The organism is Blautia sp. SF-50 (assembly GCF_900101315.1).
Taxonomy (GTDB): Bacteria; Bacillota; Clostridia; order Lachnospirales; family Lachnospiraceae; genus Blautia_A; species Blautia_A fusiformis.
The window spans coordinates 57672-167736 of sequence record NZ_FMUW01000006.1 but is presented as its reverse complement, the minus strand read 5'-3'; the positions used below and the strand labels follow the sequence as shown (position 1 = coordinate 167736).

104 protein-coding genes and 3 pseudogenes are annotated in these 110065 nt (G+C 43.4%); 60 read left to right on the top strand and 47 right to left on the bottom strand.

Annotated elements, in window-relative coordinates; translation table 11 throughout:
- The 39 genes and pseudogenes from BLP57_RS05950 to BLP57_RS05755 all read left to right on the top strand — a co-directional run.
- Window positions 1-421 (top strand): ATP-binding protein (locus BLP57_RS05950; protein WP_139148828.1); only part of this gene is annotated, 421 nt, incomplete at its 5' end.
- A gap of 59 nt (window positions 422-480) precedes the next feature.
- Window positions 481-810: a winged helix-turn-helix domain-containing protein gene (locus BLP57_RS05945; protein WP_092070077.1), complete on the top strand. Its 330-nt coding sequence runs from the start codon at window positions 481-483 to the stop codon at window positions 808-810.
- A 187-nt stretch (window positions 811-997) separates the two neighbouring features.
- Window positions 998-1609, top strand: a complete 612-nt coding sequence (locus tag BLP57_RS05940) for a hypothetical protein (RefSeq protein ID WP_092070074.1) — start codon at window positions 998-1000, stop codon at window positions 1607-1609.
- A gap of 315 nt (window positions 1610-1924) precedes the next feature.
- The gene (locus BLP57_RS05935) at window positions 1925-2104 is read left to right on the top strand and encodes a hypothetical protein (protein ID WP_055056077.1); all 180 of its coding nucleotides are present in this window, start codon (window positions 1925-1927) and stop codon (window positions 2102-2104) included.
- A 5-nt stretch (window positions 2105-2109) separates the two neighbouring features.
- Entirely contained in the window at window positions 2110-2691 is a 582-nt protein-coding gene (locus tag BLP57_RS05930) for a hypothetical protein (RefSeq protein ID WP_092070070.1), read from the top strand.
- 264 nt (window positions 2692-2955) lie between these two features.
- Window positions 2956-3312 (top strand): helix-turn-helix domain-containing protein, encoded by a 357-nt coding sequence (locus BLP57_RS05920; RefSeq protein WP_092070064.1) that lies wholly within the window; start codon window positions 2956-2958, stop codon window positions 3310-3312.
- 26 nt (window positions 3313-3338) lie between these two features.
- Window positions 3339-3794: a sporulation initiation factor Spo0A C-terminal domain-containing protein gene (locus BLP57_RS05915; protein ID WP_092070061.1), complete on the top strand. Its 456-nt coding sequence runs from the start codon at window positions 3339-3341 to the stop codon at window positions 3792-3794.
- A gap of 635 nt (window positions 3795-4429) precedes the next feature.
- On the top strand, window positions 4430-4975 hold the full coding sequence (locus tag BLP57_RS05910) for a recombinase family protein (RefSeq protein WP_161234039.1): 546 nt from the start codon (window positions 4430-4432) through the stop codon (window positions 4973-4975).
- On the top strand, window positions 4975-5229 hold the full coding sequence (locus BLP57_RS05905; RefSeq protein ID WP_072448128.1) for a DUF6870 family protein: 255 nt from the start codon (window positions 4975-4977) through the stop codon (window positions 5227-5229). Before BLP57_RS05910 ends, BLP57_RS05905 begins: the two co-directional genes overlap by 1 nt.
- A gap of 150 nt (window positions 5230-5379) precedes the next feature.
- Window positions 5380-7047 (top strand): recombinase family protein, encoded by a 1668-nt coding sequence (locus tag BLP57_RS05900; RefSeq protein ID WP_175442951.1) that lies wholly within the window; start codon window positions 5380-5382, stop codon window positions 7045-7047.
- A 43-nt stretch (window positions 7048-7090) separates the two neighbouring features.
- Window positions 7091-8731 (top strand): recombinase family protein, encoded by a 1641-nt coding sequence (locus BLP57_RS05895; protein ID WP_207646692.1) that lies wholly within the window; start codon window positions 7091-7093, stop codon window positions 8729-8731.
- Window positions 8721-10295, top strand: coding sequence for a recombinase family protein (locus BLP57_RS05890; RefSeq protein ID WP_175442950.1), 1575 nt, complete (start codon window positions 8721-8723; stop codon window positions 10293-10295). The genes BLP57_RS05895 and BLP57_RS05890 overlap by 11 nt, the downstream gene beginning before the upstream one ends.
- Before the next feature lie 134 nt (window positions 10296-10429).
- Window positions 10430-10900: a hypothetical protein gene (locus BLP57_RS05885; RefSeq protein WP_055056042.1), complete on the top strand. Its 471-nt coding sequence runs from the start codon at window positions 10430-10432 to the stop codon at window positions 10898-10900.
- Between the two features lie 179 nt (window positions 10901-11079).
- Complete coding sequence (locus tag BLP57_RS05880; protein ID WP_044961781.1) at window positions 11080-11658, top strand: hypothetical protein; 579 nt, start codon at window positions 11080-11082, stop codon at window positions 11656-11658.
- Between the two features lie 13 nt (window positions 11659-11671).
- Entirely contained in the window at window positions 11672-12577 is a 906-nt protein-coding gene (locus BLP57_RS05875) for a bacteriophage abortive infection AbiH family protein (RefSeq protein WP_021651973.1), read from the top strand.
- Window positions 12578-12979: 402 nt separating this feature from the next.
- Window positions 12980-13726, top strand: a complete 747-nt coding sequence (locus BLP57_RS05865) for a hypothetical protein (protein WP_022462583.1) — start codon at window positions 12980-12982, stop codon at window positions 13724-13726.
- A 49-nt stretch (window positions 13727-13775) separates the two neighbouring features.
- Window positions 13776-14273, top strand: coding sequence for a DUF4314 domain-containing protein (locus BLP57_RS18845; protein WP_416795054.1), 498 nt, complete (start codon window positions 13776-13778; stop codon window positions 14271-14273).
- Window positions 14274-14334: 61 nt separating this feature from the next.
- Window positions 14335-14874 (top strand): annotated as a pseudogene (locus BLP57_RS05855) (ABC transporter ATP-binding protein); the annotation flags it as partial.
- A 15-nt stretch (window positions 14875-14889) separates the two neighbouring features.
- Window positions 14890-17535, top strand: coding sequence for an ABC transporter permease (locus BLP57_RS05850; protein ID WP_092070046.1), 2646 nt, complete (start codon window positions 14890-14892; stop codon window positions 17533-17535).
- Window positions 17536-17708: 173 nt separating this feature from the next.
- Entirely contained in the window at window positions 17709-17909 is a 201-nt protein-coding gene (locus BLP57_RS05845) for an Ig-like domain-containing protein (protein WP_173907075.1), read from the top strand.
- Between the two features lie 307 nt (window positions 17910-18216).
- Entirely contained in the window at window positions 18217-18771 is a 555-nt protein-coding gene (locus BLP57_RS05840) for an RNA polymerase sigma factor (protein WP_092070043.1), read from the top strand.
- A complete protein-coding gene (locus tag BLP57_RS05835; protein ID WP_092070040.1) occupies window positions 18744-19847 on the top strand; it encodes a DUF4179 domain-containing protein in 1104 nt (367 codons plus the stop codon). Before BLP57_RS05840 ends, BLP57_RS05835 begins: the two co-directional genes overlap by 28 nt.
- Before the next feature lie 84 nt (window positions 19848-19931).
- Entirely contained in the window at window positions 19932-20111 is a 180-nt protein-coding gene (locus BLP57_RS18840) for a helix-turn-helix transcriptional regulator (RefSeq protein ID WP_084449169.1), read from the top strand.
- A gap of 135 nt (window positions 20112-20246) precedes the next feature.
- Window positions 20247-20384 (top strand): hypothetical protein, encoded by a 138-nt coding sequence (locus BLP57_RS17980; protein ID WP_021652024.1) that lies wholly within the window; start codon window positions 20247-20249, stop codon window positions 20382-20384.
- A 282-nt stretch (window positions 20385-20666) separates the two neighbouring features.
- A complete protein-coding gene (mutS, locus tag BLP57_RS05825) occupies window positions 20667-23285 on the top strand; it encodes a DNA mismatch repair protein MutS (RefSeq protein ID WP_092070089.1) in 2619 nt (872 codons plus the stop codon).
- A 4-nt stretch (window positions 23286-23289) separates the two neighbouring features.
- Window positions 23290-25401, top strand: a complete 2112-nt coding sequence (mutL, locus tag BLP57_RS05820; protein WP_092070037.1) for a DNA mismatch repair endonuclease MutL — start codon at window positions 23290-23292, stop codon at window positions 25399-25401.
- Between the two features lie 27 nt (window positions 25402-25428).
- The gene (gene miaA / locus BLP57_RS05815; RefSeq protein WP_059085844.1) at window positions 25429-26382 is read left to right on the top strand and encodes a tRNA (adenosine(37)-N6)-dimethylallyltransferase MiaA; all 954 of its coding nucleotides are present in this window, start codon (window positions 25429-25431) and stop codon (window positions 26380-26382) included.
- Between the two features lie 21 nt (window positions 26383-26403).
- On the top strand, window positions 26404-27678 hold the full coding sequence (locus tag BLP57_RS05810; RefSeq protein WP_092070035.1) for a methionine gamma-lyase family protein: 1275 nt from the start codon (window positions 26404-26406) through the stop codon (window positions 27676-27678).
- Window positions 27675-28880 (top strand): NAD(P)/FAD-dependent oxidoreductase, encoded by a 1206-nt coding sequence (locus tag BLP57_RS05805; protein ID WP_092070032.1) that lies wholly within the window; start codon window positions 27675-27677, stop codon window positions 28878-28880. Before BLP57_RS05810 ends, BLP57_RS05805 begins: the two co-directional genes overlap by 4 nt.
- Window positions 28877-30478: an NAD(P)/FAD-dependent oxidoreductase gene (locus BLP57_RS05800; protein ID WP_092070028.1), complete on the top strand. Its 1602-nt coding sequence runs from the start codon at window positions 28877-28879 to the stop codon at window positions 30476-30478. The genes BLP57_RS05805 and BLP57_RS05800 overlap by 4 nt, the downstream gene beginning before the upstream one ends.
- Before the next feature lie 126 nt (window positions 30479-30604).
- Window positions 30605-31291 (top strand): RadC family protein, encoded by a 687-nt coding sequence (radC, locus tag BLP57_RS05795; protein ID WP_330389352.1) that lies wholly within the window; start codon window positions 30605-30607, stop codon window positions 31289-31291.
- 16 nt (window positions 31292-31307) lie between these two features.
- Complete coding sequence (locus BLP57_RS05790) at window positions 31308-32321, top strand: rod shape-determining protein (protein ID WP_092070025.1); 1014 nt, start codon at window positions 31308-31310, stop codon at window positions 32319-32321.
- 13 nt (window positions 32322-32334) lie between these two features.
- Window positions 32335-33231 (top strand): rod shape-determining protein MreC, encoded by an 897-nt coding sequence (gene mreC, locus BLP57_RS05785; protein ID WP_022427290.1) that lies wholly within the window; start codon window positions 32335-32337, stop codon window positions 33229-33231.
- The gene (gene mreD / locus BLP57_RS05780) at window positions 33221-33748 is read left to right on the top strand and encodes a rod shape-determining protein MreD (RefSeq protein WP_021652034.1); all 528 of its coding nucleotides are present in this window, start codon (window positions 33221-33223) and stop codon (window positions 33746-33748) included. Before mreC ends, mreD begins: the two co-directional genes overlap by 11 nt.
- Window positions 33733-36630, top strand: coding sequence for a penicillin-binding transpeptidase domain-containing protein (locus BLP57_RS05775; RefSeq protein ID WP_092070022.1), 2898 nt, complete (start codon window positions 33733-33735; stop codon window positions 36628-36630). The genes mreD and BLP57_RS05775 overlap by 16 nt, the downstream gene beginning before the upstream one ends.
- Window positions 36631-36687: 57 nt before the next feature.
- Window positions 36688-37476, top strand: coding sequence for a septum site-determining protein MinD (minD, locus tag BLP57_RS05770; RefSeq protein WP_015525126.1), 789 nt, complete (start codon window positions 36688-36690; stop codon window positions 37474-37476).
- A 45-nt stretch (window positions 37477-37521) separates the two neighbouring features.
- Entirely contained in the window at window positions 37522-37761 is a 240-nt protein-coding gene (minE, locus tag BLP57_RS05765; protein ID WP_015525127.1) for a cell division topological specificity factor MinE, read from the top strand.
- Between the two features lie 3 nt (window positions 37762-37764).
- Window positions 37765-38940, top strand: coding sequence for an FtsW/RodA/SpoVE family cell cycle protein (locus tag BLP57_RS05760; RefSeq protein WP_092070019.1), 1176 nt, complete (start codon window positions 37765-37767; stop codon window positions 38938-38940).
- Window positions 38937-40103: a D-alanyl-D-alanine carboxypeptidase family protein gene (locus tag BLP57_RS05755; RefSeq protein WP_021652037.1), complete on the top strand. Its 1167-nt coding sequence runs from the start codon at window positions 38937-38939 to the stop codon at window positions 40101-40103. The genes BLP57_RS05760 and BLP57_RS05755 overlap by 4 nt, the downstream gene beginning before the upstream one ends.
- An 83-nt stretch (window positions 40104-40186) precedes the next feature.
- Here the strand turns inward: BLP57_RS05755 and BLP57_RS05750 are convergent, their stop codons facing one another.
- Window positions 40187-40708, bottom strand: a complete 522-nt coding sequence (locus tag BLP57_RS05750) for a hypothetical protein (protein ID WP_092070016.1) — start codon at window positions 40706-40708, stop codon at window positions 40187-40189.
- A gap of 194 nt (window positions 40709-40902) precedes the next feature.
- On the opposite strand from BLP57_RS05750, the gene BLP57_RS05745 reads away from it, so the two are divergent.
- The 6 genes from BLP57_RS05745 (at window position 40903) to BLP57_RS05720 (ending at window position 46909) form a co-directional block, all read left to right on the top strand.
- Window positions 40903-41451 (top strand): hypothetical protein, encoded by a 549-nt coding sequence (locus BLP57_RS05745; protein ID WP_015525131.1) that lies wholly within the window; start codon window positions 40903-40905, stop codon window positions 41449-41451.
- Between the two features lie 42 nt (window positions 41452-41493).
- Window positions 41494-42735 carry a DNA polymerase Y family protein gene (locus BLP57_RS05740; protein ID WP_092070014.1) on the top strand — a complete coding sequence of 414 codons (1242 nt, stop codon included), beginning with the start codon at window positions 41494-41496 and terminating at the stop codon, window positions 42733-42735.
- A gap of 128 nt (window positions 42736-42863) precedes the next feature.
- Entirely contained in the window at window positions 42864-43283 is a 420-nt protein-coding gene (locus tag BLP57_RS05735; protein WP_021652042.1) for a hypothetical protein, read from the top strand.
- A 167-nt stretch (window positions 43284-43450) separates the two neighbouring features.
- A complete protein-coding gene (locus BLP57_RS05730) occupies window positions 43451-44683 on the top strand; it encodes an MYG1 family protein (protein WP_021652043.1) in 1233 nt (410 codons plus the stop codon).
- A 75-nt stretch (window positions 44684-44758) separates the two neighbouring features.
- Window positions 44759-44989, top strand: a complete 231-nt coding sequence (locus BLP57_RS05725; protein WP_015525138.1) for a hypothetical protein — start codon at window positions 44759-44761, stop codon at window positions 44987-44989.
- A gap of 174 nt (window positions 44990-45163) precedes the next feature.
- A complete protein-coding gene (locus BLP57_RS05720; RefSeq protein ID WP_021652045.1) occupies window positions 45164-46909 on the top strand; it encodes an alpha-amylase family glycosyl hydrolase in 1746 nt (581 codons plus the stop codon).
- A 220-nt stretch (window positions 46910-47129) separates the two neighbouring features.
- Here the strand turns inward: BLP57_RS05720 and BLP57_RS05715 are convergent, their stop codons facing one another.
- Window positions 47130-48512, bottom strand: coding sequence for a citrate/2-methylcitrate synthase (locus BLP57_RS05715; protein ID WP_022427281.1), 1383 nt, complete (start codon window positions 48510-48512; stop codon window positions 47130-47132).
- Window positions 48513-48822: 310 nt separating this feature from the next.
- Here BLP57_RS05715 and BLP57_RS18655 point away from each other — a divergent pair.
- From BLP57_RS18655 to BLP57_RS05670, 9 genes and pseudogenes are all read left to right on the top strand, one after another.
- Window positions 48823-49008 (top strand): annotated as a pseudogene (locus tag BLP57_RS18655) (purine permease); the annotation flags it as partial.
- Window positions 49009-49018: 10 nt separating this feature from the next.
- Complete coding sequence (locus BLP57_RS05705) at window positions 49019-49690, top strand: response regulator transcription factor (RefSeq protein ID WP_021652048.1); 672 nt, start codon at window positions 49019-49021, stop codon at window positions 49688-49690.
- Window positions 49687-50697: a HAMP domain-containing sensor histidine kinase gene (locus BLP57_RS05700; RefSeq protein WP_021652049.1), complete on the top strand. Its 1011-nt coding sequence runs from the start codon at window positions 49687-49689 to the stop codon at window positions 50695-50697. Before BLP57_RS05705 ends, BLP57_RS05700 begins: the two co-directional genes overlap by 4 nt.
- Window positions 50698-50897: 200 nt before the next feature.
- Window positions 50898-51539, top strand: a complete 642-nt coding sequence (locus tag BLP57_RS05695; RefSeq protein WP_021652050.1) for a GNAT family N-acetyltransferase — start codon at window positions 50898-50900, stop codon at window positions 51537-51539.
- A 23-nt stretch (window positions 51540-51562) separates the two neighbouring features.
- A complete protein-coding gene (locus tag BLP57_RS05690) occupies window positions 51563-52435 on the top strand; it encodes a DegV family protein (protein ID WP_092070011.1) in 873 nt (290 codons plus the stop codon).
- 174 nt (window positions 52436-52609) lie between these two features.
- Window positions 52610-52957, top strand: a complete 348-nt coding sequence (locus BLP57_RS05685) for a hypothetical protein (protein ID WP_015525145.1) — start codon at window positions 52610-52612, stop codon at window positions 52955-52957.
- A gap of 4 nt (window positions 52958-52961) precedes the next feature.
- Entirely contained in the window at window positions 52962-53534 is a 573-nt protein-coding gene (gene cyaB / locus BLP57_RS05680; RefSeq protein ID WP_021652052.1) for a class IV adenylate cyclase, read from the top strand.
- A gap of 390 nt (window positions 53535-53924) precedes the next feature.
- Window positions 53925-54755: a rhamnulose-1-phosphate aldolase gene (gene rhaD, locus BLP57_RS05675; protein ID WP_092070008.1), complete on the top strand. Its 831-nt coding sequence runs from the start codon at window positions 53925-53927 to the stop codon at window positions 54753-54755.
- Between the two features lie 159 nt (window positions 54756-54914).
- On the top strand, window positions 54915-55172 hold the full coding sequence (locus tag BLP57_RS05670; RefSeq protein ID WP_092070005.1) for a hypothetical protein: 258 nt from the start codon (window positions 54915-54917) through the stop codon (window positions 55170-55172).
- 221 nt (window positions 55173-55393) lie between these two features.
- Here the strand turns inward: BLP57_RS05670 and BLP57_RS05665 are convergent, their stop codons facing one another.
- The 11 genes from BLP57_RS05665 to BLP57_RS05615 form a co-directional block, all read right to left on the bottom strand.
- Window positions 55394-56455: a tyrosine-type recombinase/integrase gene (locus BLP57_RS05665; RefSeq protein WP_092070002.1), complete on the bottom strand. Its 1062-nt coding sequence runs from the start codon at window positions 56453-56455 to the stop codon at window positions 55394-55396.
- Window positions 56456-56590: 135 nt separating this feature from the next.
- Entirely contained in the window at window positions 56591-57040 is a 450-nt protein-coding gene (dtd, locus tag BLP57_RS05660; RefSeq protein WP_092069999.1) for a D-aminoacyl-tRNA deacylase, read from the bottom strand.
- On the bottom strand, window positions 57037-58464 hold the full coding sequence (locus tag BLP57_RS05655) for an AI-2E family transporter (protein ID WP_092069996.1): 1428 nt from the start codon (window positions 58462-58464) through the stop codon (window positions 57037-57039). The genes dtd and BLP57_RS05655 overlap by 4 nt, the downstream gene beginning before the upstream one ends.
- Before the next feature lie 170 nt (window positions 58465-58634).
- Complete coding sequence (locus tag BLP57_RS05650; RefSeq protein ID WP_022427272.1) at window positions 58635-59276, bottom strand: cytidylate kinase-like family protein; 642 nt, start codon at window positions 59274-59276, stop codon at window positions 58635-58637.
- A 102-nt stretch (window positions 59277-59378) separates the two neighbouring features.
- Window positions 59379-60293: an RluA family pseudouridine synthase gene (locus BLP57_RS05645; RefSeq protein WP_092069993.1), complete on the bottom strand. Its 915-nt coding sequence runs from the start codon at window positions 60291-60293 to the stop codon at window positions 59379-59381.
- Between the two features lie 51 nt (window positions 60294-60344).
- Window positions 60345-60815 carry a signal peptidase II gene (gene lspA, locus BLP57_RS05640; protein WP_242872557.1) on the bottom strand — a complete coding sequence of 157 codons (471 nt, stop codon included), beginning with the start codon at window positions 60813-60815 and terminating at the stop codon, window positions 60345-60347.
- 62 nt (window positions 60816-60877) lie between these two features.
- Window positions 60878-61969 carry a 3-dehydroquinate synthase gene (gene aroB / locus BLP57_RS05635; protein WP_092069990.1) on the bottom strand — a complete coding sequence of 364 codons (1092 nt, stop codon included), beginning with the start codon at window positions 61967-61969 and terminating at the stop codon, window positions 60878-60880.
- A 20-nt stretch (window positions 61970-61989) separates the two neighbouring features.
- Window positions 61990-62742 carry a YlmH family RNA-binding protein gene (locus BLP57_RS05630; protein ID WP_021652062.1) on the bottom strand — a complete coding sequence of 251 codons (753 nt, stop codon included), beginning with the start codon at window positions 62740-62742 and terminating at the stop codon, window positions 61990-61992.
- Window positions 62743-62746: 4 nt separating this feature from the next.
- A complete protein-coding gene (locus tag BLP57_RS05625; protein WP_015525160.1) occupies window positions 62747-63400 on the bottom strand; it encodes a cell division protein SepF in 654 nt (217 codons plus the stop codon).
- 24 nt (window positions 63401-63424) lie between these two features.
- Window positions 63425-64117: a YggS family pyridoxal phosphate-dependent enzyme gene (locus BLP57_RS05620; RefSeq protein ID WP_092069987.1), complete on the bottom strand. Its 693-nt coding sequence runs from the start codon at window positions 64115-64117 to the stop codon at window positions 63425-63427.
- 19 nt (window positions 64118-64136) lie between these two features.
- On the bottom strand, window positions 64137-65579 hold the full coding sequence (locus BLP57_RS05615; protein ID WP_092069985.1) for an HlyD family efflux transporter periplasmic adaptor subunit: 1443 nt from the start codon (window positions 65577-65579) through the stop codon (window positions 64137-64139).
- A gap of 214 nt (window positions 65580-65793) precedes the next feature.
- Here BLP57_RS05615 and lexA point away from each other — a divergent pair, with 214 nt between their 5' ends.
- Window positions 65794-66414, top strand: coding sequence for a transcriptional repressor LexA (lexA, locus tag BLP57_RS05610; RefSeq protein WP_015525162.1), 621 nt, complete (start codon window positions 65794-65796; stop codon window positions 66412-66414).
- 179 nt (window positions 66415-66593) lie between these two features.
- Here the strand turns inward: lexA and rsfS are convergent, their stop codons facing one another.
- The 11 genes from rsfS to BLP57_RS05555 all read right to left on the bottom strand — a co-directional run bounded on the left by rsfS (window position 66594) and on the right by BLP57_RS05555 (window position 74726).
- Window positions 66594-66959 (bottom strand): ribosome silencing factor, encoded by a 366-nt coding sequence (gene rsfS / locus BLP57_RS05605; RefSeq protein WP_015525163.1) that lies wholly within the window; start codon window positions 66957-66959, stop codon window positions 66594-66596.
- Between the two features lie 6 nt (window positions 66960-66965).
- On the bottom strand, window positions 66966-67580 hold the full coding sequence (gene yqeK, locus BLP57_RS05600) for a bis(5'-nucleosyl)-tetraphosphatase (symmetrical) YqeK (protein ID WP_015525164.1): 615 nt from the start codon (window positions 67578-67580) through the stop codon (window positions 66966-66968).
- Window positions 67567-68208, bottom strand: coding sequence for a nicotinate-nucleotide adenylyltransferase (gene nadD / locus BLP57_RS05595; RefSeq protein WP_021652068.1), 642 nt, complete (start codon window positions 68206-68208; stop codon window positions 67567-67569). Before nadD ends, yqeK begins: the two co-directional genes overlap by 14 nt.
- 16 nt (window positions 68209-68224) lie before the next feature.
- Window positions 68225-68515, bottom strand: coding sequence for a ribosome assembly RNA-binding protein YhbY (gene yhbY, locus BLP57_RS05590; protein WP_021978046.1), 291 nt, complete (start codon window positions 68513-68515; stop codon window positions 68225-68227).
- An 11-nt stretch (window positions 68516-68526) separates the two neighbouring features.
- Window positions 68527-69819, bottom strand: coding sequence for a GTPase ObgE (gene obgE / locus BLP57_RS05585; protein WP_021652070.1), 1293 nt, complete (start codon window positions 69817-69819; stop codon window positions 68527-68529).
- Window positions 69820-69883: 64 nt separating this feature from the next.
- Window positions 69884-70171, bottom strand: coding sequence for a 50S ribosomal protein L27 (gene rpmA / locus BLP57_RS05580; protein ID WP_015525168.1), 288 nt, complete (start codon window positions 70169-70171; stop codon window positions 69884-69886).
- Window positions 70172-70176: 5 nt separating this feature from the next.
- Window positions 70177-70497, bottom strand: coding sequence for a ribosomal-processing cysteine protease Prp (locus tag BLP57_RS05575; RefSeq protein ID WP_092069983.1), 321 nt, complete (start codon window positions 70495-70497; stop codon window positions 70177-70179).
- A 12-nt stretch (window positions 70498-70509) separates the two neighbouring features.
- Window positions 70510-70815 carry a 50S ribosomal protein L21 gene (rplU, locus tag BLP57_RS05570; RefSeq protein ID WP_092069980.1) on the bottom strand — a complete coding sequence of 102 codons (306 nt, stop codon included), beginning with the start codon at window positions 70813-70815 and terminating at the stop codon, window positions 70510-70512.
- 141 nt (window positions 70816-70956) lie between these two features.
- On the bottom strand, window positions 70957-72180 hold the full coding sequence (locus BLP57_RS05565) for a ribonuclease E/G (protein WP_092069978.1): 1224 nt from the start codon (window positions 72178-72180) through the stop codon (window positions 70957-70959).
- Window positions 72164-72880, bottom strand: a complete 717-nt coding sequence (locus tag BLP57_RS05560; protein WP_334292737.1) for a TIGR03936 family radical SAM-associated protein — start codon at window positions 72878-72880, stop codon at window positions 72164-72166. The genes BLP57_RS05565 and BLP57_RS05560 overlap by 17 nt, the downstream gene beginning before the upstream one ends.
- On the bottom strand, window positions 72855-74726 hold the full coding sequence (locus BLP57_RS05555; RefSeq protein ID WP_092069974.1) for a TIGR03960 family B12-binding radical SAM protein: 1872 nt from the start codon (window positions 74724-74726) through the stop codon (window positions 72855-72857). Before BLP57_RS05555 ends, BLP57_RS05560 begins: the two co-directional genes overlap by 26 nt.
- Window positions 74727-75413: 687 nt before the next feature.
- On the opposite strand from BLP57_RS05555, the gene BLP57_RS05545 reads away from it, so the two are divergent.
- Window positions 75414-76406, top strand: coding sequence for an acyltransferase family protein (locus BLP57_RS05545; RefSeq protein WP_092069972.1), 993 nt, complete (start codon window positions 75414-75416; stop codon window positions 76404-76406).
- 111 nt (window positions 76407-76517) lie between these two features.
- Here the strand turns inward: BLP57_RS05545 and BLP57_RS05540 are convergent, their stop codons facing one another.
- From BLP57_RS05540 to BLP57_RS05530, 3 genes are read right to left on the bottom strand one after another with little or no spacing between them, the layout of a single operon-like run.
- Window positions 76518-77972 carry an ATP-binding protein gene (locus BLP57_RS05540; protein ID WP_092069970.1) on the bottom strand — a complete coding sequence of 485 codons (1455 nt, stop codon included), beginning with the start codon at window positions 77970-77972 and terminating at the stop codon, window positions 76518-76520.
- A gap of 21 nt (window positions 77973-77993) precedes the next feature.
- The gene (locus tag BLP57_RS05535) at window positions 77994-78695 is read right to left on the bottom strand and encodes a DNA alkylation repair protein (RefSeq protein WP_022427257.1); all 702 of its coding nucleotides are present in this window, start codon (window positions 78693-78695) and stop codon (window positions 77994-77996) included.
- Complete coding sequence (locus BLP57_RS05530; RefSeq protein WP_022427256.1) at window positions 78692-80017, bottom strand: Na+/H+ antiporter NhaC family protein; 1326 nt, start codon at window positions 80015-80017, stop codon at window positions 78692-78694. Before BLP57_RS05530 ends, BLP57_RS05535 begins: the two co-directional genes overlap by 4 nt.
- Window positions 80018-80322: 305 nt before the next feature.
- Between BLP57_RS05530 and BLP57_RS05525 the strand changes: the two genes are divergently transcribed.
- Entirely contained in the window at window positions 80323-81906 is a 1584-nt protein-coding gene (locus BLP57_RS05525) for a glucose-6-phosphate isomerase (RefSeq protein WP_092069968.1), read from the top strand.
- A gap of 87 nt (window positions 81907-81993) precedes the next feature.
- Window positions 81994-82824 carry a Cof-type HAD-IIB family hydrolase gene (locus tag BLP57_RS05520; RefSeq protein WP_092069966.1) on the top strand — a complete coding sequence of 277 codons (831 nt, stop codon included), beginning with the start codon at window positions 81994-81996 and terminating at the stop codon, window positions 82822-82824.
- A gap of 96 nt (window positions 82825-82920) precedes the next feature.
- Here BLP57_RS05520 and BLP57_RS05515 read toward each other — a convergent pair whose 3' ends face one another.
- The 8 genes and pseudogenes from BLP57_RS05515 to BLP57_RS05480 all read right to left on the bottom strand — a co-directional run bounded on the left by BLP57_RS05515 (window position 82921) and on the right by BLP57_RS05480 (window position 90024).
- Window positions 82921-84363, bottom strand: coding sequence for a DUF6935 domain-containing protein (locus BLP57_RS05515; protein ID WP_022427253.1), 1443 nt, complete (start codon window positions 84361-84363; stop codon window positions 82921-82923).
- A gap of 294 nt (window positions 84364-84657) precedes the next feature.
- The gene (locus BLP57_RS05510) at window positions 84658-85914 is read right to left on the bottom strand and encodes a competence/damage-inducible protein A (RefSeq protein WP_022427252.1); all 1257 of its coding nucleotides are present in this window, start codon (window positions 85912-85914) and stop codon (window positions 84658-84660) included.
- A 31-nt stretch (window positions 85915-85945) separates the two neighbouring features.
- The gene (gene pgsA, locus BLP57_RS05505; RefSeq protein WP_015525184.1) at window positions 85946-86485 is read right to left on the bottom strand and encodes a CDP-diacylglycerol--glycerol-3-phosphate 3-phosphatidyltransferase; all 540 of its coding nucleotides are present in this window, start codon (window positions 86483-86485) and stop codon (window positions 85946-85948) included.
- The gene (gene rimO, locus BLP57_RS05500) at window positions 86469-87806 is read right to left on the bottom strand and encodes a 30S ribosomal protein S12 methylthiotransferase RimO (protein WP_021978070.1); all 1338 of its coding nucleotides are present in this window, start codon (window positions 87804-87806) and stop codon (window positions 86469-86471) included. Before rimO ends, pgsA begins: the two co-directional genes overlap by 17 nt.
- 100 nt (window positions 87807-87906) lie before the next feature.
- Window positions 87907-88161: pseudogene (gene rpoZ, locus BLP57_RS05495) on the bottom strand (DNA-directed RNA polymerase subunit omega); the annotation flags it as partial.
- A gap of 53 nt (window positions 88162-88214) precedes the next feature.
- Complete coding sequence (gmk, locus tag BLP57_RS05490; protein WP_059085885.1) at window positions 88215-88835, bottom strand: guanylate kinase; 621 nt, start codon at window positions 88833-88835, stop codon at window positions 88215-88217.
- Window positions 88828-89100 (bottom strand): DUF370 domain-containing protein, encoded by a 273-nt coding sequence (locus BLP57_RS05485; RefSeq protein WP_059085886.1) that lies wholly within the window; start codon window positions 89098-89100, stop codon window positions 88828-88830. Before BLP57_RS05485 ends, gmk begins: the two co-directional genes overlap by 8 nt.
- Before the next feature lie 45 nt (window positions 89101-89145).
- On the bottom strand, window positions 89146-90024 hold the full coding sequence (locus tag BLP57_RS05480; protein ID WP_015525190.1) for a YicC/YloC family endoribonuclease: 879 nt from the start codon (window positions 90022-90024) through the stop codon (window positions 89146-89148).
- Between the two features lie 149 nt (window positions 90025-90173).
- On the opposite strand from BLP57_RS05480, the gene BLP57_RS05475 reads away from it, so the two are divergent.
- A complete protein-coding gene (locus BLP57_RS05475; protein ID WP_059085887.1) occupies window positions 90174-91925 on the top strand; it encodes an Rqc2 family fibronectin-binding protein in 1752 nt (583 codons plus the stop codon).
- Between the two features lie 177 nt (window positions 91926-92102).
- On the opposite strand, the gene BLP57_RS05470 is transcribed toward BLP57_RS05475, so the two are convergent.
- The 6 genes from BLP57_RS05470 to leuS all read right to left on the bottom strand — a co-directional run bounded on the left by BLP57_RS05470 (window position 92103) and on the right by leuS (window position 100114).
- A complete protein-coding gene (locus tag BLP57_RS05470; RefSeq protein WP_059085888.1) occupies window positions 92103-93341 on the bottom strand; it encodes an AGE family epimerase/isomerase in 1239 nt (412 codons plus the stop codon).
- A 187-nt stretch (window positions 93342-93528) separates the two neighbouring features.
- Window positions 93529-93732 (bottom strand): hypothetical protein, encoded by a 204-nt coding sequence (locus BLP57_RS05465; RefSeq protein ID WP_015525195.1) that lies wholly within the window; start codon window positions 93730-93732, stop codon window positions 93529-93531.
- A 147-nt stretch (window positions 93733-93879) separates the two neighbouring features.
- Window positions 93880-95166, bottom strand: a complete 1287-nt coding sequence (locus BLP57_RS05460) for a chloride channel protein (RefSeq protein WP_092069962.1) — start codon at window positions 95164-95166, stop codon at window positions 93880-93882.
- A 78-nt stretch (window positions 95167-95244) separates the two neighbouring features.
- Window positions 95245-95901, bottom strand: coding sequence for a TVP38/TMEM64 family protein (locus tag BLP57_RS05455; protein WP_015525198.1), 657 nt, complete (start codon window positions 95899-95901; stop codon window positions 95245-95247).
- Between the two features lie 91 nt (window positions 95902-95992).
- Entirely contained in the window at window positions 95993-97354 is a 1362-nt protein-coding gene (locus BLP57_RS05450) for a radical SAM protein (protein WP_021652633.1), read from the bottom strand.
- A 342-nt stretch (window positions 97355-97696) separates the two neighbouring features.
- Window positions 97697-100114, bottom strand: coding sequence for a leucine--tRNA ligase (leuS, locus tag BLP57_RS05445; protein WP_022426495.1), 2418 nt, complete (start codon window positions 100112-100114; stop codon window positions 97697-97699).
- Between the two features lie 253 nt (window positions 100115-100367).
- On the opposite strand from leuS, the gene BLP57_RS05440 reads away from it, so the two are divergent.
- Window positions 100368-101597 carry a dicarboxylate/amino acid:cation symporter gene (locus BLP57_RS05440; protein WP_015525202.1) on the top strand — a complete coding sequence of 410 codons (1230 nt, stop codon included), beginning with the start codon at window positions 100368-100370 and terminating at the stop codon, window positions 101595-101597.
- Between the two features lie 217 nt (window positions 101598-101814).
- Here BLP57_RS05440 and BLP57_RS05435 read toward each other — a convergent pair whose 3' ends face one another.
- The 6 genes from BLP57_RS05435 to BLP57_RS05410 form a co-directional block, all read right to left on the bottom strand.
- Window positions 101815-103806 carry a glycoside hydrolase family 31 protein gene (locus tag BLP57_RS05435; RefSeq protein WP_092069959.1) on the bottom strand — a complete coding sequence of 664 codons (1992 nt, stop codon included), beginning with the start codon at window positions 103804-103806 and terminating at the stop codon, window positions 101815-101817.
- Between the two features lie 14 nt (window positions 103807-103820).
- Window positions 103821-105497: a glycoside hydrolase family 13 protein gene (locus BLP57_RS05430; protein WP_092069957.1), complete on the bottom strand. Its 1677-nt coding sequence runs from the start codon at window positions 105495-105497 to the stop codon at window positions 103821-103823.
- 219 nt (window positions 105498-105716) lie between these two features.
- Window positions 105717-106724: a LacI family DNA-binding transcriptional regulator gene (locus tag BLP57_RS05425; protein ID WP_092069954.1), complete on the bottom strand. Its 1008-nt coding sequence runs from the start codon at window positions 106722-106724 to the stop codon at window positions 105717-105719.
- Window positions 106721-106891, bottom strand: coding sequence for a hypothetical protein (locus tag BLP57_RS05420; protein WP_015525206.1), 171 nt, complete (start codon window positions 106889-106891; stop codon window positions 106721-106723). The genes BLP57_RS05425 and BLP57_RS05420 overlap by 4 nt, the downstream gene beginning before the upstream one ends.
- 159 nt (window positions 106892-107050) lie before the next feature.
- Complete coding sequence (locus tag BLP57_RS05415) at window positions 107051-109141, bottom strand: elongation factor G (RefSeq protein WP_092069951.1); 2091 nt, start codon at window positions 109139-109141, stop codon at window positions 107051-107053.
- A 149-nt stretch (window positions 109142-109290) separates the two neighbouring features.
- The gene (locus BLP57_RS05410) at window positions 109291-110013 is read right to left on the bottom strand and encodes a phosphatase (RefSeq protein ID WP_015525208.1); all 723 of its coding nucleotides are present in this window, start codon (window positions 110011-110013) and stop codon (window positions 109291-109293) included.
- Window positions 110014-110065: the final 52 nt, after the last annotated feature.

The following is a 110065-nucleotide window of genomic DNA, read 5'->3' as shown; positions in this document are numbered from 1 at the left end:
CAACACTATTTTGAATAATAAACTTCGTAATGCCCAGAAAAGGCATATCGCAACAGAAGCCTCGGTATTAGTACCCAAGCAAATGAATCTGGACTATAGTGCTGCCGGGATATTATTAGGAAACCTCCTGGATAATGCAATAGAGGCATGTGAAAAAATAGAAGTATCAAAAAGATGGATTACTGTGAATATCATTTATAAAGAACATACTTTGATTTTAAAAATCTGCAATAGTAAAGAGATAAAAAAGGCAAACATTGCATTGAGTAGCAAACGTCATTATAAGCAAAGTGGAATTGGCATACATAGTGTTACAAGGGTAGTGGAAAAATATAATGGTACAATAGAATTTTGGGATCTAGATGACTCCTTTGAAGTAAGTGCTATTCTTTATGGGATTTTAAGTGAAGTTGAATTATAACCGTTTTAAATGAATATATCAACTTAGTAATATGAAGACATAAATAGGAGAATTTATAGATGCAAAATATTTTTCCAGAATATAAATCTGAAATTGTATTAGGAAATGGTAAATTTCAACTTGATCCCATGTCATATACTGTTATTTATGAAGGAAAAGAAATCAGCTTAGCTCCCAGGGAATTTGAAGTTCTGTATCTTTTAGCCCAAAGGCCAAATTGGGTTATCCCAAAGAAGAATATCTATTGTTCGGTCTGGGGGAGTAATTATTATGATGATCAGATTCCGTACAAAACAGTGGAACACGTAGTATGGAAGATACGAAAAAAGATGGGGCATGATATTATAGAAACATTGATCAATGTAGGGTATAGACTAAAAAAGATGTAAAGGCAGGATAGTGTGAGTAAAAGTTTTTATATTCTGATTGAATTTTTGGAAGATACGCCATATAATATTGGCAACTACTAAGAAGGTGCGCACATACGTCATTTGACTAAATATCATGTTGTAACCAGAAATTAAGATAAACCCTTACAGAACTTTTGTGGATAATCCAAAGAAAAGGAGGCTGCCTATGAACGTATATGAAGAAATAGATCAGGAAACAATGATGCTGCTTTTAAATTCTTTGTGTAAACGGACAGTGGAAGGAAAACAGATATGGGAAAATATGGAGTATAATCCTATTTCCTTTTTACAAAAAGATATTTATGAAAAAGAAGGTACCTGTATATCACAAATGTTTGAAGCAACGACAGTATTCAATGGTATTGAATATGAATTAGAGCTTTCAGAGTCAATCGAACTTCCGTCTGGCAAGGGAGATATTTTTGGAACCATTTCTTATGAAACAGAAGACGGAGAAGAGAATACGTATGATTTCTCTTTATTTTTTGATGTAGAGAAATATGATAATGCGAATGCGGAAGAATTGCAGGGTATTTTTGGAAACTCAATCATTGTACAGTTTACAGATGCAATGGTGGGAGTATTTGAAAATTCAGATGCGGTAGCGGAGGGATTTGCTTATGCAAGATACTTTCATCAAACAGGAATTGATCCGGAATGGGAAACCAATCCTCTTGTGAAATTGGGTGAGAAACTGATGCAAGAGCACGCAATGTTGGATTTTCATAAAATAGTATTGGATACAGATTATAGAAAAAGTTTATGGAAACGACCATGAACCTTCTATAACAGGATACAAATTTTGGGGAAACCATTGATATTTCTTAGGATATCACATATAATATAGTTAAGCCAAAAGGTTTCGTGTAGCGGCACGTAAAAGCTGTACTGCGTCCAGGCAGGGTAAATATTGGGACTATTTTATACTCGAAAGAGTATTACGCCCACACCAGGGAGATACGGTGAGTCCGCACCGGGGACTGAATGATACCGGCGACATTTCAGACATTCGGAAGGGTGTCGCGGCTGACAGCCAGCATAAAACCGCTTTTTAGAACAAAGAGAATGATAAGAGAAGAGGAGGTGCTTTTATATGGCTACATCAAGTATTCTTACCAATGTTGTAATTGAAGATCCGAAAAAAGCAGAAGCATTTGTAGATGCACTTGAAAAGTCCAGTCAAGATCCAGTATGGAAACCTTCTGCACCGTCTATTCCAATATTAGATAGTGTAGAAGAATTACGCAGATTCCTGGGTAGGAAAAGGAACTAAGAGAGATGGATTATGCAGTTGTAAATATTTTAGATTATATAGAACTTATAGGAGAGGAGTCAGTAGTTGATGTCCTCTCCGGTTTTTCGTGTCCGAAGAATAAAGAAATAGAAAATTTTGTCCGGAATAATGCGGTAGAGTTCGCAAAACGGAAGATGTCCATTACTTATCTTTTGTTAGATGAGTATAGCAGGGTTTTGGCAATTTTTGCAATCACACATAAAGCAGTGCAAATCTGGGGAAAAAATCTTTCTTCTACGTTGCAAAAAAAGATACAGCGGTATGCACAAAAAAATGAGAAGACAGATGAATATGCTCTTTCTGCTTTTCTGATCGGTCAGTTTGGAAAAAATTATCAGCATAAAGACGCACCCGTTCCAGATGGCGGAAAGATGATGGAAGCGGTATTGACCATTCTTAAACATGTACAGCGTGAAATTGGCGGTGGCGTTGTGTACTTAGAGTGTGAGGAAAAGCCGGAGCTATTGAATTTCTATCAGAATGAGAAAAACAGATTCCGGAAATTCGGAGAACGTTTATCAGAAAAAGAAAATGTGAATTATATTCAGATGCTACGAATTTTATAAAAAAAGAATAAGGATACATAAGGTGCAGGTGATTCTAAGATAGAGGAGTCACCTGTATTTTTTATGCCTAAATGAAGAGATAATGCAGTGCTTTTTCGTAAATGGTGCAAAAATCGTTTTCAACTCGTTCAGATATAATAAATCTTTAAAACCAAAAAAGGAAAGAAATGGTAATGAAACTGGGAAATCTTGCCTCCATAGTCCATTACCAGGGAAAGGATTTGTAATTATAATAGAGCCTGTAATCAACGAGGAGATAAAAGAATGCAGAATGAACTTTATATTGTAGCAGATGCCATAAAAGCCTTGCGGGAAGCCAGAGGGCTGACCCAGGAGCAGCTTGCGGAAAAAGCAGATATTTCCGTATCCCATCTGGCCAAAATAGAAACACATGCCAGAGCTATGGGTATGAAAACCTATATCCGATTGTTGGAAGCTATGGATATTCCCATAAAAGAACATTTTATACACATGGGTACAGCGAAAAAAGATATGATGTTGAAGGAAAAAATCTGGTATCTGGTACAGGATTGTGATGAAAGAGAAACTAGCCTTTTGATCTATTCCATAGAGGGAATTAAGAAAGGGCTAAAGAAATATCAGCAAGACAGCAGGAAGTGAGAATACAGATAGGGAGGAAAAGGGAAATGTTATCAAGAGAAAAGGTGGAAGCAGTATTATTTAAAATGGGAATGCCTGCCAATGTAAAAGGATTTGGCTATATTGTAGACAGTGTTTTGCTTCTGGAAGAAGACAGCAAGATTAAAACGACATATCTGTATTTTAAGGTGGCCAAGCAACATGGCACGACAGGACAGAGGGTAGAACGGGCAATCCGTCATGCGTTTGATATTGTCCGAAGCTGCAGAGGTGATTATGATGTGGTGAACCATTATATCGGTTTTATCAACTGTGCCAATTCCCCTTCCTTATCCATGCTCACAATGAAGATACGGGAGGAAGCACTGGAAGTACCGGAACCAAAACCGGAAAAGAAAGAAGAGAACGTGATTACGGGAATTACCGAAGATCGGCTTTTGGAGTTGATGCGGCAGGCATATACGGAATTTTGGGCAGATATGATTATCCGGTTAAAAAAATAAAGAGAAATGCAGACCGAAAACAGTCTGCCAAAACACATCAGGGTTATGGTGTCTTTTGGCAGGCTGATGTTTTCAGCCGGGAAGAACCTTGAAAACTGAATATCAGTATGGTGATATTTTTTTAAAACAAACGTGTCATTTCTGACGCTAATCTATAGAAATATCTTAAAGGACACAAAACATTTCGGCACATTCTATTTTGTATGATGCAGGGTCATGAGCTGTGCGAAGATACATTTGTCCGCATTGACAGCAGGTAAGGCAGAAAAGAAGCGGATCAAACAAGGAATCGTAGAAGATGAAGGAAAAGTGTGAGCAGCGCCCGGACATAGGCTGTGGGTGGCAGGCAGTCTGAAAGCCGAATGATAATGATACCTTTGCATAAAACACTGCAACCAGGGTAGCGTCTGGGACATGCTGCAGCGGGAAAGGGTGCTGCAGGGTGTCAGGCGGCCAGCCGGGCCGGTCCTACATGCTCCCGTTCACACCGGGGTGAGAAAATAAAAAACATGCTGGCAGGGAAGGCCCTGCCGGTATGGTGTGTAAAATGGGTTCATTTTAGGGCTATGGGGAAACGCCGGTTTCTTTATAGCCCTGGAATGAAAACAGGAGCCAAAGAAAGAGGAGGCAGAGCAATGAATAGAGAGATGTTACAAAAACTGTTTTCAGAAGATAAAGAGGTCTTTCAGGGAGGAATGTTATTCCCTGTATGGATCTGCAAAGGAAAAAAAGAGATAGAAAATAGGAACAGTCCCCAGCGGGCGGCAGTGTATCTGGATATTCCCATTCCATGTGCCGGGCTTTTGTATTATGAAAAAGAAAAAAGCCTGCATTACTGTGAACAGCAGACATACCATGTAGTTACGATCCTGGAAGGTGTAGGGCGTGGTAATTCCATAGAAAAAGAAAACTGGCAGAGGCTGGCAGTGCTTGCAGGAAAAGGCATGATTGACGTGATTGTGGTATCCGGGCTTAGCAGGTTATCCTATTGTCCGGAGGAAATTTTACAGACTATGGAACTGCTCCAGGCTTTCCAGGTGCAGATAGACTGTATCGGTTATGGGATTTTAGATTATGCCAGACTGAAACAATATTTAATGCACACCTGGGAGAAACAGGAACAATTTGAGCAGGACTTAGATGCGTATCTGTGCAGTTGCTGTACCAGGGAAGGGATATAATGCTCTCGCGGGAAGAACTGCTGAAGATGCGGGAAATGACGTTTGAGGACATTGACCCGAAAGAGATACAAGATGTAGAGAAACTGAAGATTGATGTAAAAAAGAGCAAACCGGAGAAGGTCCGGGAAATCCTGGAGTCTGGAAAGAACCCTTATTTTCTGAAATATAAGGGGATCACCATAAAGATTGGGTTTGCTTCTACCAACCGTACCATAGAGGAAGCCATGCAAAGCCTTGTGCAGATGAAATGGTAAAGCCACGACAGGGATAGGGAACAAAGCGGATTGTTGGCAGATTACAGGGTGGACAAACCTTCTGGACTATGGTAGGATGATGGCAAGGACCCAGTAGCCTCTATCATTTAGGGAATCGGCTGACGAATCTAAATGATAGGAGCGAATACAATGAAAAATCAAATACTTAAAAAAATCTATCGTGCGGTTGTTTACCTGCGCCTTTCTGATGAAGATGGTGATAACAGGGAAAGCGACAGCATATCAAACCAGAGGATACTAATCCATAGCTTCTTAAAGAGCCACCCTGAAATTCAGGTGGTAAAAGAATGTGTGGATGATGGATATACCGGCACAAACTTTAACCGCCCTGGTTTTCAGGAAATGCTGCGTATGCTGGAAGAGGGGGAAGCAGACTGTATTATTGTCAAAGACCTTTCCCGTTATGGAAGGGACTTTTCCGGTGTTTTACAGTATGTGGAACGTATCCTGCCGAAAATGGGTGTGCGCCTGATCCTTGTCAATGACAATTATGACAGCCTCACGCCAAATCGTGATTTCCTTACCCTGAGATTTAAAAGTTTAATCAATGACCTTTATCCTGCGGATACCTCCAAAAGTGTGCGCTCTCATTTGTATGTCAAAATGACAGCCGGGCAGTGTGTAGCACCTTTTGCTTTTTATGGTTATCTGAAATCCGAAGAGGATAAACATAAGCTAGTTATGGACGAAGTGGCAGCTTCTGTTGTACGGGATATTTACCACATGAAAATGCAGGGCTGCAGCCTAACGGATATATCCGAAGAATTAAACCGGCGTGGGATCTTGACGCCTCTTCGGTATAAGCAGGTATATTTAAAACAGAAATTAAAGACAGGGTTCCGTCTGACGGAAAAACCGGTCTGGATGCCAACTATGGTGCGTCGTATCCTTCTTGATGAACGCTACACCGGAGTGCTGATACAGGGAAAAACCACAACGCCAAACCATAAAGTAAAGGTTGTGATCCACAAAGAGGAAGCTGAGTGGATACGGTATGAAAATGCCTTTGAGCCGGTTATCAACAGACACCAATATGAAGTGGTAGGTAACCTGATGAAAATGGATACCATGAGAGGGGCAAAGGGGCTGGCGCTTCTTTCCGGCCTGGTAAAATGCGGGGACTGTAAAGAAAGCATGGTACTGAAAAGCCCGGATAAAGTCCACCACTATTATGTATGTTCGACTTCCCTTTATGAAAAGCAGTGCAGTTCCCATAATATCAGTGAGAAAAAACTGGTAGGGGCTGTGACAGAAGCAATCCTGCATTATATTTCTGTTCTGGTGGAACTGAAGGAGATATTGGCGTATGTAAAAACTGCCTCGATCCCAAGACAGCGGCTTTTGGAAGAAGACAAAAAACTGGAGATGCTGGAAAAGGAGAGCCAGAGGATCTTAAACATTAAAGTAAAACTGTATGACAGTTTTGCAGAAGAAATCCTGGACCGGACAGAATTTGAAACCTTCAAAGCAAAGTATGACCAGTCTTTAGAGGAAATCCGGCAGGCAATGGAGTGCCAGCAAAGGGAAATCCGAAACCTGCGGGAAACCCTTGAAAAACAGCAGGAGTGGCTGGAATATTTTCTGGAATATCGGGACCGGACGGAAGTGGACCGCTTAATGCTGGTAAATCTGGTCAAACGGATTGAGGTATATGAGCAGAAGCGCATTATCATTCATTTTTGGTTTGAAGATGAATTTGAAAAGGTATTGGGACTGCTGGAAACAGTAAATAGGGCAAAGCCGGATCAGCGTGTGGAAGCCTTCCTGAAAGGAAAGGGGGCGGAAGCAAGTGCCTAAGGTAAGCAAAAGAGGACAGAAAAGACAAAACAGTAAGCCGGAAATGAAGTATCTGAGAACCTATATCTATGTAAGGCTTTCCGAAAAGGACGGAGGGCATGGCAGAAGGGATTCCATTTATATCCAAAAACAGATCTGTGAAGACTACGCAAAGAAACACCCGGAAATGCTGGTGGTAAAAGTCTATGCGGATAATGGTGTGACAGGTACAACGTTCCAAAGGGACGCATTTGAAGAGTTGATGGAAGATGTGGCAAATAAAAAGGTTGACTGCATCATTGTAAAGGATTTTGCCCGGTTTGGAAGGGACGCCTTAGATGCTGTCGATTTGATTGACGTGATTTTCCCAACCTTAAATATCCGGTTTGTTTCCGTTATGGACGAATATGACAGTGCAAACCCGGCTTGTGTAGAAGACCGGACCACCAATATTTTGAAGCACTTTATGAATGATTATTATGCCAGGGAAGTTTCAGAGAAACTGGTACAGGCACACCGGCTGTCCAGGGAACGGGGAGAGTTTTGGGGTTCCAGACCTCCTTATGGATATCAAAGGGCAGAGGAAAACAGCAAGAAGCTGGTGCCGGAATCAGAGGAAGCAGAAATAATCCGGCAGATTTTTTACTGGTATGTGTTTGAAGAAATGTCAAGCTATGATATTGCAAGGGAACTGAATGGCAGAAAGGTATTAGGACCGGAGGACAGCTATCAGAAAAGGAAGCAGGGAAAGGAGCCGGAGAAAAGGCGGTTATGGAGATCAGACGGTATCAGGAAGATTTTACAGAACCCCGTTTACATTGGTGCTGCTGTTTATGGAAAAACAAAACAGATGCTTGCGCAGAATATTCCTCTTCAGATGAAACCAAAAGAGCAGTGGGAAGTGTGTGAAAATGCCTGGGAAGCAGTTGTGGAACGGGCGATTTATGAGAAAGCACAGGAAATTGCAAAGGAACGCTGGAAAGATACGTTGGATAACTGGGCTGCAAACCCAAAAGAAAAACAGGGGGCAGATGGTCCTTTTAAGGGAAGGATTTTCTGCGGGCATTGCGGAAGACGTCTTGGAAGGAGCAGGAGCGGAGGTAATGAGAAACACAAATATATGGTTTATAAATGCCCTTCCTTTTCCCTTACAGATCATACGGAATGTTTCCGGACGGTGAATGAAATCTACATCAATCAGGCAGTCAAGGCAGCACTCCGCTACCAGATCCAGCTTGCTGTAGAAAGCAAGAAAACCTATGGTGCAGAGTTTTATCAAAAGCTGGAGCAGGAGGTAGCAGAAAAAATAAAAAATGCCAGACAGAAGTATGAGAAATATGGAAGAAAACTGGAAACCTTGTTTGAGCATTATGCTACCGGGCTGTTGGACTGCAAGGAATATCAGGAGATTAAATCAATCTATCAGGAAGAACAACAAGCAGCCAGGCAGAATATGAAGCAGATACAGCTTCGTGGACAACACCTGTTAGATCAGGTGAAGGCAAGAATGGATTGGACAGAGGAACTTCTAAAGTACCAAAGATTTCAGAAGATAGAGAAAGGAATTGCGGACCGCTTTATTGAAAAGATTACGGTATATTCCAAAGACTATGTGGAAATCGTGTTCTGGTTTGGGGATTTATTTGAAAAGGAGCTGGAAAAAGAACTGGACAATATGGAAGGAGGTCTTCCGTATGCAGTGTGATTTTGTTTTTGCTTATCTGCGTCTTTCCAGAGATGATAAAGAAAAAATGGAGGAAAGCAACAGCATTAAAAATCAAAGGCTTTTGATCCAGCATTTTGTAGAAAAACAGCCGGAGTTTGCAGGGGCAAAGCTTTTCTTCTTTGTAGATGACGGTTACAGCGGTACAACGTTTGACCGCCCGGAATTTAAGCGCATGATGGGGCTGATTACCAGGAGAAAACGGATCTGTATCATTGTCAAAGATTTGAGCCGCCTGGGAAGGGATACCATAGAAACACAAAACTATATCGAAAAAATATTTCCGTTCCTTGGGGTGCGCTTTATTTCAATCAATGATTTTTATGACAGCAGCCAGAAACCTTCCGAAAGAAAGGATACGGAGATTAAATTTAAGAACCTGATCAATGGGATTTATCCCCAGATTTGTTCCGACAATATCAAAAAAGTTATGAGGAAACAGGCTGAAATGGGACAATATCATGGTTCAATCCCAACATACGGATATTGCTTCCATGACGGTGTTCATACAAAACTTCATCTGGATACGGAGGCAGCTTCCGTTGTAAGGGGGATTTTCGACCAAAGGTTGGAAGGAAAGACCTATGCAGACATTGCCAGGGACCTGAATAAAAAAGAAGTTGAAACACCTACCGTATATCTTCAAAGGAAAGGCTGGGCGCCAGAAGCAAAGAAATCTGTGAAATTCTGGGACGGAAATTTAGTAAAGCTGATTTTGTTTAATCCGGTTTATGCAGGACTGACGGTAAGAGGGAAAACAGAAACCAGGGTTCCGTCAAAAAGAGAGTACCGATATATTTCAAGAGAGGATTGGATTTGCGTAAAAGGAGGACACGAAGCGATTGTGACGGAGCAGGAGCTTCAGAAGATCCAGGACATGGTACAGAAGGACAGAAAATATCATGGGTCTACACCGTCTTCTGAGAATATTTTTGCAGGCTTGATCCGCTGCGGGCATTGTGGTCGGAAAATGCGGATACGGACAGAATACAAAGAAAAGCCGATTTATTGTAAAAGTGTTACGACAGCCCCCAATGCTTCCTGTTATCCAAAGAAATATAAGCAGAAAGAGTTGGAAGAACTGGTGCTAATTATGATAAGACAGCAGGCAGCCCTTGCAGAGGATACCATAAAGCAGTTAAAGAAAGCCAATCAGACTTTGAATATTCCGAAACTCCGATATCGGAAAAAGCAATATGAAAAGAAGTTGGCGCTTTGTAAACAGGAGAAAATGGAATTGTATGAACAATATGCAGAAGAACAGATTTCCCTGAAGGATTACTTGGCACGAAAACAAACCTGTATGGAGAAGACAGCAGTTTATCAGCAAAAGATACAGGAGATAGAAGCAAAAATTTTAAAAGGGGAGGAGGAAAAACAAAAGGAGAAATCAGAGGGACTGCAACTTTTTGTAAAATATAAGGGATTGGAAGAGCTATCTTATGAAGTTCTGCATGAGCTGATTGAAGTCATAAATTTTTATGATCCGGAACATATTGAAATTGTATGGAAATACAGGGACGAATTTCTGGAAGCAGTAGGATAAGAAAGAACCGGGAGAGCTTATTGTCCTGGATTCTGGTAGAGAAAAAGATTTCATAAAAGAGGAGGAAAACGCTGCGGTGTCTTCCTCTTCTTTGTATTAGGAGAAAATTAGGCAAAGAAGATGGGGGAGGAGCCATGTATCTTGAAACATATTCTATGGAGGAACTGATGGAACTGATAGAAGAGAAAGGGTATTGCTCTGTGGAGGCAGTAGAAATCCTGAAAGAAATGGAACAGGCAAAAAAAGAGTATGATTTTTTACTCCGGGATTGTGAGGAAAAAGCATGGAAAACAGACCAGGTGGTAGTTGATTATTACCGGCATCTCTTAGAAGAATTGCGGAAAGCGTTGCCCTATGATGCTATGGGAGGGCAGAACACGATTCCGATTTTGGTGTTACAGGAGTTCCGTAAACCGGACATTGTAGAAAAGATCAGGGATTTTATTGGCTGTCAGGCTGGATTTTCTGATCATGATCTGTTACAGGAAATACAGAAATTTATGACCGTACATCTGGACCCGCAGGGAATTATTCTCTATATGGATGTACTGGGGAATCAGCCGGTGGCAAGGAATGCTTACAAACAGGGAGGACAAATGTGGTAAAAGAAAGAGTATTAGCGGTTTTTGACATCATTATGAAAATAAGATATAGGAAGATTATTGAAAAAGTGGTACAATAAAATATAAAGAAAAATAAGCATTAAAAGTAATATAAAAACCAAAGAAAATATGATAGGTTAATAATTTAACTTAGAAATAGAATACGAATGGAGATGTTTAAAATGGGTACATTGATACGTGAAAATAAAAGGAAAATAGCACTTAGTCTTAATATGGGTTTGTTGTTAATGGGATGTTTAATGTTAACGATTGGTGCATATCCAGCCTTATATAGTGGTGGAGCAAATGAAACACGTTTATCAATAGGAGCCACATGTATTGCATTTTGGTTTATTAGTTTTCCTGCTTTATCGAGAGAAACTAAAGAGAAAAAGATAGTTACAGTAAGCATCCATGCCATTACTGCATTTTCTGTTTTAATTATATTTTCTTGGGAGATACATTATATTCTTGTTAATTGGAAAAAGGGGTCTCACTTGGGAGATATAGGATTTTGCATAGGGGGCATAATCGTGTGTTCCTATTTGTGTTATATACTTATCTCGTTCATTAAAACATTTTATTTTTTAATACAGAAGGTAAGGAGATTACTGTTTCCTAATAGTACAAATCAAAATGTTTCCAGAATTGTACATCTGCTAGAAATGGCTTCTTCGTTAATAGTATCTTTAACAGCTTTTATCGGAAGTCTAACAGCTGCTTGTGTAGCAGTGCAAACATTTTTGGAACATATTTACTAGGAGAGAAAAGAAATTGGACAGATTGGTTATTATAGGAAATGGTTTTGATCGGGCACACAATTTGCCCACTTCGTATTATGATTTTAAGGAGTATTTGAGAATATATGCTCGTGAATTTTATGAAGCTATATGTAAATATATACCAGAAGAAGAATTGTGGTTTCAATTTGAAATGGCTTTAGGCGAATTAGATAAATATCAAGTGCAAGAAGAAAATGCTTCATATTATCTTGATTATGGTGATGAAAATTGGAAAGACAGTGCTAATCATGACTTTCAATTTATGGTTGAGCAGGATTTGGCATTTGCATCTTATATTCCATATTATTTTAAGAAATGGATTGAGCAAATAGATACAAACGTTTTACCTTTGGTATCAAAGCGTATAATAAATAATACGTGTAAGATTCTAAATTTTAATTATACGGATACATTAGAAAGAGCATATAAAGTACCTGCTGAGAATATTTTATACATTCATGGAAAAGCCCTGAGCAGTAAGAAACTTGTAGTGGGACATCATGATATTTCTACTTTTCAGTACGGAGCTGTTTCTCCATTTAATGCAGCGGAAGAACATGGAATATATATACAAGATGATGATGAAGATTTTAGAATAACTGAAACAAAAGAAATCATTAAAGCCTATTTTCAAAAGACATATAAAGATACGTTTGGTATTATACAAATGAATCAAAATTTTTTTGACTCTCTTATAAATATAAATGAAATATTTATATTAGGTCATTCGTTATCTTCTGTAGATATGGATTATTTTGTTGAGATTAGAAAGAGAGTATTACATTCGTGTAAATGGTATATTTCATATTTCTCAGAAAGTGATTTAGATAATATGGAATATTTTGCAAAAAGGTTAGATATTAAAAATTTTCAGCCGGTAATGCTAAGTAATTTATAATACGATTATACAGTCAGAAAAGACTAATAAAAGAAGAGGAAAACGCTGCGGTGTCTTCCTCTTCTTTTATTTAGAAGAAAATTTAGAAAAGAAAGAAGGGGAGAAGAGCCATGTATCTTGAAATATATTTTATGGAAAGACTGTGAAAAAGCTACCATATAATGCTATGGGAGGTCAGCACACGATTCCGATTCTGGTGTTACAAGAGTTCCGTAAACGGGATATTGTAGAAAAAATCAGGAATTTTATTGGCTACCAGGCTGGGTTTTCTGATCGTGATCTGTTACAGGAAATACAGAAATTTATTACCGTACATCTGGACTCGCAGGGAATTATCCTCTATATGGACGTACTGGGGAATTTGCCGCGTGCAAGAAATAGTTACAAGTAAGGAGGACAAATGTGGTAAAAGAAAGAGTATTAGCAGTTCCAGATACAAGCTTTTTTATTGCGGAGTTGCCGGAAGCAACCAGAAATATCATACGGAAAGATTTAGAGGAACATGCAAGGGAACATCATTACCGGCTGGAATGGGACCGGGAAAGTAAGGATTATGTGGCAATGAGCCGGAGATTTTGCGATATGGAAAACATTTATACGGATACATATCTGCATTTCTGCGAGACAGGCGAAGATATAGAACCCTATGAAAAAAGCCTGAAGCGGACTATTTCTATCAGGTTGTATCAAGATGAGGTAGAAGAGCTCTGTAGGAAGTCTGGAAAAGTTGGGCTATCAATCGGTGAACTATTTGAAAACTTTGTTGCAGATTTGATTTGTGGTACACATACCAATGGTTCTGATGAACGCATGTATATTGAGCAATGGTTTGACCGATGCTATTTCAGTATTATGCCAGAGGAAACATTTTTATCTTATCTGCTTGAAATGCAGGAGATAGACAGTGTTTTGGAATGTTGGGAAATCTTGCAGGAGTTGAAGGAGCTGGAAGAGCCGGATTGTTATGATAAAGAGGAACTGGAGATACAGCAGAACACTTTGGAAGAATATTTTCAGGAATATAGAACCTATACAAGAGAACCGACAGAAGACCAGTTGGAAGCTGCTATGGAAAAGGTGCTGGAATGGAATAAAGAAAGAGAGCATTTGTTGGAGGGAAATGTTCCAGAGAAGTCTTTGGGACGGTAGCCGGATTGGAGAAAGGAAGAAAACAGTGATAAGTAATGCGGAAAGAATTGTGTTAAGAAATATGTACCCACCGGGGTGTCGGGTAGAGTTGGAAGATATGGAAGCTGATCCGTATGTAAAACTGAGTCCCGGTGATTTAGGAACCGTACAGTTTGTAGATGATGCCGGACAGATTCATGTATCCTGGGATTGCGGACACAGCCTTGCTATGGTATTTGGTGTTGATCATTGCAGATGTATTATGAGAGAGGAACGTTTGCAGGAGATATTACAAAGAGTACAGGCTATGCCATTTGAGAGTTTGGAAAAAATGGAACTGTATATTACAGAAAAATTATCCGGAGCTTTCCCTAAAATCAGCTTTCAGGAGAAAGAAGGGCAGGAGGTTATTGCAGATATGGGAGTTGCCGCATTTATAAAGAAAGATCTTGGTGTAGCAATTCAATATGAAGCTGACAGTCAGCAACACATCTTTATAAAAAAGATGGAAATTCAAGGACAGGAATTGGAGAGGAAAAATCCTTTTCCAGTACAGAAGAAGCGATAAGAATGGTTTTCTTTAATTGCAAAAATCGACAATTTTTTTTGGATATTACTTGACAGGATAGGGAAAATCCACGCTGTTGCATATGCTGGGCGGGCTGGATCGCCCTACAAGCGGCACGGTCATAGTGGACGGACAGGATATTTTCTCCCTGAAGGAGGAAGCGCTGACCATCTTCCGCCGCAGGAAAATCGGCTTTGTATTTCAGAGCTACAATCTTGTTCCGGTGCTGAATGTATATGAAAATATCATTCTACCCACTGAACTGGATGGCGGAAAGGTAAACAAGGCTTTTGTGCAGCAGATCGTGCAGACGCTTGGACTGAGCGACCGTCTGGATGCCCTGCCCAATCAGCTCTCAGGCGGTCAACAGCAGCGAGTAGCCATTGCCCGTGCGCTGGCGGCAGCACCCGCTATCATTCTGGCAGATGAAGCCACCGGCAATCTGGATTCCAAAACCAGCCAGGATGTATTGAGCCTTTTGAAAGTCACCAGTCAAAAGTTCGCCCAGACAATCGTAATGATCACTCACAACGAAGAAATTGCGCAGATGGCAGACCGCATTATCCGTATCGAAGATGGTCGGATCGTCTCCCAGAACTAACGGGAGGTGGCTACGATGAATGTCAAAAACAGAAAATGTATTCGAAAGCTCAGCTTAAAATCCCTTTATGCGAACCGTCGCCGCAATCTGATCGCCATTTTTGCCATTGCGCTGACAACGCTGCTATTTACTTCCATGTTCACCATTGTCTTGTCGTTGAACGCCAGTTATGAAACCTACCAGTTTCGGCAGGTAGGCGGCTATGCACACGGTACCTTTAAAGATGTTTCCCCCGAGCAGGCGGAACGTATCGCTGCTCATCCAAAGGTGAAGGCTGTGGGGGCACGGAAGGTGATTGGCATCACTGCGGAAGGAGTCTTTTCCAAAACGCCTGCAGAGATCAGCTACATGGATGCCAACTGCACCAAATGGAGCTATGCCACCCCTACTACCGGGCGGATGCCCGAAAGCGGCAAAGAAGTAGCCATGGATACGGCAGCGTTGCAGCTGCTTGGCGTAACGCCGGAGCTGGGCGCCGAGGTCACGGTTTCCTATTCCATCACGGACAAGGATCAAACCGCCTTTACTATAACAGATACCTTTACGCTGGTGGGCTATTGGGAATATGATGAACTAATGCCTGTTCACTACATCAACATCAGCCGTGATTACGCAGATGACATCGAAGCGCAGGCAGTGAAAACAGGGTTACAGCCTTTCCGCACCGATTTGAATGTCATGCTGGCCTCCGGCACAAATATTCAAGGGCAGATGGAGCAGGTGGATACCGATCTTGGCTACACCTGGGACAGCTATACTGATCCCAACAGCGTCCGAATCGGTGTTAACTGGGGATATACCTCATCCCAGCTGGAGTCGCAGCTCGATCCAGAGCTGATGGTCGCCATAGCAGCTTTTCTGCTGCTGGTGATTTTCACCGGGTATCTTATCATCTATAATATTTTCCAGATCTCTGTTGCGGGGGATATCCGGTTTTACGGACTTTTGAAAACCATTGGCACAACGCCCCGGCAGCTCAAACGTATCATTCGCCAGCAGGCACTTCTATTTTGTCTGATCGGCATTCCGGCAGGACTGTTGCTGGGCTACGGCATCGGCGCTGTTCTGGTGCCTGTTGTCTTGCGCTCCACCCAGTTGGATGCAGGCATCACCACCATCAGCACATCACCTGTGATCTTCCTTGGTTCCATGCTGTTTGCCTTGTTGACGGTGCTCTTGTCCTGCTCCAAGCCCGGAAAAATGGCAGCCAAGGTCTCTCCGGTGGAGGCTACCAAATATACGGATGTGATGCAGACTAAGAAAAAACAGCGCAGCACCCGGGGAGCCAAGCTCCATCAGATGGCCTTTGCCAATCTGGGACGAAATAAGAAAAAGACGGTGCTGGTGGTGTTGTCTCTGGCACTGTCAGTGACACTGTTCAATGCGCTGTGTGCCTTTGTGGGAGGCTTCAGCATGGAGAAGTATGTATCCTCCATGACCTGCGCCGATTTTATCGTCAGCACTCCCGACTATTTCCGTTACAACCCGGCAGATGAATTCATCACGCCAGAACAGATCGAGGAGATCGCAGCAAACACAAAGGCCAGTCTTTCCGGCACGGGATATGCTGTGCGAAAAAATGCATACCTGTGGATGACGGAAGATGCTCTGCGGCAGGACTATGCAAGGTACGAAAGCGTCGAGCAGTTGGACAGCCATATGAGCCGTCTGGAGCACCGGGGCAATATGGTGATGGGAGATACCAGAATCGAGGCTCTGGATAACAGTCTGTTTGACAAGCTGCAAGTGTTCGACGGAGATATTTCTCCTATGCTGGAGCCGGACAATAACGCCATTGCCATTGCGGTTTCTTTGGATGATTACGGCAATCTGCCCAATCCTGAATACTACCCCAAGGTGGGAGACACGATCACGGCTACCTATGCGGATGATGTGAAATATATCGACAGCCGCACCGGGGAACTGTGCAACGAAGACACACCGGAGGAGTACATTCAGGCAAAATTGTATGGGGCCAGAGATGTAGAGTACACGGTCTGCGCCTTGGTAGAACTTCCGAACTCCATGGGTTATCGTTATGGTGGTATTGGATATAACGCAGTTTTGCCTGTGGACACCGCACAGAGGGACAGCGGTGGTGCAGTCGTTCCGATGCTCTACCTGTTCGACACAGCGGACGAAGCGGACGAGGCCGAAGCAGAGCAATATCTGTCAAAGCTCACGGCCGGTGAGTTTTCGCCCTTGATGTATGAAAGCAAAGCCACGGTTCGCTCTGAGTTTGCTCAGTTCCGGCAGATGTTCCTTCTGATCGGTGGTATCCTCTGTGCTATCATTGGGCTGGTGGGACTCTTAAATTTCTTCAACGCCATGATGACCGGTATTCTTTCCCGCCGCCGGGAATTTGCGGTGCTTCAGGCTGTAGGAATGACGCCCCGACAGCTCAAAACCATGCTGATCTACGAGGGGTTGTTTTACGCAATGTCTTCCGTATCGGTGGCCTTTGTGCTTTCACTGGCGGTGGGACCTCTTGCGGGGAAAATGCTGGGCAGTATGTTCTGGTTCTTTGAGTATCGGTTCACCGTTCTGCCTGTCCTGCTGACAATTCCGGTATTTCTTCTGCTTGGGTGGCTGATTCCCTGCATGATGTATGATAACGCAGCGAAATGCAGCATTGTAGATCAGTTAAGGGATGCTCAATAATTGTTAAGCCAAAATTAGCCCTCTGTCAATGAAAAGGCTGAGGGCTGGAATTCAAATAATAATCAAAGTGACCATTACACTGGCCAGCGGCAAGAAACAGGTCATTTCCGTTACTGTGCAGAAAACAACGGTAAGAACAACAAAGATCACCGGACTGAAATCAAGCGTGACTGTTGCAAGGAATAAAAAAACTTACGCTGAAACCAGTCATCAGCCAGATTACTTCCCAGGAGAAGGTTACCTACAGTTCTTCGAATAAGAAGAGCGTGACGCTAAATTCCAAGGGCGTGATCACCGGAAAGAAAAAGGGAACAGCCTATATCACAGTGAAATCTGGAAAGATCCGTAAAAAAGTAAAAGTAGTTGTTAAATAAAAATGATTCAAGCAGGAGCTGTCTTTCATGAATACACATGGAATGGCAGCTCCTTTTTTCATTTTTTGCATGTAGTTTTATTTGCAGAAGTAGATTACGATATTAATAGTTGACCAAGAGAGAAGAATGTTTAGATAATATGTTATAGTGATAATGGAAGCATGGTAACAAAAAAAAATTATAAAAATAGAAAAAAAGTGCAACCAAACAGAAAAAAATACGTTCTATATAATAGAAAACATTAATATGGCACACTGCAAATAACCTATCTGCATAAAAACACTAATATACAGGGGAGAAATGTGATATGGAAGATATACATATTATAAATTTATTTTTAGAAAGATCAGAAGATGCAATTCGCCAGGTAGAAGTAAAGTATGAAAAATTTTGCTTTAAGATTGCATGGAATATTTTATATAACACAGAAGATTCAGAAGAATGCGTAAATGATACGTGGCTGATAACGTGGAATAAGATTCCGCCCAAAACGCCAACAAAATTACCTGCATTTCTTGGAAAAATAACCAGAAATTTGGCATTGGACAATTTCAGAAAGAAAAATGCTTCAAAAAGAGCAGATACACATATGATGGATATTTGTGGTGAAGTGGAAAAACTGGAAAGTACAATAAAGGATTATGTGGAAGAGGATATAAAGAAAAAGGAAATTTTGAATATTTTAGAAAAATTTTTAAGTGATTTAAAAGCAGAGGACAGGGATATTTTTGTCAGGCGATATTGGTATATGGATAATATTAAAGACATTGCAAAAAGACATGGATGCTCTGAGACTAAAATTAAATCCAGTCTTTTTCGAAGCAGAAACAGATTATGGGAAGAGGTGAAAGAAATCATATGAAAAAAGAAAACAATTTTTTGGATCTGATGGGAGAAATAGATGAAAAATTTGTTTATGAAGCTTCCTTGCCATGGGAAAAGCGAAATGTTAATTTGAAATTAAAATTAGCAAAGATTGCAGCAGCAGGAGTTGTAATAGCATTATTGATAGGAGGCTTGGGACATCCGCATGAGATAAAGGCGGCCTGGGAACAGATTACTTCGTGGATTCAAACTGCATTGGGGATTAATGAAAATGTAGAATCATATATAGATAGTGTTGGAAAAACGATTACTAAAAATGGAATTTCTATTACGTTAGATGAAATTGCTGCTGATAAGGAGAATTTATGGGTGGCAATATCTAATAATATAAATGATTCAAAAGAAAAAGAGACTATTCTACTAACAGAAGTGGAGATAAATGGAAAAGCGGCACAGTTAGATGGAACATATGCTCTGGAGAAAAAGGAGAACGGAGCAGATGGTCAGGTTTGTCATTATAGGTTGGAAGATACAACTATTAAAGATAATACAGCAGATATAAAAATGAAAGTATGGTTATTTGATCCAACAGAAATGGATACTGCAGATACAGAAGATACGGATGACTATATTTTTGAATTTTCATCAAATTGGGAAGAACTGGAGAAGAATACCATAAATGTAAATGTGAATAAAAAAATAAAGATATCTCCAAATCAAAATCTGACGATTTCAAAAATGAGCTTAAACGATTTGGCAAGTACAATTTATGGAAATTTGGATAATAAAGAATATGAAGATTATTATTTAATAGGAACCGACGATAAAGGAAATCAGGGGCTTTATAGAATGACAAATTATGGTGACACAGAGACCGTGTTTGAAGAAAGCAGAAATAATACAAAATACAAAGGAATTTCGCCAGATGCTAAAACGGTGACATTAGAATTATATGTAAATAAAGAAGAAAAAAACAACACAACATATAAAAAATATGAAACTGGAATAGAAGATACTTACGGAGAAGGCGAAGGACGTGTTTATGAAAGTGATGAAGATCCTCTGGATTTATATAGCCCAGTGGAAGGAAAAATAGAAATTAAAATCAGGTGACAAAAGAATAATTTTATCGAAGAGAGGAACAGCCAATATCATCTGCCTTCAGATATTGGCTGTAATATATATGATACATAAAAAATACAAGCAGCAGATAACGATAAGATTCTTATATCAGTCAAGGAAGCCTGTGAACGCACAGGTCTTTCAGAGAAAACCATGAGAACTCTTATGAAGAATAATACCTTCATGGTACGAATTGGGCGAAGAACCCTGATTGATAAGAAAAAATTTCAGAAATGGATAGATCGGCAGTCTTGAAAGGTTTTTGGGGTTGTGTTAAAATTAAGTCCAGTGCCATGCATGATCATCTATTGTTATTAGAAAAAGGATGGTAATGTTATGGAAAAAATCTAAGAGGAAAAGAAATAGGTAAGGGAATCCGACAAAGAAAAGATGGGCGGTAAGAAGCCAGAATCACAATTAAGGGATCTGGCAACCGCCTTTTTCTATCTATGGAACAAATCTTCAGCAGGTGAAAAAGCAAAGAAACATGTATTTGGCGGAAGTTCTCCCAGGTATTCCAGGCTTTGATTCGAGTATGTCCGTTTCAAAATGGTATGAGAAATGGATGGAACTTTATAAGGTTCGGAATCTTAAAGCAACCACGATAAGAAATTATGAAGAAAAGTATGGAAAAGAAAGCTAATTTTACTGATAAAATGACAATTTAGGAAGAGGTTTAAATATTTGGAAAAAGCAAGAAACACTGAAGAAGAGAAAAAAATGGGTCAAAAGTGGGTCAAAAAAAAATATAAGGCATCTGAAACCCGCATAAACACTAGGTTTCCGGCTGATACCAGTACATTATCACCGATGATGAAAGAATACGTAAAGACCAAAGAAGAATACAGCGACTGTATCCTTTTTTACCGTCTGGGCGATTTTTATGAAATGTTCTTTGATGATGCGCTGACTGCATCCAAGGAACTGGAGATCACACTTACAGGAAAAGACTGCGGATTGGAAGAGAGAGCGCCCATGTGTGGCGTTCCTTTTCATGCTGCGGAAACTTATATCAACCGATTGATAGAAAAAGGTTATAAAGTTGCCATCTGTGAACAGGTAGAAGATCCGAAAAAAGCCAAGGGTCTTGTAAAACGTGAAGTTGTTCGTATTGTCACACCGGGAACCACACTGGATGCCATGTCACTGGACGAATCCAAAAACAATTATCTGATGTCCATTGTCTCCATCGGAGATCATTTTGGCTGTGCTATTGCAGATATCACAACCGGTGACTGCTTTCTTACAGAGCTGGATAAGCCTCAGAAACTTCTGGATGAGATCAATAAATTCACACCTGCAGAGATCATCTGCAACGATGCGTTTCTTTTAAGTGGTGTGGATGTGGAGGATCTGAAAGGACGTCTTGGAATCTGCGTATTCGCCCTGGATCCCTGGTACTTTGACGATCAGCTGTGTCAGAAAACTCTAAAAGAACATTTCCATGTGGGAAATCTGGAGGGGTTAGGAATTGGTGACTACGACAGCGGGATCATCGCTTCCGGTGCTCTGTTCCTGTATCTGAAAGAAACACAGAAAACAGCACTTTCCCATATGGCAAGTATCCGCCCTTACTCTGCCGAGAAATACATGCTTATCGACAGCTCCAGCCGTCGTAATCTGGAGCTTGTGGAAACCATGCGCGAAAAACAGAAAAGAGGTTCTCTTCTCTGGGTACTGGACAAGACCAAAACAGCTATGGGAGCCAGAACACTTCGGTCTTATGTGGAACAGCCTCTGATCGATGCAGAGGAAATCGAAAAGAGACTGGGTGCTCTGGAAGAACTGAATGAAAAACCCATGGAACGGGATGAGATCCGGGAATATTTAAACCCGATCTATGATCTGGAACGTCTGATCAGCCGTATCAGTTACAAATCCGCTAATCCGAGAGATCTGGTTTCTTTTGCCTCTTCTCTGGAAATGCTTCCTTATATAAAACAGGTCCTGGCAGAATTCAAATCTCCACTGCTTACTAAGATCAACGAAGATATGGATCCTCTGACAGACATTACCTCGCTGATCCGGAACTCTATCACCGATGATCCGCCTCTTGCCCAGAAAGACGGTGGCATTATCCGGGAAGGATATAATGAAGATGTAGATAAATTCCGCCGTTCCCGGACAGATGGAAAGAAATGGCTTTCTGAGCTGGAGGCAAGAGAGAGGGAACGTACCGGTATCAAAAGCCTGAAGATCAAGTACAATCGTGTATTTGGTTATTCTCTGGAAGTTACCAATACTTTCAAAGATCTTGTGCCGGAGGATTATATCCGCAAACAGACCCTTACCAATGCAGAGCGTTATATCACTCAGGAACTGAAAGATCTGGAAGATCTGATCCTTGGAGCTGAGGATAAGCTTTATGCGCTGGAATTTGAACTGTTTTCCAGTATCCGTGATCAGGTTGGAGCGGAAGTTGTCCGTATCCAGCGCACTGCAAAAGCAGTGGCTGCACTGGATGTTTTCGCTTCTCTTGCACTGGTTGCCCAGAGGAATAATTTCGTCCGGCCAAAGATCAATGAGACAGGCCTCATTGATATCCGAAACGGCCGTCATCCGGTTGTGGAGCAGATGATCGAAAATGATATGTTCATTCCAAACGATACGTATCTTGACAACCACAAAAAACGGATCTCCATTATCACAGGACCAAACATGGCCGGAAAATCCACATATATGCGCCAGACAGCCCTGATCGTACTGATGGCACAGATCGGAAGCTTTGTTCCGGCAGACAGTGCAAACATCGGTGTGGTTGACCGGATCTTCACCCGTGTAGGTGCATCTGATGACCTTGCAAGCGGACAAAGTACCTTTATGGTGGAAATGACGGAGGTTGCCAATATTCTTCGCAATGCCACTTCCCGTAGCCTTCTGATCCTGGATGAGATCGGACGTGGAACCAGTACTTTTGACGGCCTCTCCATTGCCTGGGCAGTGATCGAACATATCAGCAATACCAAGCTCTGCGGTGCCAAAACCTTATTTGCGACCCATTATCATGAGCTTACCGAACTGGAGGGAAAACTTTCCGGTGTCAACAATTACTGTATTGCTGTCAAAGAAAAGGGTGACGATATCGTATTTCTTCGTAAGATCGTAAAAGGTGGCGCTGACAAGAGTTATGGTATCCAGGTGGCCAAGCTTGCCGGTGTTCCGGATTCCGTGATCCAGCGTGCCAAGGAACTTGTGGAAGAGCTCAGTGACGCAGATATCACCGCAGCGGTAAAAGACCTGACTGCTCCGAAAAAGAAACAGAAGATCACCTATGATCAGGTGGATATGGCACAGATGTCACTCTTTGACACGGTGCAGGATAATGATATCATCGAAGAGATCAAAGGCCTGGAGATTGGCAACCTGACTCCAATGGAGGCCCTGAATATTCTCTATAATCTGCAGAACAAAATAAAGAACCGGTGGTGATACCTTGAGAAAAATTGCAGTTTTAGACCAGAATACCATTGATAAGATCGCAGCAGGTGAAGTTGTGGAGCGGCCTTCTTCTGTTGTAAAAGAACTTGTGGAAAATGCTATTGACGCAGGAGCTACCGCCATCACAGTAGAGATCACAGATGGTGGAAAAAAGCTGATCCGTATCACAGATAACGGCTCCGGAATGGAAGCAGAACAGGTTCCCCTTGCTTTTCTACGTCATGCTACAAGCAAGATTGAAAAAGTGGAAGACCTGACACATATTGCCTCCCTGGGCTTTCGTGGCGAGGCTCTTTCCAGTATTGCCGCAGTTTCCCAGGTAGAACTGATCACAAAAACTCCTTCTGCCATCAGCGGTACCCGCTATGTGATCGAAGGTGGAAAAGAACAGTCTTTGGAGGAGATGGGCGCACCGGAGGGAACCACCTTCCTGATCCGGAACCTTTTTTACAACACACCTGCAAGAAGCAAATTTCTGAAATCCGACATGACAGAAGCCGGTTACATCAATACGCTGATGGAACAGCTGGCGCTTTCCCATCCGGAAATTTCCTTTAAATATATCCAGAATCGTCAGGTGAAACTTTCCAGTTCCGGAAATTACAGCGTAAAGGATGTGATCTACAGCGTTTACGGACGGGAGATCGCCAAAGCACTTCTGGAAGTCTCCTATGAAAATGATTTTATGAAGATCGAAGGCTTTGTGGGAAAACCGGAGATTTCCAGAGGAAACCGCACTTTTGAGAATTATTATATCAATGGCCGGTATGTAAAAAACAAGATCATTACCAAGGCTATTGAGGATGGGTATAAAGGACTGGTCATGCAGCATAAATTTCCATTTGTTTCCCTTCGGATCGAAATGGATGGTAATGACCTGGACGTTAATGTACATCCGGCAAAAAGAGAAGTGCGTTTTGCCAGAGAAACCGAAGTTTATACGGCTATCTATGAAACTGTTCGTAAGGTACTGACTCACAGAGAACTAATCCCGCAGGTATCTGTGGGAAAAGACGAACCGACATCTCACAACGAGCAGATGAAGCCAGGAAATGTTCCGGAACCTTTCGAGGTAAAAAGACGGCAGGAGATGTACGGACACCAGAACCGGACGGCGAATATAGCTTCCCATATTGCACCGACAGCTTCTGAAGTACATACATCGCCGGTTTCATCGATACCTTATAATAAGTTGACAAATAGTACAGCCTCCTATGGCTCAGCTGAAACAGCTCACAGTTCTTCAGATTCTTTTACAGATAAATACAGGCATATGGGTTCTCTGCGGGAAAATCCCGTATATAGATCTCAGCCCTTTACAAAAGAAGAAGAGGAAATGTTTTCCGGCACACTGAAGGACGGAAAAAAAGAGACTTCCGCTGTAGAAACAGCTGATCCAGAAGTGATATCTGAAAAACCTGCCGAATCGACATCTCCTGAGATAAACAGCGAGCCGATCAAATCCCTGGAACAGGAAACGCCAAAACAGCTGGAACTTTTCGAAGAACGGCTTCTTGCCCCGGAATCCAGAAGCCGCCACAGGCTGATCGGACAGCTGTTTGACACCTACTGGCTGGTACAGTTCGAAGATAATTTTTATATCATTGACCAGCATGCGGCCCATGAAAAAGTATATTATGAGCGGTTCGTAAAGCTGTTCCAGTCTCAGAATATCCAGTCTCAGTACGTAAGCCCTCCGCTGATCGTTTCACTCAGCCTTGAGGAAGAAAACCTGTTAAAAGCAAACGAAAAATATTTTCGGGATTTCGGTTTTGAGATCGAACCTTTTGGGGGAAGAGAGTACAGTATCAGTGCGGTGCCATCCAGTCTTCTGGGAATGACAGAGGAAGAGCTGTTTCTGGAAATGCTGGACCATCTCACTGCAGACGGCTCCAAAGATGCATTTGAACTGTTTACCGCAAGGCTTGCAACTATGGCCTGCAAAGCTGCTGTAAAAGGCAATCATTCCATGTCACCCCAGGAAGCCGACAAGCTGATCGATGAACTTCTGACACTGGAAAATCCTTATAACTGTCCTCATGGAAGGCCAACCATCATTGCCATGAGTAAGACAGAGATTGAAAAAAAATTTAAACGTATCGTGTAAGATACCTATCATAAACGGAGAAAATCTATGAAAAAACCTCTTATCGTCCTTACCGGGCCTACTGCCGTGGGAAAAACAAAGCTTTCCATTGCCCTTGCAAAAGCAGTAAACGGAGAGATCATTTCCGCGGATTCCATGCAGGTTTACCGCCATATGGATATCGGTTCCGCCAAGATCACGCCGGAAGAAATGGATGGCGTCCCACATCATCTGGTGGATGTACTGGAGCCAACAGAAGATTTTAACATTGTCCTTTTTCAGCAAATGGCAAAAGATGCCATGGACAAAATTTATGACAAAGGCCGGATTCCGATCCTGGTAGGCGGCACAGGATTTTATATTCAGTCTGTGACCAGAGATATTGATTTTACCAGCTCCGACCAGGATGAACATTACCGCAGGGAGCTGGAAGAGCTGGCAGAGCAGAAGGGGCCTGCATTTCTCCATGACATGCTTGCTAAGGTCGATCCCAAGTCAGCCGAAGATATCCATGAGAACAATGTCAAGCGGGTGATACGTGCCCTGGAATTTTATAAACAGAACGGTACCAGGATCTCCGAACATAATGAAGAACAGAAGGAGCATACCAGTCCCTATGCACTGGCTTATTTCGTCCTGAACGCACCACGCCCACTTCTCTATGAACGCATTGACACAAGAGTGGACGAAATGCTTAAAAACGGTCTGACAGAAGAAGTTAAAAAGCTTCGGGAGATGGGCTGCCACAGGGGAATGGTTTCCATGCAGGGGCTTGGCTATAAGGAAATCCTGGACTGGATGGACGGAAACTATTCTTATGAGGAAGCCGTAAGGGTCCTGAAACGTGACACCAGACACTTTGCCAAACGTCAGCTTACCTGGTTCCGCAGAGAAGGCGAAGTAACTTGGGTAGATAAAGATAACTTTGATTACGATGACAGCAGGATCCTTTCCTACATGCTTTCTGTATGCAGGGAAAAGGGAATCCTCCCTGCCAAATAAAATAAAAAAGGAAAAATGATCATGAAAGAATTATATGCACAGCTTGGAATCTCTTCTGCAGTTTACGATTTCGGTAAATCTGTGGAAGATTCCCTGAAAGAACGTTTTGAGAAATTTGATAAGACTGCAGAATACAACCAGATGAAGGTTATCCGCGCCATGCAGAAGAACCGTGTCAGTGAGGCTTGTTTCGGAGCTTCCTCCGGTTATGGCTACAACGACCTTGGCCGCGAAACTCTGGAGCAGGTTTATGCCGATACCTTCCACACAGAAGCCTGCCTGGTACGCCCGCAGATCACCTGTGGAACTCATGCACTTGCCATTGCTCTCTTCGGAAACCTGCGCCCCGGTGACGAGCTTCTTTCCCCTGTAGGAAAGCCTTACGATACCCTGGAAGAAGTGATCGGTATCCGCCCGTCCAATGGTTCCCTTGCGGAATATGGCGTAAAATATCGTCAGGTGGATCTTCTCGAGGATGGTACCTTTGATTATGAAAACATCAGAAAAGCAGTCAATGAAAAAACAAAGCTGGTAACCATCCAGCGTTCCAAAGGCTATCAGACCCGTCCTTCTTTCTCCGTAAAACAGATCGGTGAGCTGATCTCTTTTGTAAAAAAGATCAAGCCGGATGTGATCTGCATGGTAGATAACTGCTACGGAGAATTCGTAGATACCATCGAGCCCAGTGATGTAGGTGCAGATATCATGGTCGGCTCCCTGATCAAAAATCCAGGTGGCGGCCTTGCTCCTATCGGTGGTTATATCGCAGGAAGAAAAGACTGTGTGGAAAATGCCTCCTACCGTATGACCTGCCCGGGACTGGGCATGGAAGTTGGTGCAACTCTTGGTGTAAACCGTTCTCTGTATCAGGGATTTTTCCTTGCACCGATGATCACCAAAGGAGCTTTAAAGGGCGCTGTTTTTGCAGCGAACATTTACGAAAAGCTTGGTTTCCCGGTAGTTCCCAACAGCACAGAGCCACGTCAGGATATCATCCAGGCGGTCACTCTCGGAACACCGGAGGGTCTTGTAGCATTCTGCCAGGGTATCCAGGCTGCTGCACCGGTAGACAGCTTTGTAACACCAGAGCCTTGGGATATGCCGGGATATGACAGCCAGGTGATCATGGCAGCAGGTGCTTTCATCCAGGGTTCTTCCATCGAGCTTTCTGCCGATGGTCCTATGAAACCGCCTTATGCAGTTTATTTCCAGGGTGGTCTCACCTGGGAGCATGCAAAGCTGGGAATCCTGAAATCTCTTCAGTATATGGTTGATAAGGAACTTGTGAGCTTATGAAAAAATCCGAAGGACCGGACTTAAAAAAACAGATCTTTGTCATAGGAGCCGGTGCTTCCGGTCTTATGGCAGCTATTCAGGCTGCTGTATACGGAGCTGCAGTTACGGTTCTGGAACAAAATGACCGTCCCGGCAGAAAAATCTGTGCTACGGGAAACGGCCGTTGTAATATGACGAACCTAAATCAGGATGAAAACGCTTACCGGGGATCTCATCCTGAATTTGCCAAAGATGCCCTGGCACAGTTTCCTGTGGAAAAAACTCTGAAATTCTTTCAGGAACTGGGAATCTGTATCACAGACCGCAGCGGATGGATCTATCCCCGAAGCAACCAGGCACAGAGTGTGGTAGATGTTCTTGTCATGAAGGCACGCAGCCTGAAGGTAAAGCTGAAAACCAATCAGACCGTTACCGGCGTGTCTTTTACAGACGGACAGTGGAAGATCCATACGGACGGATGGACCTACAGTGGTGATGCCGTGATCCTTGCAAATGGTTCCCGTGCGTCTTCCGTTGCAGGTTCCTGCGAAAGCGGATATGAAATTGCAAAAAGTCTCGGACATCATCTGATCGAACCCCTTCCAGCACTGACAGCTCTGAAATGTAAGGGAAATTCTTTTTCCGGCTGGAGTGGTGTACGGACAGAAGGGAAAATAACACTTTATATAGACGGCACACCGACAGTCTCCCAGCAAGGAGAGCTGCAGCTTACCGATTACGGTGTATCCGGGATCCCGGTATTCCAGATTTCCCGCTATGCTATCCGTGCCGTCCATGAGAACAAAAATGTGGAGCTTTCCATAAATTTTTTTCCGGAACTGAACCGGAAAGAGCTGGAAGAATACCTGGAGCGCAGAAAAGCAGCCTGTCCTTACAAAACAGAAAAAGAACTTCTCATCGGACTTTTTCCTGAAAAACTGATCCGTGTTTTATGTGCACAGAAGGATTTTATCCGTGGGATCACCAATTTTCGTCTTCCGGTAAAAAACGGCCTTTCCTTTGAACAGGCACAGGTTTGTTCCGGTGGAGTGGATACGTCTGAAGTTCACAGCAAAACCATGGAGTCCAGACTTCATAAAGGTCTTTATTTTGCCGGAGAGCTCCTTGACATTGACGGTACCTGCGGAGGTTATAACCTGCAGTGGGCGTGGTCAAGCGGAGCTGCCGCCGGTATCTGGGCAGCAAAGGAGGAAGAAAAATGATCCGGATCACACAGCTGAAGCTTCCCATCACTCATACAGAAGAGCAGCTTCACCGAAAAATAGCAAAAATGCTTCGTCTTGGAAATCAGCCGTTCACCTATGAAATCCGAAAACAATCTCTGGATGCCCGGCACAAAGAGGACAAAAAATTTGTCTACACTGTAGATATTAAACTGGATAACGAATCCCGTGTTCTCAAAAAGGTTCACGATAAAAATATTATGTTAATCTCGGAGAAGAAATATCATTTCCCCTCCTCTGGTTCTGAAACTCTGTCCCATCGTCCTGTAGTGATCGGAAGCGGACCTGCAGGATTATTCTGTGCCTGGTACCTGGCCAAAGCCGGGTACTGTCCACTGGTACTGGAACGGGGAGAAGAAGCAGACAAACGCCAGGAAACCGTGGAAAATTTCTGGAAAAACGGCATCCTGGATCCGAATTCCAATGTACAGTTCGGAGAGGGCGGTGCAGGGACTTTTTCCGATGGAAAGCTGAATACTCTGGTAAAAGATACTTTTGGAAGAGGAAAGGAAGTTCTTTCCCGATTTGTGGAGGCAGGAGCTCCCTCTGAGATCCTTTACCAGCAAAAGCCTCATCTTGGCACAGATCAGCTTGTAGGTATCGTTCAGTTTATGCGTCATCAGATTGAAGAAATGGGCGGGGAATTCCGTTTTCGTTCCACAGTAACTGATCTGATGATCCGTGACCGGAAGCTTAATGCAGTCATTGTCAATGCAAAAGAGGAAATACCGGCAGAAATCTGCATTCTTGCTCCCGGCCACAGCGCCAGAGATACGTTTGCCATGCTGGAAAAACACAATATTAACATGGAGCCGAAATCTTTTGCAGTGGGGGTACGTGTGGAACATCCGCAGACTATGATCAACCAGGATCTTTACGGAGAACCGGAAAACGACCGTCTGGGTGCATCCAGCTACAAGGTTACACATACACTGGAAAACGGACGTGGCGTTTATTCTTTCTGTATGTGTCCCGGCGGATATGTTGTAAATGCATCTTCTGAAAAAGGTATGCTTGCAGTGAATGGTATGAGCTATCAGGCACGTGACAGCCATAATGCCAACAGTGCTATCATCGTTACGGTAAACCCTTCTGATTTTCCTGAAGAGGGAGTTCTCGGCGGAATCGCTCTGCAGCGAAAACTGGAGCGCGCTGCTTGGGAAGCCGGAAAAGGAAAAATTCCGGTACAGCTTTTCAAAGATTACTGTACCCATCAGAAAAGTACCAGGCTTGGAGATGTGATCCCCTGTATCAAAGGAGCTTATACACTTACCGATGTCCGCAGTATTTTCCCGAAAGAGATCGGCGATTCCATTGAAGCAGGAATCCATGCTTTTGGAAAAAAGCTTTCCGGTTTTGACCGACCGGATGCATTGCTGGAAGGAGTAGAAAGCCGTACCTCTTCTCCTGTACGGATCGTTCGGGAACCGAAAAAGCTCACTTCCAATATAGAAGGGATCTACCCCTGCGGAGAGGGCGCCGGTTACGCCGGAGGCATTACATCCGCAGCGATGGACGGGATCAAGGTGGCAGAAGCAGTCGCTTCTGTTTATGCCCTGCCTGTAAACAAAATGTGAAAAAAGTGGAAATTTCCGGGATAGAGTGTACATCCCTGCTTTTTTATGCTAAAATAACTTCTGCAATTTTGCATCCCCTTCTTCGAGAGCGAAAAGGGAAATCATATGAAAGATACTATAATGGAAATGCCAGATTATCAGCGTCCGTATGAAAAATGTCTGCGGGAAGGAGAACAGTCCTTAAGCGATCGAGAGCTTCTTGCCGTGATCCTGCGCTGTGGCGTACAGGGATCCAGTTCCCTGACTCTGGCAGATAAAATCCTGAATTTATCGAAACAGACCGGATACAGTGGCCTGCTTGGACTGTTTCATATTTCCATGCAGGAACTGATGAAGATCCATGGGATCGGTAAGGTAAAAGCCATACAGCTGAAATGTATCGGGGAACTTTCCAAGCGTATGGCAACCGCAGCTGCAAAACCGGAATTATCTTTTCACCATCCGGTAACCATTGCGAAGTATTATATGGAGCGGCTCCGGCATGAAGAACAGGAATTGCTTTACTGCATGATGCTGGACGGACATAACCATTTGTCGGGGGAACAGCTTTTAAGCCGCGGTACTGTCAATGCCACACTGATCACACCAAGAGAAGTCTTTGTAGAAGCTGTAAAGTATCGGGCGGTGAACCTGATCCTGGTCCACAATCATCCAGGAGGCGATCCCTCCCCCAGCCAGGCTGATCTGGATGTTACGGAACGGATCTATCATTGTGGTGAACTCCTCGGCATCCATCTTCTGGATCATATCATCATCGGTGATCACAGGTATGTCAGTTTCCGCGAAAAAGGGATTTTTGATGAATATACTTAAGTGAAGGGACAGATTTATGCTTTTTAGAAATAATTACGGAGTAGACCTTGGAAGCAGCTCTGTAAAAGTCTATTCATTTTTCAGAAACAAAAGTTACATAGAAAAGAACATGGTAGCCTACAGAGGACGCCGGATCCTTGCCATAGGGAACGAAGCTTATGAAATGTTTGAAAAATCACCTGCAGATATTTCCGTAAATTCTCCTATGGCTTTCGGTATGCTGGCAAATCTGGAATTGCAGGAGATCGTCCTTTACAGCATGATAAAAAAAATCGATCATACATCCGGTCTCGGAGCAGACATGTATTTCTCCGTACCACTTGATATGACTGCTATCGAAAAGAGGGCATACTATCATCTGGTCAATGGTCACTGGCTGCGGAAAAACCGTGTTTTTATGGTGGAGTCCCCTATTGCAGATGCCATTGCCATGGGAATCGACCCTGAAAAGAATCAGGGCAGCATGATCGTAAACATCGGTGCACAGAGTACAGAGTTTTCCATCATAACCGACGGCAAGATCATCATCAGCCGTAAGATCCCCATCGGAGGCAGACAGATGAACGAATCTATCTGCAGCGAGATCCGAAAACATTATAATCTTCAGATTGGAACACGAACTGCAAAACGTCTGAAAGTAGTTATGGGAAGACTGAATGATCAGAAAAAAGAAGCCCGAAAAGTAGTCGGAATCGACAGTATTTCCGGACTTCCACGAGAAGAAGTTATTTCTGCCTACGTTGTTAATGAAGGGATCGCCAACTGTGTGAACCAGATCGCAGCAGAGATGAAATCTTTTCTGGAACGTACCCCGCCACAGATTGCTTATCATATCGCAAAAGAGGGCATTTATCTGACCGGCGGCAGTACACGGCTTCCTTATATAGATAACTATCTGGCTAGCTATACAGGATTTGCCTTTAATCTTTCTGATCTGTATGAAACTTCTGCAGCATACGGCCTGGAAAAGATCATCCACGACAGAAACCTGCGCAAATGGGCCCAGCCGGTAAAGCAGAAAAAACTGTAAAGGGGCATATATAATGAAAAACATCCGAAAAAAAGTGCGTTTTCATTTTAATTTAAAAAGTAAACATCTTCTGGTAATCATGACATTTTTCTGTGGAAGCTGCATCGTAGCTACAGCAGCCTCCGGAACCTCTTCCGCACCACTTCAGGAGGCAGCCGGTTTTCTTATCGTTCCCTTTGAAAAGGGGATCGCCGGTGTCAGCGATATATTTGGAAATGTAAAAAACAATCTTCGTGATAAACAGGACGTGCTTCAGGAAAACGAAGAGCTGAAAAGTCAGATCAACAGTCTTACGGAACAGAATAACATCCTGATCCAGGACCAGACAGAGCTCACACGCCTGAAGGAACTTTACGATCTTGATCAGGAATATACCGACTATCCCAAGGTTGCCGCAAGGATAATCTCCAAAGATCCCGGAAACTGGTATGATACCTTTATGATCAACAAAGGCAGTAATAACGGGATCCGGGTTGATAACAACGTGATCGCCGGAAAGGGTCTTGTGGGTATCGTTACAGAAGTGGGACCTTCCTGGGCTACTGTCCGTTCCATCATCGATGACAGCAGCAATGTCAGTGCCATGGCAGTCAGTACTTCCGACAACTGCGTTGTCACTGGAGATCTGAAACTGATCGATGAAGGCAAATTAAGCTTTGAGCAGCTTTACGATCAGGATAACAAGGTAACAGTCGGAGAACGTATTGTCACCTCGAACATCAGTGAAAAATATGTGGAAGGACTGTTTATTGGTTATGTCAGTGAGATCCAGCAGGATCCCAATAACCTGACAAAAACAGGTACGATCGTTACACCGGTTGATTTCGGTCATCTGAAAGATGTATTTGTGATCACCACCAATAAACAGGACGCGATAGACAAATCGGAGGATGCGTCCAATGAAAAATAGGATTATATTATTTATCACTATCATTGTCTGTTTTCTCCTTCAGTGCACAGTAATGGACCGTATTTCCATTGGGTCCATCACTCCAAATCTGCTTTTGATCCTGTGTGTATCCATGGGACTTATGCGTGGAAGAAAAGTCGGTCTGTGGACTGGATTTTTTTCCGGGCTTTTTGTCGATCTCTTTTATGGATCATTGTTTGGATTTTATGCACTGATCTATATGTATATAGGTTTTATCAGCGGCTATGCATTCCGCAGTTTTTATGATGATGATCTGAAAGTTCCGCTTTTTCTTGTAGCAGGAACAGATCTTCTTTATAATCTGGCTGTGTATGGCCTCCAGTTTCTGCTCAGAGGCCGTCTTGGATTCTGGACCTACATATACAGGATCATTATCCCCGAGATTGTATATACGGTTTTTCTCACCATCATCGTATACCGGGTATTTTACTGGATCAACTACCACTTAATGGATACTGTAAGGAAAGAAAGTGAGTCTATTTGGGAATTAAAATAAAAAAAATCATCAAAAAAATCCGTCTGAAACGTACTACAGTTCTTGTGATCGTATTTATTTTTCTGTCATCTGTCCTGGTCCGGCAGCTTTTCAGTCTGCAGATCATACAGGGAGAGGATTACATCAGTAAATTTCAGACACGTACCACCAAAACACGCGTGATCAAAAGCACCCGTGGTAATATTTATGACCGTAACGGCACAGTTGTCGCCTCCAATGTACTTGCATATTCTGTCACATTCGAAGATAGCGGTACATACAACAGCACCAGAGAAAAGAATCTGACTCTGAACGGTATCGCCTACCAGGTATTACAGATCCTTTCCAAAAACGGGGACAGCTTATCTGATAATTTTCATATTACCGTCAATGATCATGGCGACTATGCTTTTGATGTAGATGAAGGATTTACTCTTAACCGTTTCCGTGCGGATATTTACGGAGAAGCACAGATTGATGATCTCAGTGATGAGCAGAAAAACGCAACCGCAACCCAGATCATGGATCATCTTACCGGAAGTAGCGGATTTTCTATCGTTCTTTACGGAAAAGATGCCTACACCCCGGAAGAACTTGCCGCACATTCTCTTCCGGAAGAGCTTACCAAACAGGAAATCCTCGAAATTGCGATCATGCGCTATCAGCTGAACACCAACAGTTTCAAGAAATATATGCCGGTGACCATTGCAACAAATGTCAGTGAAAAATCTGTGGCAGCCATAAAAGAAAATCAGGCCGCTCTCCAGGGTATTGACATTGTAGAAGATTCCACCAGAAAATATGTGGACGATGAGAGTATGGCGCCGATCCTCGGTTACACAGGCCAGGCCTCTTCTGAAGAGCTGGAAACCCTTCGTAAGGATAATCCTGATTATTCCAATGATGCGGTTGTTGGAAAAGCCGGGATCGAACAGTATATGGAGCTTGAACTTCAGGGAAAAGATGGAGAAGAAACGGTCACAGTTGATAATCTTGGTAAAGTCCTTGATATCGACAATTCCAAAACTGTTGATCCTGTGGCCGGAAACGATGTTTATCTGACCATTGATTCCGACTGGCAGAAGAGTATTTACCAGATCCTGGAACAGCGTGTTGCCGGTATTGTCCTCTCTAAACTGACACCAAATAAAAGCTTTGATTATGAAGCAGAGAAAGATGCAAGTAAGATCACCATCCCAATCTATGATGTATACAATGCACTGATTGCAAACAGTGTGATCGATATCAATAAATTCAGCGATGCAGATGCTTCCGATACAGAAAAAAATTTATACGCCAAATTTCAGCAAAAACAGCAACAGGTTTTTGATACAATAAGTAACAGGCTGACAGGTGACAATCCTCCAGCCTATAAGGATGAAGATACACAGATGCAGGAATATCTTACCTATATCTGTGATGATCTTCTTACCAATACCCTGAAGGTACTGAAAAGTGATTCCATTGATACCTCAGATGAAACATACAAAGCCTGGAAAAATGACCAGAGTATCAGTCTGAAGGATTATCTGAACTATGCTGCCAGTCAGAACTGGATCGATATTTCCCAGATCTCAACCTCCGGAGAATATCTGGATTCTGAAGAGATCTATCAGGCTCTTACCGCCTATATCATTGATTACCTGAAGACAGATACAGGCTTTTCAAAGCTTCTGTATAAATATATGCTTCAGGAAGACACCATCAGTGGAGAAGATCTGTGTCTTGTTCTCTATGAACAGGGCGTTCTTTCAAAAGAAGACGAACTGTATCAGACAATGGCCTCCGGTGGTCTTGATGCCTACACCTTCATGTATCGCAAGATCGCAAATCTTGAGATCACACCGGCCCAGCTTGCGTTGGCTCCGTGCTCTGCATCTGCGGTGATCACAGATACTACAACCGGAAATGTTCTCGCATGTGTTTCCTATCCGGGATATGATAATAATCGTCTGACCAACAATATGGACACCGATTATTATGCAAAGCTTTCCACAGATCTTTCCAGCCCGTTCTTCAACAAGGCAACACAGCAGAAGACGGCTCCAGGATCTACCTTAAAGATCTTATCTACTGTTGCCGGCATGTCCGAGGGCGTAATAGATGATGGCACATATATTGAATGTACAGGAAGCTTTGACCTTGTAACACCTCCGATCAATTGCTGGAATAAACAGGGCCACGGTTCTCTTGATATCCGTGAGGCCATTGAGCAGTCCTGTAACGTATTTTTCACTACGATCGGTTTCGAACTTGGTAAAGATTCCGAAGGTAATTTTTCTGAAGCCAGAAGTCTTGGAATGCTTCAGAAATATGCTTCCCTCATGGGATTGGATCAGAAAACCGGCATTGAAATTTCCGAGGCTTCTCCGCAGGTTTCTGACAAAAACGCGGTTCCTTCCTATATTGGACAGGGTACTAATACGTTTACGACCAGCCAGCTTGCACGCTATGCGTCAACGATCGCCACTTCCGGTACGATCTACAAGCTTTCCCTTCTGGACCGTGTGACGGATTCCAAAGGAAAACTTATAAAGGAATATCCTTCCGAAACAGCTGGACAGTTGGATCTTTCCAGCAATATCTGGGATGCCATCCATGACGGTATGTATCGTGTAGTGCAGACTCATGATCAGTTTAACGGACTTGGAGTCGAAGTAGCAGGAAAAACCGGTACTGCCGAGATTGACTATTATCATCCGAACAATGCACTTTTTATCGGATATGCGCCTGTTTCTGATCCCAAGTACGCAATATCTGTACGAATCGCAAACGGATATGCATCCGGTAATGCCTGCCTTGCAGCTAATGATATCTTTAAATACATTTTCGGACTTGCAGATGAAAGCACCATTCTCACTGGCTATGCAGCAAGCGATACCAGTAATGTATCGAATGACTAAACAAACTTTATGAGGATACCAGAAGTGTGGAACATTTTATAGGAGGAATCAGAAAACATGAGTGAAGTCATTGTCATTACATCTGGAAAAGGCGGTGTTGGAAAAACCACCACCGTGGCAAATATCGGGACCGGACTGGCTGCCATGGGAAAAAGGGTTGCAGTTGTAGATACCGATATCGGACTCCGAAATCTGGATGTTGTCATGGGACTGGAGAACCGTATTGTTTATAATCTGGTTGATGTGATCAATGGGAGCTGCCGCCTGAAACAGGCACTGATCCGGGATCGTCGGCATTCAGAACTGTATCTTCTTCCGTCTGCCCAGACCAAGGACAAAACTGCCGTATCTCCGGAACAGATGATCAAGCTTACCGATGATCTCCGGGAAGAATTCGATTATGTCCTTCTGGATTGTCCGGCAGGAATTGAACAGGGATTCAAAAATGCAGTAGCCGGAGCGGACCGTGCACTGGTCGTGACCACACCGGAAGTTTCCGCGATCCGGGATGCAGACCGTATCATCGGGTTGCTGGAGTCCGGAGGGCTCCGTGATATCCGGCTGATCATCAACCGGCTTCGACCGGAAATGATCGCCAGAGGTGATATGATGTCCGTAGAAGATGTGTTGGAAATCCTGGCTGTAGATCTGATCGGTGCGATCCTGGATGATGAACAGATCGTGATCTCCACAAATCAGGGAGAACCTTTATCCGGAAAAAATTCCCAGGCAGAAGAAGAGTATCGCAATATCTGCCGGAGACTTATGGGCGAAGAGGTCCCTTATGTTACTGTGCGTCGAAAAAATGGTGTATTCCACCGTCTTGGCAGCATTTTTCGAAAATAACAGACGCCTTGCTGTCTGACATTTTTCATCACAGGAGGAATGATTATGGGATTTTTCTCCGGGAAAAACCACTCTGCAGGCTATGCACGCGACAGGATGAAGCTTCTTCTTGTATCGGAACGCATAGACTGTTCTCCACAGATGATGAAGCTTTTACGGAACGATCTGATACATGCCGTAAAAAAATACGTTGTAATTGATGAACCAGGGGTGACCATACAGATCACACAGGAACCACCTGTTCTGCATGCAGTCATACCCGTACTTAAGAAAAGAGATGCATAATTTATGATTAAACAGTATAAGCTGCGGTTTTACAATTTTCGACTGGTGATCTTTCTCCTGGCGATCAGCTTTATTGGAATTCAGCTTGTAGGAACAGCTGCCGACTACCTTCGCACACGTCAGCTTCTGGGTGTGATCATCGGTGTGGTCTTTATGCTGATCCTTTCACTGATGGATTATTCCTGGCTGCTGAATTTTCAATGGATCATGTATGGATTTAATATCGTTATGCTTCTGGCTGTCCGGTTCTTCGGATCCAGCGCCAATGGTGCTGCCAGATGGGTGGATTTAGGTTTTATCCGTTTCCAGCCTACCGAGCTTTCAAAGATCATCATTATCCTGTTTTTTGCCAAATTTTTTATGGATCATGAGGAAGATCTGAATACCTTAAAGACTCTGATACAATCAGCTGTCCTTCTGGTCATCCCACTGATGCTGATCTATGTACAGCCGGATATGAAAAACACCATCACCGTAACAGTCCTGTTCTGTATTCTGATCTACATCGCAGGACTTAGTTATAAGATCATCGGAGGTGTAGCCTTGATCGCGATTCCTCTGGCCATCATCTTTCTGTCCATTATCGTGCAGCCGGATCAGAAACTGATACAGGATTACCAGAGAAACCGTATCATGTCATTCCTGTATCCGGAGAACGAAGAATACGCAGATGATATTGAACAGCAGAACAACTCAAAAACAGCCATCGCCTCCGGAGAGCTTGTGGGACGTGCTTTCAGTAATGACACCAGTGTTACATCCGTAAATGATGGAAACTTTGTTTCTGAGAATCAGACCGACTTTATTTTTGCGGTGGCTGGAGAGCAGTACGGATTTATCGGCTGTACTCTGATCGTACTGCTGCTGTTTCTGATCACCTTTGAATGTATCCGTATGAGCCTGCGGGCCAAGGATCTTGCCGGTAAGGTCATATGCTGCGGTGTTGGAAGCATTGTTTCCATACAGAGCTTCATCAACATCTGTGTTGCTACCGGCCTTGCACCAAACACAGGTACTCCGCTTCCTTTTGTAAGCTATGGTCTTACTTCTCTGATCAGTCTGTTTATGGGTATGGGACTTGTTCTCAATGTAGGACTGCAGAGCAGTGCATATAATAAAGAATTACAGAAAAAAGGTCAGAAATCGGATACCTACTTTCGGAAAGAGGAATACTTATGACACGTAAAGAACCTGAAAAAACTCATGTACGTTCTGGCAATCCTTCCAGGGGTCAGGCTTCCCGGGCTGCACATACAGCCTCCAGGGGGACAAAAAGAACTTCCACGCCGTCTGACAAAACTGTTTCTGCCAGACGTAAAGCTCAGAATACCCGGATGAAACGGATGCGTCGTAAAAGGATCCGCAACACCATTTTTCTCCTTCTTCTGCTGATCGTACTATGTACAGCTGGCGGTTTTGGTGTTTACATGCTGAAGGGCGGAGATTTTTCCACTCCTGCAAATTCTTTCAATGCATTCTCCGAGTTTGATAATACTCTGACTTCCAAAGAAGAGCAGCGCGCGGCAGGTTTCGCCCATGATCTCTGTGTTGTTACAAAAGATGTTGCTCTGGATTCTGTCAGTCTGGATGACAGCCAGTCCGGTGTGCTTCTGAATCTCAGTGATAAAAAGGTACTCTATGCAAAAGGTGCCTACAACAAGGTTTATCCTGCCAGCATCACAAAGATCATGACAGCTATGCTTGCACTGAAATATGGAAACATGGACGATACAGTAACGATCTCACAGGAGAATGTTACCCTGGAATCCGGTTCTCAGGTAGCTGGTTTCCAGGCGGGAGATCAGGTTACCATGGATCAGCTTCTTCATTGTCTTCTTGTTTATTCTGCCAATGATGCAGCATCTGCCATTGCGGAACATATAGGTGGATCAACAGATAAATTTGTAGAGATGATGAACAGCTTTGCTGCAGAACTTGGCTGTACAGGAACTCACTTTACCAATCCCCATGGTCTTCAGGACGAAAATCATTATACAACGCCTTATGACATTTATCTGATGCTGAAAGAAGCCTTGAATTATCCGGAGTTTACAGACATCACACAAATGGCATCTTATACAGTTAGCTATAAGCATTCCGATGGCTCCGATGCAAGTGCTACCTTACCCGCTACAGATCATTATCTTACCGGAGAGGCAGCAACTCCTAAGGATGTCACTATCCTTGGAGGAAAAACAGGAACAACCGATAAAGCCGGTAACTGTCTGGCACTTTTAAGCCAGAATGCTTATGGGAAGCCATTTATTTCCATCGTCATGGGTGCATCCTCAAAGGATGTTCTTTATCAGGAAATGACATCCTTGCTCCAGAACATCAACTGACAGGATTCCATACAAAAAACAAAAAAGCAGATCTGTTTGAAATTTTATTTCGCAGATCTGCTTTTTTATTCTTTCTTTTACATTCAGTTAATTTCTACTATATCATCGGTGCCATCACTACCGGTATCTTCGGTCTCACTGCTATCAAGATCCGTATCCGAAGTACCACTGTAATCATTGTCATCGACAACTTCACCGGAGCCACTGTCCGGATCTTCATAATTGCCTGCGTCTTCACCGGTTCCATCTGAAGATGTATCTGAAGTATCCGAGGTATCTGCTCCATTGGCTTCACTATCCGTATTGCCGTCGTAAGAATTATCACCTGGATCATAAGTCGGCTCTTCCGTGTAGGAATCTCCGTCCCCAGTATCGTCAGAACTCTCGGGCTCACTGCTGTAGCTGTCCTCTGTATAGATTGGAAAATCCGCATCAGCAGTTCCCTCTGATGTAGAATCTGTAACAGGCTCCGCCGCATTATTATCCGGAATAGCAGTAAGATGAGAAACCGTTCCATCCTTTGGGACGACGATATAGATTCCCAGCATCACGATACATAATGCCATGGCTAATCCGGCAATCTTCATTTCTTCCATATGTTTCATCGCTGATGATCTCCCTGTCGTTTTTTTGTATTATAGCACAGAATCACTCATATTTGTAAAACAGCCATGTATTTCTTTTGTTTTTCTGTAACAGTTCCCGAAATTTATTTCGCGATCATATAGACACACTTTCTCTGGGTGTTTATAATAAATAATCATATTTATTCATAACTTAAAGAAAGGCGTAACATTTTATGGGCGACTGCATTACCACATATACTGGAAAACATTTTGATCCGACACATCCGGACGAAGAGCTGATCTGCATTGAGGACATTGCACACGCACTTTCTCTTCTATGCCGCGGAAATGGTCATGTAAGGACTTTTTTCTCTGTAGGGCAGCACTGCATCCTTTGTGCCAAAGAAGCCGAAGCACGTGGCTATTCCGGCCGTCTTATACTGGCGTCCCTTCTTCACGATGCCAGCGAATGTTATATGTCCGATGTTCCAAGACCATTTAAGAAAAGTCTTCCTGAGTATCGGAAACAGGAGGAAGCTCTTTTAAACATTATCTATCAGAAATATCTGGGATCCGGACTTTCTGCCATAGAAGAGCAGAAGCTGAAGGAGATCGACAATGACCTGCTCTGGTATGACCTGAAATATCTTCTGAATGAAACACCGGACACTCCAAAACCGGTTGTCCATGTTCCGATCCAATACCGGCAATACCCTTTTTCACAGGTAGAAGAGGAATATCGGAACCTTTTTGATCAGCTGTCTGCAAAAATCTGTAAATAGATATAACAGACACACTTTATACAATTGAAAGAAGAACCCTATATGGAACGATTGATTTTTCATGTTGATGTAAACAGTGCTTTTCTTTCCTGGGAAGCAGCAAAAAGAGTAAAGATGGGACTTCCGGATCTGAGAGACATCCCTTCCTGTATTGGCGGAGACCCCAGTAAACGTACCGGCATCGTTGTCGCCAAGTCCATTCCTGCAAAAAAATACGGAATCCAGACAGGAGAGCCTATGGCTATGGCTTTTCGCAAATGTCCGAATCTTGTGGCCGTTCCATCTGACTTTGAATTATACGATAAATGTTCCAGAGCCTTCAAAAAAATCTGTGGGTCCTATGCACCGGTAATGGAATCCTTTTCCATTGATGAGGTTTTTCTGGATATGACCGGAACCTCCTATATTTACCCGGATCCAGTGGCAACTGCCCATGAGCTGAAGGATAAGATCCGTACAGAACTCGGCTTTACCGTAAATATCGGCATCTCCACCAATAAACTTCTTGCAAAAATGGCCTCTGATTTCGAAAAGCCAGATAAGGTGCATACTTTATTTCCGGAAGAAATCCCTGTAAAAATGTGGCCTCTTCCAGTGAGAGAGCTTCTTTTTCTTGGCAGATCCTCTGAAAAAAAACTGCAGGACGCAGGGATCAGAACCATAGGCGATCTGGCTCATGAAAAAAAAGCAAAGATACAGGCACTTCTCGGTGAAAAAGCAGGACAGCAGTTATATCAGTATGCCCGTGGCCTTGATGACTCCCCTGTGAAAGCAAAACCTGATGAAGCAAAAGGATTCAGTCTGGAAACTACATTTAACGATGATCTGGTCTCACTGGAGCAGGCACTTCCGATCCTGCTGGAACAATGCGATATTCTGGCCGCCCGCATGCGCCGCAAAAAGAAAAAATGCACCTGCATTTCTGTAACCTTCCGTACCCTGGATTTTCGAAACAAATCTCATCAGACTAAACTGCCAAATGCCACCGATATCACAGAAGAGATTTACAGAAATGCCCAAAACCTCTTTCAGGAGTCCTGGATGAGACAGCCACTCCGGCTCCTGGGAGTATCACTGACCGGTCTTACGGATGATTCCTTTGAACAGCTGTCCTTTTTTGAGAATACTCACAAGAAGGAACGCCAGCAGAAACTGGATGCAGCACTGGATTCCATCCGTCTGAAGTACGGAAACGACAAGGTTACCCGGGCCAGTATCATGAACAGCACTGCCCGGATCGGAAGGAAAGCAAAAGCACAAATGGAAAATGAAAGAGAGCAGTAAGGCTTGATTAAAATTACCAGTTTTTTTCAAAAAGCCCTTGCAATTTTATTCACAATGCACTATAATTTGAAGCATATCAATAGCAATTTTATTCAAAATTATTATATGTGTCTAAGGAGGAAAACAGGATGGTTGAACTGATCGTAGGAAAGAAAGGCAAAGGAAAAACAAAAGTACTATTAGACAAAGTAAACGGAGCTGTTAAGGACGCCAACGGCAGTATTGTTTACTTAGACAAGAGCACCAAGCACATGTATGAGCTGAACAACAAGGTCCGCCTTATCGATGTTTCCGGATTTCCGGTTAAAAATGCGGACGAGTTTGTAGGATTTATCTGTGGTATCCTCTCTCAGGATCATGATCTGGAGCAGGTATATCTGGACAGCTTCCTTACAACAGCCAAGCTTGAAGGAAAGGATGCAACCGAAACACTGGATCAGTTAAGTGCCATCGGTGAAACCTTCAAAGTTTCCTTTATTATCAGTATGTCTCTGGATAAAGAAGAAGTTCCGGAAGCATATCAGGATAAAATTATCTGCGCATTATAATAAAATTGAATATGAACGTCCTATTTTGTACATAAAGCATAAAAGAACGTAAATTTTTAAAGGGATCTGTCCTCAGGACGGATCCCTTTTTAACTGTAGGAAACTTTGTTTATTCTTCATTTCTGTGGTATACTGAAGAGCAGAATAAACACACAGGAGCGTTTCATATGAATCATTTACTGGAAAAAATCAAACAAAAAAATTCATCCGCATTCACCCACAGCGGGAAATTTCACGCAGACGATGTTTTTTCTGCCGCTCTGCTTTTATATCTGAATCCCGAGATCACCATCACACGTGGAAACCAGGTTCCTGAAAACTATGAAGGTCTTGTTTTTGATATTGGCAGAGGACAGTATGATCATCATCAGAAAGACAGCCGTATCCGCGATAATGGCGTCCCATATGCGGCCTTCGGCCTTCTCTGGGAGAAGCTTGGACCGGAAATCCTAGGTGAGGAGCTGGCACTAAAATTCGATGAATCCTTTGTCCAGCCTCTGGATATCAATGATAATACCGGTGAAAAAAATGAACTTGCCACACTGATCGGCAATTTTAATCCGGGATGGGATTCCAAAAGCAGCAATGACGAAGCCTTTTTCCAGGCAGTCAGTGTGGCAGGTATGATCCTGGAAAATAAATTCGAGCGTTACCTTGGAAATGAACGTGCAGACAGACGGGTGGAAGAAATTCTTACAGAACATGCTGCTTCCCTGGCTTCGGGCGATACCCCGGCAGAAAATACCAATATCCTTATACTTCCGGAATTTATTCCCTGCCAAAAACGCCTTTCGGAAACTAACATTGCTTTTGTGATCTTTCCGTCCAACCGGGGCGGTTACTGTATCCAGCCACAGAAAAAAGAATATTCCATGAATTACAAATGCAGTTTTCCTTCTTCCTGGCTTGGCCTGGAAGGCGAGGAGTTATCTTTGGTAACCGGTCTTAAAAGTGCAGCCTTTTGTCATAAAGGAGGATTTCTCATGACCTGCGGAACCCTTGAGGATTCTGTTCTTGCCTGCAGGAGCAGTCTTGCCGCCTTCCATGAAGAAGCTGTGATCGTAAGCCTTGGCGGAAATAAAGAAACAGACATGCTGCTTCAAAAGCTTCCGGATCTTTCTTCTGCCAGGATCGTACATCTGCCGGTTCCTCAATTACCGGAGCTGACTCTGAACGGAATCTACGGAGAACTCTCCATGGAAAAGACAGAATGGAAAAGCTTTATAAAAGACAGGATTAAAGAAATCCTCCGCTGCAAACCGGAAGCAGTTTTTGCAGATAATGCCATGTTTTCCCTGTATCCCATCGTTCATGCTCTGCGAAAAAAACATATTCCCGTTCTTACAGCAGTAGAAAAAGACGGACAGAAGCTTCTGGTACGGATCCCATCCGGTTCTTAAAGATCTTAAACATGTAATTAATTGTATTTACAGATATATTCACATTGCGTATTTATACAGAAAGAAGGCATGTTTATGCGAGAAGAAAAATTTAAAATGGAAAGACAGGGGCTGATCCAGGTGGGAGATAAAGTGAAGATCTCCGAATTTCTCTCTGCCACGAACTACAGCTATATCATTGAGCCTGCAGTAGCCATGTCTGGCTGCTACAGAAACGCAGACCGCATCAGATCCAAAGAGGGCATCATCAAAAGCATTGAGCATACGCCACGCGGCTTTATAGTTACTGCAGAATTTGACGAATAAACATATGTCCATCAGGTAAGATCCGGCAATTAGCAATATGCCGGATTTTTCGCTGAAAAACTGGCTGATTTATTCTGGATTATATTATAGGAATCTGGTATTATAGAGAAGATATTTGTGTAATTTCTCTAATTATCAGGAAATTGCAAATTTTTAGAACAGAGGTGTAATATTATGAGCTGGTACAACGAAGCAATCTTCTACCATATTTATCCACTTGGACTTACAGGCGCTCCAAAAGAAAATGATTACGGAACTCCTGTACATCGACTGAACACACTGCTGCCGTGGATCGACCACATCAAAGAGATCGGATGTACTGCCTTATATATAGGGCCGCTTTTTGAAAGTGTCGGACATGGCTATGAGACAACCGATTACAAAAAACTGGATTCCCGTCTTGGAACCAATAAAGATCTCACCAATTTTGTAAAAGCCTGCCATGAAAAAGGCATCCGCGTGATCTTTGATGGTGTATTCAACCATACAGGCCGTGATTTCTTCGCTTTTAAGGATATCCAGAAAAACCGTGAGCATTCCCCTTACGTTAACTGGTACTGTAATGTAAATTTCGGCGGAAATACCGAATATAATGACGGTTTTTCCTATGAAAACTGGGGTGGATACAATCTTCTTGTAAAGCTGAACCAGCGCAATCCGGAAGTACAGAACTATATCTGTGATGTGATCCGTTTCTGGGTTTCCGAATTTGATATTGATGGAATCCGCCTGGATGCCGCTGATGTTCTGGATTTTGATTTCATGCGTATTCTACGTCATACCGCAGATGAGGTTAAGAAAGACTTCTGGCTTATGGGAGAGGTCATTCACGGAGATTACAGCCGCTGGGTAAACGGACAGACTCTTCACAGTGTAACTAACTATGCCCTTCACAAGGCACTTTACAGCGGACATAATGACCACAACTATTTTGAAATTGCTCATACAGTAAAATATCTTCAGAATATGGGAGATCTGGACCTCTACAATTTCGTGGACAACCATGACGTAGAGCGAATTCATACCAAATTGCAGAACAAAGCACATTTTGCTCCTGTACATGTACTTCTTTATACTTTACCTGGCGTTCCAAGCATTTATTACGGCTCAGAATTTGGTATTGACGGAAAAAAAGAAAAATTTTCCGATGCCAGCTTACGTCCGGCACTTGATCTTAACGATTATGCGGATGCTGCAACAAAGAACCCATGTACTGCACTGATCGCAGCCCTCGGAAAAGTCCGTCAGGGAACTCCTGCATTAAGCTATGGTTCCTATGCAGAGCTGGCTCTTACAAACCGCCAGTTTGCTTTTGCAAGAGATCTGGATGGCATGCGTGTGATCGTCACAGTAAATAACGATGACAGCGATGCAGAAATGAATCTTCCAACAGGAAGCGCACCGGAATACGTAGGCGCACTCACCGGCCAGAAAGTTTCCGCCCAGGGTGGACGTATCCGTGTCCGTGTTGCAGCAAACAGCGGTGAGATCTGGCTTCCGGCCGGAGATATGCCAGAATACAAGCCAGTCCAGACAGAAATCCCGGAAATGGCTGCAGCAAAAGAGGAAATCACTGCACCTGAGGAAGAAGAGAACCAGACTGCTGAAAATGGCACTGTAACAGAAGCTGCCCCGGAAAAAGAAGCTTCAAACGCTGAAAATCCAGATAAAGCTTCTGACAATACAGCAAACTCAGCGAATGTTCCGTCAACTCCTGCAGCAGAGTCCTCCAATCTGCAGGAAACGGCCGCTGCACCAAATCCGCACAAAACGCCGGAAGAAATGACAGTAGGAGAACTTCAGGCTGCTATCCTTGCAAAAATGGCAGGAAACGGACCCGTAGATGACCAGATGAAAAAGACCGTATACGACAACATCTGGCATGATTCTCTTGTAAACTGGCTGAAGAGCTTCCGATAGGAAAAGAATAATAAAGTAAGATTCCATAAAAAACAAGGCAATCCGATCATATCTTATGCGGTAAGCCTTGTTTTTTTGTGAAAACAGACATTTATTTTACATAATATATATTATGTATAGTTATGATCCTGTTTTTCTGTAATTTAGGAGAACAAAAAAACAGCAGAGATTTCCAACTTAAATAGGTCAGAAATCCCCACTGCTTTTATCATTCTGTTTATTATCTCTCATCAAAAGGTACAAAATCTGCATGATGCCCCACATACTTATAGGCAGGACGGATGATCTTATTGGCACTGATCAGCTCTTCCAGACGATGTGCACTCCAGCCAGGCATACGTGCGATGGCAAAGATCGGAGTAAAAAGTTCTTCCGGGATACCAAGCATTGAGTAAACGAAGCCACTGTAGAAGTCAACATTTGCGCAAACATTTTTGAACAGCTTTCTGTGTTCCATGACCAGTTTTCCGGCAATACCCTCAACCTTATCATAGAGCTTAAATTCATCTATCATTCCTTTTTCCTCTGCAAGAGCCTGTGCAAAACGTTTCAGGATCACTTCTCGCGGATCGGAGAGTGTATAAACTGCATGTCCCATACCATAGATCAGACCTGCATGATCAAATGCTTCTTTATTCAGTATTTTCTGCAGATATGCTGTGATCTCCTCATCACTTTCCCAGTCCTTTACATTGGCCTTCAGATCTGTAAACATGTTCTGGACCTTCAGGTTGGCACCACCATGACGCGGTCCCTTCAGTGAACCGATGGATGCAGAGGTAGAAGAGTAGCTGTCTGTTCCGGAAGATGTTACTACATGTGTGGTAAAAGTAGAGTTATTACCACCGCCGTGCTCTGCATGAAGTACAAGTGCGATATCAAGGACCTTGGCCTCAAGCTCTGTATAATTGCCGTCCGGACGAAGCATCAGAAGGATATTCTCGGCAAGTGAAAGCCCCTTCTGCGGATTGCGGATAAAAAGTGTCTCGTCTTTACGGAAATGACGGTATGCGTGATAGGAGTAAACCGCGATTTCAGGAAGCTTAGCGATCAGTTCCAGAGACTGGCGGAGTACATTCTCCACAGAAATATCTTCCGGGTTATCATCATATGTATAGAGAGCAAGTACGCAGCGCTCCATAGCATTCATAATATTGGCATTGGTTCCCTTCATGACAACGTCACGGACAAAACGTCCTCCCAGATCCTCCATGTCAGAAAGAAGCTCAAGAAATCTGGAAAGCTCTTCCTTGCTGGGAAGCTTACCGAAAATCAGAAGATAGATCGTCTCCTCAAAACCAAAACGTCTGTCCTTCAGTCCGTTTACGATATCCTGCACATCGATTCCCCGGTAATACAATGCACCGTCTGCAGGAATACGTCTGCCATTGACCAGCTTATAGCCGGTAACATCGGAAATCTCAGTAAGACCTGTGAGAACACCTTTACCTGCGGAATCACGAAGTCCTCTTTTTACATCGTATTCCACATAAAGGTTGGGATCGATGTGATGATTCTCTACCAGTTCCTTTTCAAAGAATTTCATTCTGCCTTTCAGCTGTTCGGAGTCCTCCAGACTCATCATTTCATGCTTTTTTTCCATAATTTTTTCCTCGTTTCCCCATTGTATATTAAAAAACACTGATACAGTTAAGATTGGTTACATCTTTGTAATCAGTGTTCGGGTATGGCATACATTTGTGTTTACCTGGTTAATAATTCTACAGTAAAAGTTTCGAAAATGCAAGAGGGTATTTCTTTTTTTCGTGTATAAATATTCATAATATGACCTAATTCATCTATTATTACATTTATTCATCAAAATCCGTCTGGTTTCCACAACGAATCTATGTTATGATTATTCCGTAATTTTTCTTATAATAGTAGTTTGTTTCACATCGGACTGCTGCCGCCTATCTCTTTCACTTGCTGTCGGAATCGGATTCACCACAGCAAGTGAGAGCGGGATCTGGGATATTTTCCCGTCGATCATACAGTCCGTTTTTGCGCAAAATGTAGTTGCTGTTGTATTTATCATATCCATTGTTTTAAGCTGTATCCTGCCTGAAAACATGGACATTGAAAAGATCAAGGAATAGGGATGTAAAAATGTTTAAAATTCTCATTGCGGAAGATGACCTGGAACTCCGCCAACTTTTCCGGCATGTCCTCTTAAAAAACGGTTATACAGTAAAAGGGGTCTCTGACGGACAGGAAGCGCTGGATGTCCTGGAAAAAGATTATTACGATCTGATCATTTCGGACATAATGATGCCCAACATGGATGGCTATGAACTGGTCCGCTCACTCAGAGATGCCGGAGATTCCATTCCTGTACTTATGGTCACTGCCAAAGATGCTTTTGATGATATGCGTATGGGATTTCTGTCCGGTACCGATGATTATATGGTGAAACCGGTCAATATCAATGAACTGGTTTTGCGGGTAGGTGCACTTCTCCGCAGAGCACAGATGATCAATGAGCGGAAACAGCGAATCGGAGATACCATTTTGGAGTGCGATTCCCTGACGGTCTCCACCTCCTCGGAAAGTATGGTACTTCCTCAGAAAGAATTCATGCTCTTATATAAGATGGTTTCTTTTCCGGGAAAAATCTTTACCCGGCAACAGCTTATGGATGATATCTGGGGATATGATTCCGCAAGCGATGCCCACACAGTAGATGTCCACATCGGAAGGCTTCGGGAACGCTTCCGCGATAATCCGGATTTTAAGATCGTGACGATCCGTGGAGTTGGATATAAGGTGGTAAAGGCATGAAAAAGAAACCCTTCATAAATTTAAGCATTCGTTTACGTTTTATCTTTATGATCATGTTGGAGCTTGTCTGTGTATCTCTGATATCCTGGCTTGTTATGGATGTACTGCATATTTCAGCTGTTCCGAACATCGTATGGATCATCCTGGCCAGCGTGACCGCAGGGGGTGTCCTTAACAACTTTCTCAGTATCCGGTATTTCGGTCCTGTACTAAAGCTGAAAAAAGCCATGCAACAGGTTGCTGAAGGCGATTTTTCCGTCCGACTGGAAACGGAAAAGCAAATGAAGGAAATCCGGGATATTTATTCTAATTTCAATCTGATGGTCCAGGAACTGGAAGCAACGGAGATTCTACAGACAGACTTTGTTTCCAATGTTTCCCACGAATTCAAAACTCCCATCAGTGCTATTGAGGGTTATGCAACTCTGCTGCAGGATGATGACATGCCTATATCAGAAGAGCAGGAGCAGTACATCAGCAAAATCCTCTTTAACACCAGAAGGCTTTCCCACCTGGCAGGAAATATCCTGCTGCTGTCCAAAATCGAACACCAGTCGATCCAGACCCGTCAGAACTGGTACCGTCTGGATGAGCAGATCCGACAATCCATTGTTATGATGGAACCGAAATGGTCAGAAAAAGAAATTGAATTTGATGTGGACATGATGGATGTGGAGTATCTTGGAAACGAAAATCTCATCTGTCATGTATGGGACAATCTGCTTTCCAATGCTATCAAATTCAGTCCCTGTGGTGGTACGATCTATATCCGGATGATGCCGGAAGGAGAAAAGATCCGTTTTTCCATAGAAAACGAAGGCCCCCAGATCAGTGAATACTCCATGAAACATATCTTTGACAAATTTTACCAGGGCGACAGTTCCCATAAACAGGAGGGAAACGGTCTTGGACTTGCCCTTGTAAAACAGATCCTGAACCTGTGTAAGGGAACCGTTTCCGTGGAAAATATTCCCGGAAGCGGCTGTCGTTTTACTGTTATACTGTAAAACAAATATTTTACACATATCCATAAAACCCAAAAACAGCGGACACCTTATTTTTCATGAGGTTCTTCCGTTGTTTTTTTATTTTATATAAACTTTTTCATAAACTTCAACAATTGTTGAGAAACAGTTGATGTTAAGTTGCAGATCATCTTTTAAAGTATAGGATAGTTATTTATGAAAAAATACAGGAGATATGGACTATGTTATTAAAAAAAGCACCTGCCTACCGGAAAGCAGAAAAGGAAGATTTTTCAATAATCCGGGAATTTATCCGAAGAAATTATAAAGACCGCTGGGAGTTTGAGGAAACACATACCGAAAAACGTCTGACCAGACTTTTCTTTTACACCTATATGATATACAGAGATAGCGTTACCGTGGCAACCTACCGGGATCAGGTAGTTGGGGTGCTCATTACCGGTAAAGAATCTCATGGCCATTTTGCCCCGGTTTTCCGTTTGAAAAAAGGCTATCATTTCCTGCGCCTGAAGTTTACTAAGGAAGGCCGGAAGAATCTGGAGCATTTTAACAAACTTCAGGATATGAAAAAACAATTGACTGTTTCCCCGGAGAAACCGACTCCCGGAAATATCCTCTTTCTTTATGTAAGCAAAGATTACCGCAGAAACGGAATCGGTACCGGGCTTCTCAAACAGATTTCAACAGAGAAGGATACGGATTATTCCATATATATGGACCAGCTGGATCAAAGAACCTTTATGGAAAGTCATGGTTTCGTAAAGAAAAACGAGGTTTCCCAGATGCGGGAGCTGAACAAAAAACGCTTCCGGGAAAGTGTAGCTCTTTATAAAAAAGAGCCGCATTGCGAAACACATTCATAAATTACGCAGGAGATAAATGGAAAATGAAAAAAATTGGAATCATGGCTGACAGCCACAGTGGCATTTTAAAACAAGAAGCAGAGGAACTGGATATTCATGTCCTTCCCATGCCTTTTTATCTGAATGGAGAACTGTTTCATGAAGACCTGGATTTTTCCAGAACAGGATTTTATGAGAAGCTGCGTGAAGGAGCAGATGTTTCAACTTCACAGCCTTCCCCACAGGAAGTTATGGAAATGTGGGACGAAATGCTTTTATCTTATGATCAGATCCTCTACATTCCGTTGAGCAGTAGTTTAAGCGGTTCCTGCATGACTGCTGCCGCCTTGTCTCAGGAACCCAAATACGAAAACAAAGTGTTTGTGGTAGATAACGGGCGTGTTTCCACACCCCTTCACCGTTCCATTCTGGATGCGATAGACCTGGTGGAAGATGGATATACAGCACCGCAGATCAAGGATATTCTGGAAGCATCCCGCGAAAAAACCGTGATCTATGTCGGATTAAGCACACTGGAATATCTGAAAAAGGGAGGCCGTATCAATACCACCACAGCACTGGCCGCAAATCTTCTCAATATCAAACCGGTTATGAAATTTGGAACCGGTAAACTGGATGTTTTCCAGAAATGCAGAGGCATGAAAAAATCAAGAAAAGCCATGATCGATGCTATGCACAGAGAATTGGAAACAACTTTCAAAAAAGAATATGATGCCGGAAAAGTATATCTTATGGCTGCCTCCAGCAGCACTGCGGAAGTTACCGCGGACTGGATCTCACAGATCCGGGAAAGCTTTCCGGGAATGGATGTGATGTGTGATGATCTTTCCCTTGGACTTTCCTGCCATATTGGCCCAGACGGACTGGGAATCGGATGTTCCTGCATGCCTTTATAAAAAACGTCTCAATATTTTCTGCAAATAATCCAGGGTTGTGGTATGATATTGTTATCAATACATAACAGGCAGATTTTATCTGTTATTATAGCACTTCCAACCATTCATGTTCTGCACAGCTGAACTTGATGCAGTAATTTCTGGGAGTGCTATGATCAGAAGGGAGAAATTATCATGGCAAAAACAATTAAAGAATTAACACAGGATCTTCTTCAGGCACCATCTGCATGCAAAGAAGTAAAAGAAGCGGCACAGAATTATCTGGATGCGGCAGGAACTGAGAAAGAAGCAGATGCGGCAACTGCTTACGTAAAAGAGCTGGAAGCAGATATCATGCCCATCGACGGACTGATCTCTTTTGCAGGTTCTGACATGGGTGCACAGGTATTTGGCGCAGATGACGCAAAAAAGATCCTGGCTCATGCTGAGGAGATCAAAGCTTCCGGTGCAAAATACTGTGACTGCCCAGCATGTGCAGCCTGCGAAGCACTTCTGAACAAAAAAGCAGAAATTCTGAAGTAATCACATGGCCCAGTTTGAAATTGAGATCAAGCTTCCATTAAAGAATCTTAAGGAAACCCTGAAATTTCTGACAGATCAGGGATTTCAGGAGACAGCACAGATCCAGGAAGAAGATACCTATTTTAACAGTGTCTATCATGATGTAAAAAAACGTGATGAAGCACTGCGTATCCGAACAAGCACAGACTGCAGATCCGGTATTTCTAAGACTCAGATTAATTTTAAGGGGCCCAAACTGGATAAAATCTCCATGTCCCGAATGGAACTGGAAACAGAAGTATCCGATGCAGAAGTGCTTAAAAATATTCTCATCCATTTGGATTTTTCTCCGGTAGCGTCTGTCATGAAAACGCGAAAGTATATGAAATGTGGCAGATTTACCGCCTGTCTGGATCAGGTAGAGGGACTTGGAGACTTTCTGGAGCTTGAGGTGATCGCAGAGCAGGAAAGTGAGCGGAAAGAAATTTTATCCAAAATGGAAGATCTGCTTGCCATATTGGGATATCACATGTCGGACACTGTACAGACTTCTTATCTCAGTATGCTTCCGAAAAAATTAAATAAAAATCTTTTTTAAACCAGCAGGAATATTTTCGTGTGAGTATCTAAGGTACAGAATACGGAAATGTTCCTGTTTTTTCTTTTCTTACAATTCTTCGGCGTTCCAAGTTTATCTATCATACTATAAATCCCACATCACAAAGCAACACCAAACCACATTCAATGTACATGTCATTACTATTGACCACTCGTGATTTTTGTTGCTTTATGTTTATTTTTATGTGGTTTATTGAATGTTTACAAGATTTTTTGCATTTTACATGTGGATTTATTGATATTTTTTCAAAAAAGCCCTTTACAAATCCACACAATCGGGCATATAATAAAGTCACAAACAACAAGAAAGCATATTGAAGCAATCGCAAACCCAACAATAAACCACATTTAAACACGGAGGAAATATATTATGAAAATTCTTGAATCTAAATTCGTACAGGGCTTTATCAAAATGGCAGATGATGGATATCAGCAGGGGTGGCATGAAAGAAACGGCGGAAACTTAAGCTATCGTCTGAAAGCAGAAGAAGTGGAAATGATCCGCCCACGACTGAACGCCCCCGGAGAATGGACCCCCATCGGTGTTGAGGTTCCGGGACTTGCCGGAGAGTTTTTCCTGGTAACAGGAAGCGGTAAATATTTCCGTAATATCATCGTTGACCCGGAAGTATGTCTTGCGATCATTGAGCTTGACGAAACAGGAACCAACTACCGTATCCGCTGGGGTCTTGTGGAAGGCGGTCGTCCGACCAGTGAGCTTCCAACTCATCTGATGAACCATGAAGTAAAGAAAAAACTTACCAACGGTAAACATCGTGTTATTTACCATGCACATACCACCAATACCATTGCACTTACCTTCGTTCTTCCCCTGGATGACAAGGTATTTACCCGTGAACTCTGGGAATCCGCAACTGAGTGTCCGGTAGTATTCCCGGATGGTGTAGGTGTCATCGGATGGATGGTTCCAGGTGGAAGAGAAATCGCGATCAAAACCGCTGAACTGATGAAAAAATATGATGTTGTTATCTGGGCGCATCATGGTATGTTCTGCTCAGGCGAGGATTTTGACCTGACCTTCGGACTTCTTCATACCGTTGAAAAATCCGCAGAGATCCTGGTTAAGATCTTATCCATGGCTCCACAAAAGCTGCAGACTATCACACCGAATAACTTCCGCGCCCTTGCAAAGGATTTCAAAGTAACTCTGCCGGAAGAATTCCTTTACGAGAAAAAATAAATTCTTCGGCTACACAGTTTTATATTATATAACTGTACTCCTATCTGAAACTTTATCAGAAACAACCAAATATTTGCTGATTTTTGCTGATAAATCTGGTATGATAAAAACATATCTGGTTTATCAGCCAATTAATTTCAGAAAGGATATGGATAAGGTATGGAAGAATTATATAAAGCGATCGAAGAGAAGATCAAGGCAAGCGGATACCCGCGAAAGATTTCCGGAGAGGAAGTTTACGACGACATCTGCGATCAGATTGATGGGAAAGAGAATGGAAGCTATGTGCTGCTTTCCAAATTTGATGATGATGTGATCTTTGAATATCATATCTCAATTATGGACAGTGAATTTAATCTGGGTGTTCTTACCATGCGTACTCCGGAGGGTGTATTCGAGACAGATTTTGATAAATAAGTTAAGTACGGATTTTGATTTTGGGTCATGGATATAATACAGATGTCCATAATCACTGCTTAAGGTTTTTTGAACCCTACAGGGAATTTGAGATTTTCTTGATCTGATTAAATATATAGAGGCAGTTGATTTACATAATTTATATTATGTGAACTAACTGTCTCTATATTTATATGCAATGCATGTCAAACGAATCAGTTGCTCCGCAGTCCCATTATTCATCAGTCCTCGCGAAGACGTACCGCCTTGGCCGCCTGACGCCGTCTGGCATCATCCAGAGCCGCATAATGCTTCTTAGTAGTATTGACATCCTTATGACCCAAAACATCCGCTACAAGGTAAATATCACCGGTTTCCTGGTACAGGGCAGTACCATAGGTGCTGCGAAGCTTATGCGGGGTGATCTTTTTTGTAGTTGTGATCTCCCTGGCATATTTTTTAACCAGATTCTCGATAGCCTGAACACCGATCCGGCGACGTTGGGTAGAATAGAAGAGAGCGTGCTCATGGCCTGCCAGAGGCGTAATATTCTCCCTGACTTCCAGATATTTCTTCAACGCTTTTTCTACTTCAGGACCAAAGTATACAACCATTTCATTTCCGCCTTTTCGGGTAACTTTGATTCCATTGTTTTTGAAGTCTACATCCTCAACATCCAGTCCGACACATTCCGATACTCGGATCCCGGTACCAAGAAGGAGAGTAACAATAGCAAGATCTCTGTCCTTCGTTTTTTCATGGTACATCCGTTTCTGCCCGGTCAGCGTATCTCCGCAATGCTCAATATAATCCAGCAGCATGGCAACCTCATCTGTATCCAGACGGATAATATTTTTATCATGGATCTTGGGCACATCGATCAGAACAGACGGGTTGGTGGTGATCATTTCATGTTTATAATAGTAAGCATAAAAACTTCTTAAAGCAGAAATTTTACGTTTGACGCCACGTTCACCATTTGTTTCCGTTTTGGAAGAGTCCGCGGATTTATAAACTTTGAGAAATTCTTCATATTCCTCAAGATCAACAGCTTTAATCTGATCCAGAACATCAACTGTGAAATCCGACATGGTTTTGTCTTTGAACATTGGATTTTGCTCCAGTAAAAACTGGAAAAATATACGAATGTCATATGCATAGGAAATTCTGGTCTTAGTTGTAGTCGTTGCATCAATAGCCCGGAAATAATCCCTGCAAAATGGCGGAAGCGTTTTTAAAACCTCACGGAGTTTTAAAGTATTGTCAATGTCATTTTGTTCGTGGTAAGTAATTTTGTTATCCATAAAAACTCCTTAATATATAAATTTTACATAATTTGCAGGAAATACCTGAAACACCTGTTAAAAGAAGTGGTTTTACACTCATCTATATCTATACGACAAACCCGAGTTTTTCAAATAGATGGGTGGTGCAAACGGCTACTTCCGTAGATTTTCATCAAAAATAACGGTAAACGGTCCGTCATTTTCCAAAGATACTTTCATATCTGCACCAAAAATTCCGTGTTCCACAACCGGAACCTGTTTACTGGCTTCCGAAATAATATATTCATATAATTTATTTGCTTCATCCGGTGCACCGGCTTCTATAAAGCTTGGACGGTTTCCCTTACGGCAGTTTGCATATAAGGTAAACTGTGAAACCAAAAGCAATTCCCCGTTTACATCCGCTAGGGACAAATTGGTCTTTCCATTTTCATCCTCAAAAATACGAAGTCCCAGAAGCTTTTTCAGATACCAGTCTGCATCCTCTTTGGTGTCCTCACGGCCAACGCCGATCAGAACAAGAAACCCTTTTCCAATTTTTCCGACAATTTCTCCGTCTACTTTGACTTCTGCATGATTTACACGCTGAATTACAAATTTCATAACCTGTTCTTCCTCCGTCTCCGTCTGTTTTTCTGCTTCAATCGAAAGCCTATATATTTCGCCTGAATAAATTTAACTAAAAATGTAAACATTCGTTTAATTTCATCCCAAGCCCCGGACCAGATTCTGTTTTTTTCCGCTTTTACTGTAACTTCCTGTGCTTTTGATACGGATTTTTTCACCGGCATTGGCAGGACCTTTCCGGAAACGGGGTCTACACAATCAATATCTCTATAAAACTCAGCATCTGCAGACATATCTTTTTCATCAAGACTACGTCCGATCAGCTTCCATACAGCAGCATTCAGCACAGCAAATACCGGAACTCCAACGATCATTCCCGGAACTCCAAATAAACCACCACCGACCATGATTGCAACAATAACCATAAAGCTGGACAGTCCGGTCGACTCACCCAGGATCTTTGGTCCAAGGATATTTCCGTCAAACTGCTGAAGGATCAGAATAAAGATCAGGAAATACAAGCTCTGAATGGGATCTACCAGCAAAATAAGAAGAAAACACGGAACTGCTCCCAAATATGGCCCGAAAAACGGAATAACATTTGTAACACCGACGATCACACTGACCAGAATCGCATATGGGGTTCCGATGATCGATGTTCCAACATAACACAATACACCGATAATTGCGGAATCCAGGATCTTTCCGCTGATAAATCCACCAAAGGTTTTATGCGTAAAACGCATGGAATGAACAAGAAAGGTTGCCCATTTGGTTGGAAGAACTGCATAAACAGCCATTTTTGCCTTGGCAACAAATCCCTCTTTATCCGCCAGTATATAAAGAGATACGATCGCTCCAATAAGGAAATTCTTCAGAAAAACAAGAAGATCCAGAAAGCTCGCGGATATATTTTTCATCATAAATTGCATCTGGGGAAGGATCGTATTTGTCAGATACTCCTGTAATCTGCTGGAATACTGGTTGATCTGGCTGATCATATCCGGATTCAGTTTCCATCCCTTTTCCACGACGGAGTTTAACCAGTTTTCCACTACACTTACGTAATGAGGAAAACTGTAAATAATATTCATGATGCTTCGAATCAATTGAGGAAGGATCATCATGACAAGGGCATAAATGACCAGAAACATAAGAAATACAGAAAGGATCACACAGATCCAGCGTACTACTTTCCTCCCCTTTTTCTGAAGTGTTTTATTCCTTTTTTCAAAAATCGGAAAAATGATCTTCCGCTCCAGAAAATTAACAATGGGAGTTAGCAGATATGCTATGGCAGCTCCGTAAATGATCGGCGCCATAATACCGAAAAATGTTTTAATTCCGGTGATCAGAGATTTCATATGGAAAATCCCGTAATAAAATAAAATACTGGCAGCAATAACCAGAAATGCAGTCACACCTAACTGCACATAGCGATGGTTCCAACGAATTTTCATAGTAATTTCCTCCACCAGGTGATTATAACATAGCATCTCTGGTTTGTGTCTAAAAAAAACATAAACATTATTTTCCAATAACCTGCAAAGATAAATTCCGACTTCAGGGTATCGCGCTGATACAGAAAACACCCCGCCATAAAATGGCAGGGTGCCTAAAAATCTGATGTTTATTTTTTCAGGCTGTCATAAATGTGAATGGCTTCGATAATTGCCTTCGCAGTTCCATCAATGCCAAGCTTGCTGCTATCCAGACAAAGATTATAGCTGTCCGCAGATCCCCATTTCTTGTTGGTATAATAATTATAGTAGCTGGAACGGCTTTTGTCTGTTTTGTTGATCATGTCCTTGGCCTCTTTGGCATTTTTATTGTATTTCTGAGCAATACGGTTGATACGCCAGTCAAGGTTTGCATGAACAAATACACTGAAACAATCCGGATTATCTGCAAGTGCATAATCCGCACATCTGCCGACCATTACACAGGGACCTTCTGAAGCCAGCTTCTTGATTGCCTCAAACTGTGCAAGAAAAATCTTATGGTTCATAGGCATGTCTGTAAATCCGGCTGAGGAATACCCAAATGAATAAGTATCCATTACAAGAGAATAAAGAAAACTGTTTGTTGGCTTCTCATCATGATGCTCAAACAGCTCCTTGCAGATCCCACTGTCATTGGCTGCGTGCTCCAGCAGCTCTTTATCATAGCATTTGATTCCAAAATATTTAGCAACTTCCTGGCCGATCTGTCTTCCGGCGCTGCCATATTTACGACCGATAGTAATAATAGAACTTGTTGTATTGTTACTCATAACAGCCACATCCTTTCTGCTCAGATTCAGCGAATTTGCAAATATTAACTCCGCTTCCTCTTTAATATAGTTATTATACACTATATTCCACAAGTTTTCCAGCTATTTTCGCAATTTTGTCAGCAATTTAACAAAATATTCCGGAAGTGGGGCTGTAAATTCCATATATTCCCCGGTACGTGGATGAACAAATCCAAGGATCATTGCATGAAGTGCCTGTCCCTCCAGATGATAGGGATTTCTGGATGAACCATACACCGTGTCCCCAAGAAGCGGATGTCCGATACTGGCCATGTGCACACGAATCTGGTGGGTACGTCCTGTTTCAAGACGACATTCCACATACGTGGCCTCGCCAAAACGTTCCAGCACTTTGTAATGTGTTATTGCATCTTTACCATTTTTATGATTGATGGCCATTTTTTTACGATCTGTCGGATGCCGTCCAATAGGTCCCTCTATGGTTCCCTCATCCTCTTTCAGATTTCCCTGCACAACTGCCCGGTAGCGTCTGCGGATACTGTGACATTTCAGCTGTTCTGCCAGATCCCGGTGAGCAATATCATTTTTGCATACCAATAGTGCCCCGGTGGTATCCTTATCAATTCTGTGGACAATTCCAGGCCGCATCACTCCGTTAATACCGGAAAGGCTGTCACCACAATGTGCCATAACTGCATTGACCAGTGTTCCCTGATAATGCCCAGCTGCAGGATGTACAACCATCCCTTTGGGCTTATTAACGATCAGTACATCTTCATCCTCGTAAAGAATATCCAACGGAATATCCTCCGGAACGATATCCGGCTCACTGGAATCCGGGATCTCCAGATGGATCCTGTCATTTTCACGAACCTTATAATTAGATTTGGCAGCCTTCTCTCCCACGGTAATCTGTCCTTCTTTCAGAAGTTTCTGAAGGAAAGACCTGGAAAGACCGCTGTCTTTCTCAGCAAGATAGCGGTCGATTCGTATACCTGATTCTTCTTTTTCTACTATATAATCATATATTTCCATTTATATCTCCTACAAAAACAGACAAATGCATGATATATCTCTCTGCCCGGATCACTGTTTGATATTCAGAAACGCAAAATCATCATCTCTGTATTTCGTGCATACAAACAGGATCAGAAAAATTCCACTTACAACCACATAAACATCCGCAAGATTAAATACCGGAAAATCGATCAGGGAGAAATAGATAAAATCGATCACATATCCTCTGAAAAAACGATCAATAAAATTTCCCAGTGCACCAGCTGCAAGTACTGTAGCAATGGTGAGCAACGGCAGATAAAACCGCTCTTTCGGAATACGGATCCATGCATAGAGGATCACTCCCAGAAACAGTACACTCACAATGGCAAAAAAGAGTACACTTCCCTGAAACATTCCAAACGCAATTCCCCTGTTTTCCGGATAGAGATAATGAAGTTCAAGTACGCCAGGAATCAGCGAAACCGATGGTTGTCCTTTCAGATACAGATATGACAGCCATTTTGCTCCCTGATCCGCAGCCACGAGTAAGATCAGCAAAAAAATGTCCCCCGACATACACTTACTAAAAGACATTTTCTGATGATGGTTAACACGACTGATCATAGAGTTATCTCCTGAATACAGGAAAGCATTTCTTCATCGGTAACTGTTTTGTCGATAAAGCTTTTTCCGATACCATCCATCAGGATAAACCTGATATGTCCCTGTTCCATTTTTTTGTCTTTCTTTGTTGCGGAAAGAACTTCTTCCGGGATAAGACCATCTACATGCACCGGAAGATCGTAATCCGAACATCCCTGGCAGATTTCCTGATATTCTTCTTTGGTCAGAAGTCCTCGTTTCATGGAAAGATATGCCGCTGCCACCAGTCCGACTCCCACACACTGTCCGTGGAGCAGGGTGAAATTCTTAAGTTTTTCTACTGCATGCCCCACAGTATGTCCCAGGTTAAGAAGCGCACGCTCTCCCTGTTCCTTAGGATCACGTTCCACAACGCCTGCTTTGATCTCACAGCATCTGCGTACCATTCTGGCAATCTGTTCCATATCCAGCTTTTTGATCCCTTTCTGCTCACAGCATACATAGCGAAAAAAATCTCCATCACAGATCAATCCTGTTTTTAAGATCTCACCCATTCCGCAGGCAAACTGTTCTGCCGGAAGCGAAGAAAGAGTGCTTAGATTCATATATACAAGACGTGGCTGGTGAAAAGCTCCTACCATGTTTTTGTACTGCTGAAAATCTACGCCGGTTTTTCCGCCAACGCTGCTGTCTACCTGTGCAAGCAGTGTTGTCGGTACCTGAATGAAGTCAATCCCCCTGAGATAAGTTGCCGCGCCAAATCCGGTAAGGTCGCCTACCACACCACCGCCTAATGCAACAAGCAGACTTTTTCGGTCAAGACCATTTTGGATCAGGGCCTGATACAATGCCGAAACGGTATTAAGGTTTTTGTTTTTTTCTCCTGCCTCAAAGGTGAACACAGAAATATCGGAACTTACCTCACTTAAAACCTGTTTTACAGATTCTTCATACAGTGGTCCCACATTAGAATCTGTTACAATGCAGATTTTTCTGTCAACAAGTCCTTCTTCCTTCATAACCTGCGCCAGATTAGAAAAATCTTCTTCAAAACAGATGGGATAATGAAAATCACCTTCTCGTTTTACAAGTAATTTTGATGCTGTCATTGCGTTTTCCTCCTAGCTGTTCAGATATAAAGCAGAATCCGTACCCCAAGACGTCCTTTTTTTGTCTGACGGGATACTCCATCATAAATAAAACGTCCCTTTTTCCGAACGGATATGATGTCTCCCTCTTTGGGCTCATAACCATTGGATGTGATCAGTTTTCCATTTACAAAAACAAGCCCCTCTTCAATACAATGCACAATACTGCTTCTGGAAGTCCCAAAAGCCAGTGCGATCAGAGAATCCAGGCGTACGGACGCACAGGTTCCACTAACTGGTTTCAGTTCCGGCCTCGGAAGATCACCCGGATCTTCTATCTTCGACGCCACAACTGTGGTATGTCTTACACGACACAGATTCTCCAGAAAAAAATCTGTCATCTGACGCAGACAGAAAAAGCTCGCAGTATGATCTTCTATAAGAATATCCCCAACAACACTCCTGTCAACCCCAAGATTCAGGATCGCTCCCAAATAATCCCGATGTGTCAGATCTTCTGAAAATTTCACTGCTTTTGGCTCAAGCCGGATACAATCAATGGGATAATCCCATGTAAAAGCAAGAGCATCAGGGTGAAAGGCTACCATCTGACGCTCTGCATTCTCATATCCGCCAAAACCTTCCGCTGTAACACCCAGCTTATGAAAATTCTGACTGTTTAAAATATTCCGTTCATTTAAATTAAGAAAATCCGTAAATGTGGTAATATCTCTCTGATAGGCCAGATTTGCCAGTTCACGGATTCTCTTAACAAAAAGTTCTTCTTTATCCATGAGGTTAATAACCCACTCTAACAGACGGCACAGAACCGCCAAGGATATTCTGAAGATCACCTGTAATATCTACATTATATGGTCCAAGTACAAAAATATAGCTGGATACCTGCTGAAGGCTTCCTCCAAGTGAATAACATGCACCGGAAGTAAAATCGATGATCCTCTGTGCAAGCTCCACATCGATTCCTTCAAGATTCAGGATCACGGTAGAATTATCAACCAGTGTATCCGCAATTTCTCTTGCTTCCTCCATGGTTGTAGGCTTGATCACACAAACTTCCATATTTGCAGCCTGGGAAGAACGCTTGCTTGTACGCATTGGGGTAATCTTGGAAGAAGGTGCCGGTCTGGAAATACGTTCCTGCCTTGCCGGGGCCTTGGCTGCAGCTGTCTTTGCAGATGACTTGGCAACAGGTGCCTTAACCGTTTCATCTTCCGGCTCATCATCCAGAAAATCCTCTTCCTCGTCATTTTTTTTCTTGGAAAATTTCTCAAAAAATTTCTTCTTTGGTTTCTCTTCCATATCATCATCTTCATCGAGGAAATCGTCATCATAATCGTCCTCATCCTCAAGAAGGCTATCATCTAACAATTCGTCATCGTCATAATCGTCGTTCAGTTTGATGGCATCTAAAAACTTGTCTAAAACGCCCATTTTAAATCTCCAATCTTATTAGTCTTATAATGCGTAATTTCTTGCACCAAAAATACCAGTGCCTACACGCACCATCGTAGCGCCCTCCTGCACGGCAACCATGTAATCTCCGGTCATTCCCATACTCAGAACACTCATAGTAACATTATTAATGTTTTTAGCAGCAATGTCAACACTTAATTTCTTAAGTTCACGGAAAATTTCGCGATTTTCCTCTGCATTATCAACATAGGGAGCAATTGTCATGAGCCCCTTTATCCGAATGTGTGAAAAATCTGCGATCTGTTCTATAAGCGGTAAAACTTCTTCCGGTCTCAGACCAAATTTACTTTCTTCCTGCGCTACATTTACTTCTATAAGGATCGGAACAATAACCGCTTTTTTCGCTGCTTCTTTTTCAATCGTCTCGGCCAGGCGAAGCGAATCTACAGAATGGATCATTGCAACTTTATCCACAATATATTTTACTTTATTACGCTGAAGATGTCCGATCATATGCCATTTGACATCTGAAGGCATCTGATCATATTTATCCACGATCTCCTGCACTTTGTTCTCTCCAAAGACACGTGCTCCGGCATCATAAGCCTCCTTCAGCATCTCCACCGGTTTGGTTTTGCTTACTGCGATCAGTGTGACTTCATTCGGATCTCTGTTAATTTTATTGCAGGATTCATTAATATTTTTCTGCACCTGTGCCAAATTTTCCGCTACCATGATATAAATCCTCCTTTAATTAGTAAAGTATATCCTGTTCACTTACTTTATCTGCATTTTTCACAATACGGTCATATCGGACAAGCCCATTATAGGTTTCCTTTGATACAACCGCATATTCCTCATTTTCATCCAGGATCTCGATCCGGCGGAATACCGCATATCCCTGATTGACACAGAAAACTCCCTCCAGAACTTCTGTATCTCCGATGATAAACTTCTCTCCACTATCCGGCTCAACAAGAGCATCGCCTTCTTTAAATTTATTCTTGTCTACGTAATAAATATAGCTTGTTTCCTGTGTTTCTTTGTCTGTGATCTCATCACGGCCATAGATACCGGCACTGACAAAGGTTGTCGTACTGTCGCCTTTTTTATTTCTGCCGGAAAGCATAAATCCGGATTGCTGTGTTTCATCATCCGTCGTAAGATATTTGGAAGGTATTGCATAAAACTCCTTCGTTACGATAGAAGATAACGGGATCTTTAAACCTGTCACATTGTTCGTGACAAGTTCTATTTCCAGAAACCGGTCTGACGCATATCGGATCAGTCCCTTATTAAAATCAATCTTACCGTATTTAGCCCCATCGATCTCCATGATCGAAAAGTCTCCTGTCTGCGTCAGATCATCTTTCAGGAACTTGACGCGGATCGATGTACGCTCCTTCAGATTAGCAGCCTGCTTCTCACTTAAAGGGATCAAAAGACTCCAGCGTTCATCTGTAATGATCGTATAAATATCATCTCCGGCCTTTATCTGTCCATCTGTTTTCAGATCCGTTTCCTGATAGGAATTCTGATCAAAATCAGCAGCTGTGACATTATCAACTGTTTTGGTTTCGTAGCCATCTGTAGAATACAGGATGATCCCGTCTGTCTGCGCACGGCGGATATTCGGATCACTGGAAACTATAGTTGTAACTGTGGCTTCCTCTCCATCTTCAGACGTCGTGCTTGCAGAAGAAGCTCCCGAACTGTCTGAAGCATACTGAAGGATGCTTCCATTGAGCTGATATTTAAAACTATAGGCACTGTTGAATTTGCTGGGATCAAATCCTTTGGAAAAGCTTTGCATATTACTGCGTATATCCGCCAGTTCCTCTCTGCTCAGAGAGGTTACATTGTCTGCAGATCTTGAACTGTTCAGGCTGTAGACAGCACCGTTGGCATTGATCTTGGTACCTTCCCTTGCGTAATATGTAACGTAACCGCCAGCATCTGCCTGCACTACGTTCTCTGTCATGATCGCCAGCCCTATGTATGTCTCATTCATGGATAACGGACCGGAGGGAACCTGATAAGATTCCATATGAGAAGCTGTAAGATAAAGAATCACACTAAAGATCATATAGATAAAAATTGCTCCGAACATTACAGTTCCAATGTTCAGACCAAAAATTTTACGAAGCTTTGCTAAGAATCCCGGAGTTTTTCCGGAATGTACTTTATTATCCGGCAAATGAATGCCTCCTTTACATCGTTCATCTCTTAAAGTTCGTTTTATTGTAACATTTTATTTAAATGAATACAAGCTTTAAAACGTGCGAACATACTTTCCGAATATCCGTTTGCCATTTTTTCAAAAGTATGTTATACTATTCAAAATATAATTTCGTGATGCTGTCATATTATGGTCGACAGCAGATAAAATCAACCCAGGGAGGTAAGTACACATGACATATGGCAGAATCAGTAAAAAGCAGCAGGAAATACTGGATTATATGAAAAATGAGATCCTTAACAGAGGTTTTCCGCCCTCCGTCCGTGAAATCTGTGAAGCAGTAAACCTGAAATCCACATCTTCCGTTCACTCCCATCTGGAAGCTCTGGAAAAAAACGGATATATCCGCAGAGATGCCACCAAGCCCCGTGCGATCGAGATCATTGATGATAATTTCAATCTGGTCCGCCGCGAGGTTGTCAATGTTCCTCTTGTAGGCACTGTTGCTGCCGGACAGCCGATCCTGGCAGTGGAAAATATCGATGCTTACTTTCCGATCCCGGCTGAATATATGCCCAATGAACAAAGTTTCATGCTGACTGTCAAAGGCGACAGTATGATCAATGCAGGTATTTTTGATGGAGATCAGGTTCTTGTAAAGCAGCAGGCAACAGCAGAAAACGGCGACATGGTAGTTGCTCTGATCGATGATTCTGCAACAGTTAAGACTTTCTACAAAGAAAATGGTTATTATCGACTTCAGCCGGAGAACGACAATATGGAACCGATCATCATCACCGGTAATCTGCAGATCCTCGGCAAAGTATTTGGTGTATTTCGTTTCTTTTCATAAAAATATAAACAACAGATCCCACCCAATGTAATGTGATCTAAAAAGAGAGATATCTTTAAGGTAGCTGTACAGCCCCACAAAGATATCTCTCTTTTCTTTTTCAGCAGAAAACTTCTGCTTTTTGATTTCTTCTTATTTAGTTCACATAATATTTTTACAGTAAACTAATATAACAAATTTTACTCATTCTCACCAAGAAATTCTTCCGCATCAAGAATCTTGCCGTCTCTCCAAATCCTCTCAAGATCGTAGAAAAGTCTGTTTTCCTCATCAAAGATATGGATGATCATATCACCGTAATCCATGAGGACCCAGCTGGAGTTTCTGGTTCCCTCGATCTGTTTTGCTTCATATCCGGCACGGCCAAGCATTTCATCTGCATTGTCAACCATTGCCTGTACCTGATTCTGGTTGGAAGCACTTGCGATCACAAAATAATCTGCGATCACGGAAACCTCATGGATATCAATGATCTTGATATCCTTTGCTTTTTTATCATCCAGTGCCTTGCAGGCGATCCGGACCATCTCTTTTTCGATACTCATAGAATTTTAATCCTCCTGTCTGTTGGCTGCATCCTGCATTTTTCTGTCATGGAGTTCTTTATAATAAACATAAGCATCCCTGGTCGTACTGTCGATTTCCTTGGGATTTTCCTCCAGATATTCCAGTGTATCCTTTAAAATCTCATACATACACTCATCCAGATCTTCAAAAGCAATCTTTCGCACCTTCGCAAGATTCGGAGCTTTGTCACGCATTGGTTCAATATAGTCTGAAATATATACGATCTTCTCAAGAAGGCTCATTCCCGGTCTTCCTGTTGTATGATAAGTGATCGCTGTCAGGATCTCTTCGTCTTTAATATCATATTTACTGCTGGCCACATAAGCCCCCAGTTTGGCATGAAGAAGAAACGGATGATCCTTTTCAAAATCTGATACCGGAATATCATGCTGGCTGCACAGCTTCAGTTTCTTTTTATTAGGAATACACTTTGCACTGTCATGAAGAAGTCCTGCAGCCTGTGCATCCTCCAGATCATAATCATAAACCATGGCAAGCGCAGCACAAGTGTACATAACCCCCATTGTATGCTCAAATCTGGCCTCATCCAGATATTTGGAAAGTTTCTTTTTTATCTTGATAAAATCATATTTTCCCATCTGAATCATTTCCTTTATAGATATCGTTTTTCTCAATATAGGAAATCACAGGCTTGGGAACATAATAGCGGAGACTCTGCCCGCTTTCATGCCAGGAACGGAGCAGCTCACTGGAAACATCAATATTCATGGTATCCAGTCGAATAAAATTCCCGTTATACTTCTGTGACAGAAGTTGCATCTGCTGATCAAGTTCCTTCAATGGAGTATGATCTCTGGTTGCCACTACCAGTACTGCTTCCTGACAAATGCGTTCCGGTTCCATCCAGGTATCAAAATTAAAAAGCGAATCTGCACCGATGATAAAATAATACTCTGTGTCCGGATTCGCTTTATTCAGCTGTTCCAGAGTCCGGTAAGTATACGTATAGCCTTCCTCATGCATCTCGATCAGAGACAGCTCAAAGTGAGGATTATCCTCTATGGCAAGACGGACCATTTCCGCACGCTGTTCATCAGTCGCTCTGCCCTTACGGTTCCGTTTATGAGGTGGATTTCCGCAGGGCATGAACAAAACTTTATCAAGCTCAAGCTGTTCATAGGCCTTTTCTCCCAAGATCAAATGCCCCATATGAATGGGATCAAAAGTACCACCCATGATTCCTATTTTTTTTGTTGCTTTGCTCATTTATAACCTCCCGAGATTACGGAAGAATGATTTTTTTCTTGTCCTTTTTACCTTCTCTGTAGAGAACGATCTTTTTACCGATCACCTGTACTACCTGAGATCTTGTTCTCTCTGCAAGAACCTGTGCCATTTCACGTGGATCCTCCAGACAGTTCTGAAGAACGCTGATCTTGATCAGCTCTCTTGCTGCAAGAGCTTCCTCAACAGCAGCGGTATTTTCAGGAGTAAGACCACCCTTGCCAAGCTGAAGGATCGGATCCATTGTCATGGCAAGGCCTTTTAAATATGCTCTCTGCTTACTTGTCATTGTCATACCTCTTATTTATAATAATCAAAATCAAAGCCATACATACGAACCGTATCGCCTTCCTGGATACCGGCTTTTTCCAGTTCCTCCAGGATACCGCCCTCTTTCAGGAATTTCTGGAAGAAGGCAAATCCCTTCTCAGAATCCAGATTTGTATAGCCAAGCATTTTTTCAATCTTAGGACCTTCCACAAGGAATACTTCCGGATCTTCCTCGCTACGCTCCACAGTAAACGGAAGATTTTCATTTACAAGAACATCTTCCGGGAAGAATTCCTGTTCAAACACTACCGGTTTCATCGGGCTCTTATCCAGAAGCTCTTTCACATGGAAAAGGAGTTCTCTGACACCCTGCCCGGTAACGGCTGAAATTGGATAAACCGAAATACCCTGTGGCTCAAATTCTGCTTTCAGTTGATCAATAGGGCTTTCTTCGCCATCATCAAAAATACAGTCAATCTTGTTGGCTGCGATCACCTGCGGTCTTGCTGCAATTTCCGGATTGTAGGCCTCCAGTTCTTTATTGATCTTGTGGATATCCTCCACTGGATCACGACCTTCTACGGAAGCGGCATCTACAATGTGGATGATAACTCGTGTACGCTCAATATGACGGAGGAATTCATGTCCAAGTCCCACACCTTCTGATGCACCCTCGATCAGTCCCGGGATATCAGCGATAACAAAGCCGCCGTTATCAGTATCTACAACTCCAAGATTAGGGCTCAATGTTGTAAAATGATAGTTGGCGATCTTCGGCTGTGCATTTGTCACACGGGAAAGGAAAGTAGATTTACCAACATTCGGAAATCCTACCAGACCGACATCTGCGATCACTTTAAGCTCAAGGAGAACCTCAAGTTCCTGAGCCGGCTGTCCAGGCTGGGCATATTTCGGTACCTGCATGGTAGCTGTTGCATAGTGCTGATTGCCTTTTCCACCACGACCGCCTTTTAATACGACCTGTCTGCGATTCTCACCGGACATATCCGCGATGACCTTGCCGGATTCCGCATCCATGATCACCGTACCTTCCGGAACCTTCAGGACCACATCCTTACCGTCTGCACCATGGCAGCGTTTTTTACCGCCTTCCTGGCCATCCTCAGCTTTATATTTTCTTCTGTGTCTGTAGTCTCCGAGAGTATTCTGGCCCTCGTCGATCTCAAAAATCACATCACCGCCACGGCCACCATCGCCGCCATCCGGCCCGCCATTGGGTACATACAGCTCACGCCGGAAGCTTACATGTCCGTCGCCGCCTTTACCGGAGCGGATAATGATCCTTGCTCTATCTGCAAACATATTACACCTCTATTCCAAAAAAAGGCTCCAAACCGGATCGATTTGAAGCCTTTTACCTATTTCATTACTCTGCGTCTACAGGAACGATAGAAACCTGTTTCTTATCGCGACCTTTTCTTGTGAATCTTACGACTCCGTCTGTAAGTGCAAATAAAGTATAGTCTTTACCGCAGCCTACGTTTTCACCTGGGTGAATCTTGGTTCCGCGCTGTCTGTAAAGAATGTTTCCGGCTTTTACAAACTGTCCGTCTGCTCTTTTCGCACCTAATCTCTTAGACTCGGAATCACGACCGTTCTTTGTAGAACCAACTCCCTTTTTATGTGCGAATAACTGAAGGTTCATCTTCATCATTGTTGTTACACCTCCTTGACTTTTACTGTCAAATATCGATTGTTATAACTACCAGCAATTTCCGTCAGACCGAGAAGTAAGGAATCCATAAGGAGCATCCCCCGTTCAGAAAGATCATTTCTGAAATGAATGGAAACAAATCCATCCTCTTCCTGCACATCAAATTTATCATCTGTGAATTTCTCAAGAGAATTCACCGTGGTAATGATCAGTGCAGATACCGCAGCACAGACAATATCCTGTCCGGCTTCTGCATAACCGGCATGTCCCTTCGAAATAAATTCTTCGTAAGATCCGTTTTTCTTTCTGACTTTAATTGTAATCATGATGACACCAGATTAACCGTTAATCTTTTCGATCTTAACTTTGGTGTACTGCTGTCTGTGTCCGTTTTTCTTGTGATATCCAGTTTTGCGTTTGTATTTGTAAACGATGACCTTGCGACTCTTACCGTTTTCAACTACAGAAGCGGTAACACTGGCATCTTTTACATCCTCGCCAACCTTTAATCCGTCATTGCTGACTGCGATCACGTTGTCAAATGTTACGGTTTCACCAGCTTCTACACCGAGCTTTTCAACTTTAATTACGTCACCCTCGGCAACCTTGTACTGTTTACCACCTGTTGCAATAATTGCGTACATCTGTGGCACCTCCTAATTATTTACTCGCCAAATTCGGTGGCTTCTGTTCTGAAACTGAAGCTCTTTAACCTCTTTGTGCGGCATACTCAATTATCATAACAGTGACATACTGTTATGTCAATAGTTTTTTTGATATTTTTATTATTTTTTTGTAAGCTCCCGAATGTCCTCGATCACCGGACGTCTTACTTTCTTTCTGGTCATTTCCAGGATATGCAATGGTGTGATATCAATGGCCCTGCTCTTTATCGGATCTTTTCTGAGGAGCTTCTGTAAAACATGAAAGAGTTCCTCTCTGTGATCCGGATTTTCCATGTTGATAAAATCGATCAGGATAATACCTGAAAGATTACGCAGCCGCAACTGCCGGCCAATCTCCGCTGCCGCTTCCAGATTGATCTTACGGAAGGTTTCTTCCATTTTCTTCTTTCCGGTATATTTTCCACTGTTTACATCAATGGACACAAATGCCTCCGTCTGCTGGATCACCAGAAATCCACCGCTGTTCAGCCATACTTTTTCTTTCTGGATCGCATCCAGTGCAGTTTCCACACGATACAGCTTATAAAGCGGAAGAAGTTTGTCCTGATAAAAACGAAGCTTTTCTTTAAGCTCCGGGCTGATCTCTTCCAGATATCCCCGGATCATTTCCCCGATTTCCGGCACGTCGGTAATGATCTCATCCAGGTCACGGCCATAAGCATCCCTCACAGCAGCCACATAAAATGGTTCTGTCTCCAGTACAAGACTGAAACAGGTACGGTTCCGTCCCTGAACTACGGCTTTATGGTAGCGGCCCTTCAGCCACTCCAGTTCCTTCAAGATCTCTTCTTTGGAAGCGTCTGCGGCATTGGTCCGGACAATGATACCGAATTCCTTATCCGGACGCTCTGCTTCCTCTTTCAGCCATCCGCTGAGGCGATGGCGATCTTCCAGTGCCAGCTTGGAAGACAGACCAAACTTTTTATCTCCTGTAGTGAGAACAAGATATCTTCCCGTAAAATTCAGATTGGATGTCAGTGCCGGAAGTTTTCCCTTCATGGCATCCCTGCTCACCTGTACCAGGAGCTCATCTCCAGGCCGCAATGGTCCGTTTCCTTTTCTTCCTGCGGAAAAAACAGCTCTCTGTGCCTCTGCAAGAGAATAGTAGCATCTCTTTCCAGGCTCGATCTGCACAAAAGCCGCCTGGATATTGGATGCGATATTTTCGACCTGTCCGGTATATATATTTCCAAGAATGGATTTTTCCTGATCGGATTCCAGTCGGATCTCAACGATCCGTTCCTCCTCCGAAAGGGCCGCTACTGTACAGGGCACACCATGGATCTCCATTCTTGTTATGATCAGTTTACTCAATTTCCTCACCTAATGATTCCAGAGTCACAAAACGTGGGCTTGCATTTTCTCCTTTATCGGCATACATTTCCAGACGTTTCACTGTGAAGGCAAATTCCGGAAGTTCTTCTCCAATCCAGTGGAAAAAGGTGTTTGTTACCATCTCCGGCTTCGTATAATTAGAGCTTGCAGATGCCAGCATATAAAAGAACCCATTCTCTCTTACTTCCATTTTATAGATATTCGGACGAAGATCGATCTCCTTTTCGCTGCGCTTGGTCTGCTTGGTCACTTTGATCTCCGGCTGTGCCAGAAATTCTTTCACACGGCTTTTCCAGTCAATAGAAGGCTCTTTGCCCGGACGGAACTCCACAAGATAATCTGCTGCTGCCACCAGTGCCATCGCTTTACCCGCTTTTCCATCCTCTACCTTGCGGACGCTAACGATATGCATCCCCTCTGCCATCTGTTCCTCCAGACGGGCTGCGATCTCTGCAGTAGGCATATCTTCTGCCATTTCCAGGTCAAAATAATCTCCGAGACTCTCCATCCCCACTCCAAGTGGAACCGCAAAAGACATGATCATATGCGGGCTGTATCCACCGGAAAACGCTACCGGAAGCTCTGCACGACGAAGTGCTTTCTGGAAATAACGCATGGTATCCAGATGTCCCACAAACTTCATAGGACCCTCTTTGCTGAATTTAATTCTTACCTTCAAGGCAGACACCTCCTTTAAATTTCATAGCTCCACATGCGGAACATTTCTGACGGCAGTTTTCCGTCACAACACCCTCTTTTGCACGCTGCCATTCACGCTCCAGGAATCTGCGGCTGACACCGGTATCAATGAAATCCCATGGAAGGATCTCATCCAGGCTTCTTTCACGAAGTGTGTAGAATGTCATATCCACTCCGCATTCAGCCATAGCTTCCTTCCAGATATCATAATCAAAATTTTCTGTCCAGGCATCGTAAAGGGCACCTTTTTCATAAGCCTTCAGGATCACATCCGCGCATCGTCTGTCCCCGCGTGCGAGAAATCCTTCCAGAGCTGTTACATCCGGTTCATGCCAGTTATAACGGATACTCCTCTGATTCAGCTGGGCGCGGACTTCATTTTTAACCACCTTGGCTTTTTCCACAAAATCCTGCTCTGTATACATTGGTGCCCACTGAAATGGGGTAAACGGCTTCGGCACAAAGAAAGATGTGCTGACGTTGATCTGTACCTTACCTTTACGCTGTTCTTTCGGAACTACCTCATAATAGGTCTCTGCGATCTTCTGTGCCAGATGAGCAATCCCCTTCATATCGTCTTCTGTTTCTGTGGGAAGACCGAGCATAAAGTAAAGCTTCACCTGATTCCAGCCACCCTTGAATGCTTCGCCCGCACCATGGAGGATCACTTCCTCTGTCAGACCTTTGTTGATAACGTCACGAAGTCGCTGAGAACCGGCCTCCGGAGCAAAAGTCAGGCTGCTTTTCTTTACATCCTGCACTTTACTCATAACATCCAGTGCAAACGCATCGATCCTGAGAGATGGTAAGGAAATATTAACAGCCTTTCCATGAAACTCTTCGATCAGGAAGTTCACCAGTTCTTTCAGCTGGGAATAGTCACTGGAGCTTAAGGAACTAAGGGAAATCTCTTCGTGTCCTGTATTTTTCAGCATGATACGCGCCGATTCCTTCAAAGTCTCCACATCACGTTCACGGGTCGGACGATAGATCATACCTGCCTGGCAGAAACGACAGCCTCGAATGCATCCTCTCTGGATCTCAAGAGTTACACGATCCTGTGTTGCCTTAATGTGAGGAACGACCGGTGCCTCCACAGCACGATATTCCTTTTCCATATCAATGATCAGCTGTTTCTGGACCTTCTCAGGAACACCATCCGCCGTCGGTGCAAAGGATGCGATCGTACCATCTTCTTTATAGGTAACTTCATAAAGAGATGGAACATAAATTCCAGGGATCTTAGCTGCTGCCAGAAGAAAATCTCTCCTGCTGCCGCCAGCTTTCTTATTGGCCTTATAAGCATCAAAAAGAGCATCATAAACCGTCTCGCCCTCTCCAATATAGAACAGGTCAAAAAACGGCGCCAGCGGCTCCGGATTATACGCACAGGCACCACCACCGATCACAATCGGGAAATCCTCACCACGGTCCGCACTTTTCAGCGGAATCCCGCTGAGATCCAGTACCTGGAGGATATTGGTATAACACATTTCATAACCAAGAGTAATACCAAGAAAATCAAAATCACGGATCGGCTCCTGGGACTCCAGTGCAAATAACGGGATATTCTGTTCCCTCATCACTTTATCCAGATCCGGCCACGGAGAAAAAAGGCGCTCACACCAAACATCCTCACGCTGGTTGAACATGTTGTAGAGGATCATCATACCGAGGTTGGACATGCCGATTTCGTAGACATCCGGGAAGCACATTGCAAAACGGATATCTACCGCATTTTTATCTTTCATTACGGAGTTGACTTCACCGCCGATATAGCGGGCAGCTTTGTCAACTTTAAGTAATATTTCATCACTTAATGCTAATTTTCTCATCCTATTCCTTTCTAAAACCAGTGATATTTCACAAATAACTTAAAAGTAAAAAAATCAGTGAAACTTCAAAAATATTTATATTTGTAAGTCAATTCTTGTGTGAAAAGTTACTATAAAATAGTGCCCAAAACCCCGCTTGGTCAAAAATGGACATTTTGTACCTTTAAATACAATGTAACACTAAATGTCACTAATAGTACAAAATTGACATACCTTCTCCCTATTATAATCATCTATGGCCAAGATTTCAAGAAAATTGTGTTCTTAACTGCATACGGCAATACCCTTAGCTGAACTCGTGAAATTAACCTGGCAGAGCAACCAGTCCAAAATACGCATTTACATATGGTTCCGTTTTTCAGGCTGATCAGATTGCTGAGATTGTTTTCCACTTTAAAGAATCGCGCGCATCCGGCAGATACATATTCATAAAAGATGCGCCCTTCCGGAGTCATTTTCCAGGTTATGAATCGTTCTCGTAACTGCAGGCTGGCTAGTTTTTAAAACAGATGCTGGTTTTATGAGATTTTCATATTTGTTACATAGTAGAATACTTTATAGTGTTCAAAATTTGTGTTCATTATACTGCCTTCTTATGTCCGTACTTTTATAGTTTATTTTTATAATGACTTTTTTTTAAATTACTGTTATACTAATACACAGTTTTTAAAAAGGAGTTTTATCAAAATGAAAAAAAGGATTTCTCTCTTTGATAATCTGAAGTTTTTGCTGATGACAACTGTAGTAATTGGACATCTTTCTGATTGCCTGGTAAAATCTTCAGATATTATGAAAAGCACATATGTTTTTATTTATGCCTTTCATATGCCATTGTTCATATATTTATCAGGATTATTTCACAGTAATCGAAATGTAAAAAATCGCTGTATTTCTTTTATTTTTATGGGCTTTTCCATGAAAGTGCTTTTATATCTGTCAAAATTGATATTTTTTCATAAGACAGATTTTTTATTGCTGTCTGATGATGGAATTCCCTGGTTTATGTTCGCACTGGCAATGTTTACTGCATGTTCTTATTTCCTGCGGGATATTGATTTAAAAATCATTTTTCTGCTGTCAATTATTCTTGCCTGTATTGTAGGATATGATAAATCTATCGGGGATTACCTCTATCTGTCGCGTTTTGTAGTATTTTATCCATTTTATCTGCTGGGACAGATGAGTGACAGAAATCGGATTCAGGAACTAAACCATAGCAAAATATTAAAAGTTTTTTGTCTTGGCGGAATTGCAATCTGGGGTTATTTATGTACCCGAAAACTGAATCTGATATATATATTGCGTCCGCTTTTTACAGGAAGAAATTCTTTTGATATTAATCCAGCATTTGAAGTCTACGGTCCCCTTTACCGGATTTTTTGTATTCTTATAACATTGCTGACGTGTATATGTTTGCTTAGCTTGGTTCCCAACAAGCGGATTCCCTTTATTTCAAATGCTGGACAGCGGACACTGCAGGTATATTTTTGGCATTATCCTGCCATACATTTAATGCAATATTTTAAAATTGATGATATACTTGTAAATACTGCTTGGGGACAAGCTCTATGGGTTTCGTTAGGAATATTTCTGACCATTATTTTCAGTACGAAATTTTTTGCATTTCCTGTTGTACATATTCAAAAAGCATTTTCGCATATTCCATCCCGAAATGAATGATCATTTCAAAAGAGGCTGTCAGGAAATAGACAGCCTCTTTTGAAAGAAGTTCTGACATTAAAATGGTGGGGGATTTCAAGGGAGAGTCGGTTAGTTTACAGTCACGAAGATTCAACGTATATGCTTTTTCTTCATCTGCAGGATCTCAAGCAGCACTTCATATACTGCCATATTCTCCTTCACCACCAGGGCAAGGCTCTTTTTTGCCTGGTTCAGAAGGTGAAAAAGACTTCGTACATTAGAATATTCTCCCGAAGAACACCTGGATCTAAGATATCCATTTTCATCGTAATAATATTGTTCATCCAGCAATACGACGATCTTCTCCTCAGGTCTCACCGCCTGGACACCAGGCTGCCCGGAAGCCTCTTCTGTCCGCTCCTTAAATCCCTGTCTCACAAGATCATGCAGAAGCTTTTCCGCCTCACTGTCATTGTTGGCATACATCACCACAATATGCGGATACCATCTGGGGCTTCTTTTTTCCGGCAGGTGCATCATGTTCTGGATAAAAGAGGAAAGTTCCGCATTGGTACGGATCCGGTTTGTCAGATGGAATTTCTGGATCTCCGGCAGATTTCCCAGGCTTTCCACAATGCTACGATCCATCTCTTCCGGTGAGATCACATCCTCGGAATCACTGGAAAAGATCACCGGCCTGTGCTCACTCCATGTAAGCAGAACCGATAATTTTTCCAGGGACAGAAGATGTGCTTCATCTACCAGAATGCTGCTGTAACAGCCAAGATCCGTCGTTCCGTCCAGCTGAGTATCTGCCAGAAAATCTATCCGCCGCAGACGTTCATGAAGAATCTTCCATTCTTTTCCCGCCTCTCCACAGTGAATGATACAGACTCTCTGGCGCACGGACAACTTCATCGCAATATCATAAAGCAACAATGTTTTTCCGGTTCCTGGAAGTCCGCTGAACCAGAAATATCCTCCTCTTTCTCCACGTATTCTCTTCAGAATCTGCCGTTCAATATCTCTCTGCTGGGAAGTAAGGAAATACTCTTTTTTGAGAAAACGCTCCGGTTCTGTCAGCGGAGAGATCAGATAAAGCTCTGCCTGAAACAGATCCTCGATATCTCCCTCATAGTCCGGGCTTTCTTTCCCCAATGCAATACATAGCTGTTTCCAGTCCCCCTCCACAATGTGATCGTGATTGGTCAGTCTCACCAGACGATCTTCACTGCTGATATAGGTATAAGACAGGATCGATTTCCCAAAAACAGACAGATAATACCGGTTCTGAATCAGCTGTCTTCGAATGGCCTCATCCGATACACTGCCGCTTTTCAGTTCAATATTTACGATCTGATCATCCTTGATCTGAAGGAGATCAAACTCCTTTCCAAGCTTCGGGATCTGGAACGAATAAAAAAGCCGGAGCTTATATACCTCTTCCATATGCAGTTCCAGCTGCTTCACCAGTGCTTTCATACTTTCCAGTTCCCACTCTTTGATCCTGAGAAAAAAATCTCTGCCGGAAAGCTGGCGTTCCAGCTTCTGGACACATTCCATATTTTGATTTCTTGTAAGTGCATAGATCGATATTGCCTTCATATTTTAACCCTTACCTGCTGTTTATTTCTTTATCCGCAGTGTCCTGAGATGATTCTTCTGTTCCTGTGTGATCCGGTAGCTTTCAATGGATTTCTGGATCGTCTTGTTATGAGTCCAGATATCCATTCTCTGCTCTTCCAAGAATGGAAGGATCTTCTCATACTGTTTTGCCAGTGCTGTAGCAAAATACCAGGCTCGCATCATATTTACATAATATTCTTCCGAGCGGATCGCTGCCACTTTCTCCGGATATTCCGGTTTAAATCCTTCGTCCAGATAATGGCGCATCAGCATACTGATCCCGAACCGGATGATATACGGCTTATCCGACTCCATCCAGCGATAAATCTCCCGGATAAATATATCACGGTGTTTTTTCATCATATGGAGCGCCAGCAGATCACAGGTCGCCCAGTTATCAATATACGGAAGAAAACGCTCCAGTTCTTTCAGACATTTATCATAATCTCTGATCTGCTCGATCAGCAGGCCATGGAGATTATTTTCCTCATAATACTGATGAGGAAGAACCTTCAGGAACATTTCGGATCTTTCTGTTTTTCCAAATTCTTTTGCAAATTTCCGGAGTATCGGTGTCCGGATACCGATGATCTTTTCTTTCTCCACAGTCGGAACCAGCCTTGCATGAAAATCCCGATATCCTGTATCCTGCATTTCAAACAGTCTTTTCCGGACATCCCGGATCATCTCTTCCTGATTCATTTATCATCCCCGCCTTTTATACCAAAGATCGCGATCAGAGAACTCACTAGCAGAAGCATGGGGTAAAACAGTTTCGGCATGATCTGAAAAGCAGAAAGCTCAAATCCCAGTTCCTTTGCCGCAGAAATGGCAACCAGCATCTGGGCTCCATATGGGATCACCCCCTGGAAAATACAGGAAAATGTATCCAGGATAGAAGCTGTCTTTCTGGAAGTGATCTTATATTCCAGCGCCATTTCCTTTGCAATGGGGTTGGCCATAACAATAGCTACCGTATTATTGGCTGTTGCGATATCCATGGCTCCAACCAGAAGTCCCATACCAAGAAGTCCGCCTTTTTTCCCTTTAAAAACTCTCTGTATTCCGGAAAGCAGCGCTTCAAAGCCTCCATGCTCCCGGATCAGCGCACACATGGCTGCTACAAGGATAGCCACCATACAGGTCTCGAACATTCCGGAAACACCGGATCCGATATTGGTCAGAAGCTCCACCGGTGTGATATGTCCTCCAAGAAGCATGATAAATGCGCCGGAGATAATTCCAATCAGAAGTACCACAAATACATTGATGCCGATGATCCCGCCGATCAGCACCAGAACATATGGAAAGATCTGTATAAGATGATAATCCTGTACCACTCTTCCCTGGATCTCTGTCTGAAAAGACAGGATAAGGATCAGGATCAGTGTAACAACAGCTGCCGGAAATGCGATCCAGAAATTTTCCCGGAATTTATCTTTCATCTGACAGCCCTGACCGTTGCAGGCTGCGATCGTGGTATCAGAAATAAAAGAAAGGTTGTCACCAAACATGGCTCCTCCCATCACCGATGCCACACAAAATGCCATATCAAAACCGGAAGCTTTGGAAACCGCTACCGCAATAGGGGTAAGAAGCGTGATCGTCCCAACGGAAGTTCCCATAGCCACAGATACGAAGCAGGCAACTACAAACAATACCGCAACAGAAAAACGTGCCGGTATCAGAGAAAGCATACAGTAGGCCACACTTTCTGCACTACTGCGCCCCACAACACCCACAAAAGAGCCTGCGGTCAGAAAGATCAGAAGCATGGTGATGATATTTTTATCTCCTACTCCTTTTGCCATAAGCTCCAGCTTTCTATCAAAGCTGATCGTTCTGTTCTGAACACATGCCACCAGGATCGCAGACAGAAAAGCCACAACGATCGGTACATTATAAAATCCCATAGGGATCTTCATCACATACTCAAACAAAATCCCCAGTCCCAGATACAGGACCAGAAAAACACCGATAGGCAACAGTGCGATCACATTTCCTTTTTTCTTCATTTCCTCCATAAAACAATTCCCTTCATCACTTATTATATTCCCGGTTTTTTTCTCCGGGTGATCTGTTTTCTATCATATCATATTTCCCCATTCCTGTCCTGCTGCTGACGGAAACTTCTTCATATTTCCGTCACGATCCTGTTATCTCTGATATTTTTTACCTTATTTAACAAGATTTTCACCAATTAAATCGTTCCTTCCGTTGAAATCCAGAGCTTTTTTCAGTATAATTGGCTGTAGACAATTGTGAAAAAGATATCCGAAGGATTTATGTTGATATCTCTGATCACAGTCATTAAAGGAGGAATATGATTATGGCAACATGGAAAAATCTGGACACTCTTGCTTCTTACAGCAAACTTAACAGTCTGAAAGATCACGTGAACATTGCAGAAGCAATGTCCGGCGAGCAGGGTGCAGAACGTGTAAAGAAGTACAGCGTACCGATGGCAGCAGGTCTGGCTTACAATTACGCAGCTAAGGAAGTGGACGAGACCGTTCTTGACGCACTTTCCAAACTGGCTGATGAGGCAGAACTGATCGAAAAATTCCAGGAATTATATAACGGCGCAGTGATCAACACAGGCGAGAAACGTATGGTCCTTCATCATCTTGCACGTACACAGCTTGGCGAGCCTGTTGTTGTTGACGGTGTGGACAAGCGAGAATTCTATGTAGCTCAGCAGAAGAAAGCTGCAGATTTTGCAAACAAAGTACATGCAGGCGAGATCACAAATGAAGCCGGTGAGAAATTCACTACGGTTGTACAGATCGGTATCGGCGGAAGTGACCTGGGACCGCGTGCATTATATATCGCACTTGAGAACTGGGCAAAGGCAAACAACACCTTCAAGATGGAAGCAAAATTCATCAGCAACGTTGACCCGGATGATGCAGCTGCTGTTCTTGCATCTGTAGATCTTGCTCACTCTCTTTTCATCGTTGTATCCAAATCCGGTACAACACTTGAAACTCTGACAAATGAGGCATTCGTAAAAGACGCCCTTACAAAAGCGGGCCTGAACCCGTCCAGACATATGCTTGCTGTAACCAGTGAGACCTCTCCTCTTGCAAAGAGTGATGAGTACCTTACCGCTATTTTCATGGACGACTATATCGGCGGACGTTACTCTTCCGTTTCCGGCGTAGGCGGAGCGATCCTTTCCCTTGCATTCGGACCGGAAGTATTCGCAGACATCCTTGACGGAGCTGCCGAGGAGGATAAGCTTGCAACAAATAAGAACATTCTTGAGAACCCGGATATGCTGGATGCCCTGATCGGCGTTTATGAGAGAAATGTACAGGGATATCCTTCTACTGCAGTTTTACCATACTCACAGGCATTAAGCCGCTTCCCTGCTCATCTTCAGCAGTGTGATATGGAGTCTAACGGTAAATCTGTAAACCGCTTTGGTGAGCCGGTGGATTATGTGACCGGACCGGTGATCTTTGGTGAGCCAGGAACCAACGGACAGCACTCCTTCTACCAGCTTCTGCATCAGGGAACCAATATTGTTCCGCTTCAGTTCATCGGCTTTAAGAAGAGCCAGCTTGGTGTTGATGTTGATATCGAGAACAGCACAAGCCAGCAGAAGCTCTGTGCAAACGTTGCAGCACAGATCGTTGCTTTTGCATGTGGAAAAGAAGATGAGAACCTGAACAAAAACTTCAAGGGCGGACGTCCTTCCAGTATTATTGTTGGTGAGGAACTTACACCGCAGTCTCTGGGTGCGCTTCTTGCACACTTTGAGAACAAGATCATGTTCCAGGGCTTTGTATGGAACCTGAACAGCTTTGACCAGGAGGGTGTACAGCTTGGTAAGGTTCTTGCAAAACGTGTTCTCGCTCATAATACAGACGGAGCACTGAAAGTTTACAGTGATCTTCTTGATATCTGATAAACAGATAGGTACCGTCCCGGAAAATGTTTTTTCGGGACGGTTTTTCTGTATATGTGACCTTAACCGGGAAAGGAAATCTTAAATATGCAGCAGATAAAAATGATCGGTCTTGATCTGGACGGAACTCTTCTGAATACAAAAAAAGAACTCACAGAAAATACCAGGCGTGTTCTCAGGGAAGCTATTGATGCAGGTATCCTTGTTCTGATGGCTACCGGCCGGCCATATACCGGCATTCCCGCGGAGCTGAGAAATTTTCCGGGAATTCACTATGCTCTCACCTCCAACGGAGCCAGAGTCCTTGATACAGACCATAATAAACTTCTTATCGAGCAGCTTCTTCCCATGGAAAGTGCAAAAAAAGCTCTCCGTATCTTTGAAAAATATGATACTTTAAGTGAGATCTATTTTGACGGCCAAGGATATGCAGACGCTGCCAAGCTTGATAATGTAGGAAAATACCATCACGACCCTAATATGTGGAATTATGTCCGTACTACCCGTATCGCGGTTCCGGACATCCAGGATGTCATTACAAAAGAAAACAGAAGCATGGATAAAGTCCAGGCGCTTTTTGCAGACATGGAGGAACGCGCCGCCGCCTGGAAGGAATTAAGTGAACTTAAGGAGCTGGAGCTTGTAGGCTCCTTAAGCTACAATATTGAGATCAACGCCGCCGGTGTCAACAAAGGAACCGCTCTTGTTGCTCTTGGCGAAATGCTGGGAATCCCAAGGGAATCCATTATGGCATGCGGAGACGGTGACAACGATGTCCATCTTCTCCGGGAAGTCGGTTTTGGCGTAGCCATGGCCAATGCACAGCCCCAGGTAAAAGAAGCAGCCGATTATATTACTGCTTCCAATGACGAAGACGGTGTAGCACGCGCCATTGAAAAGTTTGCGCTGCACCGATGAGATATTCTATTATGTATGCCAAAAAGGAACCGACAGTTTTTACGCTGTCGGTTCCTTTTTTAGAATGGGATTGAATAGCGGTACATTCACATTCGATCAATATTCATAGTTTCCTGCCGGCTGTTTGATCCTGGTAAGAAGATCATGCCAGGACTGGTCCCAGATATACCATTTTCCGGTTTTGGAGTGCTTATATGTACAGATCCATCTGGAACTGTCGCTGCCTGCAAAATCAGTAAATGATCTGTAGATCGCAGGAGTGGTCTGAGTCGGTTCAAAATACGGGATATCTTCACTGATGGAATTTCCCTTACCCGGAAGTGTGTCCTGTCTTAACGTAATGGAAATCGGTTTAGACGGAGTATAATTGTTGGCCGGAGTTGCTCCGTTCAGGTAAGAATTGCCAAGATATTTATATCCGTTATCCGCTTTCATACGATCCCTCAAAAAGTTTTTGTAATACTGAGTCATCTCTTTATTATTGAGATAAGAAATCATCTCCTCGCAGTCCGTCGGATTGGTCGGTGTCCAGGTACGATATGCAAGGATCAGCAGAGCCATGGTCTTATAGCGTCCGTCTGCCGTTGTGATATCATACTGTTTCAGTTCCTCCGCATTGGTCGGGATCGTGGTAAAGGTGTAAGTATAAGTATTTATCGTTACATTAATAACTTCCTTCTGTCCTTTATCATTGGTGATCTCTTTTTTTGCAGATTTAGTTCCTTTTGTAAGAACCGGCTCCACCTGTTTCTTTACTGTCTGTGTCACGTGGACAGTACAGCTGCCTCGCCAGGTACTCTTATCCCGGACCTGGATCTTTGTTGTTCCCACATTCACTGCCGTTACTTTGCCTTTACTGTCTACAGTTGCAACAGATGTATCATCACTGGTCCATACAAGAATCTCTTTATAATTCTTTACCTGAAGCTGTCTCACATCACCTTTATTCATATTTAAGGTGGTGGCACTTAAAGATGGTTTCGGCACCGGTGTAGGTTTCGGCTTCGGTTTCTGCGCTGCTTTTACTGTAACCTTACAGTTGAATTTCTTTGTATTTGCCTTCGCTGTGATCACTGCTGTTCCTTTTTTCACTGCGGTGATCTTTCCTTTGGAATCCACACGTGCGATCTTCGGATTGGAAGAAGAATATTTCACCTTCACAGTTGTTCCTGTCAATTTAATGGCACTGGATTTCTTTTCTGTTAATGTCAGCGATGTCCTGCTGAGCTTCGGTGTTTCTACCTTTACAACACATTTATATGTTTTTTTGCTTACCTTTGCATAGATCGTTGCGGAACCTTTATTTTTTGCAACCACCTGGCCTTTGCTGTTTACGGTCGCAACGCTCTTTTTGGAAGATCTCCAGGCAACCTTCTGCTTGGTCCCGGTAACCTTGAGTGTTGTCTTCTCACCTTTTAAAAGAGTTACTTTTGTTCTGTTCAGTTTTGGTGCGGCGCTGACCGTCACACTTCCAAATGCCATCGTAAAAATAAGGCTGATCAGCAGCACAAAACACAACAGATTTTTTTTCTTTTTCATTCTGATTTCCCCCTTTCCGGTAAAACGTATATTTACGTCATATATTGCTTTAATCATATTTTAGAGGAAATCCCTTATAAAAACACTAGCACTTATGATAGTATCCTTGTAAATATGATCGTTTATATTCTTTCATCGCCCATAACGGGGCTTATTGTCAGGAAACAAAAATAAAACAGGACTGATTTTTGATACAGATACTTGAAATCAAAAGTTTCATCTGTTTAAAAATCAGTCCTGTTATATAAAAAATATCATGGTTGATCCGTAATAGCAGGCAGATCAAGGCATTCGCTATCTGCTCATAATGATACAGTCACGTAACATCGCCAGTGCATGCGCTGTAGTCTGCTCGCGGATCCGCATGCGGTTTCCTGTAAAGTGGAACTCTTTGGCAATAGCCTTGCCCTTATAGCAGCAGCCCATAAATACAGTACCAACCGGAGTTTCCTTTGTTCCGCCTCCCGGTCCTGCCAGACCCGTCACGGAAATACTGATGTCTGCTCCGGATGCTTTGCAGGCGCCCTTTGCCATTTCTCTGGCACATTTGGCGGAAACTGCCCCCTGCTCTTTCAGAGTACGCTTCTTCACTCCCAGACATTTATGCTTGGCCTTGTTACTATAAGTCACAAAGCCATAGCCAAACACCTCAGACGCACCGGATACATTGACAATGCGCTGGGCGATCATACCGCCGGTAAGCGATTCCGCCAGGGAAAGCTTCAGATCTTTCTCTTTCAGAAGATCGATCACCGCTTCCTCCAGTGTCTTGCTCTCATCTGTGGCGAAAACATTCTCTCCAAAACGCTTCTTTAGCTCCTTGACAACCGGTTTGATCAGCTTTCTGCAGGCCTTTTCATTCTCTGCGCTTGCTGTCACACGAAGATGCACTTCACCGGTTTTTGCATAAGGTGCAATGGTAGGATTGGTCTGGCTTTCGATCAGATCCTGGATTTCCTCTGCTACCTGACTCTCACCGATCCCGCTGATCTTTACCATCTGGGACACAATGATCTCCGGCTGGTTTTTCTGCAGATATGGGACAACGTACTCCTCGAACATGGGCTTCAGCTCATTGGGCGGTCCAGGAAGAAGGATCGCGGTTTTTCCTTTTTTCTCAAGGATCAGTCCCGGAGCAGTTCCGTTATGATTATCAAGAACAATGGCTCCCTCAGGAACCATGGCCTGTTTATAGTTGTTCTTCGTGATACGTCTCTGAGGATTGTTTTTCTCATATTCCTTCAGATATTTATCGATCAGTTTCCTTGAGTGGGAATCTTCCTTAAGAGGCATTCCCATCAGATCCGCAGTTACTTCCTTGGTGATATCATCCTCTGTTGGTCCAAGACCTCCGGTGAGGATCACAACATCGGAACGATCCAGTGCAGTACGGATCACGTCACGCATACGGCCTTCATTATCACCTACTACATCCTGATAGTAAACACTTAACCCAAGCAGGGCGCATTTTTCAGAAAGATAGGCGCTGTTGGTATTTACGATATTTCCTAGAAGGATCTCGGTTCCTACGGATATCAGTTCTGTGATCATGAAAAGAAACTCCTTTCGTATACTCTGATCCCTACTCCTGCATGGAAAGGACCTTTCTGTTCTGCATGATATAAGTCAGCAGGGAGATAATGGTCAGTGCAACGGACAGCCAGATAAATATCTGTGTCAGCACTGCAAAAACACCTCCGAAATCCAGCATCAGAAGTATGATCATGATCATCTGGGAAACGGTTTTGAATTTTCCCCAGTAGTTTGCAGCAATGACAATTCCGTTCTCCGCTGCGATCAGACGGAAACCACTGATGATAAATTCCCGTCCGATGATAATGATCACAACCCATGCCGGAAGCTTGTCAACCTCGATCATGCAGATCATGGCAGAGCATACCAGAAGCTTGTCTGCCAGCGGATCCATAAATTTTCCAAAATTGGTTATCAGGTTATATTTTCTGGCAAGATGACCGTCAAACCAGTCTGTCACACTTGCTGCGACAAAAATCGCAAGACAGATCCAGCGGTTTGCTTCTCCTCCCCAGCCTGTCAGTAAGAAAACTACAAGAAATGGTACAAGTATCATTCTTGCAACTGTAAGTTTATTCGGTGTATTCATCGCTTAGCACTCCTATCAAATCATACTCAAGCGCACCTGTCACACGTACCTTTGCAAAATCACCTGTCATAAGCAGTTCGCCTGTCTGAACGAAAATGTATCCGTCAACCTTCGGTGCATCCCCGTAGGTACGTCCGATATAGGCACTTTCATCTGCAACTTTTCCTTCGATCATAACAAGAAGTTCCTGTCCGATACGGTCCTGGCCTCTGTCATAAGAAATCTCCTGCTGAAGCTCCATCAGCTCGTCTCTGCGTTCTTCCTTCACTTCTTCCGGAACCTGGTCTGCCATCTCTGCTGCCGGGGTATTCTCCTCCGGAGAGTAAGTGAAGACACCGAGACGGTCAAATTCCATCTCATCTACGAACTCCTTCAGTTCTTCATGGTCTTCCTCCGTCTCACCTGGAAATCCGGTGATCAGAGTTGTACGCAGTACGATATCCGGAATCTCCTTACGGAGCTTTCCGACAATATCGATCAGTTCCTGTTTGGAAGTACGGCGGCCCATTCTCTTAAGAATTCGGTCCGATGCGTGCTGGATCGGAATATCCAGATAATGACAGATCTTCTTCTCATCACGAATGGTTTCGATCAGTTCATCGTAAATCTCCTCCGGATAACAGTAAAGGATGCGGATCCAACGGATACCTCTGATCTCACAGAGCTTCTTTAAAAGAATGTGAAGAGATTTTTTGCCGTAAAGATCCTTTCCGTAAACGGTGGTCTCCTGTGCTACCAGGATCAGCTCTTTCACTCCCTGTTCAGCCATATCCTCTGCCTGGGCAATGAGGCGCTCCATTGGGACGCTTCGAAATTTACCTCTGAGCTTCGGGATGATGCAGTAGGTACAGTGCTTGTCGCAGCCTTCCGCGATCTTCAGGTAGCCGAAATGTCCACCTGTTGTAAGGACACGTTTGCTTCCTGTATCCGGCAGATAATCAATATCACGGAATTCTTCGAAATGATTTCCGGCTACTGCTTCCTCCAGAGCCTTTACGATGTCGCCGTAGGATGTAGTTCCAAGAACAGCATCGACCTCCGGAACCTCCTCAATGATCTCTTTCTGGTATCGCTGTGCCATACAGCCGGTAACGATCAGTGCATGGCAGCTTCCTGTTTTTTTGTACTCTGCCATTTCAAGAATGGTTTCCACACTCTCTTCCTTGGCATCCTTGATAAAACAGCAGGTATTGATCACGATAGCATCTGCCTGTGTTTCATCGTCTGTGATCTCATGACCTCCGGCTGTAAGAAGTCCCAGCATTTCCTCAGAATCCGCCAGGTTCTTGTCACAGCCAAGAGAGATGAATAATATTTTCATAAAATTACTCCGCTTCTGTCTGAGCCGCTTCTGCAGTCTCAGTGCCTTCTGCGGTCTCGCCCTCTGCTGCCTCAAGAGCCTCCTTCTCAGCTTCAAGAGCTTCCAGCTCTTCCTCTTCCTCCTGTCCGGGAAGAATCTTTACTTTGCCCTTGTAAAGCTCATCAATGGCAACGGAAAGCGGTTTCTTTCCTGCTGCACCCGGTACAAGCGGCTCTGCTCCTGCGATCAGCTGGCGGGCACGTTTGCTTGCTGCAAGTACAAGAGAATAACGGCTGTTCAGCACGAGAGCCTCATCGTCGTCCTCGTTGTTTGTGTTGATAGCCTCAATTAATTCTGAATAAGATGGATGTATCATATCTTTTCTCCCTTCTGTAACGGCAGGGCCGTATTTAACTTGTTAATTGGTATTTATAAAAAAGCTTCCGCTTCTTTCTGGATCCTGGATACAAAATCATGATTCCTGGATGTACGCATGCGCTCACACCGGAGGGTCTCATGAAGTGTATCAACACATTCCTCCAGATCATCATTGATCAGGAGATAATCATATTTATCCATTCCTCTGGATTCTTCAACCGCTCTTCTGAGACGCCCGTTGATCACATCCAGAGTCTCTGTTCCTCGACCTACCAGACGGTTCTTAAGCTCCTCCATAGACGGCGGACATACAAATACCAGCAGTGTATCCGGAAACTTCTCACGGATCTTCATGGCACCCTGGATCTCAATCTCAAGGATCACATCTTTCCCTGCGGAAAGCTGCTCCTCTACATATTTGCGGGGTGTGCCATAATAATTCTCCACATACTGCGCATACTCGATCAGTCCGTCTTCCCGGATCAGCTGTTCAAATTCTTCTTTTGTGCGGAAGAAATAAGCCTCTCCGTCCTTCTCGCCTGGTCTTGGATTTCTGGTAGTAACAGAAACAGATAATGCATAATTGTCATATTTTTCCATCAGCCGTTTCATGACAGTACCTTTTCCGGAACCGGAAAAGCCCGAAACAACAACTAAAATTCCCTTACTCATTTTCTTCCTCCCTCGTTTCCTCTCCATACGCTTCCGAAAATCTCCTGGCAATGGTTTCCGGCTGCAGAGCGGAAAGGACAAGATAATCATCGGAAGTAACGATCACTGCTTTTGTTTTTCTTCCCTGTGTGGCATCGATCAGAGTTCGGGTCCCCTTGACACTCTGTATCATGCGCTTTACAGGAGCGGCATCCGGACTTACCACAGCCACGATCTTGCGTGAATTGACAACATTTCCAAAGCCTACATTAATAAGTTTCGCCATTTACGCTCTCCCTTTCTGTCTGTGTACAGCCTGTTTCCTGCCCGGTTACTCGATATTCTGGATCTGCTCACGGATCTTCTCGATCTCTGTCTTCAGATCGATGGCCGCGTTGGATACAATAAGATCATTGGATTTAGACAGGATAGTGTTCGCCTCACGGTTCATCTCCTGTGCCATGAAATCCATCTTACGTCCCACGCCCTCGTTCTCATCCAGGATCTTTCTCATTCCGTGGATGTGGCTTCGAAGACGTACCGTCTCCTCATCATTGCAGATCTTATCTGAAAAAAGTATCACCTCTGCGGCGATCCTGGAATCATCGATCTGGTTATCTTCAAGTAGCTCGTGCATCTTGGCTTCCAGTTTCTCCCGATAAGCCTTCACTACTTCCGGAGAACGTTTTTCCACTACATCGACCTTTGCTTCCAGTCCGTCCAGCTTCCCAAGAAGATCCTGTTTCAGATTAGCACCCTCACGTTGGCGGGTCTCCACAAATTTCCGGCAGGCCTCATGAAGCGGACCCTCCAGAAAATTCCAGAGCTCTTCCTCATCCGGAGCCTGCTCTTCCATCGTAAACACATCCGGATATCTGGAAAGTGTGGAAACACGGATATCATTCTCGATCCCCAGTTCCTCACTCATCTGGTTCAGATAGCCCAGATATTCCTTTGCCAGCTCTGCATTGTATTTCAGAGCCATTCCGCCCATTGTATAGTCTTCATAGGTGATGAACACATCGACTTTGCCGCGGCGGATATAAGTCTTCATCACATTTCGGATCTCTCCCTCAAAATAGCTGAGTCTTTTCGGCATTTTGATGTTCAGATCCAGATATCTGTGATTGACGGATTTCAGTTCAACAGAAACCTTACGCTCTCTGGAAACTGCTTCTGCCCTGCCAAAGCCGGTCATACTTTTTATCATGTTATCCTCCAATACTGCCTCTTAAGTTTATCAGCTGCTGATAAATACAGTAACTGATTGCATACGGATTTATTATAGTTCATTCCAAAACCCTAGTCAAACTCTTTTTTTACTGTTATAATGATTGATGTTGAAATGGAGGTAAAATCATGGCATTTGACGGAATTACAGTTTCTGCTCTCGTGGCAGAGATCGATGATAATTTAAAAGGCGGCCGTATCAACAAGATCGCCCAGCCGGAAAACGATGAACTTTTGATCACAGGAAAGGGCGCAAATGGACAGAAACGTCTTCTCTTAAGTGCAAGCGCATCCCTTCCTCTGATCTATTTTACAGATAAGAACCGTATCAGTCCTTTAACCGCACCGAACTTCTGCATGCTTCTCAGAAAGCACATCGGAAGCGCCCGTATCCTTGATGTGAAGCAGCCTGGAATGGAGCGCGTGGTGGAATTTGAGCTGGAGCATCTTAATGAGCTGGGGGATCCCTGCAGAAAGCGTCTGATCATGGAACTGATGGGCAAGCACAGCAACATCATCTTCTGTGACGAAAAGGGAATGATCCTGGACAGCATCAAACATGTCTCTTCTCATATGAGCTCTGTCCGTGAGGTTCTTCCCGGAAGAGAATATTTCATTCCCAATACCCGGGATAAAGAAAATCCGCTGACAGTTTCCGAGGAAGAATTTACCGGACATATCTGCAAAAAACCGGTAAACATTTCCAAAGCGCTTTATACTTCCCTCACCGGTATGAGCCCGGTAATGGCTGAGGAGATCTGCTACCGTGCATCTATTGACGGAAGTGATGCGACACAGTCTCTGGATGAGACGGCCTGCACCCATCTTTATCATACCTTTCTCCGCCTGATGGAACAGATCCAAAACCGAGAATTCACTCCGAATATTGTCTACCGCGGAGAAGAACCTGTGGAATACGGTGTCTTTCCTTATCAGCAGTTTGGCAGTGAATACCGCAGCGAAACTTTTGACAGTGTTTCTGCCATGCTGGAGACTTATTATGCTACCAAGAGTCTGCTGACAAGGATCCACCAGAAATCTTCCGATCTTCGTCGCGTAGTACAGACTGCTCTGGAACGTAACCGAAAAAAATATAACATCCAGAAAAAACAGCTGAACGATACTGCCAAGAAAGATAAATTCAAAGTTTACGGCGAACTGATCAATACCTACGGATACGGGCTTGAAGAAGGCTGCAAATCGTTTAAAGCGCTGAATTATTACACCAACGAGGAGATCACTATCCCTCTTGACCCGACACTGACTCCGGCACAGAATTCCAAGAAATATTTTGATAAATACGGAAAGCTAAAGCGTACAGAGGAAGCCGTCACAGAACAGATCACAGATACGGAAAGTGAGATCTCTCATCTGGAATCTATCTCCAATGCTCTGGATATCGCCAGATCTGAAAGTGACCTTTCCCAGATCAAGGAAGAGCTCACTGAGTACGGCTATATCAAACGTCACTACACAAACAAAAAAGGCCAGAAAGCCCAGCCGAAATCCAAACCGCTCCACTACATATCCAGTGACGGTTTTGATATCTATGTAGGAAAAAACAATTTCCAGAATGATGAGCTGACTTTCAAGTTCGCAACCGGAAATGACTGGTGGTTCCATGCAAAGAAAATGGCTGGTTCCCATGTGATCGTCCGCACCAAAGACGGTGAACTTCCGGACCGTACTTTCGAAGAAGCAGGCCGCCTGGCAGCCTGGTACTCCAAAGGACACTCTGCTCCCAAGGTAGAGATCGATTATATCCAGAAAAAGCATGTGAAAAAACCTGCCGGTGCGAAACCCGGTTTCGTTGTTTATTACACCAATTATTCTCTCATGGCTTCTCCGGATATTTCGGATCTGAAAGAGGTTACGGAGTAATAACTATTCAACAAAAAACCTTCCTGTGTTCTCTTATTTCTTCAAGACCGGATACCTGTATCTCTGCAAGTATCTGTCCTGAGAAATTTTTCTGTAAACACAGGAAGTTTTTTTTATTGAACATTCGCACTCCGCTTCGTTACATGCTCACGAACAAAAATCGCAAAACGATTTTGTTCAGATCTCCAGTTTTTTCTTCACTGCCGGTGCAATAGACGTATCTGCTTTATGATATGGGATCAGTGTAGACTGCAGTGCATGGTACAGATCGGATTTTCCGGGCCATACGGTTCCTTTCAGATGATTCTGCTCATCCAGCTGATGAAACCAGGAGCCGTTTTCGTGATCCATGACCACTTCATCCAGGTACTTCATAAACGCAGCATAATCTTTCGCATATTTCTCCTTACCGGTCACATGATAAAGAACTGCAGAGGTATTGATCGCTTCCGCAAGAGTCCAGTGCATACGGTCATGTACCACCGGTTTGCCATTCCAATCTGTCGTGTATACAATTCCCGGTGCACCATCTGCGTTCCAGCCGTCTTTTATTGCTGTTGTGTAAAGATTTTCTGCTGCCTGAAGATGTTTTTCCAGTTTTTCTTTCTCTTCTCCACAGTTTGCAAGCGTCCACTGTGTGATCAGCCTTGCCCATTCGATTCCATGTCCCGGTGTTGCGCCGTATGGCTTGAACGGATCATCCGGACGGTCACGGTTGCAGTCAAGATCTGCCACCCATTCCTTCGTAAAATGTTCCGGGATCCTCCAGGAGTTATCTTCTGCCCACTGGATCACATGATCAATGATCCTGCCTGCACGAATGTGATATTTTTTATCCCCGGTGACATCTCCTGCTGCCAGAAAAGCCTCTACCGTATGCATATTGGCATTTAATCCCCGATAATCATCCAGCACGGTAAATTCCGTATTCCAGGTGTCGCAGGCCAGCCCTTCCTCTTCATTCCAGAAATGTCGGTCATAAACAGCCAATGCCTCTTCAAGGAGCTCTTTCGCCCCGGACCTTCCGGCTGTCAGTGCGGAAGATGCAGCCAGGATCACAAATGCATGGGCATAACACTGTTTATTGGGCACAATACCTCCTTCCGGTGTTACACCTGCATACCAGCCACCGTTTTTTTCATCGTGAAGCTCTCCCTTCAGACCTTTCAATGCCGCATCCGCAAGCTCTCCGCTTCCCTCATGGCCAAGCATCAGACCCAGACTGTATACATGAGCCATACGACAGGTGATCCAGGTTTCCCGGTTTCTGTCCTTCCATGGTGTTCCGTCGTCCCCCAGATAATAGGAACCTCCATTCGGTGAAGGAAACCGATGTCCGAAATTCAAAAGCTCCTCACAGGATGCTTTCAGGAATTCCCGGTTTTCTTTTGTGCTGATCTCATATTTGCTGTTCATTTCAACCACCCCATCTGTTTTTCTTTAGGATATCATTCTTTTTAGGGAACTTCAATTCTTTTAGATTCTTTTAGATTCTTTTGGATTCTTTTGACAGATTGACGAAAAAAAGAGAATGCCCTATATGCATTCTCCTCATATCAGATTTCTTAATTCCATTACCGTAACGGTCACAGATAGTCCTGTATTAATCTTCAAAACAGGTGATCACATAACGCTCACTTTCCATGATCACATCAGAAACATTGTCTCTGTCCCAGATCGCATCACTGATGATATCTTTCAGCTTATCATCCATAACGATATTAAAATTCTCCTCGATCACCTGAAACGGGACTCCCTCATTCTCCTGTGCATACTCCATGATAAAATCAAGAATCTTCTCTTCCATACCTTAAAATCTGCCTTTCTGTAAATACTAACGTTTAATATATTACATCAGATTTCCGCAGATGTCCAGATATTTTCCAGCCATGTCCATGCGGTATTCCATAAGATATTATGCCAGTATACACACCCCTTCACATTTCGTTCTATATCAGAATCTGGTATGTCGGTTCACATATTTTGCTTTATATTTGGAGTACACAATGGTCTGATCCTTGTAAAGGCCATAATATCCCGATGCTGCATAGCTGATAGATACTGCGATCAGATAGAAGGATACTCCCTTAAAGCCAAACATTTCAAAAGCGATCAGGATCGAAGTGATCGGACAGTTGGTCACACCGCAGAAAACTGCTGCCATTCCGCAGGCTGCACAGATCGACGGAGAAATTCCCATAAGATTACCCATCACACAGCCAAAGGTAGCTCCAATGCAGAAAGAAGGTACGATCTCTCCCCCGCGGAATCCTGCGCGCATAGTCAGTGCTGTAAGCACCATTTTCCAGAAAAAGGCGAAAGTATCCGCCTGTCCGTTTTCCACCGCTTTTTCAATAAGCTCCGCACCAGCGCCCATATATTCATCTGTTCTCAGAATAAAGGTGACAACAATGACCAGGCAGGCGCCCACTGCAACCCTGACATATTTATTCTTAAACCATCTGCCATAAAGTCCTGCTGCACCATTCAGCGCAATACAGAACATAATGCTGACAATTGCACAGCCCAGAGCGATCACTCCCATTTTCAGGCCAGTTTCCACAGTCAGTGCCGGAATATCCGTCACATGAAAACTTTCAGGTGTGACTCCCATTCCGGCTGCAAATCCGGAAGCAATCAATGACGCGATCATACACGGCATCAGTGCTGCATAATACATCACGCCCACACTGACCACTTCCAGCGCAAAAACTGCCGCTGCCATCGGTGTTCCAAACAATGCGGAAAACGCCGCGCTCATGCCGCACATAACAATTACATGACGGTCCTCCTCGTCCAGATGGATCCATCTTCCAAGCTGGTTGGCAATACTTCCTCCAAGCTGGATCGCTGCTCCCTCACGTCCCGCAGAACCACCGGCAAGATGAGTCAGCGCCGTTGTGATAAAGATCAGAGGCGCAGAAAGGATTGGCACATCATCTCTGGAACGCACGGTAGAAAGAACCTGATTGGTCCCTCCATCCTCTTTTCCAAGCTTCTCATACAAAAATACAATGACAAGTCCGGATAATGGCAGCAAAAGAAAAATCCATTCATGCGCCTTCCGGTAACTGGTCACTGCCTTCAACGTAAAAGAAAACAGTGTGCTGGCAGCACCTACGATACATCCTGTAATGACAGCAAAAACCAGCCACTTGATCAGATTTGAGATATCCCGGCTGATTCTTGCACTGTAATAATATAAATGTTCCTTTAATCTTTTGTTATGATCGATCCCCATGTTCCTTCCCTTCTTTTCTTTACTGTCTGCATTATACTACATTTTTCCTCTCAGTAAAAGCAGGAAGAGAAAGCCCTGTTATTTTTTCTTCCGTGAAATATGCCTGTGTATCAGGATCGAGAATACACTGATCATCACAAGAAGCACTGCGGAGAGCCAGAATGCCGGAGACTTCGGATTTTTGATATTTGCTCCAAATATTGTAGCGAGAATAACTCCCGGCAGCGTTCCAAGCACGCCACCTGCCATATAGGTTCCAAATGGAATCTTTTCAGCTCCGAGAAACAGACTCACAGCATCTCCCGGTAAAAAGTTCAATGTCCGCATAAAAAATGAAATATACAGGCAATTTCCGTTCTGGTAATCTACTACTGTTTTCAGTTTCGGATATTTAGCTGTAAGACTTTCCACCATGGATGCACCTGAGAAGCGTCCCATCCAATATGGAAGTGCCAATGTGACTGCTCTTCCCAGAAAGTTCACCAGAAGTGCTGTTCCTGTAGAAAACAGATGCCCTACAGCAAGCTGCAGGATCGCAATTGGAAATATAAAAGAGACACTTTTCACTGCATAAAGCCCAAGCATAAGTAATGCAGCCTTAACAGGTTCCTCCGGTGTATAGCTTAAGATCCTTTCCACAGACAGATCCTCTCTATAACGGATACAGAAAAGGAGAAGCACAAGAAGGAGCACCGCCGGCAGATATTTTCTGATGTTATCAATCATTTTTTTCATGGTCTGATCCCTCCGTTTTCAAAAAAAGAGCACCGGCACCTGTTTCCGGTACCGTGCTCTTTCATAAGTTCTGCTTTTTTAAGTTTCAGGATCAGCAGCCTTTCTTCGCTGCCTTTCTCTCCTGGTCTTCCTTCCACATTTCCTCTGCTACCGGCTTCCAGTTTTCAGCATACCGGTCACATTTCGCACAGAGATGCTCTGCACTCTCCGGTGACTGAAGATCTGTGGAATGTGCTCCGGATTTTTCTACCATTTCTCTCAGCTTCTGCGGATTTTCAAGCATCGGGCATGGACGGTACATATTGTCATTAAACGGCTGTCCGTCATGATATGCCATCATCATCGGAGACTGCAGTGCTTCCAGAAGTGTTTTCTCGCGGATATTGGAATCAGAATAATGGATAAACACACATGGATCGATATCGCCGTTTGCATTGATATGCAGATAGCGACGGCCGCCTGCAATACATCCTCCCACAAACTCTGCATCATTCTGGAAATCCATGGCAAACAACGGCTTTGTTGCACGGTATTTACGGATACGCTCATAGGTTTCTCTTCTCTGTGCAGGAGTAGGAAGCAGCTCCGGTGCTGCATCATTTCCAACCGGCATATAATGGAAATACCAGATAAAGTACGCTCCAAGATCGATCAGGCTGTCGTAAAATGCCTCTGATGTGATAGACTCGAAATTTGCACTCGTATAACATGCAGAGATACCAAATACAAGCTTCTTCTCTCTGAGAAGATTGATGGCCTTGATAACCTTCTGGTATACACCATTTCCTCTTCTGCCATCTGTTGCAGTCTCAAATCCTTCCAGTGAAATTGCAGGAACAAAGTTTCCTACCCGAAGCATATCATTTGCAAAATCCTCATCGATCAGTGTTGCATTTGTGAAGGAAAGGAAGATACAGTCATTATGTTTCTCGCAAAGACGGATCAGATCCTTTTTTCTTACAAGTGGCTCTCCGCCTGTGTAAATATACATATAAACGCCAAGCTCCTTACCCTGGCGGATGATGTCATCGATCTCATCGTAGGTGAGGTTCAGCTTGTTTCCATACTCTGCTGCCCAGCATCCTGTACAGTGCAGGTTACATGCACTTGTTGGGTCAAGAAGGATTGCCCACGGGATATTACAGCCATATTTCTCACGGCATTCATCCTGTTTCTTCCAGCCTGCAAGATTTGCATTGATAAAGAAGTTTGCAACCAGAGTTTTCATAACATGCGGATCAATATCAGTTACCAATCTATGAATAAACGGATAATACGGATGTTCCGGATTAGAAATGGCTGCGCGGATCATTGCTCTCTGTGTAGGAAATCCACCACCGGAAAATTTATCTGCCCAGTCCATGATCTTGATAAAATTCTTATCCGGATCTTTATAAACATAATTGAATGCCTGTTCAAGTCCGAATTTCTTAAGTGTGTTCATTGCGCTCATACTATCTCTCCTTATTTCTCTCAATGTAAATATGCAATCTAGCTAAACGGACATCTTCATTCCGTCACACTGCATTTCGAGTACCAAAGCTTTCTTACTATCTTTGCCTGACTCATGGTGTTACTGTACGTTTTTTCCATTTGAATAACAATAGACAATATAATTGGCATGACCAAAAACTAGGCAAATCTGTTAAAATGCCTAAATATTATTGGCATTTATTCTAAATAACATTAGTTATTTTTGTGCATACTTACTTCACGATGTTTATCCATATAAAAAACACCCTGGCAAAGGCAGAAATATCTTCCGCCCTGCTTCGGGTGTTTTTGATTTATCTTATTACTTTACTACGATATTGATGATCTTCTTCGGTACGTAAATCTCTTTGATGATATTTCCGGAAATCTTATCTGCAACTGCCTTCTTTCCTTCGGCAATCGCATCTTCTTTGGAGATTTCTGCCGGAATACTGATAACAGCCTTGGTCTTGCCGTTGATCTGAACCGGAACCTCGATCTCATCATCCTTCATAAGCTCCTCATCGTGAGCCGGCCACTGTGCATGGAAAACGGAATCCTCATGACCAAGCTTCTCCCAGATCTCCTCTGCAATATGAGGAACAAATGGCGCAAGAAGAATGGTAACTGTCTCGATGGTTTCTTTGTCAACAGCGCCGTCGTTCTGCTTTGCGATAGCGATCAGCTTGTTTGTGTATTCCATAAATCCGGACACTACGGTATTCAGGCTGAAGGCCTCAAGTCTGCTGGTGATATCGTATACCATCTTATGACGGGTCTTCTCCATCTCTTTGGTAGCCGGGATATCTTTCTCAATGCTGTCAAGAGCCAGATTCCAGAAACGTTTCAGGAATCTGGATACACCATCGATTCCTCTATCATCCCATTCTGCATCCAGTTCCGGCGGTCCTACGAACAGCTCATACATACGTAAAGAATCACATCCGTAATCATTTACAAGATCATCCGGTGAAATAACATTTCCTTTGGATTTACTCATCTTGATTCCGTTTTTACCTGTGATCATACCCTGATTGAACAGCTTGACAAACGGCTCATCGAAATCAATAGCTCCGATATCATACAGGAACTTGGTGTAGAATCTGGAGTACAGAAGATGAAGAACAGCATGCTCTACACCACCGATATACATATCTACCGGCAGATATTTATCAGCTTTCTCTTTGGAAACCAGTTCTTTATTATTCTTATTATCTACATAACGGAGGAAATACCAGGAAGATCCTGCCCACTGAGGCATGGTGTTTGTCTCACGTTTTGCGGGAGCACCACAGCATGGGCATGTGGTATTTACCCACTCGTCAATAGCTGCAAGCGGTGACTCTCCGGTTCCTGTCGGCTGGTAGCTTTCTACCTCCGGAAGTCTTAACGGAAGCTGATCCTCCGGTACCGGTACCGCACCGCATTTCGGGCAGTGTACGATCGGGATCGGCTCACCCCAGTAACGCTGACGGGAAAATACCCAGTCTCTCAGTTTGTAGTTGACAGTCTTACGTCCGATACCCAGCTTCTCGATGATATGCGGTGCTTCCTTCTTCAGTACGGAAGATTCCATTCCGTTCCACTCACCGGAGTTGATCATGGTTCCGGAAGCCTCTGTGTAAGCTTCTGTCATATTCTGAATTTCTTTACCATCTTTTGCGATAACCTGGATGATCGGAATATCGAATTTCTTTGCGAACTCAAAGTCACGGTCATCATGAGCAGGTACACACATGATAGCACCTGTACCATAATCAGCAAGTACATAGTCAGAAAGCCAGATTGGAAGCTTCTCGCCGTTCAGCGGATTGATCGCATAAGTACCTGTGAACACACCGGTCTTCTCTTTATCCTGAAGACGGTCTACATTGGATTTCATGGAAGCATCAAAGATATATTTCTCTACAGCCTCTCTTGTCTCGTCTGTTGCAAGAGATTTTGCAAGAGCATGCTCCGGTGCAAGTACCATGAATGTTGCTCCATGAAGAGTATCCGGTCTTGTTGTATAGACCGTGATCTTCTCTTCTCTTCCCTCAACCGGGAAATCGACCTCTGCGCCGTAGGATTTGCCGATCCAGTCTGTCTGCATCTTTTTAACCTTCTCCGGCCAGTCCAGTTTATCCAGATCACTTAAAAGTCTGTCTGCATATTTTGTGATGCGGAGCATCCACTGACGGAGGTTCTTTTTGGTAACCGGAGTGCCACAACGCTCGCAGCATCCGTTTACAACCTCTTCATTTGCAAGACCTGTCTTACAGGAAGGGCACCAGTTGATCGGGAACTCCTTCTCATATGCAAGCCCCTCTTTGAACATTTTTACAAAGATCCACTGTGTCCATTTATAGAATTCCGGATCTGTTGTGTTAACCTCCATATCCCAGTCATAGATCGCTGCGATATCGTTGATCTGACGTTTGATATTTTTGATGTTTGCTGCTGTAGATACTGCCGGATGAACACCCATCTTGATGGCATAGTTCTCAGCCGGGAGACCAAAAGCATCCCATCCCATCGGATGGATCAGGTAATAACCCTGGAGCATTTTATAGCGGCTCCATACATCAGAGATCACATAGCCTCTCCAGTGTCCTACATGAAGACCGTTTCCGGACGGATACGGGAACATATCCAGACAGTAGTATTTCGGTTTCTTGCCATCATTGACATTTACCGGCTTTTTCTCCCAGTTTGTGCGCCATTTCGCTTCGATGGCTCTATGGTTATAAGGTGCAGCCATTTTTTTATTCCTCCTGACAAATTACTCAGTATTAATACTTTAATGCTTTCACACACTGCTATTAATTTTAACTACTTATGATGTATTTGTCAAACAAAAATCCAAAAACAGCCTTTTTCCATCAAAATATACATGAACCTGCAATCCTGGCCTGGTTTAGTTGACGCTTCTTTTTTCACATGATATAATTTCCTGCATGTATTTTCCTATATTATACATACCATACATATTTATCTTAGGAGGGAACGCATAAATGAAATCTTTTTATTCCTGGTACCGGAAGCATATTACCGGTGCGATCTTTACAGGACTGATCCTGGGTATCCTCACAGGACTTTTCCTGGCCGGACGGTTTGAACCTGTCCTCACTGTGACCAGTCTGATCGGAAGTATCTACATGAACGCCCTGAACATGATGATCTTTCCCATGGTCTTCTGTTCCATTGTCATTGGAATCTGTTCCATCGGAAACGCACGTACTACCGGCAAGATCACTGCAGCATCCATGATCTATTTTCTCTGCACAACGGCACTTGCCAGCCTGTGCGGACTGATCATCCCGAGACTGATCCATCTCGGAAAGGGAGTCAAATTTGAGATGGCAACAGCCGATATCCAGGCTACAGAAATGAGCAGTATCCTTGACACCCTGAAAAACCTGATCCCTTCCAACCCAATCGCCGCATTTGCTGACGGAAACATGCTCCAGGTTCTGGTGTTTGCCCTGATCATCGGTTTCACACTGATCGCAGTCGGTGAAAAAGGAACTCCATTCCTTAATCTGATTGATTCCATCAATGAAGTATGCCTGAAGATCATCACAACCATCATGTACTTTACACCCATCGGTGTTTTCTGTACCATCGTACCGGTTGTGGAAGCCAACGGAACTGAAACGATCATTTCCCTTGCAACACAGCTTGTCATTCTGTATGTGGCATTCTTTGGCTTCGCTATTGTAGTGTATGGTTTCTCTGTAAAGCTGATCGGCAAACAGAGTCCGCTGAAATTCCTGAAAGCGATCCTGCCAGCAGCACTGAACGCCTTCGGAACCTGCTCAAGCTCCGCAACCATTCCATTAAGCAAGCAGTGTATGGAAGAAGAAATGGGCGTATCCAACCAGATCACCAGCATCGCCATTCCTCTTGGTGCTACCGTTAATATGGATGCTGTATCTATCCTGATGTCCTTTATGATCATGTTCTTTGCAAACGCCTGCGGGATCCATGTAAGTATTCCTCTTATGATCATTATCCTTCTTGCAAACGTACTGCTTTCCGTTGGTACTCCAGGTGTTCCCGGTGGTGCTATCGCATCTTTCGCAGCACTGGCAACTATGGCCGGACTTCCTGCCGGAGTTCTTGGTGTTTATATCAGCATCAATACCCTCTGTGATATGGGCGCCACCTGTGTCAATGTTATCGGTGACATGGCATGCTGCTCTGTACTGAAAAATGTTATCCAGATTGAGGAAGAAGCATAAACAAATCTTTCTGAAGTGTTATTTAAACAGAATGCGAATTACTTTACATAAAACATTTTATGTAAAGCAGCAATAGCAAAAGCCGTAAGATATATGTTTAAGAAACTTTCACATATACTTACGGCTTTTCTGTTTATCAACTGTTCACATCCTGTATTCTTTATACTGTTTAACGTAAATGATGTAACACAGAAATTTATATTTCATTTTGCTGACTTTATTTTTTCAGAACACGGTAATTTTCTTCTCTGTCGTAATCCTTATGGACCCCATCGTCCTCATATAAGGTATACTCCGCACCTTCATATCCGAGAAGCTGCATATTTTTTGTATCCAGAGCTGCCACACATTCCGCTGCTTCTGCAACCGGAATACATTTTCCCTTCCGGATAAACAACGGAATCTCATTCAGTGCCACCTCTACATAATGAACACCCTTTTCAAGGATCTCCTCTGCAATGGTTCCATCCGGAAGGAATTTCACAAACTTCATCTCCTCTGGAAGATATACATAACGGCCTCTTGCGTTCTGTTCATAAACCGGAGCGATCATGATCTCATTTCCAAGAAGCAGCTGGTCTTCCACATGTACAGCAATCTTATCCTCCGGATAAACAAAGCCCAACGGCCGGAAATACATATCATCGTTCAGAGCCGCCTTCATATATTCACTGTAAAGATACGGAATAAGACGATATCTTACACCGATCACATGACGGAAATCTTCCACATTTTCAAACTGGTAGCATTCCTGCTCTCTGGTACCGATCGCTGTATGATCACGCATCAGCGGTGTGAATACTCCAAGTGCCAGGAAACGAAGCAGCAGTTCTCTTGTTGTATCAGCGCCAAATCCACCCAGATCTGCTCCTGCATACAGGAAACCACACATATTCAGAGATGGCATCATCTTCAGGTTCAAAAGGATATGAGCCCACCAGGATTTATTATCGCCGGTCCAGATCCCACCATAACGATGCATACCAATATAGGATGATCTGGAGAACATCAGAAAACGTTTTTCCGGATCGATCCGTTCAAAAGCCTCCCCTGCTGCTCTGGTCATATTGTAGCCAAACAGGTTATGGACTTTGTCATGCCGGATCTTTCTGCCATCCACATTATGGTAAAATCTCCGATAATCTTCCGGATTGTTTGCAACATTGCGAAGTGCACTCTGCATCTTCCAGATATGGATCTTTCCTTCCGTATCTTTTGCAAATTCTCCTGCAAGCTCTTTGACCTCTTTCATTCCCTCTGTGGAATAGAAGATCGCCGGCTCATTCATATCGTTCCAGAAACCGTCGATTCCCTTCTCGATCAGGAAACGGTATTTGTCACCGAACCATTTTCTGGCATCTTTGTTCAATACATCCGGAAAATGAGTATCCCCCGGCCATACAGCAGCTACAAAATCACTGCCGTCCTCTCTCTGGCAGAAGTAGTGGTTTTTGACACCCTCCTCATAAACATCGTATCCCGGCTCTACCTTGACGCCGGCATCGATGATCGGGATCAGACGGATATCCTGATCCTTCAGTTCCTTTACGAATTCCGGAAAATCCTGAAAATTCTCTTCACTTAATGTAAAGTCCTTATAAGACTGCATATAATCAATATCCATATAGATCATATCAATAGGAATATGATTTTCACGATATCCAGCTGCAACCTTCCGGAAATCCTCTTTTGTAGTATAGCCCCATCTGCTCTGGCCAAATCCAAAGGCAAATTTCGGCGGGATATAGCTTCTTCCGATCACATGACGGAACTGCTTTACAATATCATAGGGACTCTCCCCTTCGATCACATAAAGCTTCAGGTCTGCATTTTCGCAGGTTACCTTCATGGTATCCATTCTGGTATAGCCAATGTCAAAGGTGATCGCTGCCGGATAGTCAAAAAACATTCCAAAGGTTTCTTTTCCGGACACAATGATAAGATTATGTGCACCGTACAGGGAATGTTTATCCTCTGTATGCTCCGGATCATCGGTACAGTTACTGGTGTAAATGAATCCTCTCTTGTTGATACCGCGGTTGGATTCTCCCAATCCGTAGACGATATCCTCTTCATCCATGATATAAGTAAAAGAAAATCCATCTTCTGCACAGATTTCTCCATATCCTGGCTTTCCTTCTGCTGTCTCAATGTTTTCTGTCAGTGCCTCAGTCTCAAAGGGCTCTCCATATACATATTTTTTTATCATTTTTCCCTCTCCTGTTACAGATTTCTGTAAAGAACAAATGCCTCATAAGGTTTCAGGACCACTTTCTTTCCAAAATCCTTTCTTCCAAGATTTGTGATCAGACATTCTGCATTTTTCTGAAATTCTTCCGGAATTTCCATTTCTGCCACATGCTCACTGAAATTGCAGACTGTGAGAAGCTTCTCTCCCTCAAGGGTTCTGGTATATGCAAAAATCTGATCATGCTCTCTGTAAAGTGCCTCAAAAGTGCCGTAAACGATCACCGGTTTTTCTTTTCTTAAACGGATCAGCTTCTGATAATAATGGAAAATAGAATTCGGATCTGAAAGCTGCTGCTTCGCATTGATCTCCTTATAATTAGAGTTTACCCTGATCCATGGCGTTCCCTCCGTAAAGCCGGCCTGATGAGAATCCTCCCACTGCATTGGTGTTCTGGCATTGTCACGTCCTCTCAGCATCAGGCACTTCATCATATATTCCGGTGTATAAATACCTGCTTCTGTATATTCATGGAAATACTGAATACTCTCGATATCACGATAATCCTTAAGCTCTGTAAAATAAGCATTGGTCATTCCAAGCTCTTCTCCCTGATAAACATAAGGAGTTCCCTGCATCATATGAAGACAGGTTGCCAGCATCTTGGCTGAAGTTTCCCTGTATGCCGGATTATCATTTCCAAATCTGGAAACACTTCTTGGCTGGTCATGATTTCCAAGAAACAGACTGTTCCATGCTTTTCCCGCAAGCTCTTCCTGCCATTTGATCATAACCTTTTTAAATTCCTGGAAATCGTATTTCTCGGTAGTCCATTTACCATGGTCTGATCCCTGGTCCTCTACATGCTCAAACTGAAACACCATGTTCAGCTCATTCCTGTCCTCACCTGCATATTTCTGTGCCTCTTCGATAGTCACACCGGAGGTTTCTCCAACTGTCATCACATCGTATCGGGATAAAACCTCTCTGTTCATTTCCTGAAGAAACTCATGGACCCTCGGGCCATGGACGCAGTAAGGACCAAAATCACCGTATAATCCTCCATTCATTTCTCCATCCGGATATGACTGATCCTTGGAGATCATGCTGATCACGTCCATTCGGAAACCGTCGATTCCTTTTTCACACCAGAAATTCATCATATCGTAAACTTCCTGACGAACCTTTTCATTTTCCCAGTTCAGATCCGGCTGTTTTCTTGAAAACAGGTGAAGATAATACATCTCTGTCTGAGGATCATACTCCCATGCAGGTCCTCCGAACGCACTTCCCCAGTTATTCGGTTCTTTTCCATTCACCGGCTCTCTCCAGATATAGTAATCCCTGTAAGGATTATCTTTGGATTTCCTGCTTTCAATAAACCAGTTGTGTTCATCGGAAGTATGGTTTACGACCAGATCCATGAGGATCTTAATGCCCCGTTTATGCGCTTCTTCAAGAAGCTTTTCATAATCCTCCATGGTTCCATATTCTTTATAGATCCTGCGGTAATCGGAAATATCATAGCCATTGTCATCCTGCGGAGATTCCAGCATGGGTGAGATCCAGAGAACATTTACTCCCAGTTCTTTCAGATAGTCCAGTTTTTCTATAATCCCGGGAATATCACCAATTCCGTCTCCGTTGCTGTCCTTAAAACTTCTCGGGTAGATCTGATATACCACGCTTTCTTTCCACCAGTTTTTTTTCATGGTAAATTGCCTCCTTTTTCTGTTGATTCTGAAATCAGCATATCCTATCCCACCTTTAAAATCAATAAGTTTCTCGTGAAACTTAAATTACTGCCAAACTTTTCTGTTTTTTTTATGCAGTTTTAACAATAAAGCACTACTGGCCTCTAAAAATAATTTCCAACCGTATTTCGATGATGTGCCAGGAAAAGTCATCACAACATAAAAAAAGAGATCCTGCTACTCTTTTACAGAATCTCTCTTTACAAGCCAGACAGGGCTTTTTACATTTTTTTCGGCAGGTTCCTTTCCCTCTGCCATAAGAAGCAGCTTCCGCAAGGCCAGAACTGCTTTCTGATGAACATCCTGATGAATGGTGGTCAGCTTTGGCCTGACGATCTGCGCATAAAAATTATCATCAAAGCCGGTAATGGAAATCTGATCCGGAATCCGGATTCCCCTGTCTGTAAAAAAATTGATGGCCTCCACAGCTGTGTAATCCGAAGAAAATGCCAGTGCCTTTGTCTCCAGAAAATGAGGCAGCAGCTCTTCATATTTTTTCAGTCTGCGCCGGGGTTCCTGGGGAACCACCACATAGCGGGAGCGGCTGCAGAAACCGCCATTTTTTTCCATAGCCTGTTTGAATCCAAGCCATCTGGCATAATCACTGTCCTGCTCTGTTTCCGCAACAAAAAGTGCCCGGTGGTATCCACAGGAATACAGATATTCCCCGATCTGATATCCGCCGGAATAATCATCCACTCCTACATTCTGAAAGCTATATCCACCCTTCGGATAGGCATCGATCAATACCATTTTTTTATTCAGCTTTCTGGAAAGCTGATGATACTGTTCTTCATTATACCCTATAATGATAAGACCCTCTACATTCCAACGGGATGCCATATCTACCACATTATCGATCCGTTCACCGCCAATGAGCATAATATAATAGCCTCTGTTTTCTGCTTCGACCTGCAGCGTTCCGGTGATCTCTCCCACAAAAGAATCCTGCAGAGACTGCATACCATGAATGAAGGAAAAACCAAGAACCACTCCAATGATCCTTGAGCCGTGTCCGGATAGCATCACAGATCCCATGTGGGGAACATAATTCTGCTCCTTCAGGATCGCCGTGATCCGGTCAATGGTGCTCTGTGAAACCCGTTTTGTATTTCCATTGATCACATTGGATACGGTTGTACGACTGACACCTGCCATATCCGCGATATCCTGCAGCCTTATCATTTCATTGAATACTGCATCAGCTCATAATGAAGCTCACAGCCCTCATAGATTTCTGCCGGAAGTAATGCTCTGGCAACTACTTTCAGTTCCTCCTCCGGCTGGTCCACACGCTTCAAATGTGCATAATCTCCGTCAATCTGTTCCACGATATAATCACATACTAACATTTTTTGTCCTCTCTCTTTTCTTTTTTGCTCATACTTCAATAACCTGTATGAGCACAATTCGTTTCTCTGACTGCTTATTCACGAATGCATCTAAAAACAGGCTACAGCAAATGCTGCAGCCTGTCAACTCTTTATTCTGCCCTCAAAAAATATCTCTGTTTATTCGTCAGCGCCGTCGACCTTACTTGCACGTGCTGCGATTTCTTTCTCCTGGATATCACTCGGAGCCTGCTCATAGCGTGCAAACTCATAGGAGAAATCTCCGCTTCCACCGGTCATGGAACGAAGTACTGTGGAATAACCATAAATCTCAAGCAGCGGAACATCTGCCTCAATAATGGTATTTCCTTCGTGATCCGGATTCATTCCAAGAACACGGCCACGTCTCTTGTTCAGATCACCCATAACATCACCGGTATATTTATCCGGAACGGTAACCTTCATGGAGATGATCGGCTCAAGAAGTACAGGAGAAGCCTCCATAAAGCCCTTCTTGAAGGCAAGGATCGTTGCCATCTTAAATGCCATCTCAGAAGAATCTACCGGATGATAAGATCCATCGTAAAGGGTTGCCTTCACACCAACAACCGGATATGCAGCCAGAGGTCCCTTGAGAACACATTCCTGAAGTCCCTTCTCAACAGCCGGGAAGTAATTCTTCGGAACTGCACCACCTACAACTACCTGCTCAAATACATAAGGTGTTTCCAGATCGCCGGATGGCTCAAAGCGCATCTTAACATGACCATACTGTCCGTGTCCGCCGGACTGTTTCTTATGTTTGCCTTCTACATCTGACTTCTTGCGAAGTGTCTCACGGAACGGAACCTTCGGTTTGGAAAGTTCCACATCTACTTTATAGCGTTCTTTCAGCTTGCTGACAACGATATCCAGATGCTGATCGCCCATACCATAGATCAGGCTCTGGCGGTTAGCACTGTCATTGACAACCTTAAGAGTTCTGTCCTCTGTCATCATCTTGGCAAGGGACTGTGCGATCTTATCCTCATCGCCCTTCTTCACTGCCTTAAATCTCTTATATGTATATGGTGTGGAAAGTACAGCCTTCGGATAAAGGATCGGATTCGCCTTGGTTGCAAGGCTGTCACCGGTCTGTACACTGCCAAGCTTGGCAATGGCACCGATATCCCCTGCAAAAAGCTCCGGAACTTCGATCGGTTTGGAACCTTCCATGACATAAAGCTTGTTTACACGCTCCTCTGTTCCTTTCTCTACATTAAGAAGTGTATCATCGGATTTCAGCACACCGGAGCATACCTTGATCAGAGAATATTTACCAAGGAACGGATCCGCGATGGTCTTAAATACATAGGCCGATTTTGCCTTGGCAAAGTCATAATTGGCCTCAAAGATCTCGTTAGTCTTCTGTGCGATACCATTGCAGGAACGTCCGCTTGGGCTTGGGAAGTAACCGCAGATATCATCCAGAAGGTTAGATACACCGCGAAGGTTCACCGGTGATCCCATGCATACCGGAACAATACTTCCATCCTGTACATTGGTTGCAATAGCGGCGGAAACCTCTGCTACGGAGAAGGTATCTCCCTCAAAATAACGATCCATAAATTCTTCGCTGGTCTCTGCAACAGACTCCATCAGAGTTTCATGGTATTTCTCCAGGTATTCGGTCAGGTAATCAGGAACCGGGCATTCTTCCTTGCCGGCCTTGTCAATGTATCTTCTTCCGGCCTGTTTCACAACATTGACATATCCTACGAACTTGCCGTCCTCACGGATCGGAAAATGAAGGGGAGCGATTCTCTTGCCATACAGCTCTGTCAGCTCTTCCACAACCTCACGATAGCTGACATCATCCACATCCATATCTGTAACAAAGATCATACGCGGAAGTTTATATTTCTCGCAGAGATTCCATGCCTTCTGTGTTCCTACCTGAACACCGGCCTTACCGGAAACAACGATGATCGCTGCATCTGCGGCACTGACTGCTTCCTCTACTTCTCCCACAAAATCGAAATATCCAGGTGTATCCAGCACATTTACTTTCATCTTATCCCATGGTACCGGAATCAAAGAAGTTGTGATGGAAAAATGTCTCTTTATTTCTTCCTTGTCATAATCGCTGACAGTATTGCCATCCTCAACACGTCCGAGTCTGCTGGTCATACCTGCCAGATAAGCCATTGCCTCAGCCAGTGTTGTTTTGCCTGCGCCACCATGACCTAATAGGACTACATTTCTGATTCGGTCTGTTCTGAAAACGTCCATATGTAATACCTCCCTGTTTGTCTTACTTAATATGTTCACATTTTACTAAATTTCCATGCAAATTTCAAGTATTTTATTCAATTTTGACAACTTTTTTTCAGAAAGTTTTTCGTATTACCGTCAATTAACACAGAACAGTCGTCTATCTTTCAGAATTTCCGGTTTACATACTTTTTCACGGCATCCACAGAACGGTTCAGTACCAGCTCTTCCGGAAAATCCAGTTTGGTCAGAAGGTCTCTGGCAAGATCAAATTCCCCGATCAGAAGGTCAAAATGGGCATCACTGTCCATAACCACAGGTACCCGATATTTTTTGCAGTATTCCAGCATGATGGTATCATTCTCCACTGCATTCTCACGGTTACAGTCAGGGTCCATGGAGTGATTGTTCAGCTCCAGGACTTTACCGTATTCTCTGGCTCCCTGTACAAGCGCCTCATAGTCAACCTCGTATCTTCCGTCATCCGGATGTCCGATGATATTGACACACGGATTCTTCATAGCATTAAGATAGGCCTCCGTATTCTCCTGTCTGCTGCCTGGTCTGATGCATGGAACATGAAGACTTGCAATGACCACGTCCAGCTTCTCCAGAGTTTTCTGCTCAAGATCTACCGTTCCCGCCGCATCCAGGATATTTACCTCCGAACCCAGAAGCAGCTGGATCCCGTACATTTCACGGGGTACTACCTTTATATTCTGGAAATAAAACTTATGACAGGTTCCGGGCATTTTCGGTGCATGCTCTGTGATTCCCAGGAGTTCAAGACCTTTATCGGAAGCAGCCCTGGCCATCTCGCGAAGTGTGCAGTATGCATGTCCGCTGGCTACGGTATGTGTGTGAAGATCCATAACTGACTGATATTTCATGATAAATTCTCCTCTGTATCTTATATTGTTTTTTTCTTATTATATTATACGT

Coding starts and splice junctions, on each gene's coding strand:
- BLP57_RS05945 (WP_092070077.1), top strand. CDS start 481: ATGCAAAATATTTTTCCAGAATATAAATCTGAAATTGTATTAGGAAAT.
- BLP57_RS05940 (WP_092070074.1), top strand. CDS start 998: ATGAACGTATATGAAGAAATAGATCAGGAAACAATGATGCTGCTTTTA.
- BLP57_RS05935 (WP_055056077.1), top strand. CDS start 1,925: ATGGCTACATCAAGTATTCTTACCAATGTTGTAATTGAAGATCCGAAA.
- BLP57_RS05930 (WP_092070070.1), top strand. CDS start 2,110: ATGGATTATGCAGTTGTAAATATTTTAGATTATATAGAACTTATAGGA.
- BLP57_RS05920 (WP_092070064.1), top strand. CDS start 2,956: ATGCAGAATGAACTTTATATTGTAGCAGATGCCATAAAAGCCTTGCGG.
- BLP57_RS05915 (WP_092070061.1), top strand. CDS start 3,339: ATGTTATCAAGAGAAAAGGTGGAAGCAGTATTATTTAAAATGGGAATG.
- BLP57_RS05910 (WP_161234039.1), top strand. CDS start 4,430: ATGAATAGAGAGATGTTACAAAAACTGTTTTCAGAAGATAAAGAGGTC.
- BLP57_RS05905 (WP_072448128.1), top strand. CDS start 4,975: ATGCTCTCGCGGGAAGAACTGCTGAAGATGCGGGAAATGACGTTTGAG.
- BLP57_RS05900 (WP_175442951.1), top strand. CDS start 5,380: ATGAAAAATCAAATACTTAAAAAAATCTATCGTGCGGTTGTTTACCTG.
- BLP57_RS05895 (WP_207646692.1), top strand. CDS start 7,091: ATGAAGTATCTGAGAACCTATATCTATGTAAGGCTTTCCGAAAAGGAC.
- BLP57_RS05890 (WP_175442950.1), top strand. CDS start 8,721: ATGCAGTGTGATTTTGTTTTTGCTTATCTGCGTCTTTCCAGAGATGAT.
- BLP57_RS05885 (WP_055056042.1), top strand. CDS start 10,430: ATGTATCTTGAAACATATTCTATGGAGGAACTGATGGAACTGATAGAA.
- BLP57_RS05880 (WP_044961781.1), top strand. CDS start 11,080: ATGGGTACATTGATACGTGAAAATAAAAGGAAAATAGCACTTAGTCTT.
- BLP57_RS05850 (WP_092070046.1), top strand. CDS start 14,890: ATGAATGTCAAAAACAGAAAATGTATTCGAAAGCTCAGCTTAAAATCC.
- BLP57_RS05840 (WP_092070043.1), top strand. CDS start 18,217: ATGGAAGATATACATATTATAAATTTATTTTTAGAAAGATCAGAAGAT.
- BLP57_RS05835 (WP_092070040.1), top strand. CDS start 18,744: ATGGGAAGAGGTGAAAGAAATCATATGAAAAAAGAAAACAATTTTTTG.
- BLP57_RS17980 (WP_021652024.1), top strand. CDS start 20,247: ATGGGCGGTAAGAAGCCAGAATCACAATTAAGGGATCTGGCAACCGCC.
- mutS (WP_092070089.1), top strand. CDS start 20,667: ATGATGAAAGAATACGTAAAGACCAAAGAAGAATACAGCGACTGTATC.
- miaA (WP_059085844.1), top strand. CDS start 25,429: ATGAAAAAACCTCTTATCGTCCTTACCGGGCCTACTGCCGTGGGAAAA.
- BLP57_RS05810 (WP_092070035.1), top strand. CDS start 26,404: ATGAAAGAATTATATGCACAGCTTGGAATCTCTTCTGCAGTTTACGAT.
- BLP57_RS05805 (WP_092070032.1), top strand. CDS start 27,675: ATGAAAAAATCCGAAGGACCGGACTTAAAAAAACAGATCTTTGTCATA.
- BLP57_RS05800 (WP_092070028.1), top strand. CDS start 28,877: ATGATCCGGATCACACAGCTGAAGCTTCCCATCACTCATACAGAAGAG.
- radC (WP_330389352.1), top strand. CDS start 30,605: ATGCCAGATTATCAGCGTCCGTATGAAAAATGTCTGCGGGAAGGAGAA.
- BLP57_RS05790 (WP_092070025.1), top strand. CDS start 31,308: ATGCTTTTTAGAAATAATTACGGAGTAGACCTTGGAAGCAGCTCTGTA.
- mreC (WP_022427290.1), top strand. CDS start 32,335: ATGAAAAACATCCGAAAAAAAGTGCGTTTTCATTTTAATTTAAAAAGT.
- mreD (WP_021652034.1), top strand. CDS start 33,221: ATGAAAAATAGGATTATATTATTTATCACTATCATTGTCTGTTTTCTC.
- minD (WP_015525126.1), top strand. CDS start 36,688: ATGAGTGAAGTCATTGTCATTACATCTGGAAAAGGCGGTGTTGGAAAA.
- minE (WP_015525127.1), top strand. CDS start 37,522: ATGGGATTTTTCTCCGGGAAAAACCACTCTGCAGGCTATGCACGCGAC.
- BLP57_RS05760 (WP_092070019.1), top strand. CDS start 37,765: ATGATTAAACAGTATAAGCTGCGGTTTTACAATTTTCGACTGGTGATC.
- BLP57_RS05755 (WP_021652037.1), top strand. CDS start 38,937: ATGACACGTAAAGAACCTGAAAAAACTCATGTACGTTCTGGCAATCCT.
- BLP57_RS05750 (WP_092070016.1), bottom strand. CDS start 40,708: ATGAAACATATGGAAGAAATGAAGATTGCCGGATTAGCCATGGCATTA.
- BLP57_RS05745 (WP_015525131.1), top strand. CDS start 40,903: ATGGGCGACTGCATTACCACATATACTGGAAAACATTTTGATCCGACA.
- BLP57_RS05740 (WP_092070014.1), top strand. CDS start 41,494: ATGGAACGATTGATTTTTCATGTTGATGTAAACAGTGCTTTTCTTTCC.
- BLP57_RS05735 (WP_021652042.1), top strand. CDS start 42,864: ATGGTTGAACTGATCGTAGGAAAGAAAGGCAAAGGAAAAACAAAAGTA.
- BLP57_RS05730 (WP_021652043.1), top strand. CDS start 43,451: ATGAATCATTTACTGGAAAAAATCAAACAAAAAAATTCATCCGCATTC.
- BLP57_RS05725 (WP_015525138.1), top strand. CDS start 44,759: ATGCGAGAAGAAAAATTTAAAATGGAAAGACAGGGGCTGATCCAGGTG.
- BLP57_RS05720 (WP_021652045.1), top strand. CDS start 45,164: ATGAGCTGGTACAACGAAGCAATCTTCTACCATATTTATCCACTTGGA.
- BLP57_RS05715 (WP_022427281.1), bottom strand. CDS start 48,512: ATGGAAAAAAAGCATGAAATGATGAGTCTGGAGGACTCCGAACAGCTG.
- BLP57_RS05705 (WP_021652048.1), top strand. CDS start 49,019: ATGTTTAAAATTCTCATTGCGGAAGATGACCTGGAACTCCGCCAACTT.
- BLP57_RS05700 (WP_021652049.1), top strand. CDS start 49,687: ATGAAAAAGAAACCCTTCATAAATTTAAGCATTCGTTTACGTTTTATC.
- BLP57_RS05695 (WP_021652050.1), top strand. CDS start 50,898: ATGTTATTAAAAAAAGCACCTGCCTACCGGAAAGCAGAAAAGGAAGAT.
- BLP57_RS05690 (WP_092070011.1), top strand. CDS start 51,563: ATGAAAAAAATTGGAATCATGGCTGACAGCCACAGTGGCATTTTAAAA.
- BLP57_RS05685 (WP_015525145.1), top strand. CDS start 52,610: ATGGCAAAAACAATTAAAGAATTAACACAGGATCTTCTTCAGGCACCA.
- cyaB (WP_021652052.1), top strand. CDS start 52,962: ATGGCCCAGTTTGAAATTGAGATCAAGCTTCCATTAAAGAATCTTAAG.
- rhaD (WP_092070008.1), top strand. CDS start 53,925: ATGAAAATTCTTGAATCTAAATTCGTACAGGGCTTTATCAAAATGGCA.
- BLP57_RS05670 (WP_092070005.1), top strand. CDS start 54,915: ATGGAAGAATTATATAAAGCGATCGAAGAGAAGATCAAGGCAAGCGGA.
- BLP57_RS05665 (WP_092070002.1), bottom strand. CDS start 56,455: ATGGATAACAAAATTACTTACCACGAACAAAATGACATTGACAATACT.
- dtd (WP_092069999.1), bottom strand. CDS start 57,040: ATGAAATTTGTAATTCAGCGTGTAAATCATGCAGAAGTCAAAGTAGAC.
- BLP57_RS05655 (WP_092069996.1), bottom strand. CDS start 58,464: ATGAAAATTCGTTGGAACCATCGCTATGTGCAGTTAGGTGTGACTGCA.
- BLP57_RS05650 (WP_022427272.1), bottom strand. CDS start 59,276: ATGAGTAACAATACAACAAGTTCTATTATTACTATCGGTCGTAAATAT.
- BLP57_RS05645 (WP_092069993.1), bottom strand. CDS start 60,293: ATGGAAATATATGATTATATAGTAGAAAAAGAAGAATCAGGTATACGA.
- aroB (WP_092069990.1), bottom strand. CDS start 61,969: ATGACAGCATCAAAATTACTTGTAAAACGAGAAGGTGATTTTCATTAT.
- BLP57_RS05630 (WP_021652062.1), bottom strand. CDS start 62,742: ATGGATAAAGAAGAACTTTTTGTTAAGAGAATCCGTGAACTGGCAAAT.
- BLP57_RS05625 (WP_015525160.1), bottom strand. CDS start 63,400: ATGGGCGTTTTAGACAAGTTTTTAGATGCCATCAAACTGAACGACGAT.
- BLP57_RS05620 (WP_092069987.1), bottom strand. CDS start 64,117: ATGGTAGCGGAAAATTTGGCACAGGTGCAGAAAAATATTAATGAATCC.
- lexA (WP_015525162.1), top strand. CDS start 65,794: ATGACATATGGCAGAATCAGTAAAAAGCAGCAGGAAATACTGGATTAT.
- rsfS (WP_015525163.1), bottom strand. CDS start 66,959: ATGAGTATCGAAAAAGAGATGGTCCGGATCGCCTGCAAGGCACTGGAT.
- yqeK (WP_015525164.1), bottom strand. CDS start 67,580: ATGGGAAAATATGATTTTATCAAGATAAAAAAGAAACTTTCCAAATAT.
- nadD (WP_021652068.1), bottom strand. CDS start 68,208: ATGAGCAAAGCAACAAAAAAAATAGGAATCATGGGTGGTACTTTTGAT.
- yhbY (WP_021978046.1), bottom strand. CDS start 68,515: ATGACAAGTAAGCAGAGAGCATATTTAAAAGGCCTTGCCATGACAATG.
- obgE (WP_021652070.1), bottom strand. CDS start 69,819: ATGTTTGCAGATAGAGCAAGGATCATTATCCGCTCCGGTAAAGGCGGC.
- rpmA (WP_015525168.1), bottom strand. CDS start 70,171: ATGATGAAGATGAACCTTCAGTTATTCGCACATAAAAAGGGAGTTGGT.
- BLP57_RS05575 (WP_092069983.1), bottom strand. CDS start 70,497: ATGATTACAATTAAAGTCAGAAAGAAAAACGGATCTTACGAAGAATTT.
- rplU (WP_092069980.1), bottom strand. CDS start 70,815: ATGTACGCAATTATTGCAACAGGTGGTAAACAGTACAAGGTTGCCGAG.
- BLP57_RS05555 (WP_092069974.1), bottom strand. CDS start 74,726: ATGAGAAAATTAGCATTAAGTGATGAAATATTACTTAAAGTTGACAAA.
- BLP57_RS05545 (WP_092069972.1), top strand. CDS start 75,414: ATGAAAAAAAGGATTTCTCTCTTTGATAATCTGAAGTTTTTGCTGATG.
- BLP57_RS05540 (WP_092069970.1), bottom strand. CDS start 77,972: ATGAAGGCAATATCGATCTATGCACTTACAAGAAATCAAAATATGGAA.
- BLP57_RS05535 (WP_022427257.1), bottom strand. CDS start 78,695: ATGAATCAGGAAGAGATGATCCGGGATGTCCGGAAAAGACTGTTTGAA.
- BLP57_RS05530 (WP_022427256.1), bottom strand. CDS start 80,017: ATGGAGGAAATGAAGAAAAAAGGAAATGTGATCGCACTGTTGCCTATC.
- BLP57_RS05525 (WP_092069968.1), top strand. CDS start 80,323: ATGGCAACATGGAAAAATCTGGACACTCTTGCTTCTTACAGCAAACTT.
- BLP57_RS05520 (WP_092069966.1), top strand. CDS start 81,994: ATGCAGCAGATAAAAATGATCGGTCTTGATCTGGACGGAACTCTTCTG.
- BLP57_RS05515 (WP_022427253.1), bottom strand. CDS start 84,363: ATGAAAAAGAAAAAAAATCTGTTGTGTTTTGTGCTGCTGATCAGCCTT.
- BLP57_RS05510 (WP_022427252.1), bottom strand. CDS start 85,914: ATGATCACAGAACTGATATCCGTAGGAACCGAGATCCTTCTAGGAAAT.
- pgsA (WP_015525184.1), bottom strand. CDS start 86,485: ATGAATACACCGAATAAACTTACAGTTGCAAGAATGATACTTGTACCA.
- rimO (WP_021978070.1), bottom strand. CDS start 87,806: ATGAAAATATTATTCATCTCTCTTGGCTGTGACAAGAACCTGGCGGAT.
- gmk (WP_059085885.1), bottom strand. CDS start 88,835: ATGAGTAAGGGAATTTTAGTTGTTGTTTCGGGCTTTTCCGGTTCCGGA.
- BLP57_RS05485 (WP_059085886.1), bottom strand. CDS start 89,100: ATGGCGAAACTTATTAATGTAGGCTTTGGAAATGTTGTCAATTCACGC.
- BLP57_RS05480 (WP_015525190.1), bottom strand. CDS start 90,024: ATGATAAAAAGTATGACCGGCTTTGGCAGGGCAGAAGCAGTTTCCAGA.
- BLP57_RS05475 (WP_059085887.1), top strand. CDS start 90,174: ATGGCATTTGACGGAATTACAGTTTCTGCTCTCGTGGCAGAGATCGAT.
- BLP57_RS05470 (WP_059085888.1), bottom strand. CDS start 93,341: ATGAACAGCAAATATGAGATCAGCACAAAAGAAAACCGGGAATTCCTG.
- BLP57_RS05465 (WP_015525195.1), bottom strand. CDS start 93,732: ATGGAAGAGAAGATTCTTGATTTTATCATGGAGTATGCACAGGAGAAT.
- BLP57_RS05460 (WP_092069962.1), bottom strand. CDS start 95,166: ATGGGGATCGATCATAACAAAAGATTAAAGGAACATTTATATTATTAC.
- BLP57_RS05455 (WP_015525198.1), bottom strand. CDS start 95,901: ATGAAAAAAATGATTGATAACATCAGAAAATATCTGCCGGCGGTGCTC.
- BLP57_RS05450 (WP_021652633.1), bottom strand. CDS start 97,354: ATGAGCGCAATGAACACACTTAAGAAATTCGGACTTGAACAGGCATTC.
- leuS (WP_022426495.1), bottom strand. CDS start 100,114: ATGGCTGCACCTTATAACCATAGAGCCATCGAAGCGAAATGGCGCACA.
- BLP57_RS05440 (WP_015525202.1), top strand. CDS start 100,368: ATGAAATCTTTTTATTCCTGGTACCGGAAGCATATTACCGGTGCGATC.
- BLP57_RS05435 (WP_092069959.1), bottom strand. CDS start 103,806: ATGATAAAAAAATATGTATATGGAGAGCCCTTTGAGACTGAGGCACTG.
- BLP57_RS05430 (WP_092069957.1), bottom strand. CDS start 105,497: ATGAAAAAAAACTGGTGGAAAGAAAGCGTGGTATATCAGATCTACCCG.
- BLP57_RS05425 (WP_092069954.1), bottom strand. CDS start 106,724: ATGATAAGGCTGCAGGATATCGCGGATATGGCAGGTGTCAGTCGTACA.
- BLP57_RS05420 (WP_015525206.1), bottom strand. CDS start 106,891: ATGTTAGTATGTGATTATATCGTGGAACAGATTGACGGAGATTATGCA.
- BLP57_RS05415 (WP_092069951.1), bottom strand. CDS start 109,141: ATGGACGTTTTCAGAACAGACCGAATCAGAAATGTAGTCCTATTAGGT.
- BLP57_RS05410 (WP_015525208.1), bottom strand. CDS start 110,013: ATGAAATATCAGTCAGTTATGGATCTTCACACACATACCGTAGCCAGC.